110 protein-coding genes, 1 tRNA gene, 3 pseudogenes, 1 riboswitch and 1 other annotated feature are annotated in these 106,061 nt (G+C 49.9%); of the genes and pseudogenes, 15 read left to right on the forward strand and 99 right to left on the reverse strand.

Annotation, left to right across the window (positions count from 1 at the left end):
* Positions 1 to 130: 130 nt before the first annotated feature.
* The 3 genes from JG50_RS0112130 (at position 131) to JG50_RS0112140 (ending at position 1,965) form a co-directional block, all read left to right on the forward strand.
* The gene (locus tag JG50_RS0112130) at positions 131 to 358 is read left to right on the forward strand and encodes a hypothetical protein (RefSeq protein WP_033101390.1); all 228 of its coding nucleotides are present in this window, start codon (positions 131 to 133) and stop codon (positions 356 to 358) included.
* Positions 359 to 386: 28 nt separating this feature from the next.
* On the forward strand, positions 387 to 1,436 hold the full coding sequence (locus JG50_RS0112135; protein WP_033101391.1) for an oxidoreductase: 1,050 nt from the start codon (positions 387 to 389) through the stop codon (positions 1,434 to 1,436).
* Positions 1,437 to 1,626: 190 nt separating this feature from the next.
* Positions 1,627 to 1,965 (forward strand): hypothetical protein, encoded by a 339-nt coding sequence (locus tag JG50_RS0112140; RefSeq protein WP_033101392.1) that lies wholly within the window; start codon positions 1,627 to 1,629, stop codon positions 1,963 to 1,965.
* A gap of 1 nt (position 1,966) precedes the next feature.
* On the opposite strand, the gene ku is transcribed toward JG50_RS0112140, so the two are convergent.
* The 5 genes from ku to panB all read right to left on the reverse strand — a co-directional run bounded on the left by ku (position 1,967) and on the right by panB (position 6,423).
* A complete protein-coding gene (gene ku / locus JG50_RS0112145; protein WP_033101393.1) occupies positions 1,967 to 2,788 on the reverse strand; it encodes a non-homologous end joining protein Ku in 822 nt (273 codons plus the stop codon).
* 11 nt (positions 2,789 to 2,799) lie between these two features.
* Positions 2,800 to 4,176 carry a tetratricopeptide repeat protein gene (locus JG50_RS0112150; RefSeq protein WP_033101394.1) on the reverse strand — a complete coding sequence of 459 codons (1,377 nt, stop codon included), beginning with the start codon at positions 4,174 to 4,176 and terminating at the stop codon, positions 2,800 to 2,802.
* A gap of 135 nt (positions 4,177 to 4,311) precedes the next feature.
* Positions 4,312 to 4,695: an aspartate 1-decarboxylase gene (panD, locus tag JG50_RS0112155; protein ID WP_033101480.1), complete on the reverse strand. Its 384-nt coding sequence runs from the start codon at positions 4,693 to 4,695 to the stop codon at positions 4,312 to 4,314.
* Positions 4,696 to 4,699: 4 nt separating this feature from the next.
* Positions 4,700 to 5,557, reverse strand: a complete 858-nt coding sequence (gene panC / locus JG50_RS0112160; protein ID WP_033101395.1) for a pantoate--beta-alanine ligase — start codon at positions 5,555 to 5,557, stop codon at positions 4,700 to 4,702.
* Positions 5,554 to 6,423: a 3-methyl-2-oxobutanoate hydroxymethyltransferase gene (panB, locus tag JG50_RS0112165; RefSeq protein WP_033101396.1), complete on the reverse strand. Its 870-nt coding sequence runs from the start codon at positions 6,421 to 6,423 to the stop codon at positions 5,554 to 5,556. Before panB ends, panC begins: the two co-directional genes overlap by 4 nt.
* A 487-nt stretch (positions 6,424 to 6,910) precedes the next feature.
* On the opposite strand from panB, the gene JG50_RS0112170 reads away from it, so the two are divergent.
* Positions 6,911 to 8,422 carry a M1 family metallopeptidase gene (locus JG50_RS0112170; protein WP_033101397.1) on the forward strand — a complete coding sequence of 504 codons (1,512 nt, stop codon included), beginning with the start codon at positions 6,911 to 6,913 and terminating at the stop codon, positions 8,420 to 8,422.
* Positions 8,423 to 8,591: 169 nt separating this feature from the next.
* Here JG50_RS0112170 and JG50_RS0112175 read toward each other — a convergent pair whose 3' ends face one another.
* From JG50_RS0112175 to JG50_RS0112240, 13 genes and pseudogenes are all read right to left on the reverse strand, one after another.
* Positions 8,592 to 9,944, reverse strand: a complete 1,353-nt coding sequence (locus tag JG50_RS0112175; protein ID WP_033101398.1) for a 6-phospho-beta-glucosidase — start codon at positions 9,942 to 9,944, stop codon at positions 8,592 to 8,594.
* Positions 9,945 to 9,966: 22 nt separating this feature from the next.
* Complete coding sequence (locus tag JG50_RS0112180; protein ID WP_033101399.1) at positions 9,967 to 10,278, reverse strand: PTS lactose/cellobiose transporter subunit IIA; 312 nt, start codon at positions 10,276 to 10,278, stop codon at positions 9,967 to 9,969.
* 54 nt (positions 10,279 to 10,332) lie between these two features.
* Positions 10,333 to 11,675: pseudogene (gene celB, locus JG50_RS18295) on the reverse strand (PTS cellobiose transporter subunit IIC).
* A 4-nt stretch (positions 11,676 to 11,679) separates the two neighbouring features.
* Entirely contained in the window at positions 11,680 to 11,991 is a 312-nt protein-coding gene (locus JG50_RS0112190) for a PTS sugar transporter subunit IIB (protein ID WP_033101400.1), read from the reverse strand.
* Positions 11,992 to 12,288: 297 nt separating this feature from the next.
* A complete protein-coding gene (locus JG50_RS0112195) occupies positions 12,289 to 14,229 on the reverse strand; it encodes a BglG family transcription antiterminator (protein ID WP_033101481.1) in 1,941 nt (646 codons plus the stop codon).
* A gap of 412 nt (positions 14,230 to 14,641) precedes the next feature.
* On the reverse strand, positions 14,642 to 15,637 hold the full coding sequence (locus JG50_RS0112205) for a biotin--[acetyl-CoA-carboxylase] ligase (protein WP_033101402.1): 996 nt from the start codon (positions 15,635 to 15,637) through the stop codon (positions 14,642 to 14,644).
* Positions 15,615 to 16,844 (reverse strand): CCA tRNA nucleotidyltransferase, encoded by a 1,230-nt coding sequence (locus JG50_RS0112210; RefSeq protein WP_052154280.1) that lies wholly within the window; start codon positions 16,842 to 16,844, stop codon positions 15,615 to 15,617. Before JG50_RS0112210 ends, JG50_RS0112205 begins: the two co-directional genes overlap by 23 nt.
* A 15-nt stretch (positions 16,845 to 16,859) precedes the next feature.
* Complete coding sequence (gene bshA / locus JG50_RS0112215; protein WP_033101403.1) at positions 16,860 to 17,978, reverse strand: N-acetyl-alpha-D-glucosaminyl L-malate synthase BshA; 1,119 nt, start codon at positions 17,976 to 17,978, stop codon at positions 16,860 to 16,862.
* Positions 17,979 to 17,996: 18 nt separating this feature from the next.
* On the reverse strand, positions 17,997 to 18,710 hold the full coding sequence (gene bshB1 / locus JG50_RS0112220) for a bacillithiol biosynthesis deacetylase BshB1 (protein WP_033101404.1): 714 nt from the start codon (positions 18,708 to 18,710) through the stop codon (positions 17,997 to 17,999).
* 20 nt (positions 18,711 to 18,730) lie between these two features.
* Entirely contained in the window at positions 18,731 to 19,138 is a 408-nt protein-coding gene (locus tag JG50_RS0112225) for a methylglyoxal synthase (RefSeq protein WP_033101405.1), read from the reverse strand.
* Positions 19,113 to 20,129, reverse strand: a complete 1,017-nt coding sequence (locus JG50_RS0112230) for a 1-aminocyclopropane-1-carboxylate deaminase/D-cysteine desulfhydrase (RefSeq protein ID WP_052154281.1) — start codon at positions 20,127 to 20,129, stop codon at positions 19,113 to 19,115. The genes JG50_RS0112225 and JG50_RS0112230 overlap by 26 nt, the downstream gene beginning before the upstream one ends.
* A 15-nt stretch (positions 20,130 to 20,144) precedes the next feature.
* Entirely contained in the window at positions 20,145 to 20,942 is a 798-nt protein-coding gene (gene dapB / locus JG50_RS0112235) for a 4-hydroxy-tetrahydrodipicolinate reductase (RefSeq protein ID WP_033101406.1), read from the reverse strand.
* A 25-nt stretch (positions 20,943 to 20,967) separates the two neighbouring features.
* Positions 20,968 to 21,297, reverse strand: coding sequence for a nucleotide pyrophosphohydrolase (locus JG50_RS0112240; protein ID WP_033101407.1), 330 nt, complete (start codon positions 21,295 to 21,297; stop codon positions 20,968 to 20,970).
* Positions 21,298 to 21,450: 153 nt separating this feature from the next.
* On the opposite strand from JG50_RS0112240, the gene JG50_RS0112245 reads away from it, so the two are divergent.
* Positions 21,451 to 22,332, forward strand: a complete 882-nt coding sequence (locus tag JG50_RS0112245; protein ID WP_033101408.1) for a YitT family protein — start codon at positions 21,451 to 21,453, stop codon at positions 22,330 to 22,332.
* Between the two features lie 46 nt (positions 22,333 to 22,378).
* On the opposite strand, the gene JG50_RS0112250 is transcribed toward JG50_RS0112245, so the two are convergent.
* Positions 22,379 to 25,072 (reverse strand): phosphoenolpyruvate synthase, encoded by a 2,694-nt coding sequence (locus JG50_RS0112250; protein WP_033101409.1) that lies wholly within the window; start codon positions 25,070 to 25,072, stop codon positions 22,379 to 22,381.
* 203 nt (positions 25,073 to 25,275) lie between these two features.
* Between JG50_RS0112250 and rpiA the strand changes: the two genes are divergently transcribed.
* Positions 25,276 to 25,968, forward strand: a complete 693-nt coding sequence (rpiA, locus tag JG50_RS0112255; protein WP_033101410.1) for a ribose-5-phosphate isomerase RpiA — start codon at positions 25,276 to 25,278, stop codon at positions 25,966 to 25,968.
* Positions 25,969 to 25,992: 24 nt separating this feature from the next.
* On the opposite strand, the gene JG50_RS0112260 is transcribed toward rpiA, so the two are convergent.
* The 35 genes and pseudogenes from JG50_RS0112260 to JG50_RS20125 form a co-directional block, all read right to left on the reverse strand.
* The gene (locus JG50_RS0112260) at positions 25,993 to 26,787 is read right to left on the reverse strand and encodes a sporulation protein YpjB (protein ID WP_033101411.1); all 795 of its coding nucleotides are present in this window, start codon (positions 26,785 to 26,787) and stop codon (positions 25,993 to 25,995) included.
* Positions 26,788 to 26,877: 90 nt separating this feature from the next.
* Positions 26,878 to 27,519, reverse strand: coding sequence for a DUF1405 domain-containing protein (locus JG50_RS0112265; RefSeq protein ID WP_033101412.1), 642 nt, complete (start codon positions 27,517 to 27,519; stop codon positions 26,878 to 26,880).
* A gap of 91 nt (positions 27,520 to 27,610) precedes the next feature.
* Positions 27,611 to 28,399 (reverse strand): menaquinol-cytochrome c reductase cytochrome b/c subunit, encoded by a 789-nt coding sequence (locus JG50_RS0112270; protein ID WP_033101413.1) that lies wholly within the window; start codon positions 28,397 to 28,399, stop codon positions 27,611 to 27,613.
* Positions 28,400 to 28,424: 25 nt separating this feature from the next.
* A complete protein-coding gene (gene qcrB, locus JG50_RS0112275; RefSeq protein ID WP_033101414.1) occupies positions 28,425 to 29,096 on the reverse strand; it encodes a menaquinol-cytochrome c reductase cytochrome b subunit in 672 nt (223 codons plus the stop codon).
* Between the two features lie 27 nt (positions 29,097 to 29,123).
* Positions 29,124 to 29,621: a ubiquinol-cytochrome c reductase iron-sulfur subunit gene (locus JG50_RS0112280; protein WP_033101415.1), complete on the reverse strand. Its 498-nt coding sequence runs from the start codon at positions 29,619 to 29,621 to the stop codon at positions 29,124 to 29,126.
* Between the two features lie 173 nt (positions 29,622 to 29,794).
* A complete protein-coding gene (locus JG50_RS0112285; protein WP_033101416.1) occupies positions 29,795 to 30,262 on the reverse strand; it encodes a DUF2487 family protein in 468 nt (155 codons plus the stop codon).
* A 70-nt stretch (positions 30,263 to 30,332) separates the two neighbouring features.
* Complete coding sequence (locus JG50_RS0112290; protein WP_033101417.1) at positions 30,333 to 30,878, reverse strand: ReoY family proteolytic degradation factor; 546 nt, start codon at positions 30,876 to 30,878, stop codon at positions 30,333 to 30,335.
* Positions 30,879 to 30,980: 102 nt separating this feature from the next.
* Entirely contained in the window at positions 30,981 to 32,117 is a 1,137-nt protein-coding gene (locus JG50_RS0112295) for a hypothetical protein (protein ID WP_033101418.1), read from the reverse strand.
* Between the two features lie 74 nt (positions 32,118 to 32,191).
* Positions 32,192 to 32,680 (reverse strand): hypothetical protein, encoded by a 489-nt coding sequence (locus JG50_RS0112300; protein WP_033101419.1) that lies wholly within the window; start codon positions 32,678 to 32,680, stop codon positions 32,192 to 32,194.
* Between the two features lie 153 nt (positions 32,681 to 32,833).
* The gene (gene aroA, locus JG50_RS0112305) at positions 32,834 to 34,147 is read right to left on the reverse strand and encodes a 3-phosphoshikimate 1-carboxyvinyltransferase (RefSeq protein ID WP_033101420.1); all 1,314 of its coding nucleotides are present in this window, start codon (positions 34,145 to 34,147) and stop codon (positions 32,834 to 32,836) included.
* Positions 34,144 to 35,271: a prephenate dehydrogenase gene (locus tag JG50_RS0112310; RefSeq protein WP_052154282.1), complete on the reverse strand. Its 1,128-nt coding sequence runs from the start codon at positions 35,269 to 35,271 to the stop codon at positions 34,144 to 34,146. The genes aroA and JG50_RS0112310 overlap by 4 nt, the downstream gene beginning before the upstream one ends.
* Positions 35,264 to 36,369: pseudogene (gene hisC, locus JG50_RS18300) on the reverse strand (histidinol-phosphate transaminase). The gene JG50_RS0112310 and the pseudogene hisC overlap by 8 nt, the downstream one beginning before the upstream one ends.
* A 31-nt stretch (positions 36,370 to 36,400) precedes the next feature.
* Complete coding sequence (gene trpA / locus JG50_RS0112320; protein ID WP_033101421.1) at positions 36,401 to 37,198, reverse strand: tryptophan synthase subunit alpha; 798 nt, start codon at positions 37,196 to 37,198, stop codon at positions 36,401 to 36,403.
* Positions 37,195 to 38,412, reverse strand: coding sequence for a tryptophan synthase subunit beta (gene trpB, locus JG50_RS0112325; RefSeq protein ID WP_052154283.1), 1,218 nt, complete (start codon positions 38,410 to 38,412; stop codon positions 37,195 to 37,197). Before trpB ends, trpA begins: the two co-directional genes overlap by 4 nt.
* Positions 38,399 to 39,052 carry a phosphoribosylanthranilate isomerase gene (locus JG50_RS0112330; RefSeq protein WP_033101422.1) on the reverse strand — a complete coding sequence of 218 codons (654 nt, stop codon included), beginning with the start codon at positions 39,050 to 39,052 and terminating at the stop codon, positions 38,399 to 38,401. Before JG50_RS0112330 ends, trpB begins: the two co-directional genes overlap by 14 nt.
* On the reverse strand, positions 39,045 to 39,830 hold the full coding sequence (trpC, locus tag JG50_RS0112335) for an indole-3-glycerol phosphate synthase TrpC (protein ID WP_033101423.1): 786 nt from the start codon (positions 39,828 to 39,830) through the stop codon (positions 39,045 to 39,047). Before trpC ends, JG50_RS0112330 begins: the two co-directional genes overlap by 8 nt.
* A complete protein-coding gene (gene trpD, locus JG50_RS0112340) occupies positions 39,820 to 40,845 on the reverse strand; it encodes an anthranilate phosphoribosyltransferase (RefSeq protein ID WP_033101424.1) in 1,026 nt (341 codons plus the stop codon). Before trpD ends, trpC begins: the two co-directional genes overlap by 11 nt.
* Entirely contained in the window at positions 40,839 to 42,362 is a 1,524-nt protein-coding gene (gene trpE / locus JG50_RS0112345; protein WP_033101425.1) for an anthranilate synthase component I, read from the reverse strand. Before trpE ends, trpD begins: the two co-directional genes overlap by 7 nt.
* A 313-nt stretch (positions 42,363 to 42,675) precedes the next feature.
* A complete protein-coding gene (aroB, locus tag JG50_RS0112350) occupies positions 42,676 to 43,770 on the reverse strand; it encodes a 3-dehydroquinate synthase (protein ID WP_033101426.1) in 1,095 nt (364 codons plus the stop codon).
* Positions 43,770 to 44,930 (reverse strand): chorismate synthase, encoded by a 1,161-nt coding sequence (gene aroC / locus JG50_RS0112355; protein WP_033101427.1) that lies wholly within the window; start codon positions 44,928 to 44,930, stop codon positions 43,770 to 43,772. The genes aroB and aroC overlap by 1 nt, the downstream gene beginning before the upstream one ends.
* A gap of 152 nt (positions 44,931 to 45,082) precedes the next feature.
* Complete coding sequence (locus JG50_RS0112360) at positions 45,083 to 45,262, reverse strand: hypothetical protein (protein WP_033101486.1); 180 nt, start codon at positions 45,260 to 45,262, stop codon at positions 45,083 to 45,085.
* Between the two features lie 184 nt (positions 45,263 to 45,446).
* Positions 45,447 to 45,890 (reverse strand): nucleoside-diphosphate kinase, encoded by a 444-nt coding sequence (gene ndk, locus JG50_RS0112365; protein WP_033101428.1) that lies wholly within the window; start codon positions 45,888 to 45,890, stop codon positions 45,447 to 45,449.
* A 241-nt stretch (positions 45,891 to 46,131) separates the two neighbouring features.
* Positions 46,132 to 47,103 carry a polyprenyl synthetase family protein gene (locus tag JG50_RS0112370; protein WP_033101429.1) on the reverse strand — a complete coding sequence of 324 codons (972 nt, stop codon included), beginning with the start codon at positions 47,101 to 47,103 and terminating at the stop codon, positions 46,132 to 46,134.
* Between the two features lie 141 nt (positions 47,104 to 47,244).
* Entirely contained in the window at positions 47,245 to 48,111 is an 867-nt protein-coding gene (locus tag JG50_RS0112375) for a UbiA-like polyprenyltransferase (RefSeq protein ID WP_181735419.1), read from the reverse strand.
* A 21-nt stretch (positions 48,112 to 48,132) separates the two neighbouring features.
* Positions 48,133 to 48,858 carry a demethylmenaquinone methyltransferase gene (locus JG50_RS0112380; protein ID WP_033101431.1) on the reverse strand — a complete coding sequence of 242 codons (726 nt, stop codon included), beginning with the start codon at positions 48,856 to 48,858 and terminating at the stop codon, positions 48,133 to 48,135.
* A complete protein-coding gene (locus tag JG50_RS18905) occupies positions 48,855 to 49,610 on the reverse strand; it encodes a heptaprenyl diphosphate synthase component 1 (protein ID WP_052154284.1) in 756 nt (251 codons plus the stop codon). Before JG50_RS18905 ends, JG50_RS0112380 begins: the two co-directional genes overlap by 4 nt.
* Before the next feature lie 91 nt (positions 49,611 to 49,701).
* On the reverse strand, positions 49,702 to 50,190 hold the full coding sequence (locus JG50_RS0112390; protein WP_033101432.1) for a hypothetical protein: 489 nt from the start codon (positions 50,188 to 50,190) through the stop codon (positions 49,702 to 49,704).
* Between the two features lie 83 nt (positions 50,191 to 50,273).
* Positions 50,274 to 50,495: a trp RNA-binding attenuation protein MtrB gene (gene mtrB, locus JG50_RS0112395; RefSeq protein WP_033101433.1), complete on the reverse strand. Its 222-nt coding sequence runs from the start codon at positions 50,493 to 50,495 to the stop codon at positions 50,274 to 50,276.
* A 97-nt stretch (positions 50,496 to 50,592) separates the two neighbouring features.
* Positions 50,593 to 50,669 (reverse strand) — tRNA-Pro (locus tag JG50_RS0112400).
* A gap of 86 nt (positions 50,670 to 50,755) precedes the next feature.
* The gene (folE, locus tag JG50_RS0112405) at positions 50,756 to 51,322 is read right to left on the reverse strand and encodes a GTP cyclohydrolase I FolE (protein WP_033101434.1); all 567 of its coding nucleotides are present in this window, start codon (positions 51,320 to 51,322) and stop codon (positions 50,756 to 50,758) included.
* A gap of 163 nt (positions 51,323 to 51,485) precedes the next feature.
* Complete coding sequence (locus tag JG50_RS0112410; protein WP_033101435.1) at positions 51,486 to 51,761, reverse strand: HU family DNA-binding protein; 276 nt, start codon at positions 51,759 to 51,761, stop codon at positions 51,486 to 51,488.
* A gap of 177 nt (positions 51,762 to 51,938) precedes the next feature.
* The gene (gene spoIVA, locus JG50_RS0112415; protein ID WP_033101436.1) at positions 51,939 to 53,417 is read right to left on the reverse strand and encodes a stage IV sporulation protein A; all 1,479 of its coding nucleotides are present in this window, start codon (positions 53,415 to 53,417) and stop codon (positions 51,939 to 51,941) included.
* Positions 53,418 to 53,568: 151 nt separating this feature from the next.
* On the reverse strand, positions 53,569 to 53,721 hold the full coding sequence (locus JG50_RS20120; protein WP_160173867.1) for a hypothetical protein: 153 nt from the start codon (positions 53,719 to 53,721) through the stop codon (positions 53,569 to 53,571).
* Between the two features lie 116 nt (positions 53,722 to 53,837).
* On the reverse strand, positions 53,838 to 54,560 hold the full coding sequence (locus tag JG50_RS0112420; protein ID WP_033101437.1) for a hypothetical protein: 723 nt from the start codon (positions 54,558 to 54,560) through the stop codon (positions 53,838 to 53,840).
* A 24-nt stretch (positions 54,561 to 54,584) separates the two neighbouring features.
* Positions 54,585 to 54,743: a hypothetical protein gene (locus JG50_RS20125; RefSeq protein ID WP_160173868.1), complete on the reverse strand. Its 159-nt coding sequence runs from the start codon at positions 54,741 to 54,743 to the stop codon at positions 54,585 to 54,587.
* Between the two features lie 115 nt (positions 54,744 to 54,858).
* Here JG50_RS20125 and JG50_RS0112425 point away from each other — a divergent pair, with 115 nt between their 5' ends.
* Complete coding sequence (locus JG50_RS0112425) at positions 54,859 to 55,272, forward strand: hypothetical protein (RefSeq protein WP_033101438.1); 414 nt, start codon at positions 54,859 to 54,861, stop codon at positions 55,270 to 55,272.
* 511 nt (positions 55,273 to 55,783) lie between these two features.
* On the opposite strand, the gene JG50_RS0112435 is transcribed toward JG50_RS0112425, so the two are convergent.
* The 10 genes and pseudogenes from JG50_RS0112435 to JG50_RS20505 form a co-directional block, all read right to left on the reverse strand.
* Positions 55,784 to 56,809: an NAD(P)H-dependent glycerol-3-phosphate dehydrogenase gene (locus tag JG50_RS0112435; protein WP_033101488.1), complete on the reverse strand. Its 1,026-nt coding sequence runs from the start codon at positions 56,807 to 56,809 to the stop codon at positions 55,784 to 55,786.
* A 16-nt stretch (positions 56,810 to 56,825) separates the two neighbouring features.
* A complete protein-coding gene (plsY, locus tag JG50_RS0112440) occupies positions 56,826 to 57,416 on the reverse strand; it encodes a glycerol-3-phosphate 1-O-acyltransferase PlsY (RefSeq protein WP_081943908.1) in 591 nt (196 codons plus the stop codon).
* A 34-nt stretch (positions 57,417 to 57,450) separates the two neighbouring features.
* A complete protein-coding gene (gene der, locus JG50_RS0112445) occupies positions 57,451 to 58,770 on the reverse strand; it encodes a ribosome biogenesis GTPase Der (RefSeq protein ID WP_033101440.1) in 1,320 nt (439 codons plus the stop codon).
* Between the two features lie 87 nt (positions 58,771 to 58,857).
* Entirely contained in the window at positions 58,858 to 59,481 is a 624-nt protein-coding gene (locus JG50_RS0112450) for a hypothetical protein (RefSeq protein WP_033101441.1), read from the reverse strand.
* Between the two features lie 268 nt (positions 59,482 to 59,749).
* The gene (gene rpsA / locus JG50_RS0112455) at positions 59,750 to 60,898 is read right to left on the reverse strand and encodes a 30S ribosomal protein S1 (RefSeq protein ID WP_033101442.1); all 1,149 of its coding nucleotides are present in this window, start codon (positions 60,896 to 60,898) and stop codon (positions 59,750 to 59,752) included.
* Between the two features lie 99 nt (positions 60,899 to 60,997).
* The gene (locus JG50_RS0112460) at positions 60,998 to 61,585 is read right to left on the reverse strand and encodes a lysophospholipid acyltransferase family protein (protein ID WP_052154285.1); all 588 of its coding nucleotides are present in this window, start codon (positions 61,583 to 61,585) and stop codon (positions 60,998 to 61,000) included.
* 4 nt (positions 61,586 to 61,589) lie between these two features.
* Positions 61,590 to 62,258 carry a (d)CMP kinase gene (cmk, locus tag JG50_RS0112465; RefSeq protein WP_033101443.1) on the reverse strand — a complete coding sequence of 223 codons (669 nt, stop codon included), beginning with the start codon at positions 62,256 to 62,258 and terminating at the stop codon, positions 61,590 to 61,592.
* Between the two features lie 303 nt (positions 62,259 to 62,561).
* Positions 62,562 to 63,908, reverse strand: coding sequence for a germination protein YpeB (ypeB, locus tag JG50_RS0112470; RefSeq protein ID WP_033101444.1), 1,347 nt, complete (start codon positions 63,906 to 63,908; stop codon positions 62,562 to 62,564).
* A 14-nt stretch (positions 63,909 to 63,922) separates the two neighbouring features.
* A pseudogene (locus JG50_RS0112475) lies at positions 63,923 to 64,327 on the reverse strand (cell wall hydrolase); the annotation flags it as partial.
* A 181-nt stretch (positions 64,328 to 64,508) separates the two neighbouring features.
* Positions 64,509 to 64,676, reverse strand: a complete 168-nt coding sequence (locus tag JG50_RS20505; protein WP_181735418.1) for a hypothetical protein — start codon at positions 64,674 to 64,676, stop codon at positions 64,509 to 64,511.
* Between the two features lie 76 nt (positions 64,677 to 64,752).
* Here JG50_RS20505 and JG50_RS0112480 point away from each other — a divergent pair, with 76 nt between their 5' ends.
* Positions 64,753 to 65,748, forward strand: coding sequence for an asparaginase (locus tag JG50_RS0112480; protein WP_304650700.1), 996 nt, complete (start codon positions 64,753 to 64,755; stop codon positions 65,746 to 65,748).
* Between the two features lie 156 nt (positions 65,749 to 65,904).
* Here the strand turns inward: JG50_RS0112480 and JG50_RS0112485 are convergent, their stop codons facing one another.
* Both JG50_RS0112485 and JG50_RS0112490 read right to left on the reverse strand, forming a co-directional pair.
* Entirely contained in the window at positions 65,905 to 66,864 is a 960-nt protein-coding gene (locus JG50_RS0112485) for a YpdA family putative bacillithiol disulfide reductase (protein ID WP_309485173.1), read from the reverse strand.
* 86 nt (positions 66,865 to 66,950) lie between these two features.
* The gene (locus tag JG50_RS0112490) at positions 66,951 to 68,234 is read right to left on the reverse strand and encodes a Glu/Leu/Phe/Val family dehydrogenase (RefSeq protein ID WP_033101446.1); all 1,284 of its coding nucleotides are present in this window, start codon (positions 68,232 to 68,234) and stop codon (positions 66,951 to 66,953) included.
* 308 nt (positions 68,235 to 68,542) lie between these two features.
* On the opposite strand from JG50_RS0112490, the gene JG50_RS0112495 reads away from it, so the two are divergent.
* Entirely contained in the window at positions 68,543 to 69,220 is a 678-nt protein-coding gene (locus JG50_RS0112495; protein WP_033101447.1) for a PIG-L deacetylase family protein, read from the forward strand.
* A gap of 71 nt (positions 69,221 to 69,291) precedes the next feature.
* On the opposite strand, the gene JG50_RS0112500 is transcribed toward JG50_RS0112495, so the two are convergent.
* Entirely contained in the window at positions 69,292 to 69,882 is a 591-nt protein-coding gene (locus JG50_RS0112500) for a genetic competence negative regulator (protein WP_033101448.1), read from the reverse strand.
* A gap of 513 nt (positions 69,883 to 70,395) precedes the next feature.
* Between JG50_RS0112500 and JG50_RS0112510 the strand changes: the two genes are divergently transcribed.
* The gene (locus JG50_RS0112510; protein WP_033101450.1) at positions 70,396 to 70,605 is read left to right on the forward strand and encodes a ferredoxin; all 210 of its coding nucleotides are present in this window, start codon (positions 70,396 to 70,398) and stop codon (positions 70,603 to 70,605) included.
* Positions 70,606 to 70,735: 130 nt separating this feature from the next.
* Here the strand turns inward: JG50_RS0112510 and JG50_RS0112515 are convergent, their stop codons facing one another.
* Entirely contained in the window at positions 70,736 to 71,077 is a 342-nt protein-coding gene (locus JG50_RS0112515; protein WP_052154286.1) for a rhodanese-like domain-containing protein, read from the reverse strand.
* A 154-nt stretch (positions 71,078 to 71,231) separates the two neighbouring features.
* On the opposite strand from JG50_RS0112515, the gene JG50_RS0112520 reads away from it, so the two are divergent.
* Positions 71,232 to 71,726 carry an inorganic diphosphatase gene (locus JG50_RS0112520; RefSeq protein WP_033101451.1) on the forward strand — a complete coding sequence of 165 codons (495 nt, stop codon included), beginning with the start codon at positions 71,232 to 71,234 and terminating at the stop codon, positions 71,724 to 71,726.
* Between the two features lie 36 nt (positions 71,727 to 71,762).
* Here JG50_RS0112520 and JG50_RS0112525 read toward each other — a convergent pair whose 3' ends face one another.
* Complete coding sequence (locus JG50_RS0112525) at positions 71,763 to 73,916, reverse strand: ATP-dependent helicase (RefSeq protein WP_152568575.1); 2,154 nt, start codon at positions 73,914 to 73,916, stop codon at positions 71,763 to 71,765.
* A gap of 187 nt (positions 73,917 to 74,103) precedes the next feature.
* Positions 74,104 to 74,331: a binding site (T-box leader), on the forward strand.
* 66 nt (positions 74,332 to 74,397) lie between these two features.
* On the opposite strand from JG50_RS0112525, the gene JG50_RS0112530 reads away from it, so the two are divergent.
* The 3 genes from JG50_RS0112530 to JG50_RS0112540 all read left to right on the forward strand — a co-directional run bounded on the left by JG50_RS0112530 (position 74,398) and on the right by JG50_RS0112540 (position 78,000).
* Positions 74,398 to 75,552 carry a pyridoxal-phosphate-dependent aminotransferase family protein gene (locus JG50_RS0112530; RefSeq protein ID WP_033101453.1) on the forward strand — a complete coding sequence of 385 codons (1,155 nt, stop codon included), beginning with the start codon at positions 74,398 to 74,400 and terminating at the stop codon, positions 75,550 to 75,552.
* Positions 75,545 to 77,125, forward strand: a complete 1,581-nt coding sequence (gene serA, locus JG50_RS0112535; protein ID WP_033101454.1) for a phosphoglycerate dehydrogenase — start codon at positions 75,545 to 75,547, stop codon at positions 77,123 to 77,125. Before JG50_RS0112530 ends, serA begins: the two co-directional genes overlap by 8 nt.
* Positions 77,126 to 77,301: 176 nt before the next feature.
* Positions 77,302 to 78,000: an SDR family oxidoreductase gene (locus tag JG50_RS0112540; protein WP_033101455.1), complete on the forward strand. Its 699-nt coding sequence runs from the start codon at positions 77,302 to 77,304 to the stop codon at positions 77,998 to 78,000.
* Between the two features lie 14 nt (positions 78,001 to 78,014).
* Here JG50_RS0112540 and JG50_RS0112545 read toward each other — a convergent pair whose 3' ends face one another.
* From JG50_RS0112545 to JG50_RS0112685, 29 genes are all read right to left on the reverse strand, one after another.
* Positions 78,015 to 79,820, reverse strand: a complete 1,806-nt coding sequence (locus tag JG50_RS0112545; protein ID WP_033101456.1) for an ATP-binding protein — start codon at positions 79,818 to 79,820, stop codon at positions 78,015 to 78,017.
* Entirely contained in the window at positions 79,817 to 80,533 is a 717-nt protein-coding gene (locus tag JG50_RS0112550; protein ID WP_033101457.1) for a response regulator transcription factor, read from the reverse strand. Before JG50_RS0112550 ends, JG50_RS0112545 begins: the two co-directional genes overlap by 4 nt.
* Before the next feature lie 32 nt (positions 80,534 to 80,565).
* On the reverse strand, positions 80,566 to 81,768 hold the full coding sequence (ccsB, locus tag JG50_RS0112555) for a c-type cytochrome biogenesis protein CcsB (protein ID WP_033101458.1): 1,203 nt from the start codon (positions 81,766 to 81,768) through the stop codon (positions 80,566 to 80,568).
* 13 nt (positions 81,769 to 81,781) lie between these two features.
* Complete coding sequence (locus JG50_RS0112560; protein WP_081943911.1) at positions 81,782 to 83,359, reverse strand: cytochrome c biogenesis protein ResB; 1,578 nt, start codon at positions 83,357 to 83,359, stop codon at positions 81,782 to 81,784.
* Between the two features lie 126 nt (positions 83,360 to 83,485).
* Complete coding sequence (locus tag JG50_RS0112565; protein WP_033101459.1) at positions 83,486 to 84,202, reverse strand: pseudouridine synthase; 717 nt, start codon at positions 84,200 to 84,202, stop codon at positions 83,486 to 83,488.
* A 130-nt stretch (positions 84,203 to 84,332) separates the two neighbouring features.
* Complete coding sequence (locus JG50_RS0112570) at positions 84,333 to 84,872, reverse strand: spore maturation protein (protein ID WP_033101460.1); 540 nt, start codon at positions 84,870 to 84,872, stop codon at positions 84,333 to 84,335.
* Between the two features lie 55 nt (positions 84,873 to 84,927).
* On the reverse strand, positions 84,928 to 85,530 hold the full coding sequence (locus tag JG50_RS0112575) for a nucleoside recognition domain-containing protein (RefSeq protein ID WP_033101461.1): 603 nt from the start codon (positions 85,528 to 85,530) through the stop codon (positions 84,928 to 84,930).
* A gap of 3 nt (positions 85,531 to 85,533) precedes the next feature.
* Positions 85,534 to 86,679: a D-alanyl-D-alanine carboxypeptidase family protein gene (locus tag JG50_RS0112580; protein WP_052154287.1), complete on the reverse strand. Its 1,146-nt coding sequence runs from the start codon at positions 86,677 to 86,679 to the stop codon at positions 85,534 to 85,536.
* 110 nt (positions 86,680 to 86,789) lie between these two features.
* Positions 86,790 to 87,257: a GerW family sporulation protein gene (gene ytfJ / locus JG50_RS0112585; RefSeq protein ID WP_033101462.1), complete on the reverse strand. Its 468-nt coding sequence runs from the start codon at positions 87,255 to 87,257 to the stop codon at positions 86,790 to 86,792.
* Complete coding sequence (locus JG50_RS18910; RefSeq protein ID WP_081943912.1) at positions 87,230 to 87,916, reverse strand: DUF2953 domain-containing protein; 687 nt, start codon at positions 87,914 to 87,916, stop codon at positions 87,230 to 87,232. The genes ytfJ and JG50_RS18910 overlap by 28 nt, the downstream gene beginning before the upstream one ends.
* Before the next feature lie 54 nt (positions 87,917 to 87,970).
* Entirely contained in the window at positions 87,971 to 88,420 is a 450-nt protein-coding gene (locus JG50_RS0112595) for a PTS sugar transporter subunit IIA (RefSeq protein ID WP_033101463.1), read from the reverse strand.
* A gap of 320 nt (positions 88,421 to 88,740) precedes the next feature.
* Positions 88,741 to 89,361: an SMC-Scp complex subunit ScpB gene (scpB, locus tag JG50_RS0112600; RefSeq protein WP_081943917.1), complete on the reverse strand. Its 621-nt coding sequence runs from the start codon at positions 89,359 to 89,361 to the stop codon at positions 88,741 to 88,743.
* 13 nt (positions 89,362 to 89,374) lie between these two features.
* Positions 89,375 to 90,127: a segregation and condensation protein A gene (locus tag JG50_RS0112605; protein ID WP_033101465.1), complete on the reverse strand. Its 753-nt coding sequence runs from the start codon at positions 90,125 to 90,127 to the stop codon at positions 89,375 to 89,377.
* A gap of 18 nt (positions 90,128 to 90,145) precedes the next feature.
* Positions 90,146 to 90,616, reverse strand: a complete 471-nt coding sequence (gene ribH, locus JG50_RS0112610) for a 6,7-dimethyl-8-ribityllumazine synthase (RefSeq protein WP_033101466.1) — start codon at positions 90,614 to 90,616, stop codon at positions 90,146 to 90,148.
* A gap of 17 nt (positions 90,617 to 90,633) precedes the next feature.
* On the reverse strand, positions 90,634 to 91,830 hold the full coding sequence (locus JG50_RS0112615; RefSeq protein ID WP_033101467.1) for a bifunctional 3,4-dihydroxy-2-butanone-4-phosphate synthase/GTP cyclohydrolase II: 1,197 nt from the start codon (positions 91,828 to 91,830) through the stop codon (positions 90,634 to 90,636).
* A gap of 13 nt (positions 91,831 to 91,843) precedes the next feature.
* A complete protein-coding gene (gene ribE / locus JG50_RS0112620; protein ID WP_033101468.1) occupies positions 91,844 to 92,494 on the reverse strand; it encodes a riboflavin synthase in 651 nt (216 codons plus the stop codon).
* 1 nt (position 92,495) lies between these two features.
* Positions 92,496 to 93,608 carry a bifunctional diaminohydroxyphosphoribosylaminopyrimidine deaminase/5-amino-6-(5-phosphoribosylamino)uracil reductase RibD gene (gene ribD / locus JG50_RS0112625; protein ID WP_033101469.1) on the reverse strand — a complete coding sequence of 371 codons (1,113 nt, stop codon included), beginning with the start codon at positions 93,606 to 93,608 and terminating at the stop codon, positions 92,496 to 92,498.
* 164 nt (positions 93,609 to 93,772) lie between these two features.
* Positions 93,773 to 93,913: riboswitch (FMN riboswitch) on the reverse strand.
* Between the two features lie 134 nt (positions 93,914 to 94,047).
* A complete protein-coding gene (locus JG50_RS0112630; protein WP_052154289.1) occupies positions 94,048 to 95,007 on the reverse strand; it encodes a COX15/CtaA family protein in 960 nt (319 codons plus the stop codon).
* 191 nt (positions 95,008 to 95,198) lie between these two features.
* The gene (lysA, locus tag JG50_RS0112635) at positions 95,199 to 96,548 is read right to left on the reverse strand and encodes a diaminopimelate decarboxylase (protein ID WP_033101470.1); all 1,350 of its coding nucleotides are present in this window, start codon (positions 96,546 to 96,548) and stop codon (positions 95,199 to 95,201) included.
* Positions 96,549 to 96,678: 130 nt separating this feature from the next.
* Positions 96,679 to 97,266: a stage V sporulation protein AE gene (locus tag JG50_RS0112640; RefSeq protein WP_081943913.1), complete on the reverse strand. Its 588-nt coding sequence runs from the start codon at positions 97,264 to 97,266 to the stop codon at positions 96,679 to 96,681.
* A gap of 4 nt (positions 97,267 to 97,270) precedes the next feature.
* Positions 97,271 to 97,624 carry a stage V sporulation protein AE gene (gene spoVAE / locus JG50_RS0112645; RefSeq protein WP_033101471.1) on the reverse strand — a complete coding sequence of 118 codons (354 nt, stop codon included), beginning with the start codon at positions 97,622 to 97,624 and terminating at the stop codon, positions 97,271 to 97,273.
* 21 nt (positions 97,625 to 97,645) lie between these two features.
* Positions 97,646 to 98,068 (reverse strand): stage V sporulation protein AB, encoded by a 423-nt coding sequence (locus JG50_RS0112650; RefSeq protein WP_033101472.1) that lies wholly within the window; start codon positions 98,066 to 98,068, stop codon positions 97,646 to 97,648.
* The gene (locus tag JG50_RS0112655; protein WP_033101473.1) at positions 98,052 to 98,675 is read right to left on the reverse strand and encodes a stage V sporulation protein AA; all 624 of its coding nucleotides are present in this window, start codon (positions 98,673 to 98,675) and stop codon (positions 98,052 to 98,054) included. The genes JG50_RS0112650 and JG50_RS0112655 overlap by 17 nt, the downstream gene beginning before the upstream one ends.
* A 143-nt stretch (positions 98,676 to 98,818) precedes the next feature.
* Positions 98,819 to 99,586 carry an RNA polymerase sporulation sigma factor SigF gene (sigF, locus tag JG50_RS0112660; RefSeq protein WP_033101499.1) on the reverse strand — a complete coding sequence of 256 codons (768 nt, stop codon included), beginning with the start codon at positions 99,584 to 99,586 and terminating at the stop codon, positions 98,819 to 98,821.
* A 9-nt stretch (positions 99,587 to 99,595) separates the two neighbouring features.
* Complete coding sequence (spoIIAB, locus tag JG50_RS0112665; RefSeq protein ID WP_033101474.1) at positions 99,596 to 100,048, reverse strand: anti-sigma F factor; 453 nt, start codon at positions 100,046 to 100,048, stop codon at positions 99,596 to 99,598.
* Complete coding sequence (gene spoIIAA / locus JG50_RS0112670) at positions 100,045 to 100,398, reverse strand: anti-sigma F factor antagonist (protein WP_033101475.1); 354 nt, start codon at positions 100,396 to 100,398, stop codon at positions 100,045 to 100,047. The genes spoIIAB and spoIIAA overlap by 4 nt, the downstream gene beginning before the upstream one ends.
* Positions 100,399 to 100,523: 125 nt before the next feature.
* Positions 100,524 to 101,714, reverse strand: coding sequence for a D-alanyl-D-alanine carboxypeptidase family protein (locus JG50_RS0112675; RefSeq protein ID WP_033101476.1), 1,191 nt, complete (start codon positions 101,712 to 101,714; stop codon positions 100,524 to 100,526).
* A 148-nt stretch (positions 101,715 to 101,862) separates the two neighbouring features.
* A complete protein-coding gene (locus JG50_RS0112680; protein ID WP_052154291.1) occupies positions 101,863 to 103,806 on the reverse strand; it encodes an immune inhibitor A domain-containing protein in 1,944 nt (647 codons plus the stop codon).
* 352 nt (positions 103,807 to 104,158) lie between these two features.
* Entirely contained in the window at positions 104,159 to 104,626 is a 468-nt protein-coding gene (locus JG50_RS0112685) for a MarR family winged helix-turn-helix transcriptional regulator (RefSeq protein ID WP_033101477.1), read from the reverse strand.
* 118 nt (positions 104,627 to 104,744) lie between these two features.
* On the opposite strand from JG50_RS0112685, the gene JG50_RS0112690 reads away from it, so the two are divergent.
* A complete protein-coding gene (locus tag JG50_RS0112690) occupies positions 104,745 to 105,296 on the forward strand; it encodes an NADPH-dependent FMN reductase (protein ID WP_033101478.1) in 552 nt (183 codons plus the stop codon).
* 202 nt (positions 105,297 to 105,498) lie between these two features.
* On the opposite strand, the gene JG50_RS0112695 is transcribed toward JG50_RS0112690, so the two are convergent.
* A complete protein-coding gene (locus tag JG50_RS0112695; RefSeq protein ID WP_033101479.1) occupies positions 105,499 to 105,834 on the reverse strand; it encodes a hypothetical protein in 336 nt (111 codons plus the stop codon).
* Between the last annotated feature and the right edge of the window lie 227 nt (positions 105,835 to 106,061).

Here is a 106,061-nt window from a genome sequence, read left to right on the forward strand (position 1 = left end):
TGGGGTTTGTCATCAATCTCAGGCGAACGAGATGTTCGCCTTTTTCTTATGGATTTTCATTTGACTTAAAATAAATCTTAGTCTTAAATTAAAGGGTAATTGTCATTTGTTGCGGAGGAAGGTATCTTTTATGCTTATCAAAATCATGGTTGGCATTGTCTTGGCCTTTCTCATCTGGAAACTGTTAAAAGTAACCTTGAAAACCGCTTTCTGGTTGCTCATACTTGGATTGATCGTACTGGTCCTTTCCCCTGGTCACCTTTTTCTCGTCGAGGGACTTGGCCTGCTGGTCCTCGGTTTTTTGGGTGGCCTTCTCGTGCTGGCCATCATCGGCTTTTTCTTTTTTGAAAACAGTTAACACTTATACAGAAACGGAGGAACATCTGATGCAAATTCGTGTCGGACTGATCGGCTTTGGTTTATCCGGCTCCACCTTTCACGCCCCGTTAATCGGACACGTGGAAAATCTCGAATTGGCAGCCGTCGTTTCTTCCGATCCCGCCAAGGTGCACGCGCGTTATCCCGATGTAAAAGTCGTTCCGGATACAGAAGCACTTTTGAAGATGAAAGAGATTGACATCGTGGTTATCTCCAGCCCCAATCTCACTCACTTTGATTACGCGAAGAAGGCGATTGAAGCGGGCAAACACGTCGTGGTCGAAAAGCCGTTTACCGTCACATCAAGTGAAGCGGACCAACTTATTCAGTTAGCCGAAGAAAAGGGCGTGATCCTGACCGTCTACCATAATCGCCGCTGGGATAACGATTTCCTGACCATCAAAAAAATCCTCGATCAACAATTACTCGGTCGTTTGTCCACTTTTGAATCCCATTACGACCGCTATCGCCCGACCGTCCGCCGTCGCTGGAAAGAGCAAAACCTGCCCGGATCCGGTGTGCTATATGACCTGGGCTCACATCTCATTGACCAGGCCCTTCTCTTGTTTGGAAAACCGCAAACGATTTGGGCCGATTTACGTGCTGAGCGGGAAGGAACGGAGTCTGTCGATTATTTTCATCTGGTGCTGGGATATCCCGAACTGCGCGTCATTTTGCACTCCGGTTCTCTCGTTCGCGAAGCGGGACCCCGGTTTATCCTGCACGGGGACAAAGGAAGTTTCATAAAATACGGGCTCGACCCGCAGGAAGAGCAGCTTAAAGCCGGTTTGCTGCCGGATGAACCCGGTTTTGGTGAAGATGAAGCGAAATCTTACGGGCAGATTCACACAACAATCGGCTCTCTTCAGACAAAAGGACGAATCCAAACCATACCCGGGCGTTATGTTTCCTTTTATGAACAATTGGCCGAAGCCGTCCGCAACGGCACAAAACCGCCCGTGGCGGCAGAGGAAGCACGCGATGTGATTCGCATGATCGAATATGCGATGCAAAGTGCCCAGGAGCAGCGGACCATTACACTGAACGGCCACCGCTGACCATATCCCCCATCCGCAATGAGTACCTCTCACAGCGGGACGTATCAGGGAAATCTCATCGTTTCCCCTCCGATTTCCGGCAAATGCCAAGTTCCCCTCTTCGTCGGGGAGCTTGGCATTTCTCACCTTTTTGGACTAACCTCTTTTTTTCCGCATAAAATGAACCATACCGGATATTGGAGGAATGGAAATGGATAAACGGATTTCTTTCAGGCCAATCATCTTCGGCACGGTTGTGGCAATCAATTTGATGCTGCTTGCTCTTGTCATCGGCAAAAAATCCGTTATCATTCAGGAAGCGGTTCCGTCACTTGCCCCGGCGTCAAAACAGGCGATCACGATCAGTTACGAAATGGAAAAAATCGGGTCGCGCAAAGTTCCCGCTGCCTCAGATACCGGCAAAGGATACTGGATTGTCGAACACTACCGCCAATTTGAATGTCACTATGACAGAAAAAACGGACACTTGCTTTATAAAAGCCCGACGAATAACGACACCTATCTTCGTTACTGGCAACCGGCCAAGTAATTCAGGAGGTCGCCTTCTTTTTCGCCCGGGTTCCCTTTCTCTTTCCTTTTCCTTTCCCCGAAGCGGCAGCCAGACTGGCTTGCAGCGCTTCCATCAAATCGACCACTTTCTCCGGTCTTCCGGCCGGCGCTTCCACTGTATCCTCCTCCCCGATTTTCTTTTCGATCATTTCCTCCAGCGCGGTCCGGTAATCGTCTTTGTATTTTTCGGGATCAAATGGCGTAGACAGTTGCTCGATCAATTGTACAGCCATCTTCAATTCCTTTTCCGGCAGCTCGCTTTCAGCCGGAATGTAAGGGATTTGCTTATAATCACGCACTTCATCCGGATAAAAAATGGTTTCCATCACCAGGCTCTCCCCGTAAACGCGAATGACAGCCATCGATTGTTTCGAGCGAATTGTCACTTTGGCCACCCCGATTTTGCCTGACTCCTTTAAAGCCTGCCTGAGAAGGGCATATGCCCGGTTATTTTCATCCTGCGCTCCGAGATAGTACGATTTGGCAAAATAAATCGGGTCAATCTCTTTTAACTCCACAAAATCGATAATCTCAATGGCCCGGTTGGCATCGGGCGCCAGCGCCTTCAAGTCATCATCTTCCAGGATGACATATTTCCCTTTGGAATACTCCACCCCTTTGACAACTTCATCCCACGAAACTTCCCGCTTGCAGTGCGGACAGGTGCGCACCATCTTGACCGGCGTCTGGCACTCTTTATGCAAATAGCGAAAGCGAATATCCTTGTCCTCCGTCGCCGCATACATCTTCACCGGAATATTCACCAGGCCAAAACTGATCGATCCTTTCCATATCGTGTGCATCGTTTATCACCTCAGCTTTTGGAAATCAGCTGCCCCCAACAAGATCGAGTCAAATCAGGCCTTCCCTCCATCAAGTGGCATACTCCTTCATAAAAGAGGGGATCTTTCCAGTTCGGAGCAAGCTTCTGTGCCGTTTTAAAATGGCTGATCGCTTCGCCGGAATGTCCCATCTCCAGTGTCGCCCGCCCTTTCTGATAATAGCCCATCGCTTGCAGAGCCGTTTGTTCATGCGTAATCAGCTGGTCTGCGATGCTGGCGGCTTGCCGGAAGTCACCGGTATGCGTCGACAGATGGGAACGAACCGCCAACCACTTGGGCTGTTCCGCCACCTTTGCCGGCAAACGGCTCACCGCCGATCTCGCCTGCTTCAACTCTCCCTGGCTGATGGAGATCCATACATAGGCAAAAAGCAGATCCGGATGGTCCGGGAACAAACTCAACCCTTTTTTTAACCATAACAGGGATTCGCTTTCCCGTTTAAGCGTCCACAAATTCCAAGCAATCCCGTAATAGGCTTCCGGTTTTTTCGGGTCGGATGACAATAACCTTTTATACCACTCCATCGCCTGGGCCGGCTGCCCCATCTCCTCATAATCATGGGCGATCGATTCCATGATTCGGGGAAGTTTCGCTTTTTCATAGGAAGCCAGCCGCCAGAAGGAAACACTCCCCCACTCCTGATGGTGGCGGTAACAGCTGGATAAATAATACATCGATTCCCAATCATCCTCATTGAGCGACAGAGCATGATAAAAATAAGGGATCGCTTCATGGTATTCCTCAAGCCGGTAATGACAGGCTCCAAGATTAAACCAGGCATCCGCGTGATCCGGAAGCATGGAAACCACCTTGGAAAATTCGCGAATCGCCTGACGATCATTTCCTTCTTTCACCAAAATGCAGCCCAGCATGTGCCTGGCAAACCCGATAAATGTCTCATGCGCAGCGGTTTTGGCCACCAATTCAAACTGACGGCGCGCTTCATCCAAATTCTCCTCCTGAAAATGGGTAAGCCCCAGATAAAGCCGGCCTAAAAGGAAATCAGGTTCGAGTTCGATCACTTCCTGAAACAACCGCTTGGCTTTCGCGTACATCGTCAGGCCGTAGTAACCCTGCCCCTGGCGAAATTGGCGAACAGCGGATTCATCGAGCCAAATCTCTTCATCAATCTCTGTTTCGTCACTCCCCAGATCAGGGTGGTCATGCAGCAGTTGTCTGATCTCCTCCTCAACAAGCGCCCATGTTTCCAGCAGTTGATCACAAGATTGTTTGATTTGCAAAAACCTCTGCCGCCATTTCGTTTTTTCGGCCAATGAACAGTTTGGATACTTTAACTTGATCTCTTCCAAAGCATTGTGCACTAAATCTTGCCATTGTTGGTGAAACATCGTTCTTCCCTCCAGCCGGATATTCCCTATGTCATAGCGTATCTCTGCGGCACGGTTTCCATGCAAAAAATAAAAAAGCGGCCGATGGTTCCGGTGTCCATCGGTCGCTTCTATTAAACTTCACGGGAATGACTCTCAGAGGATCGCCCCGTGAACTTCTTCGCCAAGCATTTCCACAATCCGGTTTTGCTCATCCAGCAAAGCGATTTTCGGCTTGTGGGTGCGTGCCGTCTGCTCATCCATCATGGCATAGGACATGATGATCACCACATCACCCGGCTGCACCAGCCGCGCGGCCGCCCCGTTCAAACAAATCACTCCGCTGCCGCGCTCCCCGGGAATGACGTATGTTTCCAGCCGTTCACCGTTGTTGTTATTGACGACCTGCACTTTCTCGTTCGGCAAAATATCCACTCGTTCCAAAATCTCCTCATCAATCGTAATGCTTCCGACATAATTGAGATTGGCTTCTGTTACCGTCGCCCGGTGGATTTTTGCCTTCATCAACGTACGCAACATCATCTTAATCCTCCCTGCCACCAATCAACAAGTTATCGATCAATCGCGTCGCCCCAAACTTCACCGCCACGGCCACGATCACGCGTTGCCCTTCCCAGCGGAAAAAAGGTTCCAGATCCGGGTAGGTTAAGGCTTCGACATAATCGATCTCCGCCAGCGGCATGGTGGAAATGCGCCGGCGCACGTATTCCTTAATCTCTTCCGCGTGTTCCAGTTCCCCGTGTTTCAATTTCTCCTCCGCTTCACGCAGGGACCGGCTCAGAATCAGCGCCTGTTCTCTTTCCGTCTCAGACAAATAAACATTGCGCGAACTGAGCGCCAAGCCATCCGCTTCGCGCACAATCGGGCATGGAACGATGGTGACCGGAAAGTGCAAATCTTGCACCATTCGTTCAATCACGGCCACTTGTTGGGCATCTTTTAACCCGAAATAGGCGCGATCCGGCCCGACGATATTGAACAATTTGGCCACGACGGTTGCCACCCCGTCAAAATGGCCCGGTCGGGAAGCACCGCACAGCGGTTCACTCACTTTCCTTACCTGAACGGTAGTCAGGGTTCCCTCCCCATACATTTCATCTACCGAGGGATAAAAGAGAACATCAACCCCCGCCTGGCGGGCCAATGCGGCATCGCGTTCCAGATCGCGCGGATACCGGTCAAAATCTTCACCGGGTCCGAATTGTAAAGGATTGACAAAGATCGACATTACGACCGTTTGGCACTCCTGCTTTGCCCGTCGCACAAGACTGAGATGCCCTTCATGCAAATAGCCCATGGTCGGAACGAAACCGATTTCCCTATTGATTCTGAGCGGCTTCAAGTACTGTCGTAATTCTGCAGCTGTTTCTACGATTTTCATTTGCCATAAACTCCTTTTTGATTGCCATACAATTGTCCAGCCAACTCCGCCCCCAGATGCGTCGCATGCTTCTCTTCGGGGAAACGGCGGGTTTTTACCTCATGAACATAATCGCTGACCCCTTTGAGCATCAATTGCCCGGTTTGCTGATACACTTTTACGAAGGATGGATGCCAATCGCCGGACATAGCAAGGACATCATGCCAGACAAGAACCTGACCGTCGCAGTAGCGGCCGGCTCCAATTCCGATGGTCGGAATGGATAATTGTTCCGTGATGCATTGCCCGAGCTCTTCCGGCACACATTCGAGCACCAGCGCAAATGCCCCCGCCTCTTCCAGCCGCTTGGCTTCCTCGACAAGCTGCCCGGCGGCTTGCAGCGTTTTTCCCTGAATCACATATCCTCCCAACTGGTTGACCGTCTGCGGGGTTAAGCCCAAATGCCCCATCACCGGAATGCCTGCTGCCGTCAACGCCCGCACATTCACCAAAATCTCAGAGCCGCCTTCCATTTTGACACCATAAGCCCCGCCTTCTTGCATTAATTTGGCCGCAGCTTTGATTACCTCATCTTTGGACAGATGGGCCAAGGCAAACGGGAGATCGGCAATCACCATCGTCCGTTTTGTCGCTCGCGTCACGGCTTTTGTATGGTGTAACATATCGGCGAGGGTGACCGGAATGGTCGAATCATATCCCAACACGACCATCCCCAGGGAATCTCCGACCAAAATCACGTCAGCCCCGGCTTGTTCGGCAAGTTTGGCCGAAGGATAATCATAGGCCGTAATCATGGCAATCGGCTCTTTCTCGCGCTTCATCTTCACGAGCGCTCTGGTCGTCACTTTTTTTGGCTTATCGCTCATGCAGGTATCCTCCCTTTTCTCAGGGCCCTTGGGAGAAGAAAAAGAAAACGCCCGTTTTGGCATTCACGGGACCAAAACAGACGTGAGGTTGCTAAATCGGGTTCCCTCTGTCTCCGTCCCAACGGCTCGAAGCAGATCCATACAGATAAAAAAATGTACGCAAGGAGATGAAGTGCAGCTCCTCTCCGGATGCCGCCTCTCCCCACTTATAAATTAACGAAAAACAAGGCAAATTGCAATTTCCTCCGCTAAAGAGCGAGGATTTTTTCTTTGAAAATGCATCGGCAGGTACGGGATTGTGCGTGATAAGTCAACAAGTTATCCGTAAAATTTTTGCATCGGTGGAGTATTTAAACAGCGATTCCTGAAAACTCAGCATTGTTACAGAAATTAATACAGATATATTATAAAATTTATAATTATTTCGAAAGGAAAATTTTATTTTATGTCAAAATAATTAAAGAAAACTTACATCAGGAGGCGGGTTATGAGCTGGAAAAAATCGATTCGCCGATCTGTGCAATGGGCGAGTGTGCTGACGATTTTGCTTGGAACCGCTGTAAGTCCGACTTTTGCCCATGCCGAATCAGTTGTGCCAAACCGGGTGCCGGGAGCTTATCAAACGCCGAATCAGCCGCTGTCGCAATCCCTGCTGCAAGCAAAGGACCCGGCAACCACCAAAAAGCCTGAGAAAAAAGGCGTATTGGGCCCAATTCATCCACGCTACGAGATGAATGTCAATTATGATTCAAAGGCACATCAAATCAACGGAACCATGAAAGTCCAATTTACCAACAATCTCAAACAAGATCTGACCGAGCTGTATTTCAACCTCTGGGGAAATGCCGCAGTTTTTAAAGAAAACGGCGGTGGCATCGATGTTCAAAATGTGAAAGTGAACGGCAAAAAAGCCAGGTACGAGGTAAGAGATACCTCCTTACATCTGCAGGGGTTTTCTTTGAAAGCAAACAAAAAAGCTTCCGTTGAAATGGATTTTACAGTCTCTGTTCCGGAAGGACAGGATCGTTTCGGCTGGTCCGGGACCACCGTCTCCCTTGGCAACTGGTTTCCGATCCTCGTTGTTTATGACGATGAAGGGTGGAATGTCGATCCCTATTTCCCATATGGTGAAAGTTTCTATTCTTTGACCGGTGATTTTGATGTGACTGTAACCACCGACAAGTCACAGGTGATCGCTGCCACAGGGACGGAAAAAGGCCGGCCGAAAATCGTCGGAAACCAGGCTGTCCACCATTATGTGGCCAAAAATGTCCGCGATTTTGCGATGGAAATGGACCCAACCTATCATGTCAAGTCAGGGATGGCCGGAAATACCAAAGTAAACGTGTACTTCACGGACAAACAGGCCAAATTTGCCGATGCGATGTTGGAATCAGGCATTGACAGCCTCAAACTCTACAGCGAAAAATTCGGGAAATACCCGTGGCCGGAACTGGATGTAGTCAGTATGGAAGGCTGGTTCGGAGGGATGGAATATCCACAGCTTGTGATGATTTCCATTACGGACAACAGCACCGTGGACAGGGTGAAATCGGTGGTCGCCCATGAAAACGGCCATCAATGGTTCTACGGGATCATCGGCGACAACGAATATGATGAACCTTGGCTGGACGAGTCGTTTGCCACATTCTCGGCCGCTTTGTACGACGGAACCTTGGACAGCCTGACCGCAGAACCTTTGGAAGATCCTTCCTATCACCTGTCATCCAAAGTTTCCGATTTCACGGCCCGCGGGGATGAAGGAGTGGATGCTTATTATTACATGATTTACTCCTACGGTGCCCGCACGTTAAATGACCTGCGAAAAGAACTGGGCGATGAACAATTCTACCGCTCCATGCAGGCTTATTTCAAAGAGAAAAAGTTCGGGGTGACAACGACTGCGGATTTCATCCGGATCATGGAGCAGACAAGCGGACGTGATCTCTCCGGATTCTTCGCGGATCATCGGGTATATCTATCCGATCAGGAAAATTGACCCGATCGCCGTACAGCAAAATGAGAGAGGGGCACTCATCCCCTCTCTCATTCTTTCTTCCGGCCAATGCGATTCCTCCCCGGAGCTGTGCCGGAAATCTCTCCATGACTGACACATTGCTGACCGTATAACGCCCGGTTTTCTGTCCCCGTCGGTACATTTTGCAAATTCAATTCTGCAATGGAGACGCATCTTTCGACGCATCTTTAAAAAATTGCGGTAAATATTTTTTATGTGCCTCCAGCATCTCATCCAAAATCTGTTTGGCGACAGAATCAGACGGAACCAACGGGTTTATCGTCATCGCCAGCAAGGCCGTTTTGTAATCTCCTGTGACAGCAGCTTCTGCCGCCACCCGTTCAAACGATTTGATTTGTTGGACGAGACCCCTGACAGCGACGGGAAGATCTCCCATCGCAATGGGCACAGGACCTTCTTTGGTGATAACGCAGTTGATTTCCACGGCGGATTCGGCGGGAATACTTGCGATCGCTCCGTTATTCTTCACATTGACGGGCTGGATGTCGCGTTTGTCATTGTAAATCGAATCAATCAAGTTGCAGGCTGCATCACTGTAATAAGCACCTCCGCGCTGTTCCAGCTGAGGCGGTTTAATGTCCAATTCGGGGTCCTGGTACAGCTCAAAAAGTTCGGCTTCGATCTTCTTGACGACTTCCGCCCGGGTTCCCACCGTTCTTGCGGCCTCCAATTCCTGCTCAAGCATTTTGCTCGTTTGATAATAGTAACGGTGATATGGACAGGGAAGGATTCCCAAAGCTTGAATAAATTCTTTCTCCCAGCCCAAATCCTTAATATTTTTCATCGTCATGCCGGACTGCTCTCCGCCGGTCAGCAGATCGATTACCTGTTCGGTCACCTTTTTGCCGTCCATATATACATCCAATCCGAAAACCATATGATTTAAACCTGCAAAATCAATGTGAACACGTTCTCCCTCCACACCGAGCATTTCGGCGACGCTCATTTTCATTCCGACAGGTACGTTGCAAAGACCGACCACTTTTTTAATGTTGCTGTAACGAAGAACAGCCTCCGTCACCATACCGGCCGGATTAGTAAAGTTGATCAGCCAGGCATCGGGACACAACTCTTCCATATCTTTGCAAATGTCCAGGATGACAGGGATGGTTCTCAATCCTTTAAATAAACCACCCGGACCGTTGGTTTCCTGACCGATCACCCCGTATTTCAAGGGAATTCTTTCATCCAAAGCTCTCGCATCCAGCAATCCAACACGGAACTGGGTAGTGACAAAATCGGCATCTTTCATCGCTTCACGCCGATCCAAACTGAGATGAATCTGCATGGGAATCCCGGCTTTATCCACCATACGCTTGGCCAGGCCTCCGACGATATTCAATTTTTCCTTTCCTTCCGGAATATCCACCAACCACAGCTCTTTAACCGGGAGTTTATCATATCTCTTGATAAATCCTTCCACCAGTTCAGGTGTATAGCTTGATCCTCCGCCAATGGTAACGATTTTCAGCCCGTTACTCATGATCGTCTACCTCCATCACCCATCATATTTTCAAATATTCATACAGATCGACCAATTCGGTTGCCAAGTCTTTCACCGTAATGGCATTCATCAAATGATCCTGCGCATGAACCATTAACAACGAAATTTCCCTCTTTACTCCTTTCACCTCCTCTTGAATCAGGGATGTTTGTATGTGATGAGCCTGATTCAGCTCTTCACCGGCCTGTTGCAATTTTTCCCTCGCCTCGGAAAATCTGCCCTGTTTCGCTGCTGCTATGGCTTCCATCGCACAGCTTCTCCCGTTTCCCCCATGAATGATGATCTGAAAGATCACTTTCTCTGCATTTTCCATTCTCCGATTCCCCTTTGAGTTTGAACAAAAAGCACGTCAGACATTGTCCCGGACCTAAACCACCTTTTCCTCCTGAGAGTTGGCCGTTTCATCCCCCTCTTCTTCCAATCGTTTTTGCTTATCCCACATTCTGAAAAATGGGTAATACACACAAAAGGTAATCACGATATTGACCAACTGCATGACGGCACCGGATATTTTTCCACCCGTGGCCAGATATCCGGAAATGATGGGGGCATTGTCCAGGGAACCGCGATCCCGGCAGGTCTGGCCACCAATCCGGTCTTCATTCCAATATATGTGGATATGACGGTAAGAATGGGTGCAACAATAAACGGAATCAACATCGCCGGGTTCAATACAATCGGCATCCCGAAGATGATTGGTTCATTGATGTTAAAGATGGCCGGGCCGATCGCCAAGCGCCCCAACTGTTTCATTTGCTTGCTTCTCGAACGCAGCAGCATGGCCAGTGCCAAGGCAAATGTTGCCCCGCTCCCGCCAACATTGATAAAGTTATCAAAAAATTGCTGGGTAAAAATGTTGGGTAACGCCTCATGATGCTGAAAAGCCACCCGGTTGGCATCCATGGCCCCGTACCAGATCGGAGCCATCACGCCTCCTACGATACTGGCTCCATGCAGCCCGCAAACCCAGAGCAACAGTTTTATCAGTTCGGCAACAAGGCTTCCTCCCAGACTGCCCCCCAAAATCCCGAGAGGCTTTCCTAACAAATCTCCCACGATATTATGCAAACTTTCGAAATGGGTCTGTTCGACGAGCAAGCGGGCCAGCCAGATCACCGTAATCACTGCAAAGCCCGGAATAAGGGCAACAAATGACTTGCTCACAGAAGGCGGGACTCCATCGGGCAGTTTAATGAAAATCTCCTTTTGAATAATCCAACGATAAATTTCGGTGGACAGGATGGCAACCAGCATCGCCACGAACAATCCTTTGCTTCCCAACAGTGATGTCGGAATCCCGCCATCGACGAGAATCGCTTCTTTTGCCCCTTGAGGAGTAAATGGCACTTTAAATGGGGTTGCCAATAAGAAGGCGGCAACGGAAATGACGCCGGCCGATAACGCATCAACCGCATATTTTTCAGCGAGCCGATAGGCGATTCCAAAAGCGGCAATGAGCGCCATAATATCAAAAGTAACCCCGACCGGATAAGACAACTTCTCAGCCCACTGTCCACCGAAGTGTTCAGCCATAAAAGCATCATATCCCGGAATCGGTAGGTTGGATAAAATCAAAAAAACGGAGCCGATAATAATCAAAGGCATGGTTAAGACGATTCCATCCCGCAAAGCCTGCAAGTGGCGTTGAGCAGCGATCCGCCCGGCAAGCGGCATCACGCTGTTTTCCAAAAAATCATTTAATTTTCCCATAAATTCACCTCCTGTTTGCAAGCAACTGTTGTGCGAATTTCAGCACTTCCGAACCATTACATGTGCCATAATGGACGGTGTTGATAACATCAACCGGAATCCCTTTTTCTTCCCCCAATTTTTTCAATTGCTTAAGCAGGTATCGAACTTGAGGCCCCAGGAGCAACACATCTGCCTCATCAATGTGATTGCGTACTGCATCAGCCGGAACAGCCCAAATTTTGCATTCAATCCCTTGTTCCTCTGCGCTTTTGAGCATTTTTGTTACCAACAGACTTGTTGACATCCCCGCTGAACAACATAACAAAATATTCATTCATAACCCCTCCTTATTGATCGGACAGATCAGGACGGTTGGAAACCAAAACGCAAAATCTCCTCTGTTATGCCAAATCCAACCCAGCAAAAGATCAAAAACGATGTTTACAGTTTGATTGTATTTTAAAAATACTTACATTTACACGCATCCTTTTTCCGTTAAGCAACGGAAAATGTTTGTCCAACATTTTAAAAAATGCATTATAGGGAAAATGTTTTTTATTCGACCCAAATAAAAAACCTCCCGCTTGTTCAGCCCTGTAAGGAGCGACAGCAAGAGGTGCCAGGATTTGCGTCAGGATTGCTTGAACAGTACATCAACAAACTCCCGGTAGGTTTTGCATTTAAGTAGCTGTTGAACCATTTGGCCATCGTTTACAACCTTGCCCAGCAGATCATACATTTTTTGTAAATCTTCCCTGCTGTTTTTTTTCACACTTAATAAACAAACAAATTGGACACGCTTATCCCCCCACTCGATCGGCTTTTGCAAGGTACATACCGCCCAAAACGTAGTTTCTGTTTGCGGTACGATGGGATGTGGGATCGCTACGAGATTGCCGAAAGATGTCGGGGATAAGGCTTCCCTCTCGAAAACGGAAGCCAAAAACGTTTCATCGACAAGGCCTGCCTGTTGCAATTGATCCCCCAAAAAATGCAACACTTCTTCTCTTGATTTAAACGTCTGCTGAAGAAATACCAATTCTTCTCTGGCATATTCCAATATTCGCCCCGCATTTTCAAAGATGGCCCGTTCAATTTTTTCCAGATCCATCCCTTCGAGAATCGTATTCACCTCAATTACCGGGATCGGCAAAGGATGAAGGATCGGAACGGTGCTGATGAGAAAATCAAGAGATTGCATAGGGATTTGATCCAGTTTGTAATATTCGGTCGTTCCCAGGATCTCAAGTCTGGAACCAAACCTGGAGCGCAATTTGTAGTATAAGAGCCGGGCACTGCCAACGCCTGAGGCACATACAATCATGCAGCGCTTTTTGCGCTGATCATTCATCCTGCTTCTTTCCATTGCTGCAGCGATATGAAGAGCAAGGTATCCCATTTCATTTTCATCAATTTCGATGCCCATTTTCTCTTTTAGAACCATCCCTGCAAGAATCGCTGCCTCAAAGGCGATCGTATAATTTGATTTAATGGTCTCAAGCATTGGGTTTCGTATGTTCATTCGAAACCGATAGCGGTTTATCGCGGGTTTTAAATGAAGACTGATTCCAACGACAAGTTCCTTATCATGCTGAATTCCCAGCCTGAGTTTATTCTCAATGGTTTCCAGAATCTCCATTGTTAAAGCATAGATGTCCGGATCAATAAACGTCTGGACTTCGGTTTCGCAGAGAGCAGGGTCTACGGTAATTTTGGTTCCCAGTAAATGAATGGCAACATACGCAATCTCCGCAAATGGAAATTTTATTTTCAATCTCTCCCCGATTTTTTTCAATATATTGGTTGCCACCTCAAATTCTTTTTGCTTAATGATGTCCTTTAATTCTTCTTTGTACCAAGATACATAGTTCCCGCTTTGTATCCGCTTACATGCGATCGCAATATGAATGATAAGATTGTTCAAGCCAATGTCCGAAAGGGTAATTTCTTCTTCCTTTATCTGTTCCAGCGTAATGGTTTGAATCACTTTCATCTCTTCTTCAGGGAGAAGCGGAACACCGTCCTGAATCAGACTCCGTTCCGTTTCTTTTCGGTTAAAGAGATATTCGGACATGCAAAAACGCCATTTCATCTCATCCCCTTTTAATTTCAATCCATAATTAGGCCGCTTTTCCAATTCGAGCCCATACGCTTTCAATCGTTTTTTTACGGTACGCAGATCATTTTGGATAGTTGATTTGCTGATGTATAATTCCTCTGCCAAATCTTCGAGTTTGACATACCCTTCAGAGAGAAGAAGCCGTTTGATTAAATAGTCGGCCCTCTCTTCCGGCAGAGTCGGAATCCCTTTGCTTTTCGGCGAATCAGTCTGAAAAATCTCTTTGAGAAGTGTCCGAAAAAGCTCATGATCATGAATGATCAATTCATATCCGGTCCCTCTTACAGCCCGGATCGCAGCACCGTTTTCGGTCAGTAAAGCATCCAATTCCTTCATGTCATTTCGAATGGTCCTGGAGGTAACTTGAATCACATTGGCCAAATATTCGCTGGTTAAAGCTGTCTTGGCCGCCATCAGCTCCCGCAAAATCCCGATCATCCGGGCATTCAGCACCATGAATCCCCCCGTCTGACCCATTTTGAGAAACACACCATTTTTCTGTTAAAGAATCGATGAATTTTTTGATATCCCTCAACAGAGCAAGCAAATCATCTTTCATTTTTTAACCTTGTTGAAGTGAATAATTGGTTGCCCCCCTGTTTCGGACAGTCACAATCTTTATATGCTATAATTATAATAAAAAATCAAATCATTCATAATATTAATCTTTATATTCGTATTTGGAAGTAAAGAAGCGGTACGCCTTATGTCCGGAAAAGATGCAAGCAGAATGAAAAAAAGAGCCCTGGAGATCATCCCTAAGGGCTCTTTTTTCATGTGAACATGCGTTGTTGGCAGGGCGGTGGCGTCCCCTGTCCGCTTGCCGATACTTTCTTTCTGGAGTGGCATCGCTCCCAGCTTCTTTTTACGAACGATTCCCTCCTGCGTCCCATTCGACCTCTGCTGAGTAAACGGGCGTGATTCCCGTAGCGGTGCGGATCAGTAAAGCTCCTTGTTCATTTAACCGCATCGCGACGCCGGTTACGGATCCCTGTGTCGTTCTGGCGGTGATGGTTTGGCTCAGCATTCCGGCTGTTTCTTCCCATTTCTCCCGAATAAAGGAAAATCCTTCGCGCAAATAGCGGTCATAAATTTGCTCCAATTCCTCCAAAATGGCAGCGACCAACGGAGGACGGTGTATTTTTGTTCCCTTTTCTTTCGCCAGGGATGTGGCAACATCCTTAATGTCATCCGGCCACTGATTCACATCAGCGTTCACATTGATGCCGATTCCCAAAATCACATAGTGAACCCTGTCCTGCTCTCCCCTGAGTTCGGTCAAGATCCCGCACACCTTTTTCCCGTCAATCAGCAAATCGTTGGGCCACTTAATGCGGATCGGCAGGCCGGTGACGCGGTACATCCCTTCCCGTACTCCGACGGAAGCGAGCAGGGTGAGATGGGAAGCATCCGTCAAGGGAATGGGCGGGCGCAAAATCAAGCTCATCCAAATTCCTGTCTGCGGGGGGGAGTGCCAGGTCCGTCCCAATCTCCCCCTTCCTTGTTTTTGCTCTTCGGCGATCACGAGCGCTCCTTCCGGCGCCCCTTCGCGCGCCCATTGATGAGCGATGACTTGCGTGGAAGGAGTGGTCGGCTCATAGCGCATTTCCCGGCCGAATCGATCCGTATGCAAATAAGGCAGGATCTCTTCCGGCGCAATCCGATCCGGTCGGTAAATGAGCCGGTAACCGCTGCGCGGGCGGGCTTCAATCTCATACCCTTCATGCCTGAGCTCCTCAATATGCTTCCAGATGGCCGCACGGCTGCAACCCACCCGGCGGCTGATCTCCTCACCCGAGATAAATTGATCGTAATTGTTGATCAACAGTGAAATCAATTCATTGCGAATCGACTTTTCCAATTTTGTACCCTTCCTCCAGCAAAGCATTTTTATCATTTGGCAACAAGCCAAGTGCCACCTGTTCATAAAGATTGTTTAACACCTGTCCGACCCATGGCCCCGCCTTTTTCCCCGAATAACGAATGAGCTCCTCCCCGCCCAAGGCCAACTCCCTTCGCTCCTTCACCGGCATTTCGTTCCACCAGTCCTGAAACCTGGTCTCTGTCAGATCTTTGTCCATGATTTTCCCGACGAGTCTCCTCAATTGGCCGGATCGTCGGACGGAATCCAGCCCATGGCGCAGAAGCTGCCGTTTCCAATAGACCGGATCGGTTGCCGTCCATTCTCCCGCCAACATCAACCTGAAACAAACCGATATCTGTTTCTGATCACGGGTGGGCAACTTCAACGCTTTCAGCCGTCTTCCCAAGCAGGCTTCATCTGTTTGGCACAACCAAAGAAGATAAGCCCAGCGAACGATCCGATCGGATGTGTGGTCAAAAGATGCCGCTTGATCCGGCGGGAAAGATTGCAGATCCCACCGGCAAAACGGGGGCAAAGCGCGAAGCAGGTCAGTCGAAAACAATTCTCTTACCCCGGCGGAAGGAGAGACGGCTTTCCACATCTTCTCCAGTTCCTGCACCACGCGTTCCACTGAGAGATGAAAGCACTCCGACCGTAACGCGATCAGCGCCCGCCGGGTTTCCTCTTCCAACGCAAACCCGAATTGCGCGACAAACCGCACGGCCCGAAGCATGCGCAGCGCATCTTCCCGAAAGCGATCACGCGGATTGCCCACGGTGCGGATCCTTCCGACCAGGAGATCTTCTTTTCCGGAAAAATAATCAATCACCTGTCCCCGACGGTTTTTCGCCATCGCGTTTATGGTAAAATCGCGACGGGCCAAATCTTGTTTCAACGAGGAAACGAAACGCACCTGGCTGGGGCGCCGCCGATCCAGATATGCTTCTTCAATCCGGAACGTGGTGACTTCCAGCGGAATTCCCTGTTCAACCACGGTGACCGTTCCGTGTTTCAAACCGGTGGGAATGGTTCGCGGAAACAGGTTTTGCACCTGATCGGGAACGGCATCGGTCGCAATATCATAATCCTGCGGGGAAATGCCCAGCATTTCATCCCTTACGCATCCGCCCACCAGGTATGCCTGAAATCCGGATTTCTCCAATTGTTCCATCACGCTTAACGCTGCCGCTTTTCTTGTGTCCATCCTCGATCCTCCCGCTTATTTCTCCAGGAGGCGGTAATAAATCTGTTCATATTGCTCAACGATCTTCAAACCGCAAAATTTCTCCCGCACCCGGGCCAGGCCCGCTTCCGAAAACGATTGATACAACCGTTCATCGCGAAGCAGCCTGATGGCAAAACGCGACATGCTGTCGGTGTCCCCCGGATCAGCCAGAAAACCGGTCACTTCATGTTCCACCACTTCGGGAATCCCGCCCGCGTTGGATGCGACCGTCGGGACACCGCAGGCCATCGCTTCCAGTGCAACCAGGCCAAAGCTTTCTTTCTCCGACGGAAGCAACAGCAAATCCGCCAATGAAATCAATGCGGCCACTTCATCCTGTTTCCCCAGAAAGATGACACGATCCGTCAGCCCGAGATCCTCCACTTTTTGAATCACTTTCGGCAATTCAGGTCCTTCTCCGACCAACAGCAGCCGTGCGGGAATCTCTTGCTGCACCTTGTAAAACACCTCTATGACATCGAGAGGGCGCTTAACGGGGCGAAAGTTGGAAATATGGAGCAAGATTTTTTCATGCGGTGCCCCGTACTTTTCGCAAATATGAGCGACATCGCGCGGATAGTAAATCCGGGTATCGACAAAATTGTATATGCAATCGATGGGCCGGTCGGAACAAAACAGCTCATAAGTCTGTTTGACCAAACTTTGCGATACCGCCGTCACCGCATCACTTTTATTGATGCCGAAACAAATCACATCCCTGAGAGAGGGATCTTCTCCCAGGACGGTAATATCCGTACCATGCAATGTCGTCACAACTTTGAGATGCTCTCCCACCATCTGCTTGGCCAATACGGCCGCAATGGCATGGGGAACCGCATAATGGACGTGCAACAAATCAAGCTCGTATGTTTTCGCCACTTGTGCCATCCGGCTGGCAAGTGCCAAATCATACGGAGGATATTTAAACACCGCATAGCGGTTTGCTTCTACGCCGTGATATCGGATATTCTGCATGAACTTTCCCAACCGGAACGGCATGTCATACGTGATAAAGTGGATATCATGCCCCCTTTCGGCCAGCAATTTTCCCAGCTCCGTAGCGACCACTCCGGAACCGCCGTGGGAAGGATAACAAGTAATTCCAATACGCATGGGGCCCCCCCTCCTTCATCATTTTTCCTGAGGAATCAACAATGTTTGTTTGAGCGGGCCGGCACTCACCAATGCTTCCCCATACAATGCGCCGATCTGATGTCCCCACAACTGATCGCGGCCGCGGATCATGGCCAGATAAGTAGGGCTGTTCAGCGGTGTCTTCACCTCACCCTCATTGGGGTCAAACTGGCTTTTATAAGCCAAAAGCGCTTGCTGTTTGCGTTCGTAAACATCGGTTACATCAACAATCAGATCAGCCTTATGTACATTGTTGATAAAATAATAAAAAACCTGGTCAACCCGGTGAGCCGATTCTCCACCCGGTGTCTGTTTCATCCGAATGGCCGCATCAAAAACCGCCTCTTTCACCATCCGGCTGCAAGCGACATGATCGGGATGCCGGTCTTCCCAGTACGGAGCCAGGACCACCCGGGGCTTTAATTGCCGGATCACCTGGGTCATTTTTAAAATCTGCTCCTCACTTCCACGGAGGCCCCGATCGGGAAAACCCAACTGGATCGACCGGGAAATCCCCAGAATCTCCGCTGCAGCTTTCGCTTCTTCCCTCCGTCTTTCCACTGTGCCGTTGGAAGAAAGCTCCGCCTCGGTCAGATGGCAAACTGCCACCGAGAACCCGTTTTCCGCGTGCTTAGCCAGGATTCCGCCAATCCCGATCTCCGCATCATCCGGATGAGCTCCAAATGCCAAGATATCTATGCTCTCGTTCATTTCGACTCCTCTTTTCTTCATCAACTCTGATTCTTTCTCACGTAGTTGCGCCAGTTTAATTCCCCTTGTTCAATCGCCCGAATCATGATTTCCGCCGTCGCCAGATTGGTCGCGACAGGAATGTCATGAACATCGGCCAATCGCAAAAGCGCCAGGATATCCGGTTCATGCGGCTGCGCTGTCAATGGGTCGCGAAAAAAAACAATAAAATCCATCTCATTTTGCGCCACCAACGCCCCGATCTGCTGATCACCGCCCAAGGGACCGGACAAAAAACGATGCACTTTCAGTTCCGTCGCTTCCATAATCTTCGTTCCGGTGGTGCCTGTCGCATACAGCCGGTGCGGCTTCAAAAACGTTTCATAAGCGATGCAAAACCGGATCATATCTTCTTTTTTCTTATCATGGGCAATCAAGGCGATGTTCAACTGATCTTCCCCCCTGCAAAGAAGATGCGTGCGTAAAGAGAGCGGGTGTGCCGCCTGTATGCCAGAACAACAAATTTTTATCCGAGGCGTCTCTGTTTTTTACCTGGTCAATCAATCCTGCCAATGCTTTACCCGTATAGACCGGGTCGAGACACACCCCCTCCGTTTGTGCCAGAAGGCGTATCGCTTCATTTCCCTCCTCTGAAGGGACTCCATATTTTCGTCCGATATAGTCATCCAAAATCCGAACCGACTGAAGGGAAAACTCACCTGCTTCCCCGATTTCCCGCATCAGATTGTCACCCAGGTGCCTGACTTCCTGTTCAGCTTTCTCCTTTGACAGCCAAACGCTGATTCCCACCAGAAGGGTTCCGGCCGGATCACGTTCCTGTCCGCAGGCAAGACCGGCAAGCGTTCCCCCGGTTCCTGCCGGCAAATAGATTTCATCAAACGGCGGCAGGTTTTGTTGCTTGCGTTGACGCTCAAGCTCGTCCCATGCCAAGACGTAGCCGTAATCCCCCACTGCCGTCGATCCGCCGACAGGGATCACATAAGGCTTTCTCCCTTGTTCTCTCGCTTCTTCCGCCTTTTCTTCCATCGCCTGAAGCAGTCCTTCCGAGCCGTACGCCCCGGTTAAAAAGCAGGTGGCTCCGAGCAGATGATCAAGCAGCAAATTCCCTTGAATGCTTCCCCATCGGCTTCCGGCAAAACAAAGCCAGGTGTCCAGCCCTGCCCGATTGGCCGCGGCAATAGTCAGCCGGGCATGGTTGGATTGCAGGCTGCCCCCAGTAATGATCAGATCGCATCCCTGCTCCAACGCTTCGCCAAGCAAAAACTCCAGCTTCCGCAACTTGTTGCCGCCAAAGGCGAAGCCGGTGAGATCATCCCGTTTTATCCAAACGCTTTTCGCCCCGATCGCCCGGGCAAAGCGGGGGAGAGGCATCAGCGGCGTTTCTCCCCACAGAATCGGAAATCGTGGAAAATCAACCACGGCTATTCTCCTTTATCAGTCCAGAATATTTTCCAGTCCATAAACCAGCTTGTCCAGTTCGATCACTTTTTCTATCGCCAGCTTAACCCCCGGCATGAAGGATTCGCGGTTTAATGAATCATGGCGCAGGGTGAGCAATTGCCCGTTTCCTCCGAACAGCACTTCCTGGTGGGCGACCAAGCCGGGCAGGCGGACGCTGTGAATGCGGAATCCCTGATAATATGCACCGCGGGCTCCGTCAAGGATCTCTTTTTCCTCCGGATGTCCCTGCTTCATCTCTTCCCGCGTCTGCACAATCATCTCCGCCGTTTTCACGGCCGTTCCCGACGGGGCATCCAGTTTGCGGTCATGGTGCGATTCGATAATCTCCACATGCGGCATGTATTTGGCCGCCTGCTTGGCGAAAATCATCATCAAAACTGCACCAATCGCAAAGTTGGGAGCAATAATCGCACCGATCCCCTTGTTTTGGCACAGGGACGACAGGCGCTCTATTTCTTTTTCCGGCAGGCCGCTAGTGCCCACGACAGGACGGACACCCGCCTGAATGGCCAGCTCCATATTCTCCGCCACCACATGGGGAGTGGTGAAATCAACGAGCACATCCGCTTTCGTCTGATTCAGCACCTCAGCAACAGAAGAGGTAAACGAAAGGCCATAGCGGCCCAGCCCCAATGTTTCCCCCACATCTTTTCCCGCTTCGGAACGGGATACGGCACCAACCAGTTGCAAATGCTCATGCTGGGACAGCATTTTTACGACTTCCCGGCCCATCCGGCCATTTGCGCCCGCAACGATGACTCGAATTCCCATGATGTCTGAACCTCTCTTCATGCTGTTATTCTTCGATCCGCGTCCACCGATTGGCATCGCGAACCCGATATTTTTCCATCACTTCATTAAAAGCCTGTTCCAGATCAATTCCAAGCGAATTGGCAAAACAGGTCACAATAAAGATGATATCTCCCAATTCATTGGCAATCGTATTTTCCTCTTCCCCCGGTTTTTTTGGCTTTTCCCCGTAAAGGTGGTTTACCTCCCGGGCCAATTCCCCCACTTCTTCGGTCATACGTGCCAACATCGACAGAGGTTTGAAATATCCCTCTTTAAACTGACTGATATATTCATGTACTTCTTGCTGAACTTCTTTCAGCGTTTTACTCTCCATCGGCCATCACCCTCCCGATTCTATCATGTTACCGAAGTCCTCGGATAAACTCAATGCTTTCACCCGGGATCATGCCAAATCGTGCATTGATGAAGCATTTTTGGAAATGTATAATATAGCAGAATCATGATTCCAGTTAAGGGCGGGTCAACCATGAAACACAAGCTGACTTACCATTTCAGAAACGTTTTGCTCATTTTTCTCGGTTCGCTCATCTTTTCATTCGCCATCAATTACTTTACCATTCCCAGCCATTTATCCGAAGGTGGTTTTACGGGAATCGGCCTGCTCACCTATTATTTGTTCCGTTGGTCACCCGGAATCGTCATTTTCGTCCTCAATATTCCCCTCTTGCTCATCGGTTATAAAGTGTTTGGCAAACAGACCTTTATCTATACGATCATCGGCATTGCGGCTGTCTCCTTGATGTTGGAAGTGACGACGGATCTCCCGAAAATCTGGGGTCCCCCGCCGCATGATACACTTCTGTGCGCCCTTTATACCGGAGTTTTGTCGGGAATCGGGCTGGGGCTGATCTTCCGGATTGGCGGTACCACCGGCGGGGCGGATATCATCGCCCGGCTCGGCAACAAGTATCTGGGATGGAGTGTCGGCCGCACCATGTTCCTGTTTGACTTTACCGCCATTTTTATCTCCATCTTCATCATCGGTCGGGAAAAAGCGATGTACACCCTGGTCGCGGTGTTTATCAGCGCCCGTGTGATCGACTTTGTCATCGAAGGCTTGAGCGCCTCAAAAGCGGCCACCATCATCTCCAACAAACCCCAGGAATTGGCCGGGTTTATCACCAAAATAATGAACCGCGGAGTTACGATCCTCGAAGGCCGCGGCGGTTATACCGGCAAAACCCGGGAGGTTTTGTATGTCGTCGTCGCCCCGAATGAACTTCCCAAATTAAAGCAGATTGTCGACAAAATCGATCCGCAAGCCTTTGTGGTTGTCCATGATGCCCGGGATGTTCTGGGGGAAGGATTTACCTTTGGCAACGGCGGCATAAAAAACAACAACGGTTAAGAAAAAACCCGATCCTTCTGTCCAGGAACGGGTTTTTTCAGCTGGATTATATTTTTGCCGGCTGCTCCAATATCTCCACTACCCCCTGTGTACCATCCACACGAACAAACTGGCCGTCTTTCAATCGCTCCGTCGCACGATCAATACCGACAACAGCCGGAATCCCGTACTCCCTGGCCACGACGGAACCATGAGTCATCAATCCCCCGGCCTCCATGATCAGCGCTCTGGCGGAGTGGAACAAAGGGGTCCAGCCCGGATCGGTATAGGGAGCAACGAGAATATCCCCTTTTTCCAGATTCCCTTCTTCCAGGTTACGCACCACCTTGACATAGCCTTCAGCAAGGCCGGGGGATACCGGAATTCCGGACAAAGCGCCGGGAGGAACCTGCACACCGCTTCTCCTGCCGGTGATCACTTCGCCTTCGCTGGTCATCACCCGCGGCGGTGTCATTTTTTCATATCGGGCAAACTCCTGTTTGCGCATGGCGATCAACCGGGCGACATCCTCCAACCGGTTTTCCAGCAGAGCGATGATTTCATCCAAGGTCAGATAAAAAAGATCTTCTTCATGCTCGATTGTTCCCCTTTCACGCAAAAACCGCCCCTCTTCCAGAATCGCTTGCCGGTAATGATCAAAACATCGGATGATCATATACTTGGGAAGTTCACGAAGCCCCATCAGATTGCGATAGACCGCGATCAGGCGGGAAATCCACTTCCGTTTCAAATATCCGCCCCGTTTTTTCCTTAAGCAGGCCAGAATCTCCTGTGCCGCCTCCTCCGCTTCCTTTTTGCCACGGTTGAATTTCTTTCGATGTTCCCCCGGTTCATTGCTGCGCATATGGCTTAAAATAGAGGGAACGAGCATCGTCGGCGATTCGCGCCACCTCTTCCTCGTCAGATCGATTTCCCCCGGACAGCGCATACCGTACCGTTCCATAAACCGGTGCAACTCTTTCTTAAATTCGGAACCTCCCGGAAACAGAACCAGCCCTTCATAAAACGTGCGATCCTCCGCTCTGTCAAGATAAGCGGCCAGCTGGGGATACGGCCGCAGGAGATCAGCCAGATCACCGATCATCAATCCCATTTCGCTCGTCACATTGCCGGGCAGCGATTTGTTCAAAGCGGCGATCTTTTCTGCTTGATCCTCTCCCAGCCACTTTTTGCCGAGATGCAAAAGCATTCTTTGCGCAACGAACGCCGCCAGCAGTCCGGGAGCCAATTCACGTCCATAAAACGATATCCAGTTTGCGATCCTGGCTCGAATCCGCTTGATCCGTTCCGGTCCGTTGACGGAAAAAATCTCGTTTTGGCACCGGGCGACGGCTTTCTCGACTGCTGCTTCCGCCCTCCGTGCCACATCCTGCAGATTTTTGCTGAACATCGTTTTTATCAGCCTCGGATATCCTTTAAGCATGCTGAAATAAAAAATCCCGATCAGGGGAATCATCTTGCATTTGGAAGCACGGTACAATGCGGCCTCCTTTAAAAAATCTTCACGGGCAAGGAAACGGGAGAGCGCATCGCTCATCAATTCATCATTGCTCTTGAGCGACCGGGGCAAACCTTTCCGAAATACTTTCCAGTACATCAGTTCCGTTGGATCAAAATAAAGCCTGCCTCCTGCTTCCACCAACATCCTGCCACGCGAATCCCCGGATCTCCTGCCTAATGGCATCAACGTCCGCCAAACCGAAAGCGCCAGCGGTTTCATCGCGTCCGTCATCATCTGGGTGTGGCCAAACGAGCAAAACACACGCAAGCGCCCGTCAAGATGGGGAGGAAGAGGAAAAAGAGTGGTGATCGGCCGGCTTTGCAGGACAAAAAAGCGGTCACCGGACAATCCCCATTCGATATCCTGGGCTGCCCCGCAGTGACATTCAATCTTTTTGCCCAGCTCGGCCAGTTTCAAAATTTGCTCATCGGAAAGAGCCTGTTTCCTGCCCAGCTCGGGAGAGAGTTCGACGACCTCCATCCCTCCATTTCGCGCGGGAAGAATCACCTTGTTCTTTTCACTGATTTGCTTTTTCACAATTTCTCCGTTTCGGACCTGATAAAGATCGGCTGAGACAATACCGGAGACCAACGCTTCACCGAGTCCAAAACCGGCTTCGATGGAGATCGTCCCACGATGACCGGAAACCGGATCAGCAGTAAATAAAATGCCGGAGACCTCAGACATGACCATCTTTTGCACCATTACAGACAAAAAGACAGTGCGGTGAGCAAAACCGTTCTTAATCCGATAGAGGATGGCCCTGTCTGTAAACAGCGATGCCCAGCACCTTTTTACAGCTTCGAGCAGTCGGGCAGCGCCTTGCACATTTAATATCGTATCCTGTTGTCCGGCAAATGAGGCTGTCGGAAGATCTTCAGCCGTAGCACTGGAGCGAACCGCATAAGCATGCTCCTGTCCCGATTGTTCCCATGCCCCGATGATTTCTGCCTCAAGATCGGCAGGGATGGGAAGCGATTGCAAGTGATCACGAATCTGCCGGCCCATAATCCGCACATCTTCAAGCTGACCGGGCCGAAGTCGATCAAGCGAATCAAAAAACCGCTTCATATCCTCGCTAGTTTCAATAAAGCGGCGGTATGCTTCAGTCGTAATGCAAAATCCCTCAGGCACCGGAAACCCCGCTCTGAGCAACTCACCCAAGTTGGCAGCTTTGCCTCCGACTTCAGGGAGATTTCTACGATCAATCTCATGCAAGTGCATCACAACTCCGGCCATCTTGGATCACTCCTCCTCCATCCAAAGAAAATTAAGACTATTCCATCCGCCCGTCTTTTGTTTTTACCACTGCATCATCACTTCAAATCCGCTCCGACCAAAATCCTGCACCTTGTCTGGCCTGAAACAATACACTAAATAAATCCATCTCCCCCGCCACATAATAAGATCATCATATTTTTCAGGGATTGGAGGGAAGGAGAATGAAGCACAGCAAATCGGAAAAACAGATTGCCGGGGAAAAAGCGACGGATTACATAAAAGACGGAATGGTGGTCGGGCTCGGAACCGGCTCCACTGTGTATTACACCATTAAACGGCTGGGTACCCTGGTGAAGAAAGGACTGAAGATTGAAGCGGTCTCCACTTCTTCCGCCACAACAAAACTGGCCAAATCTCTGGGCATTCCCCTGGTTTCGGCCAATGATGTCTCCCGGATCGATGTCACGATAGACGGAGCCGACGAAATCGATCCCCGTTTTTACGCCATTAAAGGGGGTGGCGGAGCCCTTCTGTATGAAAAAATTGTCGCAACGATCTCCCGGAAAGTAATTTGCGTCGTCGATTCAACCAAGCTGACAAACCAGATCGGCCGCTTTCCCCTCCCGGTGGAAGTAGTACCTTTTGCCTATAAACACGTTCTTAAAAAATTGGCAAAGAATGGACTCGAAGCAACCCTCCGTCTGAACGAAGATAAAAAGCCGTATCTCACGGATGAAAAAAACATGATTCTCGACCTCCGTCTCGGACGGATTGAGTCTCCGACGGAATTGGCGGATTGGCTAAACGGAATCCCCGGGATTGTCGAACACGGACTGTTTATCGATTTAATCAACGAAGTCATGGTGGGAGAAAAAAATCTGTGCAAAATACTCAAACGAAAACAAGACCGTTAAGAGAAGCGCAGTTCCATGCTCTTCTCACGCATACGGAGAAGCCTCCCTGTTTTCCCTGTACTTTCGCCAACTGACAAATCCGAGCACACTGGCGATCAACCCGCTCACCCACAAAATCACTTTGAAAAAATCACCTTCATTCCAGCGATATACGGTCGCCATCACATCCCGTTCCGATCCGAAAAAAAGGGGATTGAGCAAACTCTTAAGCTGTGTCACCCCGATTTTCAGTTTGTCCATTTCCGTTTGATTGCGCAAAAAAGTGACCAATGAATCGACTTTGCTGATCGTAAAAGGGCTTTTGGCCACGATCAACGCCGGCCGGATGATCTGATAATGTTCATAAAACTGGTCGACCCCCTCTTGCACGGCATGACGATCGTTCATCCTGATCGCTTCGTCAATCATATCCAGATCTTTTTTCAATGGCTGATAATATTGCTGCCACATCGGTTGATTGGGATGGGTGAGTGCATCAAAAGCCAGCTGTAGGCGGGCAGCCGCATCCGCGATTTCCTTGCTGTTTGGCTGTACCCGGTTTAACGCCCCCTCCATCTCCATGATCACTTCCGCCAAAGCATGAATTGACTCAATCCGCAAATTCAGTTTGGTAAAATCCGCTTTGGAAAAACGGCCCGACAACTTCAACAGTTGGTCTCTCGCCTTTATGTATTCACCGGCACCGGCCCATTTGGCCACTTGATTAGCAAGGCGCGACCACTCCTCAGTCTCCAAAGAACGCATGCCGGTTGCATGAACGGCAGGGACCATCATTTGAAACAGGCAGGCAAAGATCACTGTCAGCCAAAATGTTCGCAAAGGTCCCACTCCTTTCTGAATCACCGATCACCTTACCTCATCCTATTCAGCTTGTTCATTCCGTTATGCCCGCAAAAATAAAAAAGCCGGTTATTTCCCGGCTGAAGACAAAAGGGATTCGTTTTTACGGCGCCGGCTGCTTTCCAGCATCGACAACGCGGAAAACAGCAATATCGAGGTGAAACTGAGAAGTACGGTAAACAGACCGACCCAGTCATCATATACTTCGAGGGCTGCGGTCAACCACGGATGAAGATCCAAACCATAATCCATCAGGTCGTTGAGCAATGTCCAGGCTGCCACAATTTGAATTTCCCGCCTCCTATAGGTATAAAACGGAACAAACAGCAACCCTTCCATCGCCATTCCGAAGTGGGAGAACATCAACATCCAATGCTGCCAGGACAGCGCCTCTGTAAACGGCAGCGGATCGAGCCATCCTTCCCAGATGATCATCACAACCGCCCAAATTCCGTATTTAAACAACGTAATTGAAGCGAATGCCTCCAGCAGGGGACTTCGCCGCGAACATAAATATCCCAACAGCACCAGGGTAAAAAAACCGCTCGCTGTCGGACTGTCCGGCACAAATATATCCAAAATCCGGGGACTCGTATCCATCAGTTGATTTTTGTACCAATAAAAACCGTAAATCGTCCCCAGAAAGTTGACAATGAATAAACTCCACAACACCCATCTCTGTTCCAAAAGACGTATGATCCAGTTTTTCATCCTGCTGCCACCTTTCTGCTTCCGACCCATGTTGCAAGCTGAGAAGAAAAAACCTGGCCACAGGAAAGGAATAGGCCAGGTTTGCTCTCCACTATTTCTGTTTTTGCTGCAACAGCCAATTGATCAATACTTGTTTTTCTGCCGGAGATCCTTGGAACATCCCAGCAGGCATGGCACCGCGGCCATGATCGATAATGTGGTTAATCTGATCATGGGTAAGCCGATTGCCCACTCCGAGCAAGCTGGGACCGTTTAACCCCTGCAGATGATCCCCGTGACATTTGATACAAGCATTTTTCTGGTAAATCCTGTATCCCTGTTCATTTAAACCTATAACCGTGGTATCATTTGGTTTGCGACCCGGTACGGATTCCGACTGCAGTTCGTGCTGGTATTCGGCCGCCCAGGTAAGAGCACAAATAGCGATCAGGGTGACGATCATGATCCCTGTAGCCATTGGCCGTTTGAGTGGTCGCCGCTCTTTGCTGCGGTCAAGCCACGGTACCAGCATCAATGCCAAAAAAGCAATGCCAGGCAAGAGCACGGTACCGATGACGACAAACGGACCCGATGCCCATTTATACTTGAGCAACTGGTATAAAAACAAGAAGTACCAGTCAGGCACCGGCAAAAAGCTGGTATTGGTGGGATCGGCCAGTTCTCCGAGCGGAGGTTCTTCCGACATGACCAACGTCATAAACCCGACGAGGAAAACAGCCGCCACCATCCACTCTTTCAGAAGGAAGTCAGGAAAGAAGGCTTCCGTTTTACCTGGAAACTCAGCATAATCCTTTGGATACAATTTCTTGCGGTCTGCACGAACGCGCGAGTCTCCCACATAGTGGACTTGTTTATCATTTCCATTGGAATGGTGTGCCAAGTGGATCCCTCCTCACGCGTAGACCTTATAGTGGTCCGGATATGCCCTGACGACGAATCAGGATAAAGTGAACGCCCAACAGTGCGAGCAATGCGGCCGGCAGGAAAAACACGTGCAATGCGAAGAAACGTGCCAGCGTTTGCGCACCAACGATATCGCCCCCTTGCAGAAAAGAAGCGATATAGGGACCAAGCACCGGAACGGATGCGGCGATCTGCACCCCTACCTTGGTCGCAAAATAAGCTTTATTGTCCCAAGGCAGCAGGTAACCGGTGAAACCAAGCCCCAACATCACGCCAAAAATCAACATGCCCACAAGCCAGTTGAATTCGCGGGGATGTTTGTACGATCCGGTAAAAAACACGCGCAGGGTATGTAAGAAAAGCATGACGATCGCCACACTCGCTCCCCAGTGGTGCATTCCCCTTACAATCGCCCCCATCGCCACTTCACTTTGCAAATAAGCGACACTGGCGTGAGCGTTTACAATGTCAGGTACATAGTACATGGCCAAGAACATACCGGAAAGGATCTGGATGACGACGACAAAAAAAGTCAAACCCCCGAAGCAGTAGATAAATGCTGAAAAATGATGGGCAGGGTTGACGTGTTCCGGTACTTCGTGGTCAGCGACATCGCGCCATAGCGGCGTAATATCCAATCGTTCATCCACCCAGTCGTAAATGGCGCGCAGCATTCGCTACACCTCCGTTTCACAGAGCGATTAAGTTTTTTGCAGTGGTCCAATCAACACTCTTCCATTTTCCACTTTTACTTCATAGCGGTCTAACGGCTTTGGCGGAGGAGTACCGGGTACGTTCGTCCCATCCTTGTAGTACCGGCCAAAGTGGCATGGACAGAAAAATTCATTTTTGTACATCGGGTTGCTGTTCCAGTTGACGGTACAGCCCAAATGTTTGCAAATCGGTGACAGGGCGATGATCTCACCCTTGACCCGAACCACCCATGCCGTCAACGTTTCCCCTTTTGGCGGATTATACCAGCCATCTTTCCGATGCTCCGTAAACTTGACTTGTTTGGGTATGTCAGTCACTTCTGACTCTTTCAGGTTCACGTCATGAAAATTGCCTTTTTCCCCTTTTCTAAGAATTGGGTCAATGGCGAAGCGAACCATCGGAAAGAGCATTCCCGAAGCCAGAAACCCGGCTGTCCCACCCAGCGTGTAGGTCAAAAACTGACGGCGGGAAACTTTTTTGCTCACGTGTCCGACCTCCTTCTATACGGCTTTCGAACCGTCCACTCGGACCGGAATCTTATTATGCTAGAACACCTATCTTTTACTAGGACATATACCATGATAGCGAATTAATTCCTTAAAAGTCAAGAAACTGTCATGACTTTAAGCCGACAATATTAATACTTTTTTTTGAAAATTTATGAATGATTTTGCCACATATTTAGTACTTTTTCAAAGAGTTCCCCGTGTTCCGACTCCAATGCCTCTTCAGCGGGCTGTCCTTCGGAACGGTTTACGACATGACAGACGGTGGAAATGAAGCCGCCCGGCGGTTCATCTTCCAGCAAGTCGGTCAAAAAACCCTGATTCGGGCCGGCGATCAGCACCAGATAATAGAATCCTGATTGATTCATCTCTCTTATTATTTCACTGATGTAGGCTTTAAATACATCAGGATTTTGACCAATATATGAAATTGAAGGGAGCAGCAGAATCCGCCCCGTCAAACTTTTTTCCAGCTCTTCCGCCACCGCTTCGACCAGACGGCTGTCCCCCGCTTCGACCGCCTTCTCCCTCAGGGTCAGGGAATGAACCGGGATCAGGAGCGTATCAACAAAAGCTGCAACTTCTTTCCACTCGTTCTCATTCATTCGTTTCCATCTCATATTTTGCCCTCTTTTCCGGAAAAATAAAAATGCCCAGCAACTTCTGCTGAGCATTATATCGAATCTGACATCAGGACTCCAGTATTTTAATCCATTGTTCGCTGAGCTGTAAAAACGCTTGTTCGTCCCGTTCTTCAAGGGCATGATCAATCTTTTTATACAATTCACGCCGCTGGAAATCTTTTACCGCCTGGTCAAGAAGCATCTCCGCGAACAGACTTAGCAAGTGATCTTGCACCAAGTCATGTTTCTCCATGGGATTAACCTCCAATACCGCGGCATATTCGGGTGATTTCGCCCGATCTTTAAAATAGAGGCCGATATATAAATCTTCATGCGGATAGGTCCGAATATCGTAAAAGGCGGTTTCCACATCAGCGCCTACTCGCTTGTTCTTCGTAAACCGAAAAGAAACCATCTTGCTGCACTTGGTCGAAATCATCATCGATTTCGGCAGATGGCGAACATGGTCAACAAAATGAACGCGTTTGAGAAGTTCGTCGCTTGAGGACAGGTAGCTGAGAAGCCATGCTGCTTCTTTTTTTTGCAGTTCGTATTTCTGCAAAAACCAGTGGATGAATTCCTTTTTCTCAGCCACCGAGACCTTGCTCTTCATCCTTCCCAACCCCTTAAGACACAAGCAAAGTTGAAGTTGATTCACTGTATGTTCCCAGAAGGGTGAAGTTTCTGTTTCCGTAATAATTGATTCGACCCATTTTTACTGATTTCCTGCTTCGGAACCCTCTTTTATGAATCCGTCCTCGATCGCCTGTTCGCGAAACGCAACGATTCCCCTCAACCATTTGATTCCCGAAGCAGTCAAGGAAACATAGGAAGTTTCCTCATCCCATCCCAGCGCGAGAACACCGAGATGAACCAGCATCTGCACTATTTTCTGAAACAGGCTCTCTTTCGTCTCGTAGAAATAAGGGGATAACCAAGGCTCCACCGCCTGATAAACCGCTTCAGTGCGAATCCAGCCCGGGTAACCGAGCAGAGTGATCCAGCGGACCACCATGGGCAGATGCGGAATCGGTTTGCGATAGAGCCGAAGCCAAAAACGCAACATTTGTTTTCCTTGGTCTTCTTTGCTTCTTAATTTCCCGGAACCAGCATCTGTTAAACATAAATATCCTTCTTCACTTTCGATAAAATACCCCTGATAAAAGGCATAATCGTACAGAAAGGCGAAGCGATCAGGATAGAGGTGATAACATCTGCCGAAACCGAAGCGGGGGCCTTTATGTTCCAAAGGTTTTTCTTCTATATAAAAAGTTTTGAATAACTGTTTTTGCTGTTGTTTATACATTGAACCACTGGCAGTAACCCGCACGATCTCTTTCGCCAAAAAATCAAGAAAATGATACAGATCTGCAACGATTTGCCCGCTCTCGTCCCGGTAAAAGGAAGGAGGCGTTTTCCGCACATCCCTGCTGTTTCTGTAAGGTTCAGCCAAAATATCCAACACCCGGTCTCTCATGTCGGAAGGCACATGATAGAGATATTGCGTTTGGTGTGAATAACCGGGAAACAACCAACCTCGTTTCAATGCGCTTACGATGAGCTTCCGCGGTTCTCCCTCTTCTCCCCTCAGGGCCGCCCTCCCTTTGGCAAGCAATTCCTCCATTGTAAAACTGGGACTTTGATCCAGAACCACCTGTTCCAAAAAAAGCTTTTCCGCCGTCGTGAGCTTCAAAATCATTTCCTTTATGTAGTTCTTTTTTCCCATCATCTGCAGCAGCGAACAGATTAAATCCCGTTTGGAATGAGACCCACGGCTTTGGCAGCCGTAATAGCGGTTCATTTGTTTCAAATGTTCAATGTCGGTATATGTAAGCCAGTCCGCCATCCGCATAGTCTGATCTTCCCTTCTGTCGCTAGTTATCCTTATTGTGGACGAAACGAAAGGAAGATAGACTCAGGTGGAAGTCAAAAAGTCGATTGATGAAGCCGTTCCTCTTTCATTCCTGCTCTCTCCTCGTCCAAATCGGTAATTTTAATCACGCGGCCAAACAGAAAGAGGAGCAGGTAAACCATAAAAATCTCGAGAGAACTAAAAAAATGCCAAGGAAAAAATAATACGAGCAGGTCTCCGAGCAAATTTTTCCAATCGCGACAAAAGGATTGAACAAGCGGCGCATTTTCCAACAATAAGGGTAAATGGAAGATGACGAATCCCAAAATCGACTGTCGCATCGGCAAATGATGGACGTGTTTTGCGGAAGATCCAAGCCCCAGATAGATAAAAAAAGTAAACGCTCCGACGATCAGAACCGTCCATTCTGTGACCATATCAGCAATAAGGGAATCATGAAACCACAAGGATATCAGAAAAGGAAAAAACCATTGCTTTAAGCTGATCACCACCGCCACAGTCAAAAAAATTTCTGCCCCGATGCGCCGATAGCGCTTCATCATAGACAACCACCACCTCATCACACCATTATGACAAAACGCATAAAAAAAGAACCGCCCCTGATCAAGGGCGGTGTGCACAGGACGTACAATATTGGATAGGAGTGGAGAGAAACCATACTGTATTTCCCATTATACGAAGCAGGTCGGACAAGGTCAATATGTTTTTCCTAATTTTCTGATTTGATTTAATTCCATCTCATGGATTTTATTGACAAATCTGGGAAACGATACATCGATGGCCTCCGTATGCTCGACAATCACTTCCTGTTCTGCCGCCAGCCCGGCAATAGCCATCGCCATGCCAATCCGGTGGTCGCCGTGGCTGTCACATCTTCCCCCGGATAAAACGACCGGCCCTTCAATGATCATTCCGTCTTCTGTCTCCTCGATTTTGGCCCCCAATTTTCGGAGTTCGTTCACCGTCGTCGCAATCCGATTGGTTTCCTTCACTTTCAGTTCTTCAGCGTCCTTAATGACGGTGGTTCCCTTCGCCTGGGTGGCGACCACGGCCAAGATCGGGATTTCATCGATGAGCCGTGGAATCAGTTCGCCACCGATCGTCGCACCTTGTAACTCACCGGCGGTCACCGTCACGCGTCCCACCGGCTCATTGCACCAGCTGCCCGTTTCTTCAATTTGAATTTTAGCCCCCATCATGGCCAGGGCATCTAAAATTCCCGTCCGCGTCGGATTGAGTCCCACATCCTCAATCGTCACCTCCGCCCCGGGAACGACCAGCGCTGCAGCCAGCAGAAAAGCGGCTGAAGAAATATCACCGGGAACTTGTACCCTTGCTGCGGACAAATGCTGTCCGCCGGCGAGGGAGACTTCCCGGTCGCGCACCTCCACCTGGCAACCGAACGCCGGCAACATCCGTTCCGTATGGTCACGCGAACGGCTTGGCTCGATGACGGTTGTCATCCCTTCTGCTTTTAAACCGGCCAGCAACAGACACGATTTCACCTGTGCGCTGGCCACCGGACTTTCATAACGAATCCCCGTCAGTTTGCTTCCCCGGACTGCCAGCGGTGTATAGCTTCCATCTCTCCGTCCGTCAATCACGGCTCCCATCCGGCGCAATGGTTTTACCACTCGTCCCATCGGACGGCGGCCAATTGATTCGTCCCCGACCAGCGTGGCAAAAATCGAACTGCCGGCGAGAATGCCGAGCAGAAGCCGGATCGTGGTTCCTGAATTCCCGACATCCAGCGGCACACGAGGCTCGGCCAGACCTGCAAAACCTTTTCCTTTGACTCGTACGGAAGTGGGAGATGTCCGCTCAATCTCCACCCCCATCTGACGGAAACAGTGAATGGTACTCAAGCAATCCGCACCCGGTAAAAATCCTTCGATTTCCGTGACTCCTTCGGCGATCGAGCCAAACATGACGGAACGGTGGGAAATCGATTTATCGCCGGGAACCTTCGTCGTCAATCGAAACGGCCCAAGACGCGATGTACGAATCATACGCTGACTTCCTCCAATCGTTCTTCCTCTGCAAATACGACATAGTTTGCCTCGCGCAATGCCATGATCGCGTTTTGATAATGTTTTTCCTGTTTAAAGGTCAATTTCAGCACACCGGGGATCTCTTCGCGGTTTTCCATCACTTCCAGGTTGCTGATATTGATCTCTTTTTCACCGAGCAGGGTAGCCACCTTTCCGATGATCCCCGGCCGGTCGGGAACGTCGACATAGAGGGTGTAACGACGTTCCAGTATTCCTTTTTTCCGGTCGGGAAGCTTACTGCGAATGGCCCGGGAACGGGTGAAAAAATGTTCGATGCACTCCGGATCCGTTTCCATGATCGCTGAACGCACCCTTGCCATTCTCTCGATCCAGTCATCCATCAATTTGATCAGTTCTTCACGGTTGGTGAGCAACACATCCCGCCACATGATCGGATGGCTGGCCCCAATCCGGGTCAAATCGCGAAACCCGCCCGCCGCCAGACGATGAAACCATTCGTTATCCTCTTTGTAATCCCCCACCATATTGACCAGCCCGGCGGCGATAATATGAGGCAAATGGCTGATTGCACCGACAATGCGGTCATGGTGCACAGGATCCATAATCACCAGTTCCGCTTTCGTCGCAAGCGCGAGCAAACGGCTCAATTTCTGGACGGCGGCGAGGGATGTGTGTGGTTCCGGAGTCAAGACGTAATAGGCATTTTCAAACAATAAAGATCGGGCGGCCTTGATGCCCGATTGATGTGAACCCGCCATCGGATGGCCGCCGATAAAAGTGATTCCGCGGCCGCTCAGCTTCCGGCCGCTGCGCACTATTTCCGCTTTTGTACTGCCGACATCGGTCACGATGCAGTTTTCTTTCAAAGGCAACAAGTTCAGCTCTTCAATTGTCTGTTTGATTTTCCCGACAGGAAGGGCGATGATGACCACATCCGCATCCCGGACAGCTTCGTCCAACTTCGTGGTGCCTTCATCGATGGCCCCGATGGCTTTGGCAAACTGCAAATCCTGCTCGTTTCTGTCAAAGCCAATCACAGTGACATTTGTTCGCTCTTTCAGTCCCAACGCCAATGAACCGCCAATCAGCCCGATTCCGAGTACGGCTATTTTTTCAGGCATTGCTTGGAATCGTTCCTTTCTTTTTCAGAAATTCGGCCAAGCTGTGCAAAAAGCGTTCGTTCTCTTCCTGTGTTCCGATGCTTACCCGAATGTGTCTCGGGAAGTCAAGCGCTTCTCCCGACCGCACGATCACCCCTTGACGCAGGAGAGCCTCAAACACTTCGCCCGCCGGGAAACCGGTATCGATCAACAGGAAGTTCCCGTGTGCCGGGTAATAGCCCAGCCCCCATTCCTCCAGTTTCTCCGTTATTTTTTTCAGTCCGAGCCTGTTCTGGTTGCGGCAGTAAACGACAAACGACTGATCTTCCAGTGCGGCGATCGCTGCAGTTTGTGCCAGACGGCTGACATTAAACGGCTCGCGAACGCGGTTGAGCTCGGTAATCACATCGGGATGGCCCACACCGTAGCCGATGCGAAATGCCGCCAACCCATAAATTTTGGAGAACGTGCGCAAGACCACGATCTGCGGATTGTAATCAAGCAAGGATAAGGAATCAGGATAGGACGGATCAGTCACGTACTCATAATAAGCTTCATCAATGACAACCAGCACGTGCTCCGGGACCCGGTCTAGAAAATCGCTCAGATCATCACCGGAGACAATGGTCCCCGTCGGATTGTTGGGATTGCAAATCCAGACGACCCGCGTTTTCTCAGTGATCGCCTCCAACATTCCCTCCAGGTCATGCACCCCGTTTTTAAGCGGCACTTTCACCGGAGTCGCCCCTTCGATCCGCACCACCGTCTCATAGCGCGGGAATGTGCGGTCGGCCATCACCGACTCCGTTCCCGGTTCCAGATAAGCGCGGGCAATCATTTGCACTACTTCATCCGAACCATTCCCGAAGATAATCCTGCGGGGGTCCGTTTCCAGATGCTCGGCCAGCTTCTCCCGCAGTTCCGGAGCCAGGCCCTCGGGATAAAGGTGAAAGCGTCCTTGCTCCCCAGCGCAGGCCAAACTTTTGGTGAACAACCAAACGGGTTTTCATTGGAGGCCAGTTTGATCACTTCCTCCAATCCCAATTCTCTCTTTACTTCTTCCAGGGGCTTACCCGGTTGGTAAACAGGCAATCCCCGGACGGTCGCCTTCGGTTGCATCTCATGATCCCTCTCTTTTTTTCCCTCTATCTTACTCCGTTTTCAGCTGTCTGACAAATGCTTTCACTTCGCTTAGTGCCCGCTTTCGGCTGTTCTCGGAAACAAGTGACGATTGAAGCTCTCCAATCCGTTTAACCAAAGCGCTTCCCACGACAACGCCATCGGTCCGTTTCCGGAAATGAGCCACGTGCTTCGATTCCGAAATCCCAAACCCAATCGCGATCGGAACCGGGCTCAATGAGCGCACCGTCTGCAAAAATTCATCGACTTCCCCGGAAAATCCGTGTCGCATCCCGGTTGTGCCGAGCGACGACACACAATAAACAAACCCTTGTGCCGAAGCGACAATATCGGCAATCCGCTGTCTGGAAGTCGGAGCGACCAACGGGATGACAGCCAGTCCCGCTTTTTGCCCGTACTGCCTTAATTCCTCACTTTCCTCAAACGGAAGATCAGGTACGATGATCCCGTCAAATCCGGCAGCGACCGCATCGCGAACCAACGCTGCCAGCCCGTATTGAAAAACGGGATTTGCATAAGTAAAGAGAATAAGCGGAACTTCCACTCCGTCTTCTCTTACTTTTTTGCCCATTTCCAGGGCATCGACCAGCGTTACCCCATTTTCGAGCGCCCGTTCGGAAGCCGCTTGAATCACCGGGCCATCCGCTATCGGATCTGAGAAAGGAACCCCCAGTTCAATCGCCAGCACGCCTTCTTCAGCCAGGCAGTGAATCAGTTCACGGGTAACGTCCAAACTCGGATCCCCGCAAGAGATAAATGGAATGAGGACTTCTTCTTTGCGCTGAAATGCTTCTGTCAGGCGATTCATTCTCCGCTCCTCCTTCCTGCGCTGCTGATGGTTTCCACATCTTTATCGCCGCGGCCGGATAAACAGATGACCACTATTTCATTTTTGCTCCGCTTACGGGCGATTTTGACCGCTTCCGCCACGGCATGCGCCGATTCGAGCGCAGGCAGGATTCCTTCCGTCCGGCAGAGAAGCCCCACGGCATCAAGCGCCTCTTCATCGGTGGCATAGGTATAGCGAACGCGGCCCGTTTCCTTCAAAAAAGCATGTTCAGGACCCACACCGGGATAATCGAGACCGGCGGATATCGAGTGGGCCGGTGTCACTTGTCCGTGCTGATCCTGGAGGAAATAGCTGTACATCCCGTGCAAAACTCCGGGGCGGCCTTTACTTAAAGAAGCAGCATGGAAGGAAGTATCAACACCTTTTCCCGCCGCTTCGACTCCGTGCAGGCGAACCGTCTCGTCCTCCACAAATGCGGTAAACATCCCAATCGCATTGCTTCCACCCCCGACACAAGCGACTACATCATCGGGCAGCCTTCCTTCGGCAGCCAAAAGTTGCGCCCGCGTCTCATCCCCGATCACCCGCTGAAACGTTTTGACCAGCAACGGATAAGGATGGGGTCCAACGGAAGAACCGATCAGATAGTAGGCGCGATCCACCTGGGCAACCCATTGCCTTAGCGCCTCATTGGTCGCATCCTTTAATGTCCGGGTACCGGAAGTTACCGGAACCACCCTGGCCCCCAGCAATTCCATGCGAAACACGTTTAACTGCTGCCTTTTCACATCTTCTTCGCCCATATAGATTTCGCAATCAAGTCCGAGCAGGGCAGCGACGGTCGCTGTAGCCACCCCGTGCTGCCCGGCACCGGTTTCCGCAATCAGTTTCTTTTTGCCCATCCGTTTGGCCAATAACGCCTGGCCCAGTGCGTTATTAATCTTATGGGCGCCCGTATGGTTCAGGTCTTCGCGTTTCAAGTAGATGCGGGCTCCTCCGGCATAATCGGTCAGCCGCTCTGTAAATGTGAGCGGGGTGGGGCGGCCGGAATATTCCTCAAGCCTCTCTCTCCAATTGTTCATAAACTCGCGATCTGCCAAGGCTTCGCGAAATCCCTGCTCCAATTCGATCAGCGCATTCATCGTCGTTTCCGGCACAAAACGGCCGCCGAAAGGGCCAAATCTCCACGTCGTCGCCTTCCCCTGACCGCCCAGTTTTTCATCTGTCTTCATTCCGCTTCACCCTTTCCGCAAACTTTGCCATCAATTCGGCCTTTTTTCCTCCATCTGCTTCGATCCCGCTGGAAACATCAACGCCATCCAACGGATAACGCGTGATGAGCGACCTGACATTCCGAACATTCAAACCGCCTGCCACCCACAGCGGGACTCCCGCCCTCCGGCACTCCTCATAAAAAGGCGGAATCTGATTCCAGTCAAAAGCCTGACCGCTTCCTCCCGACGTTCCGGTATCAAGGAGCGCCGCATCGATCCACGGCGCATATTGGGCAATTCGCTCTTCGCCGGCAATGCGGCCGGTAACATGAAACGTTTTAATCACCCGCACGCCAAATGCTTTTTTCACCGTGCGGCAAAACTCCGGCGTTTCTTCACCGTGCAGTTGAATGGCGCTTAAGGGGGCCACGGAAAGCCATTCTTCCATCTCCCTGAGAGACGGGTTTTGCAGCACACCAACCGTCCAGATTCCGGCCGGAACCTTGCGCACCAGTTTCGGCAGCATTTCCCGTTCAACCGAACGCTTTCGGCCGCGGACAAGGATGAATCCGATCGCATCAATGTCAAATTGAACGGCCTTTTCCACATCCGGTTCAGCAAAAAAACCGCAAAATTTAAGAGAAATGTTTTTATTCATACCGTGTACCCTCGATCAATTCCTTAACTGCTGCCCCCGGATCAGTTTGCCGCATCAAATATTCACCGATGAGCAATCCGTCCACGCCGGCGGCCAGCATGCGCTTCGCGTCTCCGATGGAGAAAACGCCGCTTTCCCCGATCACCGGAACCGAAGCGGATATCAGCGGCCGCAAACGTTCAGTGGTGGCAAGGTCAGTGACAAACGTATGCAAATTGCGGTTATTAATGCCGATCACATCCGCCCCGCACCGGGTCGCAGCCGGGATCTCCTTTTCTGCGTGCACCTCGACCAGCACTTCCATCTCCAGACGGTGAGCAATCGAGCTTAATTCCTGCAACCGGTCTTCCTCCAGCAGAGCCACGATCAATAAAATCGCATCGGCTCCCAGCAATTTACTCTCCAGCACCTGAAGCGGATCGAGAATAAAATCTTTGCGAAGCACCGGAATTTGCACTGCTTCTTTTACCGCTCGGAGTGATTCCGGATTTCCGTAAAAAAAGGAAACGTCCGTCAACACGGAAACAGCGGCCGCTCCTCCATTTTCATACCCTTTGGCCACCTGAACCGGATTCACCTCCGACCGGATCACTCCTTTTGAAGGAGAAGCCGGTTTCACCTCGGCAATCAGGGAAATTCCGGTTTGCTTGCTCAGGGCCGCCTGCAAAGAACGACCTGGCGGCATCCGCCGCGCACGATCCCAATCCTCTTTGCCGAATCGTTCCCGCAGTTTGGCGATTTCCGCCCTTTTACACTCTTCGATTTTTTCAAGAAACATAGCGTACCTCCCGTGACATCCGAATCACTTGTTGCAGTTTTTTTGCCGCCATACCTGAATCGATGGTTTCCCGGGCCATCTGAACCCCTTCTGTCAAAGTGGACACCTTGCCGCCCACGACCAGGGCCGCACCCGCATTCAAGAGGACGATATCGCGCGGAGCTCCCCGTCTCCCGCTGAAAATATCCGCAATCAGCGCCGCGTTCTGCTGTGCCGTCCCCCCCTTGACTGCGGTGATCGGCGACCTGGATATCCCGAAGTCTTCCGGAATTACTTCAAAAGTCACCACCTTGTCTCCGTCAAGAGCGCTGATTCGGGTGGGAGCCGAAACAGAAATTTCATCCAATCTGTCCAGTCCGGCCACGACAAGCGCCTTTTTCGTCCCCAGTTCCTGCAGGACACAGGCCACTTTCTCCGTTAATTCCGGATCGTACACACCGAGCAGCTGATATTGCACACCAGCCGGATTGGCAAGGGGACCGAGCAGATTAAAAATCGTGCGAAATCCCAGTTCCGTACGAGTGGGCATCACATTTTTCATCGCCTGATGGTACAGCGGGGCAAACAGGAAGCAAACTCCCGTTTCCTGCAACATCAACTCCGCTTCTTTAGCACTGTGATGAATCTCGATCCCCAGCGCTTCCAATACATCGGCACTTCCGCTCTTGCTGGAAACAGCGCGATTTCCGTGTTTCACGATCGGAACGCCGGCCGCAGCGGCAACAAAAGCGACTGCGGTGGAGATATTAAATGTCTGTCCTCCGTCCCCGCCGGTTCCGCACGTATCGACCGCATGGGAAATTTCCCCTTCAAATCCGGTCATCCGGGCCCTCAGTCCCTGGGCAAACCCGATGATTTCTTCTGCCGTTTCCCCTTTCATGCGCAGGGAGGTTAAAAAGCTGCCCATCTGAGCGGGAGTGGCCTCTCCGTTCATCATTTCCTCCATCGCCTGACGGGCTTCTTGTCTGCTTAAATGCTTTCCTTCCACCATCTTTCTGAGCAAATCCCTCAACACGACAGCCCCACCGTCCTTTTTGCGGCAAGTTCCAGTGCTTTGAGCATCCCCATCGCTTTATTTACCGATTCCTGCAATTCCAGCTCCGGATCGGAATCCGCCACGATGCCGCCTCCGGATTGCACCGTCGCCTGTCCCTTGTGAAAATAAATCGTACGAATGGCGATGCATGTGTCCAAATTTCCGGTGAAACTGAGATAACCGATGGCTCCGCCGTAAACCCCCCGCAAATCGGGTTCCAACTCGCTGATTATCTCCATAGCCCGGATCTTGGGAGCCCCGGATAAGGTTCCGGCCGGAAAGCAGGCGCGAAACGCGTCGGCAGGGACTTTCCCTTCCTTCAGCTTTGCCTCCACATGGGAGACCAAGTGCATAATGTGAGAATACTTTTCGATTGTCATAAAATCCGTTACCGTCACACTGCCGATGTCAGCAACCCGGCCCAAATCATTCCGTCCCAGGTCGACCAGCATCACGTGTTCCGCCCGTTCCTTCTCATCGGCCAGCAAATTTTCCAACAATCGATTCTCTTCCTCCGCCGTTTTGCCCCGGGGCCTTGAGCCGGCGATCGGTCGGGTCTCTGCGCGCCCGCCGGTTACCCGCACCAGCAATTCCGGAGAGGTCCCGACAATCGTTTCCTCGCCAAGCCGCAAATAATACATGTACGGAGAAGGATTGAGCACCCGCAATACACGGTATACTTCAAACGGGTCGGGAGCCGGCGCCCACGTCAGTTTCCGCGATAAAACCACTTGAAACAAATCCCCGGCGCGAATATATTCCTTCGCTTTTTCCACCATCTTCACATACGCTTCTTTACTGAGATTGGCCGTGACGCTGCTTAAATCCACCGGTTCACGGTCGATGGTGACACCGCTGAAGGTGGTGGAAACGGGCTTACTGAGAAGCTCGTTTGCCCAGCGTTCCAAGTCTTTGACCGTCTCTTCGTATCGCTCCCTTAATTCGGCCTGCGAGCCGTTCTTTGGCACCTGCAAGTGCTGGATAAAAATCACTTCTTGTTTGAGATGATCAAACACCAGCAAGCGATCCATCACCATAAAATGAAGATCATAAGCGGAATTCTCCAGACCGGCCTGCTTTGCCACTGGACGGGCCGGTTCAAAAAAGCGGACGATTTCATAGCCGAAATATCCGACCGCCCCTCCCAAAAACGGCGGATACCCGTCATATACCGGGGAACGATACGCGGCCAGTTGTTCGTTCAAGTCGGAAAGCGGATCGGAAGTGACCGCTGTTCGTTCCCCTCTCTGGTCGCGAATCGCCATTCGCCCTTCCCGGCTCTTAATCACCCGGCACGGGGATGAGCCGACAAACGAATAGCGCGACCATCTTTCTCCACCTTCAACACTTTCAAGCAAAAAAGAGTACGGCTGATCTTTTACACGATCATATAATCGAATCGGGGTTTCCGTATCGGCAAGAACCGTTTTGCAAACAGGGATGACCGAAAAATCTCTGGCAAGTTTCACGGCCTCCAGCAAATCGGGGTAAATCAATGAACTCCCTCCTCTTCTGTCGGCAAGAAGAGAGAAAGGATATAGGGGAAGAATGGAGGAAAAATAAAAACCAAAGCAGAGCTGCTTTGGTTCTGGCGAAAATATATGTGAACAGCCTCCACTCAGCTCAAACTACGCTATATCCATTCTCTGCTCAGCTAAACTAAACCCTCTGAAATGTACAAAACAAGGTAAAATAAAAACACTCTCTCACAAACTGAATGATTTTCTTTTTCTCGTCTCATCTAAAACTGTATCGAACTTGTGTTTTTCTGTCAATAACCCAATTTCACTGCCGTCCGGATAATCATCCTTATGCCCGGCGAAGCTCCTTCAACACCTCGCGAATCGGTTCTTCGGCGACTCCGCGCACCAATTCGACACGTCCGATCTGCGGGGAAAGCACAAATGTATATTCTCCGCTCTGCACTTTTTTATCGCGTTTCATCGCTTCAAGCAAATCTTCTGCCGGCCAGGTGGTTTCCATGCGCACCGGCAGGGAAAATGCCTGGAGCAGCGCTTCCGTGCGTTCCACCAGCGCGGGAGAGGCTCCGACGACCTTTACACTCAGGCGCGCCGCACCGGCTATTCCGATGGCGACCGCTTCTCCGTGCGTGAAGGTGCGATAACCGGATACCGCTTCGAGTGCATGGCCGATTGTATGCCCGTAATTTAAAATCGCCCGGATTCCTGCCTCCCGCTCATCCTGGGACACAACCGCCGTTTTCACCTGACAGCCGCGGTAAATCGCTTCGATCAACGGTTCGGTTTCCAAGCCAAGCAGTTCCCCGGCACGATCTTCCAGCCAGGAAACAAAAGATTCATCCCAGATCAGGCCGTGTTTTAGCACCTCCGCGAAGCCGGAAACGACCTCTTTTTGGGGCAGGGTTTTTAATGTATCCACATCAAAGACGACCATGAGCGGCTGATGAAAAGCACCGATATAATTTTTTCCCAATGGATGGTTTACCGCCACTTTTCCTCCGACACTGCTGTCATGAGCCAACAGCGAAGTGGGGAGCTGAACGAAGGGAATCCCGCGCATATAGCTGGCCGCGACGAATCCCGCCAAATCGCCGACCACACCGCCGCCCAAAGCTAAGATCACGCTTCGCCGGGTCAACCCGAATCGAAGGCAATCTCCAATCACCCGTTCAAATTCTTTCAGGTTTTTGTTCTCTTCTCCCGCGGGAATCAGACTGAGACCGACCCGGTAACCAGCCTGCTGCAATATTTCCTGGATTTTCCCGGCATAAAGCGGACCAACATGGGTGTCGCTGACCAGCATGATGGTGCGATCCCGGCTCACGCCATGTTTCTTGAGCAAAGCAGGCAATTGCTGGTACGTGCCCGAGCCAATGTAGATGGGATAAGATGTCCGTTCCAAGGAAACCGTCAACGTTTTCATCAGAATTGGGCCGTCCTTTCCCGATAGCGCTTCACCTGTTCTGTCAATTCCATCATCGTGTCAGCCGGGAACTTTTCCAAAAGTGCATTGGCGATTTCCCATGCGACCACATTTTCCATCACGACACAGGCTGCGGGAACGGCGCAGCTGTCAGAGCGCTCAATGCTGGCCTCAAATGGTTCTTTGGAATCGATATCCACACTTTTCAGCGGTTTGTACAGGGTGGGAATCGGCTTCATCACCCCGCGCACGATAATCGGTTCGCCGGTCGTCATCCCGCCTTCAAATCCGCCGAGGCGATTCGTTGCGCGGTAAAAACCTTTCCCCTCCTCCCACATAATTTCGTCATGAACTTCTGATCCCGGAAGGGAAGCCATGGAGAATCCGAGCCCAAATTCGACGCCTTTAAACGCATTAATGCTGACAACCGCCTGAGCGATGCGGGCATCGAGCTTGCGATCCCAGTGGACATGACTGCCCAAACCGACCGGAGCCCCCTCGACCACCACTTCAACGATCCCTCCCAGGGAATCTCCTTCTTTTTTGGCACGGTCAATCGCTTCCATCATCGCCTGCTCCCCTTTTTTATCAAGGCAACGCACCGGCGAATCCTCAGCCACCCGTCTCATTTCCTCCAGCGGCAGATCGACCGGTTCCGCCGCAACATCCCCGATCCGCAGAACATGACCGGCAAGTTTGATGCCGCATTCCTCCAAAATCAGGCGGGCAACCGCACCGACAGCCACACGCGCCGCCGTTTCCCTCGCGCTGGAACGCTCCAGAACATCCCGCAGATCGCGGTGGCCGTATTTGATCGCGCCATTGAGATCGGCATGCCCGGGACGAGGCCGCGAAATCCGCCTTTTTTCCGCTTCTTCCGGAATCGGATCAACCCCCATCACTTTTTGCCAATGCGTAAAATCGCGATTCTCAATCACCAGGGTAACCGGAGCGCCTGTCGTTTGCTGAAAACGCACGCCCGACATGATTTTCACCTGGTCTTTTTCAATCTGCATCCGCCGTCCCCGGCCATACCCCTTTTGTCTTCTGGCCAGTTCAAAATCGATTTTTTCCTTGGCAAAAGGCAAATGGCTCGGCAATCCCTCAATGATCACGGTCAGCTGTGGCCCGTGTGATTCTCCAGCGGTCAAATATCTCATCTCAAATCTTCCTCTCTGTCTCAACTCTTTTGACCTGAAATTTGATAGTTATCATAACACAGAAAAAAAGGGGATGGAAGATGAAATTGAAAAAAGTTCGCGGTCAATAATAAAAAACCGGCAAAAAAGCCGGCTGAAGGAGATTACAGGTCTTACTGTTTGATATTTAAACTGCTGGTGACGGCGTGGTCCCAGCTGGGATAATAATACAGGGCGCTTTGCATCAATTCCGGGTCCATTTGTTTTACTTTTTTCTTGCTGAGGGAAACTCCCTGCTGTTTTAAATGTTTGATTCGCTTGGTCACTTCGTCGGGGCTCATCGGAATATCCATATTGCCTTCCGACTGCTTGAACCGAAAAATCACTCGCACACTTGCAGGCTGACAGCAGGCAGAGGATGTCCACCTCCTTCTTAAGCAACGATCCTTTTTTCTGTTACCAATATGGTCAAAGAAATCAAAAAATAATCCTGCCAATCAAAAAAAGCACGATTCGTGTGAACCGTGCTTTTTATTTTCAAATCCAGCGGTTAATCGTTTTTTCGTAGGACAGGAGTTCTGCTTCGTCAAACCAAAGGGCGATTTCCCTTTCTGCACTCGCCTGGGAATCCGACCCATGGATAATATTCATGCCCACATTGACCCCGAAGTCGCCGCGAATCGTCCCAGGCAGTGCCTCAGACGGATTGGTTTTGCCCATCATTTGACGGGCGGTGGCGATCACATTCGGTCCTTGCCACACCATGGCAAAGACAGGACCCAGGGTAATAAAATCAACCAATTCTCCAAAAAACGGCTTTTCTTTGTGTTCAGCATAATGCTGTTCCGCCAATTCGCTTGATACGGACATCAACTTTGCTGCCACCAGCTGGAATCCTTTTTTTTCAAAACGGGCAACCACTTCCCCGATCAGCCCGCGTTGAACTCCATCCGGTTTAACCATGATAAACGTTTTTTCCATAAATGAATCCCCCATACTGCTATGTATCGATGCATGCACCTGAATCCAGGTAACCACACCAAATTGTAACAGAGATCGAAATGAAAACGCAACCAATTCCCTTATTTTTGTGAAAATATGTTGCAGGTGGTGTCTGATGCCCCTAAACCTCCCTGCTATTTCAAACGGATGGTCAGTGGGGCATCACCCCTCCCGGTTCTGCCAAAACTTTCACCCTCGGGCAGCACCCGAATATCACTTTTCAGTATGAGCGGCTGACGATAAATTCCCCGATCAGTCGCAATGATTCACGCTCATGCGATTCGGGCAAAAGCGACAGACATTGCATCGCTTTCTTCATATACCGCCGGGACAAATCCAGCGTATACTCAATTCCGCCCAGCCGTTTGATCAGATCCAAAATCGCGGGCAAGTTGCCTTCTCCCCCGCCGGAACGGAGATAATCCGTGATTTTTTGCTTATCTGAAGTTCCTGCTTTGGCCAGCGCATAAATAACCGGGAGGGTCACATTGCCCTGGCGCAAATCGCTTCCGGCCGGTTTGCCCAGGACTTTTTCGTTTCCGACAAAATCGAGCACATCGTCGGTTAACTGAAACGCCATCCCCACGTAATAGCCATACGCCTGAAGGGAACGAATATAGCGCGGCTCCGCTCCGCTCACATACGCGCCCAAGTAACAGCTGGCGGCCATCAGGAGCGCCGTTTTTCTTTTGATCCGGCGCAGGTAACGCCTGAAAGAGAGCGACTCGCTGAACAAATCGGCCATTTGGTCAATCTCCCCCAGGCACATGCGGTTGATCGCCGTCGCCAAAATTGCCTGCACTTCATGCGGCCTGCACTCCGTAATTTTCTGCAAAGCGCGGGCGAAGATATAATCACCGGTATACATGGCGACGCGATTATCCCATTCCGCTTTGACCGTTCGTCTCCCCCTGCGGGTATCGGCATCATCGATCACATCATCATGTACCAGTGTGGCCATATGAATCAGTTCCAAGGCCACGGCCACTTTTGTCAATCTCTCAATGTCATATCGCCCGAAATGACCGGCCAGCAGAACAAAAACAGGGCGCATCCTCTTTCCGCCCGCTGTAAGCAAATGGCTTGACGAATCATATAACATTTGCTCGCTGGTCTGAATGGCCTCAGTCAGCGTTTTTTCGATCAGCTCTAAGTCATTCTTCAGATTGAGATAAATTTCTTGCAAGTTCATCCGTTTCACCCTGTTAACGCATGCTAAAGGACAATCACCATTCAAAAACTGACAAGACCAACCCCTGCATCCCTTAACATTACGGTAATCGCAATTGCTCAGCAACGTTCTTGAAATAACCGGCTCCAAACACCAGATGCCTTATCTGATTAACACATCGAGCATGGTAAAGACGAAAACAATCACGCTGAGAACCCCGTTCATCGTGAAAAAGGCAGTATTCAATCGGGACAAATCATCAGCGGAAACAATGGAATGCTCATAAAAGAGGATAATCAGGGCAATCACCACACCGATGCCATACCACAAGCCCAAATCACCCAGCAGCAAAAGGGCAATCAGTCCGGCAGCGGTACCGACATGCATCAATGCGGAAATAAAAAGCGACCGCTTGATTCCAAACCGGGCAGGAAGCGAGTAAAGCCGCTCCTGTCTGTCAAACTCCAAATCCTGGCAGGCATAGATCACATCAAAGCCACCGATCCATAATGCCACGGAGGCAAACAGAATAAGTGAGAGCATATCGATTTCTCCCGTGGTCGCCACCCATCCGCCGAGCGACCCCAACGCCGACGAAATTCCGCAGAAAAAATGGCATGTCCAGGTAAAACGCTTGGTGTAGGAGTAAAAAACCAGGAAAAAGACAGCAACCGGCAACAATTCCACCGCAAGCATATTCAACTGGAATGCAGCCAGAAACAAGAGTGCAAACGAAACGATGACAAACCCCCACACAAACGGAACCGAAACCAGTCCGGCCGGAATGGCCCGGTTTGCGGTGCGCGGATTTTTGGCATCAATATGGCTGTCGATCAAGCGGTTCAAAGCCATCGCCGCACTTCTTGCTCCTGCCATCGCCAATGTAACCCAGCCGATCTCCGCCCAGGTCGGAAGATGACCGCGCACTTCGAGACTGCCCAGAACCGCCCCCATGTAGGCAAACGGCAGTGCAAAAATGGTGTGTTCAAACTTAATCATTTCAAGTACGATCCTAATTTTTTTCAGCACCTTAACCACCTTGCTTTCCTTCTATTCCACCTCTGGTTTGCGCCCGATGTGAAGCGCCGCAATTCCGCCGGAGAGGGGATAGACCTGAACATCCTGCAATCCTACATCCTCAGCCATGATCCTGGCCAGCTCATGATATCCGGGAAATTGCATCAGCGATTCCGGCAGCCAGCGATACTGTTCATAGCTGCCCGCAAACCATTTTCCGAGCAGCGGCAAAATCCGCTCAAAATACAGGTAATATACGGCGCGAAAAGGAGGCCAGGACGGTTTGGAAAGCTCCAGGGAAACCACTTGCCCTCCCGGTTTTACCACCCGTTTCATCTCGTTCAATACCTGGACGATGTCGGGAACATTGCGAAGGGCAAACCCGATCGTGGCATGATCAAAGGTATGATCGGGAAAAGGAAGTTGCATCGCATCGCCCTGAATCAGTTCCACCTGTCCGTCCAATCCGGCCTTTTCCACTTTCCCTTTCCCGACCTTCAGCATGTTTGCGCTGAAGTCAAGGCCGACGATTCGTCCGGTTCCGGATGACTTCGCCAGGGAGATGGTCCAGTCGCAGGTGCCGCAACAAACATCCAATGCGGTATCCCCTGGCTTCACCGCCATTTTTTTCATCGCAAATCTTCGCCAAAGCTTATGCATGCGGAAGCTTAGCAATGTATTCATCCAGTCATAATTTTTGGCGATGCTTTCGAAAACCTCATGAACAAATTTCGTCTTTTCTTCCCCGCGAACATTCATGCTTGACCACTCTCTTTCAGACAGGCTCCCCTGTCGACGCTATCGTACACCTCTTTGGCCAGTTCTTCCAATTGGCCTTTGCTTTCCGAATCCGGCCAGCCGTTCAACAGGTTGGTCAAGGACGAACGGCTCTGTTCCAAGTAAAAAAGTTTTTCCGTTGAGCTGAGTCCGGGAAAGCGCAGGAGTTCTTCATACAGGAGCAGTTCTTCTGCAACCGGCCGCCATGAAAAGGCAAACCCTTTCCGAACATGAAAAAAATCGGCCAATGCCGCAATCAGTTCACTCGAAATCGATTTGATCCGCTTGACCATTTCCGCGGTAAGGGGAGCCCCTGCTTTTCGCATCTGATGCAATGACATTTTCCACTCATTGATGCGACAGATGGCCCCGGCCAAACAATGGATCACATCCGTTTCCTTCTCTTTGGCCAGCAAATAGTAAAACAAGCTGCTGTAATAATCCCCCGCCAATACCGTCACCTGCTGTTTTCGCTGTCCGGGCAGCGCTTCGGGAGCACTGGTCTCCACCGTTTCGTGCAAGTCGATTCCCATTTTTAGCAAAGTCGTCGCAATCGTGTACAGGGCAATTTTCTCTTTTTCCAGCTGGTACGCATGCAACATCAAATACAAAACGCGCACAAAAAAAACAGGGATATCTGGCCTCCCGATTTGTTGCCGAACATATGAATTTTCTGCATGTTTTTCAATTTGCTCTAATATTTCTCTCAGCTCTTTTTTATGTACGCATGCCATAAAAACGTTCCCCCATGAGGACTTAAGATCAAACACTGCGATTAGTATATCATACTTTTGGGGGAGATAGGCATTCTTCCGCTGTTTTCCATCACTCAGGGGATGTGATCACGTGAAACATCGATTTGAGATATTTCTCCGGCGGCTGTTTTTCAGCTCTTTTCTGTCCCGGATCTCTGTTAAATTCTTCCCTGGTGGCGGTTAGCAAAAAGTCCGCCCCGTCATTCCGATGCACGAACAAGCGGACTTGATCAATATTTTCTGTTTCTGTAAACGCCGCCTTCAGCAACGCCAAAATCTCCTGGTACATCAATGGTTCTTTCACTCTTTCCTGAGAAAGCTCCAAAAAGAGGAAATTCCTTTGCAAATCAACTTTCTTCACTGTTAATTGAAAATGCCTGTCCCTAATAAAATCAACCAGATTCTCGGCTCGCAGCTGCTTACTTGAGGATTTGAAAACAGGAATTTCCCTCTTTTTATTCTCTTTCTTCTGGTAGAAGAGCGGGAAAACGGACACGCTGGCGGCCAGAAAAGCGGCGGCAAAGACAGCCATCATCATCCGGATTGCGAACGTTTTCACGCATATCTCCCCTTACACCGATCTCTTGTCACCATTGTATCGGTGCGAGCCGGAAAACATGCACGACCGGCGGGGACATTTTTTCAATTGTCTGTTTCCACTTGGCCAAAAGGAGTGATAATCACCGCTTTGCCCCGAATCTTGATGGCTGAGGTGTGCTCTGTAAACTGCGCGACCATGACCTCACCCTTGTCCAGTTTTTCGGAATGGTGGAAGCGCGTATCCTTCCCCCTGGTCAATCCGATTACATTGACGCCATTTTCCTTGGCTTTAATCACAATATAATCAGCATGAGATCCTTGCAAAGAAATCCCTCCCAAATTCAATTCAGACATAGTTTAACATAGAATAAATACACAGATGCATAGAAAAAGACCCTTCCATGAGGAAGAGTCTTTCCTTTGGTCGGGCTAGCCAGATTTGAACTGACGACCTCTTGCGCCCCATGCAAGCGCGCTACCAAGCTGCGCCATAGCCCGTCAAGTATCAACTTTTTGCCATCGCCTGATGACAATTATGAGTATATAACGGGTAAGGGAAAGTGTCAAGAGGTTTATTAAAAATTTTATTTTAATCCGATAAGGCTAAGCGCTTCCGCCCGAGCAGCCGCGTCTTCGGCAAATACACCTCTGACAGCGGAGGTGATTGTTTTGGAGCCCGGTTTTTTCACCCCGCGCATCGTCATGCACATATGTTCAGCTTCCACCACGACAATTACACCATGCGGATCCAACTTCTCCACGATGCAGTCAGCCACAGTCGAGGTGATGCGTTCTTGAAGTTGCGGACGCCTGGTGACGGTTTCAACGGCACGGGCCAGTTTGCTCAATCCGGTTACACGGCCTCCACGGGGAATGTATCCAACATGCGCCTTGCCAAAGAAAGGAACCAAATGGTGTTCGCAGGTGGAGAAGAACGGGATATCCTTCACCAGGACAAGCTCTTCATGATCTTCACTGAAAATGACAGAAAAATGTTTCTTCGGGTCCTCTTTCAGTCCGGAAAAAATTTCTTCATACATACGGGCTACACGTGCCGGTGTATCGATTAGACCTTCGCGGTTCGGATCTTCGCCAATCGCTTCCAAAATCATGCGCACTGCTTCTTCAATTTTTCGATGATCAACCATCATTGTTCCTCCATCCTCATCTGCAGTAAAGCAAGAAATCAATTTTTATCTCGAATCATTATACCACAAATAATCACGGCTCAATCGCAAAAACGAAAAAGACCCCTTCGTAAAGAGGCCTTTTTCTGCAGGTATTTATGTAGTCCCGAGATCCATTCAATCCTGCTTACTTGTTTACTTCTTCTTTAAGTTGTTTACCGGCTTTGAAAGAAGGTACTTTGGATGCAGGAATCGTGATTTCTTCACCCGTTTGCGGATTGCGGCCTTTACGCTCGGCACGCTCTTTCACTTCAAAATTGCCAAAGCCGATGAGTTGGACTTTGTCACCCTCACGAAGAGCTGCGGTAATCGCATCTAAAACTGCTTCAACGGATTTTGCAGCGTCTTTTTTGGTCATTTGAGTAGCTTCCGCTACTTTATTGATCAGTTCCGTTTTGTTCATCATCACACCTCCGTAAACAAATCCACGGCTCTTTCCCTATTATAAAAGGGGAGAAAGCAGGTTTCAATGCGTGGGACACTCCTATACTAATATAGACTTATGGGAAGTTCAAGTGAATCTTTGCGATTTTCCGCATTTCAAATAAAAAAAGCGCCGGGGACGCGCTTTTGCAAATCTTTACAATATAATCGCGATTAATCCTCCAGACCCCTCATTGATGATTCTCTCCAATGTTTCTTGCAGCTTATATCGCGCATTTTCCGGCATCATCGACAATTTGGCCTGAATTCCCTCACGCACGATTTGATTCAACGAACGGCCAAAAATATCGGATTCCCAAATTTTCAGCGGATTCACTTCAAAGTCACGCATCAGATAATTAACGAGTTCTTCGCTCTGTTTTTCAGAACCGATGATCGGTGCAAATTCGGAGGTCACATTTACTTTGATCATGTGAATGGAAGGGGCCGTCGCCTTCAAACGCACACCAAACCGGCTTCCCTGTTTGATCAATTCCGGTTCGTCCAACGACATTTCCTCCAATGCCGGAGCAGCAACACCGTAGCCGGTCGTACGCACCATTTTCAGCGCTTCGGACACTTTGTCATATTCCCGCTTCGCAATGCTGAACTCCTGCATCAACTCGAGCAAGTGATCTTTTCCCCGAATTTCGACCCCGACGACTTCTGTCAGCACCTGATCATACAGTTCATCCGGCGCATACAGGTCGATCTCCGCAATTCCCTGCCCCATATCCATCCCGGCCAAAGCTGCTTTTTCAATAAAATCATATTGATAAAATTGCCCGACAACCCGGTCAACATCGCGCAATCGCTTGATGTCTTTCACCGTTTCCCGGACGGAATTTTCAAATTCCTGACGCAGCCAGTGATCTTCGTTCAGCACCATTACCCAGCTCGGCAGATTCACATTCACCTCGTGAACCGGGAATTCATACAGGACTTCTTTCATAATGCCCAGGATTTCTTCTTCGGTCATGCTGGCGACGCTGACCGGAAGAACCGGGATATCGTATTTCTCGATCAGCTCACTTTGCAATTCCCGTACGGAATCACTGTAGGGCTGGGTAGTATTGAGCAGCAGAATAAACGGTTTTCCCACTTCTTTCAGCTCATTGACAACCCGCTCTTCAATCTCCTCATAAGATGCCCGCGGGATGTCGGTAATGCTTCCATCAGTGGTGATCACAATTCCGACGGTGGAATGCTCCTGAATCACTTTTCTCGTTCCCACTTCAGCCGCTTCCTGAAACGGGATCGGCTCTTCAAACCAGGGTGTGGTGATCATGCGCGGGCCGTTTTCATCTTCATATCCCTTTGCCCCCTCAATCGCGTAACCGACACAATCAACGAGGCGGATATTTACCTCCAGCCCTTCGTCCACATGGATTTTCACTGCCTGGTTGGGGACGAATTTCGGTTCGATGGTGGTAATCGTCTTCCCAGCACCACTGTGCGGAAGTTCATCGACAGCCCGGGTCCGATCCGCTTCATTTTCGATATTGGGTATCACAACCTGTTCCATGAAGCGCTTGATAAATGTTGATTTACCGGTGCGCACCGCACCGACCACACCCAGATAGATGTCTCCTCCTGTTCGCTCTGCAATATCTCGCAAGATATCTACTTTCTCCACGAAATTCCCTCCTTCAAGATCTCCCTCAGCTGGATCTGTCGCCGGTGCGAAGGCTACCCCTCCCTCCCGGACCTTACCTTGGACACTACTAATATATGAATGCACCTTCCCAATATGAGTCTTTATGAAAAAAAACAGGGTGAAAACCACCCTACACAGTCTCTTTTTCGTTAGTTGTCACGTTTTTCATGCGGGAGGGCACCTTTTTCGCACGAAACCCGGCGATTTTCACAGTGGCAGACAATCTGCCCAGCAAAAAAATCCCGGGGATTACCACGAGATGAAACCAAATACTTTGCAGCATCGATTTCACCCCTTTTCCAGTTCGGGAGAGAGCAAACCGGGCTTCTTCTCCACGTGACCTGGATCATGAAGCCCGTTCCCGTCTCTTCATTTTATGTAAGTACTTTTCCTTGTATGCTAGGAGGATTGCCGAACAAATACCGGTTCATTATTTCTCATCTTCATCACTGGTGAAAAAGCAGGAACATAGAATGAATCCTCCGCGATCCACAGGCGCAGATCCTGGTTTGCATCCGGTTTATTTTTCGACATTTGCCATTTTTGCATCACATCTGTCCGGTAATCGACATAAACTTTGCCCTGATCATCCATGATGAGCGGCAGTGTCGTGCTGGAATAGGGACTGGGAACCATCACCGGGCTGATGCCCAACTTTTCATAATCAATCGTAAAAAAGTGAGGAGAAATCTTTTGTCCCAGCGGCCACTTTTTGTACTTGGAATGATAGCCGGTCACATAGGGCTGAACTTTTTCCACTTCATCATTGACGCGCAGATCAAACAGCCGAACCGTCGGTTTCTTTTCCACATCGATCAGTACATAGATAAAAGGTCCTCCCTCTTCAAATGCCGACGGGGGGATCGCCGCCAAATACCCGCCCTGCAACTCCTGAAAATTCACTTTATATTTTGTTGTCAGTTTGTATTCATCCTCTGTATAACGATAAGGCAACCAGCGATGCTCCCGTTGATACGCCAATACTGCCGACTGGACAGTGGCAATCTGCTCCCCCAGTTTATCGAGCTGCTGTTGGCGCTCTTGCGGATACATACACCCGGAAAGCAAAAAAGTCATCATCAGCAGACTGATCCATTTTAGCCTGCGCAACAAAACGTCCACATCCATCTCCTCCTGCTTCTTGGATCACAAAAACATGCGAAGAACAAACAAGAGAGATACAAACAGCAATACAAAGGACACGGAATTCAAACTGACCCTGAGCCATTTTTTTGACGATGTCCTGGCGATGGCAATCAACAGATTGATCAGGACGAGCAGAAACAAAATGATCATCAGATCCAACGGGCATCCCTCCTTCTCATCTCCATCAGTATAGCAAATCCACAATCGCCTACCCAAGAGCCGGGACACCTGACTCAGTTCGGGGGCGTTATTCATGCATAGGATAAATGGACTAATGCCTGAATGGAGGAAGCCAAGTGAGCACGAAAATACCAAAAACCGCTTCCCGGAAAAAACCGAGCAGCATAAAGAAAGGAACCGGCTCAAAATTACCGGCGAAATCCCCGGGCACTCCGGGCAAAACAAAATCCTCTGCCACAACATCACCCTCTCTTTTATCCCAGCTTTCGTCCATCAACATCGCCAAAATATTGAACGGGTTTATGACCTTTCGCTCCACCATCAAGGAGTTGAATACATCGTTACAAAAGATGGAGAATATGATGGATTCAGCTTATCAGATCTTAGCGATGACTTCCCGGATGATGGCCCCCGGAAGAAGGGGAGGAGGCCGCTTCCCCCTGTTGCCGCCCTTCGGCAGGAATCCGGGCGCACCGACCGGCCGGCGGGGAATGTTACCACCGTTTAGAAGAAATCCCGATCCCCCTCCTGGGTGGCAGACAAATCAAAGCAGTCCTTTCCCGGCCGACCCTGATGAAAACATTCCCGTCATCCAGCCGCCATTTGATGAGAACCGGCGGTCACAGGAAGCGCCGGGAATCCCGTTTGCCCCTTTATTGCAAAACATGAGTATCGGGCAGATCATGAATATCATTCGTTCGCCCCTTTTCCAAAAAATGATGTCCAACTTGTTTCGGTCAAAAAAATAAAGGTAATGCCTCGTTTTGGGCATTACCTTTATTTTTGGCAAATGGGAACCGCCGGAACGTTTGCTCAGGGACGTCCTGGCTGCTCCCGAAAATCCGTTAAGAAACCCCCGCCCTTTCAGGCGGAGGAAAGGCTGGGTCATTATCCTTTACTTAAGCCACAACTGATTCCCCTGTCCTTGTTTTCAGTGCTCAAGTTTATGGATAATGATTGAAGCTATTATAGAGTATGAAGCTGACAAACGGCTTGCAACAGGCAAAAAAGCCCAAACGCTACCAACCTTGCACGATCTCTTCCAACTCTTTTGTCCGTCCCCGCCCCATCAGCTCTTTCACCGCCAATGCCGGTTCCTTTCCGGCAAACAGAACCTCATATAACTGTGCCGCGATCGGCATCTCCACATCATAGCGCCGGGCCAGAGCATGAGCAGCCTTGGTGGTTTTGATGCCCTCAACGACCATCCCCATCTCGGCCAAAACTTCCGGCAATTTTTTTCCCTGGCTGATTTTATGGCCGGCCCGCCAGTTACGGCTGTGCCTGCTTGTACAAGTCACAACCAAATCGCCGACGCCTGCCAATCCGACAAACGTGATCGGCTTCGCTCCCATCGCGGACCCCAGGCGGGCGATTTCCGCCAATCCCCGGGTCATCAGCGCTGCTTTGGCATTATCCCCAAAACCCAAACCATCCACCAGACCCGAAGCCAGAGCAATAATATTTTTGAGCGCCCCGCCAACCTCAACCCCGATCACATCGGGATTGGTGTAGACGCGAAAATACCGGTTCATAAACATCATCTGCACTTGCTCCGCCGTTTCTTGGCCGGGAGAGGCGACCACAACGGTCGTCGGGCACTTTTTGATCACTTCCTCCGCATGACTGGGCCCGGACAAAACCGTGATCCGCTCCGCAAATGATTCCCCCAGCTCTTCCAGCAAAACCTCCGACATCCGTTTCCAAGTATCGATCTCAAATCCTTTGACGGCATGAACAACCAAGGCGCCGGGAGCGATCAATCCGCCAACCTCGCGGGCAATCTCCCTCATGGAATGGGAAGGAACAACAAAAACGACCACTTCTTTGCCGGAAAGCGCTTCTGCGAGCGAAGAAGTAGCCGTAAGCTCAGCAGGCAGCTTGATTCCGGGCAGATATTTTTCATTGGTATGCTTCAGGGTGATCTCCGCCGCCAGCTCTTCCCGCCGGGCCCACAGCTCCACCTGATGGCCGTTATCCGCCAACACTTTTGCCAAAACGGTTCCCCAACTGCCAGCTCCAAGTACCGCGATTTTCCGTTTCATTTGTTTCTCCCTCATTTTAAATCTTCCGTTCCTGCCCTTTGATCAAGTTGACAATATTTTGCCGGTGCCGCCAGACGGCCATGGCGGTAATCAGCAACGTGAGCAGCGTCAATGAATAAGGAAAGTGAAGCACAAGCATCACAAGCGGGATCATCACGGTAAAAATGAGCGATCCCAAAGATACATAACGGGTAATGACAATGAACAAAATGGCGAGAACACCTGCGATCAAAGCAGCATAGAAAACGAGCAATACGGTGACCCCCACCGTAGTGGCAATCCCTTTCCCGCCGCGAAACCGCAAGAACACGGGCCAGTTGTGTCCGATAATCGCGGCGATCCCGCATACCATCATCAAGATCTGATTCTGGTGGTCAGCCAAATAGCCCGTCCCAACCGCAGCCATTCCTTTTAAGGCATCGAGCAGAAACACCGCTGCTGCGGGCCCTTTCCCCAAAACCCTGAGCGTGTTGGTCGCCCCGGCGTTTCCGCTGCCGTACTCGCGAATATCGACTCCCTTCAACAATTTCGTCAGAATAAAGCTAAAGCTGATTGAACCGAGTAAGTAAGAGATAAGAACGGGAATCAACCATGACAATGAAAACACGAAAAACCTCTCCCCATTTCATTTTGCTTTCTGCTTACGATTTGTTTTTCTTTCTCATGATGATTCGAAGCGGTGTTCCCTGAAACGGAAATGCCTGGCGCAATTGGTTTTCCAAAAAACGCAAATAACTGAAATGCGACAGCTCCGGATCATTGACGAACAACACAAACGCCGGGGGTTTTACCGCCACTTGCGTCACATATTGCACACGAAAACGGCGCCCTTTTTCCGAAGGGGGCGGCGTGGTGACCATCGCATCCTGAATAACCTGATTCAAAACCGATGTCGGCACACGCATCGCATGCTGTTCCGCCACTTCGGAAACCATCGGCAAAATCTGATGTACCCGTTTTTTGGTCTTGGCGGAAACAAAGAGAATCGGGGCATAGTGCATAAACTGAAATTCATCGCGAATCTTGCGCTTAAAGCGATCCATTGTTTTTTCGTCCTTTTCCACCGCGTCCCATTTGTTTATCACAAAAACCGACGCTTTTCCCGCTTCATGCGCATAGCCGGCGATCCGTTTATCCTGTTCGGCAATCCCCCGCTCCCCGTCGATGACAATCAGGCAAACATCTGAGCGCTCAATCGCTTTCATCGCTCTTAAGACACTGTATTTTTCGACCGATTCATACACCTTTCCGCGTTTGCGGATGCCCGCCGTGTCAATCAAAACATAGGATTGGCCCTCAAATTCAAACGGTGTGTCCACCGCATCGCGCGTGGTGCCGGCAACCGGGCTGACGATCACCCGTTCTTCCCCGAGCAGGGCGTTGACCAAAGAAGATTTCCCGGCATTGGGCCGCCCGATCAGACAGACACGGATGGTATCCTCATCATACTCTTCTTCACTTGGTTCCGGAAAATGCCGGACGACTTCATCCAACAGATCCCCGGTCCCCGTCCCGTGAATGGACGATACGGCAATCACATGCTCAAAGCCCAATTGGTAAAATTCATATACATTGTCGGCGTATTTGATGTCATCGATCTTGTTGGCCATCACGATTACCGGTTTGTTGGTGCGATGCAACATGCGGGCGACTTCTTCATCCGTCCCTGTAATCCCCTGCCGGCCGTCGACGACAAACACAATCACATCGGCTTCTTCAATTGCCAATTCCGCCTGGTTGCGAATGTGATCCATCATTTCATCCTGTTCGCCGAATTCCAATCCACCGGTATCAATCAGGTGAAACTCCCGGCCGTTCCATTCGCTCCGCGAATAAATGCGATCTCTGGTGATCCCCGGCTGATCCTCTACAATCGCGATCCGTTCACCTGCCAATCGATTGAAGATGGTTGATTTCCCCACATTGGGTCTTCCGACAATCGCTACAACTGGTAGACTCATACATAATCCTCGCTTTTTAACCAATATTTCAAGTAATAGAGTAAAGTCATACCTAATCTTATCCATAAATGTTCGCTGAGGCAACCGTCAACGCTTTCTGATCCCCGGAAAACCTCCTTCCCTGATCCACCGCACAAGGGAAGGAATTGGCTCGAGCAGCAGAACAAAGATCGTCAAAGCCAACCAAAACGCGTCCAAAAAAGCCTCTTCCCCGATGACAACGGGACTTAACGCTTCCCTGTGAAAATAGAGCACAATCAAATGCAAGGAAAGGAAGGTGAACGCCAGATAAAACATTTTCTCTCCCAGAACATTGGAAACGGCTAAGGCCCCCAATGGAATCACCGTTGATGTGACAGTGCGAAAGAGAGAATCAGACCAATCCCCGCTCATTCTGAACATTTCATGCCAAATAAACAGAATCGAGCTCGTGCAGATGGAGAAACTGACCAAGCTCAGCAGACGATTCGGGGAAATTTGTTTTAACAATATAAAAAAGAGAAGAAATAAAGAAAAGATTCCCGGATGAATAAAAAGGGCCGGATCCATGCTCAGGGGAAGTCGGATGGCAAACCAGAAAGAAAGCGCCAAAAAAATGAAAAGATCGCGCTTGCCGAGGGATAATTCCTGTTCCAAACCCGGCAACCAACCTGTACAAACGAGAATCGACAAGACGGCCAGGCATAAAAGTGCCAATATCCCGGCTTCCACTTTCTTCCCCCTTTCTGTCCGAATGATTTTTTATAGTTTCCCCTTGCCTTCAGCCGTTTTTGCAAATGGTGGAGGAGTAAAATATTGGGACAGAAACTTTCATGTTCCGTTCTCCCGATCTGGAGCGATGGATGTGAAGTCGTGCAGTCTACTGAAAATTGCGAAAGTCCTGGCGCCACACCCGAACAGCAACCAACTTCACTGCAAAAAAGGACAGAGAAAAGGCTCTTCTCCGCCTTATCCTCTGTCCGTTGCAAAGAATTTCCGATTATTTCAATTTGCGAAGCTCGGGATAAACATCGCCCAAGGTTACATTGAGACCGGAGGATTGAAGATTCTCGAATTGCTCAGCCTCTTCGCGTAACTCTTCCGGTTCAACTTCCTTCATGCTCAGGCTGATCCGTTTTTGTTCGGGCTGCATGTCGAGCACTTTCACTTGCACTTCTTGACCTTCTTCCAGCACTTCAGCCGGAGTGGCCACATGGCGCCGGGAGATTTGCGATACGTGAACCAGACCTTCCACACCCGGATATACCTCAACAAATGCGCCGAAAGATGCGAGGCGTTTCACTTTCCCGGTTACGACATCGCCGATTTGAATATGTTTTTGCACCTGCTCCCACGGACCTTCCTGCGTTTCTTTGATGCTCAGGCTGATCCGTTCCTGCTCGCGGTTTACTTTCAGTACTTTCACTTTTACCCGGTCGCCTTCTTTGAGCACATCCGCCGGATGTTCCACTCGATGCCAAGCCAGTTCGGAAACGTGAACCAGTCCGTCAACGCCGCCAATATCCACAAATGCACCAAAATCGGTCAAGCGCTGAACCGTTCCCTCCAGCACTTGCCCTTCTTCCAGCGAGGCAAGCGTTTCCTCTTTTTTACGGTTCAACTCATCTTCCAAAACCGCTTTGTGGGAGAGGATCAGCTTATTTTTCTCCGGATCGATTTCAATCACTTTCAGAGTGAGTTCCCTGCCTTTGTAATCCGTAAAATCTTCGACGAAATGGCGTTCAACATGGGAAGCCGGGATAAATCCGCGCACACCCACATCGACGACCAGACCGCCTTTGACGATGTCCGCCACGGTTGCTGTCAGTGTTTCGCCTGTTTCATATTTGCGTTGCAGTTCGCTCCAGGCAGCCTCAGCGTCGACCGCTTTTTTGGAGACGATCAGTTTGTCTTCGTCTTCGCGGATGCGCAGCACTTTCACTTCCACTTCGTCACCGACGCTTAAAACGTCAGACACCTGATCAACATGCAAGCTGGACAGTTCGGAAATGGGCAATACAGCTTCAAACTTGTATCCCACATCAACCAGAGCCTGATTGTTTTCCACTTGGACGACTTTCCCTTTCAATACATCGCCCACTTGCAAAGTGGTAACTTCCGTTAATTCAGATTTCATTTCTTCGGTCATAAACGAGCCCCTCCTCAATCTCCAAACAATCTAAAATCCTTTATGATATAAGATCAGAGTGAAAAAGGTTCATGATTGTTCCTTTTTCTGATGATCTAATTACCGATGTTGATCAATCATTTGTTTAATCTCATTCATGATGCGATCAGTAAGTGCAGCAGCTTCTTTCATCCCGATTTTCTCCCGGGCCGGGGAAGTCACTTCAATTGGCTGTCCAAATATGATCCTCACGGGTCGAAATAAGCGATAAGGCCCGATAATCGCTGCCGGAACGACAGGTGCTCCTGCTCTGAGGGCAATCAGGGCCGCACCGGTATGCGCTCTACCAAGCTTTCCGTCCCTTGATCTGGTTCCTTCAGGAAAAATCCCCAGCACCTTCTCTTCCTGCAAGAGACGAAGCGCCTGTTTAAGAGCTTGCAGGTCCCCGCTGCCCCGCTTGACCGGAAATGCGCCCAGCACTCGGATCAACATAGAGAAGAGGGGAATGCGAAACAATTCCTGTTTGGCCATGAAATGGATTCTCCGATCCATGGCAGCTCCCAACAGCGGTGGATCAAGATTGCTTATGTGGTTGGCACAAATAACCACAGGCCCTTCTTTGGGAATATGATGAACTCCTTCCACTTTCCAACGATAGAAAAAGGAAAAGAAGCTGCGAACCGCTATACGCAATGAAGCATATAACATTATCTTACTCCCTGTTGCTCAATTTGTTACGACAAAGTTGCAGAATGTTTTCAACAATTTCCGCAATACTGCGATGGGTCGTATCGAGGAGCAGCGCATCATCCGCCTGTTTCAAGGGGGCATGCTCCCGTGTACGGTCTTGGTCATCGCGCTCGCGTATCTCTTTTTTCAACTGCTCAAGATCTGCAGGCAATCCTTTGGCTTTCATCTCGTTATAGCGTCTCTTTGCCCGCTCTTCGATGGAAGCCGTAAGGAAAATTTTCAAGTCGGCGTGCGGCAACACGTTTGTGCCGATGTCACGTCCGTCCATCACTACATTTTGTTTTTCGGCAATCTCCCTCTGTTTATTCACCAGCACCCTTCGTACCCCTAACATGCGGGCAATGGTGGAGGCCGCAGCCGAAATTTCCGGTGTCCGGATTTCATGGGAAAGATACTGCCCATTTATGGAAATTCCTTTTGGATGAAGGGTAAACGTGAGCGATTCCGCCAACCGGGTGACGGATTCTTCATCCTGCAACGGGATATTATCCCGAAGCGCTTTCCATGCCAGTGCCCGGTACATCGCTCCAGTATCGATGTAGACGAGCCCCAAACGTTTGGCTACCTGACGAGCCACTGTGCTTTTTCCGGCGCCAGCCGGTCCGTCGATTGCTACCAAAAAACGTTTCATAAAGCCCGTAAGTCCTTCCTAAAACGGGATAAAAAATGGCGAGAGCAGGCCGTGCCTGCTCGATTGGGTTTACTTTATTCGATTCCATCGATCTCAAGTACAATCCCTATCGAAAAACTCGACCCTGTTTTTCAGCCAATCTCGCGCTATGTATTCCTTTTTTACACGGAGATATAGGAAATTAGAACTAGCCCTGTATCTCAAGAGCAAGGAAAACCTGTTTAAAGAATAACATAATTTTGTCACAGTTGCAATGAAAACAATTAAATGAGCCGATTTTATTATATCGGCCCACTTAAAAGTTTAAATTTGATCCGCGTCGGCCTTTTCAATGCGATCGACCATCTCTTCGCTTCCGTCCAACGCATTGATGAAGATGCGGTATTGAATTTGATCAATTTGCCCCAAAAATTCGTAGCACAAAACCTCTTGTCCCTTGTCATTGTAAATAAGAGCGAGATTGCTTTTTCTCACTTTCAAATGGGAGTTTAATTTTTTCTTCGCCTCCGCTTTGGTCAGTTTCGGCTTTATTTCAGGACGTTTGATCTTGTTGAAAACATATTGTTCAGCTTGCAATCCCATGATTTCCCCATTGTCCAACGCCACTTTTACCACCAGGGTTTCCGGATAAATGTAAACCCCGTTTTCCCGGTGAACAAAATTGAAGGACACAATATTCCCCGTTTCATCATGAGAAATCGGAACCATATGAACATAACCGATGCGGTTCAGGAAGTTTTGGGCATGGCGAAGTGCCTGCTCCATGCTTAGATTCTGCCGTTTTACCGGGCGGTCGTAGATCATCCAGACCATGTGGCCGCCTTTGGCTGTCAGTTCGGTATGAACATCTGTATTTTTTGCACCTCTGTAGAAAACGCTGTAACTCTCATAATCCCCGTTCTTGTTCAGGGTAACGGAAATCCCTTTGGTTGAGTGTTTTCCAAAGGCTCTGGCCACGATCTGTTTCGCCTGTTGCGGGGTAATTTTGGCACCGGAAATATTTTTGGCCCGTTGCCGCTCATGCGCCTCCATGTTGCTGACGCTCGGTCCCCAGTCGACCTCCGGAAATTCTTTCACTTTCTGGTTTACTAATTTAAAACCGTCGATAATGGTGTTATCCATTTTTTTGTCTTCTGTGGCAACCGCCAATTCGACATCCATCCAGCGCAGGTTTTTGTCAAGAACCTTTTCTTGAACCGTTGCCAAATCGTCCCGCACCTGTTTGGACTGATTATACAAGGTATGCAATGTTTTCCACTCTTTGTCGTTTAAGGGGTGTTTGTTCAGATCACGAATCCCGACACTGTACGCAAACCGGCCGACGCGGGACAAGAACTTTTCCGCCTGATCAAACGGCATCAGAGTAAGCGGCAATTGACCGATATCGCTCTGTGCGTCATATGCCAGACGCCAGACGTTGGTCATCGAATTGGAAACCTGTTTTTGGGTGTTGAGCGCCAATGATTTGCCCAACTCCCCCTGCAACTTGTCCATATGGTTGTTCAGGTCATGAAACGCTCTTTGATACGTATTTTCCGCTTTGATGAGGATGGAGTTTTTATCCTGATGTTCCTGATACCCCCATGCCGCTACGGCTACAAAGGCAATTAATGTAATAGGGAAAAGAATGGCCGCCACCCTGCGGTACATGGCAACACGCCTCCTTATTCACAAAAAATGTGTTTTCCAATCTTCAGTTTCTGCGGCCTGGACCAAATCCATTTCGATGTGGCCGTGGCCGGATTAAAATAGTAAATGCAACCACCGGTCGGATCCCATCCATTGATCGCGTCCATCACCGCTTTTCGTGCTGTTTCATTCGGCTCCAGCCAAACTTGCCCGTCGCTTACAGCGGTAAATGCCCCCGGTTGGTATACAACCCCCGCTACCGTATGGGGAAATTTTTCACTTTCCATCCGATTTAAAATAACAGCTGCGATTGCGACTTGACCGATATAAGGCTCTCCGCGCGCCTCACCGTAAACCGCGCGCGACAGCAAGTCAATTTCATTTTTGGAAAAGCCGCCGCTGCTATTTCCCGCATTTGCCGCTTTCACAAAATCGCCCCCGCTTCCGCTGACGAAAACAACCACCAGGAAAAGGGCCGTCATAACTCCTCTCTTTATCCAATTTCTCACTGTCATTTCCTCCGTCTTTCGTATTCTTTTGCTAGTTTGAGCGGGGAAAACACAGATTATGCAAAAAGAAAAGCCCGGGTCGGTTGACCCCGGCAGCCGAGACTGACTTTCCTCAAGGGAGATAAGGTTCTTTATGGATTTCAAAATCCCCGGTATTGTCGCACAGGCAACGCTTAAATCCCGTCTCAAGTTTTCCTTTGCGCATCCGTCCTTTTAAGATAAAATGCTCTCCACACTGGTTACAATGAATATTGACAACGTATTTTTCATTGTCATTCATCCGCTTTTCCCCCTTTCCCTCTTTTCGTATTATTGACAGCGAATGCCCTGTCCCATACGATAGAGGCGGGTTTACTATGAAGCAAGAAAGGTTGGCGCAACAGATGAAGAAAATCATCGTTCTCACAACGGGAGGAACGATTGCAATGTCGCAAAGTGACGAATCCGAAGGTGTCAAACCGCAGGATCCGAAAGCGCTGCAAAAAACGCTTCCCTTCCTTAACCAATTTGCCGATGTGGAAATGGAACACCTGTTCAACCTGCCCAGTCCGCATATCACCCCGCACGAAATGTATGTCCTCGCCAAACGGGTTCAATCGCTGCTCCAACACGATGCTGACGGGGTGGTCGTCACTCACGGCACCGATACCCTTGAAGAGACGGCATACTTTTTGAACCTGGTCATCTCAAACGATAAGCCTGTCGTCATTACGGGAGCCATGCGCAGCCAAAATGAACTGGGGGCCGACGGTCCCTATAACCTGGTAAATTCAGTCCGCGTCGCCGCAGAGGAAGAGGCGAAAGGCTTTGGCACCCTTGTCGTCTTCAATGATGAGATCCATTCGGCCAAGACGGTGACCAAAACTCATACTAGCAATGTCGCCACATTTCAATCTCCCGGGCTGGGGCCGGCAGGATTGATTACAAAAAGGAACATCCTCTTTCATCGCGAACTGACGCGCGAAAAAATCTTGCCCCTCTGCTCCCCAAAAGCGAAAGTGGCATTGATCAAGGCCGCAGCCGGAATGGATGACACCATGATCCGTTGGGCCGTGGACAGCGGCTATCAGGGGATCGTCATTGAAGCGCTTGGCCAAGGAAACCTGCCGCCCGCCATGCTTCCGGGAATAGAGCAGGCCTTGGAGAAACAGATTCCGATCGTCCTCGTCTCCCGCTGCTATCATGGCTATGTACAGGATACGTATGATTACATTGGCGGCGGCCGGCAATTAAAGCAGATGGGCCTGATCTTCGCCAACGGGCTGAACGGCCCGAAAGCCCGCATAAAACTGATGCTGGCACTTGAAGTAACCAATGATCGCACCGAATTGGAAACTTACTTCAAAATATGATTTATCCCTACAAAAAGAGAAACTGCACCTACCCGCGGCAGATGCAGTTTCTCCCGAGCCTTGATTCCGTGAAAATATGTTGGTGGTCGGTCATCAGCGTTTTCCGGCTTTTCTTGCAAGGTGCTTAAAGACACATCCCCGGATTGTCCCGGCCATTCAGGAACGCTTTCTGCGCAAGTCCCTAGCAATCATTCGCCCATGGTGGCGGCCGTTTTCGATAAAGATTTTGGTCGAGTCATGGCCGGTTGCCACCACGCCAGCCAGATACAGACCGGGAATCGTGGTCTCCATCGCTTCCGTTAAATAAGGAACACCGGTATCCTCATCAATTTTTCCGCCCAGGCGCCGAACCGGTTCAAGGTTGGGGCGATAACCGGTCATGGCAAACACGGTATCCGCGGGGATCTCAATTTGCTTTTCGTTCTGCTCGATGACCACGCTGTTCGGTTTGATCTCTTTCACTTCAGAACCCCAGTACATCTTGACCCTTCCTTTTTCAATCGCTGCTTCAATCACGGGTTTTACCCATGCTTTGACACTTGGGCTGAATTGTTCTCTTCGGTAAACCATGGTCACGTTTGCCCCGACATGATGAAGATCAAGCGCCACATCGATGGCCGAGTTGCGCCCGCCGATGACGACAACGTTCTGATCGGCATAGGGATGGGCATCATGGAAATAATGATGGACATGGTCTGATTCTTCCCCGGGTATATTCATAAGATGGGGATTGTCATAATATCCTGTTGCCAACACAACCGCCGGCACTTCATAAACCCGCTTTTCATCCCTTTTTGCCGTAACCACCCGGAAACCGGAATCCGTCCGGTCCATTTGCACCACTTTTTCATAAGTATGGACGTTCAGCTCATGCACCCGGCAAACGGTGCGAAAATAGGCGAGCGCTTCCTGCCGGGTCGGTTTTTCATTGATCGTAATAAAAGGAATGCCACCGATCTCCAATTTATCAGCCGAACTGAAAAAAGTCATGGATAAAGGATAATGATAAATGGAATTCACCAAACAACCTTTTTCAATAATCAGTGGCTCGAAACCCTCTTTTTTTAGCTCAATCGCAGCAGAAATGCCACAAGGCCCTGCTCCTACAATAATCACATCTGTCAATCCAGCCACCTCCTGCGATACAAAAGAAGAACACCCGGAAAAAACAGGGTGTCCTTCTCACACTGCTTCTTATTATACTATACCCAGCCACGAAAGCGAGATGCTTCTGCCATTTTTCGCACGCCGACCATATACGCGGCCAGACGCATATCCACTTTCCGGTTGTTGGCTGTATTGTAGACGTTTTCGAAAGCCCTTACCATAATGTCTTCCAATTTTTGTTCAACTTCTTCTTCAGACCAATAATAACCCTGGTTGTTTTGTACCCACTCAAAGTAAGATACAGTCACACCGCCGGCACTTGCCAATACATCCGGAACAAGCAAAATGCCCCGTTCGTGCAAAATTTTGGTGGCTTCGAGAGTCGTCGGACCGTTGGCGGCTTCCACGACAATGTCCGCTTTGATACGATGGGCGTTTTTGGCTGTAATCTGGTTTTCCACAGCAGCAGGCACCAGAATATCACAGTCAAGTTCCAACAGCTCTTGGTTTGAAATCGTATCCTTAAACAATTTGGTTACCGTACCGAATGAATCGCGACGATCCAATAAATAATCGATATCAAGTCCGTCGGGATCGTGAAGGGCACCGTATGCATCGGAAATGCCGATCACCCTCGCCCCCGCATCATGCATAAATTTGGCCAGGAAACTTCCGGCATTGCCAAAACCCTGAATCACGACGCGGGCTCCTTTGATGTTTAAACCACGTTTTTTCGCAGCTTCGCGGATCATGAGCGTCACGCCCTTGGCAGTCGCCGTTTCACGCCCGCGGGATCCGCCCAGCACAAGCGGTTTGCCCGTAATAAACCCCGGAGAATCAAACTCGCGGATACGGCTGTATTCGTCCATCATCCACGCCATGATTTGCGAATTGGTAAAGACATCGGGTGCCGGGATATCTTTGGTCGGCCCTACGAGCTGGCTGATTGCACGGACATACCCGCGTGAAAGGCGCTCCAGTTCGCGAAAGGACATTTTGCGCGGGTCACAGATAATGCCTCCTTTTCCGCCGCCATAAGGCAGATCGACAATCCCCGCTTTTAAACTCATCCAGATTGATAACGCTTTCACTTCGGATTCTGTTACATCCGGGTGGAAACGCACTCCTCCCTTGGTCGGGCCAACAGCGTCATTGTGTTGAGCGCGATAACCTGTAAATACGGTAACCGTTCCATCATCCATCCGGACGGGAATTCGTACCGTTAACACACGCAATGGCTCTTTCAAAAGTTCGTAAACCGATTCAGGATATCCTAATTTTTCCAACGCCTCTTTAATCACCGTTTGAGTTGAAACAAGGACATCCAGATTTTCCTGTTCATCCGGTTGATGACCTGTTGCAACTGACTGTTGTTCCATCCTGACCACCTCAGAAAAATTACTACTAAGCCTGTTAAACATTTATCAGTATACAATAATCCTCAAAATATCTAAACTCTTTTCTGTAAAAGTTTGCTGGTCGGATCGTGTATTCCACTTCCCTTCCCACGTTCCCCGTGGTCGGTCAGACGGACACCACTCCCCTCCCGATTTTGCTTAAGTCCACACCGAAATTTCGCCGGACTAGTCACGAATGATACCTGCTACTTTCTCCACAGCGAGAAATATGAGAAAATAAGTCCGGGTTCCCAAACCGCTCGATCGTTTCCCAAGGAGGAAGTATGGAAATGTCAGAAAAAAACATTCTTTATTGTTTTGCTCACCCCGATGATGAAACCTTTACCTGCGGAGGAACGATTGCTCGTTTCCACTCCCTGGGGGCAAAGCAAACACTGTACTGCGCAACCCACGGCGACGCCGGAAAAACGGGAAATCCTCCTGTTTGCAGCAAAGAAGAACTGGGTCACGTGCGAACTCAGGAACTGCAAGAAGCGGCGCAAATCTTAGGAATCGACAACCTGATCCTGCGTGATTTCGGAGACGGTCGGCTGAAAGATCAGCCCTTTTCACGGTTGGTTGAGGATATACGATCGGTACTCGAACAGATTCGACCGGAACTCGTGATTACCTTTCCACCGTCCGGCATCTCCGGCCATCAAGATCACAAAGTGATTCAAAAAGCCACACTCGCCGCTGTTGAGCAAATATCATTCCCTACCAAAATTTACTATATTGTCATTCCGGAATCAATTGCTAAGTTGCATGCAAGAGCGGTTCATACAGTTCCGGATGCATATGTATCCAGGAAAATTGACGTTACTGCTTATCGCGACAAAATCGCCCAGGCGCTCAAAGCCCATAAAACACAACATCTTTCCGTCGAGCGCGCCTTTCCCGGCGTCCTGGAAGGTGACTGGACCCGGTTGCGCTCCGAAGAATATTATCAATTAGTTATACAAAAATAAATTTTTTTATTCACCTGCAAGCATGATGAATGAATAGGAAAACGCACCCTGTTTTGGGTGCGTTTTTTATCTCATCCAAAATATCGAATGATTTGGTTAATCGCATCTTGATCGCACACGGTTTTACCATACTCGATCAGCAGGGGTTCTGTTACGGTAGAAGACTCGCCAAATTCGGAAAGGATCGCCACCAGGGTTTGGAGATCATCGATTTCCAAATCACGGCCAAACACCAAATAGTATCTGTTCTGATATGCGTACAGACATCCGCCCTGCTTCACGAGAGAACTCATGCGCATCGCAGCCTGAATGACGTCTTCGAAGTCGGCAAAACGGAAGATGATATCTTCTGTCTCTTCCATGGTTACTTCGAGTTCATACAGTTCTTCATCATGTTCAAAATCATCCTCCGCTTTCGATGTACGCCCACGGGTGACTACCACTACCATTCCCTGTGCGGGTAAGGCAAATACTTCCACCGCGACCGGACCGGCCACTTCAAAGCCCAATTCCTGATAGGCATGTTCCATCATGTCATTGAACAACTCGTGAACTTTGGGGATATCACGCCACATATCTTCCCTCTCAATCCCACGGTCAGCGAGATCATCCAAGGTCAAGAAGAAGCGAATTTTATCTCCCCCAAGACGCTCGACACGCATGGCCTACCCTCCCTCGCTGGAGACCTCCCAATACTAAGATATGTGAAAAATAAACGCTCTGTTACGAGGTCAAGTCTCCTATTTTTCTTTATGAATATCATACACAAAGAAGCGGGTACTTGCATAGTCCAAGCATGGCAAACAGCATATCATGATGCCGGGGCCACGCACAAGATCCGTTTTCATTCAATTCATTTGCTTGAATGAAAATCTCCCCGCATTCCATGTCAATATTTTACTGATGCTTGGCCACTCCCGCAAGAGGCATCAACTTTCCGGGAAAGTCAAGCAGCACTCTGCTCCCGTGATCGCCGCATTGATCCTGATTTGCCTGGAAGAAAACGAAGGAAAAAATGATCATGCGTTCATGTCCTCAGGGTATGCATCCATTCTCTTGACTTTCGGTTCTGTGGATGGTTTGCTCCTTGCAATTCTAACCAAATCATTCTAAAATGGGGATGTTGGAAGTGGACTTAGCTCATTCGGAATATTCATGGGAGGAGAATTATTCTTATGCGCACTTGGGTAGACAAAGATACTTGCATTGCATGTGGAGCTTGCGGTGCAACTGCTCCGGATGTCTATGATTATGATGAAGATGGAATCGCATATGTAATTCTTGATGATAACACAGGAACGGCCGATGTCCCTGAAGACCTGTGGGACGATGTCCGCGATGCGCAAGAAGGTTGCCCGACTGACTCCATTAAAGTTGAAGAGTAAAAAGCACGGAAGAGTAACCATGGCCTAAAAGCTGCTCAGTTCCCTGAGTGGCTTTTTCGCTTTTGTCGCAAAAGAAAGCGAGCTTCCTCCCTCCCCGAGCCCGCCCTCCTTTGTCACAAAAGAAACCGCACTATCCTTGACGCAGATCCCCTTCTTCCAAATACAAACTCACTTCCGCCAATCCGCCATCCACATTGACGACATCGGCAAAGCCATGATCTGACAAAAAACGGACGACATGCAGGCTGCGAATCCCATGTGCGCACATCACGTATATTTTTTGCTCCGGATCCAGTTCATGAATGCGCTCGGAAATGGATCCCATTGGGATAAACTTGCAGTTCTCCAACCGGGCCATCCTCCATTCTTCCGGCTCGCGGACATCAATCACTTCATTGGGATGAAGGGCTCCGCTTTTGTACTTTCGGGCAAATTCTTCCGCAGAAATATGGGATGGATTTTGGTTAGCCATTGCTCATTCTCACCTTTTTTTCCTTCATTTTAACACAATCCGTCCCCCCGGCACTTTCCGGAGTCATTTTATTTGCGTCTTCGCCTAAAACCGACTACAATGGGGGTTAGGTAATTTTTATCCCTTAAAGGATACATAGTTAGGAGGATGTGGAATGGCAAACAACCTCGTAGTTGATGCATTCATCGAAATTCCCACAGGAAGCCAAAACAAATATGAATTTGACAAGGAAAAAGGGGTATTCCGCCTCGATCGCGTTCTTTATTCCCCGATGCATTATCCGACCGAATACGGTTATCTGGAAAACACCCTTGCCGAAGACGGAGATCCGTTGGACATTCTGGTACTCACCACGTTCCCCACTTTCCCGGGCTGCGTGATCTCCAGCCGTGTCATCGGGGTATTGCTCATGTCCGATGACAAAGGTCCGGACGAGAAATTGCTGGCCGTTCCGGAGGATGATCCACGCTTTAACGGAGTGAACAGCCTCGATGACGTGCCGCCCCACATTCTGAGCGAAATCGAGCATTTCTTTAAAGTGTACAAAGACCTGGAAAAAAAAGAAACCAACATCGTTGGTTGGAGAGATGCCGATTTTGCGGCCAAACTGTATGCCGAGTGCCAAAACCGCTATCAGCAAAACAAATAAAAAAACAAGAAAACCCTGGCTTCGCCTCCACGGAAGTCAGGGTTTTTTTGCATGCAGTTCAATGAGTCCCAGCTGTCTTGACAATTCATAATGAAGACTCTGCAATCCATCCGCAAACCGGACCATGATTTTTCGTCCGGGAGCAACTCCTTCCAATCTCGCCACCTCGGTGACGACTCCTTCACCGAATTTGATATGATTCACCCTCATTCCCTGTGCGACCTCTTCATGGCTGAAGCGAAGTTGCGGCTGCTCCCTGCTCCTTTGCCGCCATGCCGCCGCTTCCGGCAGCCGTTTGGGTTGCAGCACCGGATCGCGATCTGATTCCTCCCCGCCGGCAAAGCCCATTTCCTTTAGAAAAGGGGAGATTCCACTCCGTTTTCCCTGCCTCGTCTTGCTGGCGGACAGATACAATTCTTTCCGGGCCCTGGTGATGCCGACGTAAAAAAGGCGGCGTTCCTCCTCCCAGGCTGCGTTTTTCCGCTGTTCCGGAACCTGGAGACTCCGGTAATGAGGAAGAACCATGGCGTGCAAACCGATCAGAAAGACCCGGTCAAATTCCAACCCCTTGGAACGGTGAAACGTCATCAGCTTCACTTTGGCCTGCTCATCCGGTATTTTCAGGCGGGCTTCCACTTTTTTTGCATGCTCCATCAATGCTTGTCCGTCGGAAAACGGCTCGGCGGCGAGCAAGAGCTCATCTGCCGGCTCCATCAAACTGGTGAGATCCGAACCGGTCTCCTGCGCAAAAGCTTTTAAGTATCGATCATACCCGATCGTTTCACGGATGGCGCGAATCGCTGCCGCAGCGGACATGTTTTTCAGCGAAAACACATGTTCACGCATCTCCTTGAAATAACGGATCTGGTACGGCTCCAAACCCGGCAGATGCGGCAACGCCTCCAGCAACGACAAATTCCGCTTGCGCGCCAAATTCCACAGAGCATCCAGCCATTCTTCGCCGAACAGGTATCGCTTCGGTTTGTTGATGATTCGCGCCAATGCATCGAGATCATTCGGGTCGGAAGCCAATTTCAAATAGGCAAACATATCCTGCACCTGAAAGCGGCGGTAAAAAGAGTATGAACCATCATTCACAAAAAAAGGGATATTCCGGCGAACCAACTCATCGATAATCGCTCTTGCCTGTGTCAGGGTGCGGAACAGGATGGCCGATTCCTTTCCATCGCGCAAACAGAGAAGAATGCGCCGGGCTTCATCGTTTTCATCCTCCGGCTCCCACCAGTTGATGCGGGTTCCCGTTTTTCCCGTCCCGATTCGCGTTTTGGGTTGCCGCAAACGGTTTTTCCTGATCAGTCGCTCGCTGAGCCCAATAATCTCCTCTGTTGAACGATAATTGACCGTAAGGATAATTCGCCTCGCTTCCGGAAAATCCTCACTGATCTTCAACATAAACCGGGGATCGCTTCCCCGAAATCCGTAAATGGCCTGGTCATCATCCCCGACGGCAAAAAGGCAGCGGTGCCCGGCAGCCAGCTGGATGAGAACGTCGTATTGCACACGATTGATGTCTTGAAATTCATCCACCAGAAGATGGCGAAAGCGATTTTGCCAGTAGTCCCTGAAACCGGGGCGCTTCAACCGGCTGTAAACGGCGAGCAGAATATCGTCGTAATCCCATACCCCCTCTGCTTGCTTCCTCTCTTCATAAGCGGAAAAAACATCGCGAAATAAAACATTTTTCTGCTTTTGCACCTTTAATTGCCCCGGCAATATCGCGTTCCCTTTGCAAAGGCCGATCTGATTGAGATATGTACCAATGGTCTCTTCATCCGCAGGCTGCTCCTTCTGCCCCAAAATCTCCCGAATCCATCCCGCTTGTTCCTTCGCGCCAAGCAATGGCGGCGGAAACTCCCCGCTCTCCCGCAACATACGGAAAAAAAGCGAGTGAAAAGTCCCGATGTACATCTCTTTACTCTGTCCGGGCGCAATCTGCTCCAATCTCGCTTTCATCTCCCGCGTGGCTGCACGGGTAAATGTGACCACCATCAATTGGTTTGCTGAATTCCCCTGTTCCAGCAAATACAAAATCCTGCGCGTCAATACCGTGGTTTTTCCGCTCCCGGGCCCGGCAAAAACGGCAACCGGCCCTTCCGGCGCCGTAACCGCCCGGCATTGCTCTTCGTTAAGCCCGCTTAAAATCATCTCTTTCACTGTCGCATTCATCATTGCAACAAATCCCTCCTTTCCCTCAGGTGTTCCGTTCCGTTTTTTCAATTGAAGGCAACCTATATCTTAACACAAAATTTTCAACCGGTGGCCCCTCTGCAAGGAAGCGAATCTTGCCCTTCTTTTTCAAAATTTCAGGTTGACACAAATACATTACCGTGCTAAATTAATTATCAAATTTCAGAGTAGAAAAACGATGATGGAGCCAAACATCACGGAAAACTTCCCAGAGAGCCGATGGTTGCTGCGAATCGGCAAGTTTTCGGATGTGGAGCACTCCGGAGCGGCTGGTTGAATTTGAAGTAGGCTGGCACGGCAGACCCGTTATCCATGAGTCCTGATCCTGGACTTGCCAAGGTTGTCGGTGTGAACCGGCAACAAATGAGGGTGGCACCACGAACCTCTCGTCCCTCCGATCCATTGGGATTGGTATGGGCGTGAGGTTCTTTTTATTTTGATCTCATTGAAGGGGGTAAGAATCATGTCCTTTTCCGACAAATTCCATTTGCGCATTCCCGGCCCGACACCGGTTCCGGCGCGTGTGATGCAGGCGATGCAAAAACCGATGATCGGTCATCGAAGCGGTGAAGCTTCTTCACTCTATTTGGAATGCTCTGCCAAATTAAAACTGGTTTTCGGCACCAAGACTGATCCTCTTCTCCTCAGCAGCAGCGGAACCGGCGCTTTGGAAGCCGCCGTCGTGAATACCGTCTCACCGGGAGAAGAAGCGGTTGTCGTGGTGACCGGCGCTTTCGGAGACCGGTTTGCCAAAATCGTGCAAAAGTATGGAATTACCTTGCACCGCTTGGATCTGCCTTGGGGGAAAGCCTGCGATCCGGATCTGTTGGCCTCGTTCCTCCGGCAACATCCTGCGGCCAAAGCTGTCTTTTTCACCTATTGCGAAACATCTACCGGCGTCTTAAATCCGGTCCGGGAGTTGGCCCAATCCGTTCGTGAACACTCTGATGCGCTGGTGATTGCCGACGGTGTCAGCTGCCTCGGCGCCGTTCCCTGCAAGATGGACGAATGGGGCATCGATATCATGGTCACCGGTTCGCAAAAAGCACTGATGCTCCCGCCCGGCCTCGCCTTTGCGGCAGTCAGCCAACGCGCATGGAAACAGATTGAACAAAATCCGACCCCGCGCTTTTATTTGGATCTGCTCGCCTACCGTAAGAATTTGGAAAAAGAAACTACTCCCTATACGCCGGCGCTTTCCCTTCTCTACGGTTTGGCAGAGGCTCTTGCCATGCTGGAAGAAGAGGGATTGCCCCGGGTCTTTGCCCGCCACGAGCGATTGAAAACCATGACCCGGGCGGGAATCAAAGCCCTCGGTCTTGAACTGATGACCTCCGATGCCGACGCTTCTCCCACCGTCACATCCGTTTACGGCGGCCGTGAGAAGTGGGAAGCAGAAACGCTCCGAAAAGAATTGCGGGCACTCGGGGTCGGCGTCGCCGGCGGACAACAGCATCTTAAGGGAAAAATCTTTCGCATCGGCCACATGGGATATTGTGATGAACTGGATATCTTGACCGTGCTGTCAGCTCTGGAGATCGCCCTCATCAAAACAGGCGTCCCGGTTGAGCTCGGCAGCGGTGTAAAAGCGGCACAAGAGGTGATGCTTCATGTATAAAGTTTTGATAACGGATCCGCTCAGCGAACAGGGAATTTATCAACTGCTGGAAGCAGAAGATGTGGAAGTGAAAAGAAAACCGGGTCTGACCGGTGAAGAACTGTTTTCTGCCATCGAAACCGCTGATGCCTTATTGGTGCGAAGCCAAACCAAAGTGACGGCAGAGCTGATCGAAAAAGCAAGCAGGTTGAAAGTGATCGCCCGTGCAGGGGTCGGTGTCGATAATATCGACGTTCCGGCTGCCACCAAAAAGGGGATTATCGTCGTCAATGCCCCCGACGGCAACACCATCTCCACAGCCGAACACACCTTTGCCATGCTGATTGCCTTGGCGCGCAATATCCCGCAGGCTTATCGCTCTGTGATCAGCGGAGAATGGAACCGGAAAAATTTTGTCGGCGTGGAACTGAACCAAAAAACGTTAAGCATCATCGGACTGGGCCGGATCGGCACAGAACTGGCCAAACGGGCCAAAGCGTTCCGCATGAATGTCGTCGCCTTCGATCCTTATCTGTCAGACGAGCGCGCCGCCAAAATCGGGGTAAAAAAAGCTACATTTGAAGAAGCGATTGCAGCGGGGGATTTCATTACGGTGCACACCCCTCTGACCAAGGAAACCCGGCATTTGATCAATAAAGAAACCTTCTCTCTGATGAAGGACGGCGTTCGCATCCTTAACTGTGCACGCGGAGGAATCATCGACGAAGAAGCGCTTTACGACGCCATTCAATCGGGGAAAGTGGCCGGAGCGGCGCTGGATGTATTTGAAAACGAACCACCGGGTGAGCACCCTCTCTTTTCCCTTCCGCAAGTGATTGCGACTCCCCACCTGGGAGCATCCACTCTGGAAGCACAAGAAAACGTGGCGGTAGACGTGTGCGAGGAAGTTTTGCATATCCTGCGCGGCGAACCGTTTAAAAATGCGGTGAATCTTCCTTCCATCCCGGCCGAACTGCAACAAAAGCTGGCGCCGTACCAGGAATTGGCCGAAAAACTCGGCAAATTTATTTCCCAAGTGGCCAGCGGGGCATTGACGAAAATTACGGTTACATATTCCGGAGAAGTGGCCGAATTGGAAGTGGCCCCCCTTACCCGTACCATTTTAAAAGGGGTTCTGTCACACCACTTAACCGATGTAAACTACGTCAATGCACCTCACCTGGCCAAACAGCGCGGCATTCAAGTCGTCGAGCAAAAAACGGCAAACACCCACGGCTTTACCCAATTGATCAAAGTGGAAGTAGTGACGGCAACGGATATTCGCAGCGTTGCGGGTACCCTGCTGAACGGCTTCGGGTCGCGAATCACCAAGATCGACGACTATCCGGTTGATGTGACACCGCAGGGTCACCTGGTCTTTGTCCAGCATCGTGATCAGCCCGGGGCAATCGGCCGTGTCGGCACACTCCTCGGCAGCCATGATATCAACATTGCCACCATGCAGGTGGGACGTCAGGCGATCGGCGGCCAGGCAATCATGGTCTTGCGAATTGATAAACCACTGCCCCAATCGCTGATTGCATCTCTTCAGGAATTAAAAGAAATTCAGTCTCTGATCGAAATTGATCTATAATATAAGTGTAAAAGCAGGGGAACCCCGTTCCTCTGCTTCTTCCTGTGCGGAAAGCTTCCGTCTTTCCCGCACAACCTGTATGAAAAATCGAAAGCGCACCAGCAGGAACGCGAGAAAACAGGGGGCATCACGCTCAACCTGCAAAGCACTTTCACAGATAAAAGGAGGGTATCCATTTGAGCAGTTTAAGTGGAAAAGTCGCAATTGTAACCGGAGCGAGCAAAGGGTTGGGCAGGGCGATTGCCACACGTCTGGCCCGAGGCGGAGCTCTGGTTGTCGCCGCTGCGCGCAGCAAGGAAAAACTGGAGCAACTTCAACAAGAAGAGTCGCAGAAAATCGTCTCCTTTCCATGTGACGTGACCCGGGCGACAGAGGTCAAAGCATTGATCGATTTTACCCGAGAACGCTTTGGACGCCTGGACATTTTGGTCAACAACGCCGGCATCGGCCGCTTCGGCAAAGTGGAAGATCTATCGGAAGACGATTGGGATCAAATGATGGCCGTCAATCTGAAGGGAGCCTTTCTGGCTTGTAAATATGCCATCCCCCATTTAAAGGAAACTGAAGGCCATATCGTTAATATTTCCAGTATTGCCGGAACGGAGAGCTTTGCGGGCGGGGCTGGATATTGCGCTTCCAAATTCGGGTTGATGGCCCTGTCCGATGCACTCACCTTGGAACTAAAGCCGCACCAGGTAAAGGTATCCACAGTATGTCCCGGATCCATCAAAACGGAGTTCGGCCGCCACAAAGATTATGCGCTTGAAGCCGAACAAGTGGCTGAAACGGTTTGGACGATCGTTTCCGCTCCAAAAGGGGTGATCATCAATCAGGTGAGAATGAGACCCCTTGTTCCACGCGAATACCAGAAATAAAAAAATGCCTGGCGCTATGCCAGGCTTACTTCTTCCTCCACCTTCACCCGCACCGGCAATTCCACCATGAAGACCGTTCCTACGCCCAATTGGCTTTTAACGGAAACATTCCCTCCATGAGCATTGACCAAATGCTTGACAATCGACAAGCCCAATCCAGTGCCGCCCGATTGTCCGCGGGTGCGTGCTTTATCCGCTTTGTAAAAACGTTCAAAGACAAACGGCAAATCTTCCTCGGGAATTCCGGAACCCGTATCCTCCACATCCAAATGGATCATCCCGTCCTGCTCATAGACATGGACACAGACAGATCCTTCCGGCGGGGTATGGCGGATCGCATTGTCAATCAGGTTCGTCAACACCTGTTCAATTTTATCCCCATCCCAATAGATGCAAGGCAAATTCTCTTCAATCTTCGCGGAGAGATGAACCTGTTTCTCCCTGGCAAGTGCCTGGAATTTGCGAATGATCCGCTGCACAAAATCATACAGGGAACGTTCGGTTGGCACGATTTGAATATGGCCGGCCTCCATGCGCGCCAAATCAAGCAATTCCCGCACCAGCCGTCCCATCCGCTGGGACTCCTCGTTAATCACCTGAGCGATCTCGCGGCGCTCTTCCGGTGTTTCCGCGATGTCATCCATCAGTGCTTCGCTGTAGCCCTGCAACATCGCCAGCGGTGTGCGGAGTTCGTGCGACACATTTGCAACAAAATCCTTGCGCATTTTCTCCAGCCGGCGCTCTTCCGTCACATCGCGCAGCACTGCGACCACTCCGCGCACCTGATCCCGGTAATAGAGAGGGGACATGACCACGACCCATGTTCTCCCCTGCTCGGTTATATCCCCTGTATGCTCTTTGTTGTCTTCGATCACCTTGTCAAAAAACACTTGCATGGGAGGAGGAAGTGTGTTCTCTTTAATCTGTCCCTTCCACGTGGACAGAAAACGTCCGGCAACCGGGTTGCTCAAAATAATTTTTCCATAACGGTTAATGGTCAAGACACCGTCCGTCATGCTGCGGAGAATACTGAACAATTGCTCTTTTTCCTGGGACAGCTGATGAATCGAATCTTCCAGTTGCGATGCCATGCAATTAAATGTCAAGGCCAGTTCCGCCACTTCATCCCGTTCGTGATACCGCACCGGCACCCTGATGAAGAATTCCCCGCGAGCCATTTTTTCCGCCGCTTTTTTAATCTGGATCAGCGGCTGGGAAATGCGCGTGGACAAGAAGAATGCAAAAACAGTGGTCAGGGCGATGCCGATCAGAGCCGAGTAAAAAATCCAGCGTTTGATATCCGTTTCGCTCAATTGCTCCTGCGTTTGATACAGGACAATCGCACCCGTCGTTTTGCCATCCTTGATATAGGGAACAGCGACCAGCAGGATATCATTTTTAAACAGACTGAAGTCCGTCGGATCTTTCTCTAGCGTGATTTTTCCCCTTTTGAAAACACGCTCGCCGTGAAGCACTTTTTGAATGTCCTCTTTTTTCAAAACCTCTTGCCATGGAACATCCGGCACCTTTGGCGAAACGCCAACCGGACTCACCGCTCCGCTCGGGTCCAGCAATACGATATATGTATGGAACAGTTCGGACACTTTTAAAACGTTATTCAAATACTGGGTATGGTCAGGAACCGTTTTTGTCAGATTGGACTGAATTTCCGTCGCCAGGTTTTCCAGGCTCTTTAACTGATCCTTCCCATACGTATTTTCCACCTGCTCGCTCAAAAACAAACTGAGAAGCACCAATACCATGGATACCAACACGATGATGGTCAGCCAAAGCTTTCCCACAACACTTCGTAAAATCACTCTTTTGGCACCTCTAACTTATACCCGACTCCCCAGACTGTTGTGATCATTTTCGCAGCCTTGGCGGAAGCCCGGTTGAGTTTTTCGCGCAGACGTTTCACATGGGTATCAACTGTGCGCAAATCGCCGAAAAACTCATAATGCCACACATCACGAAGAAGTTGTTCCCTGGTGAATACTTTATCCGGCGATTTGGCCAGATAGTACAGCAGCTCATATTCTTTGGGCGTCAATTGGATTTTCCGGCCGCCTGCTTTTACTTCATGGGCATCGTGGTCAATCGTGAGTTCAGGGAAAACAATCACATTATGGGTTTCCGTATCCGTCGTCAAAAACGCCGTAGCCGACGTCCGGCGCAACACCGCCTTGACCCGGTGCACCAATTCGCGCGGGCTGAACGGTTTCACCACATAATCATCGGTCCCTGCCTCAAACCCCTCGACCCGGTTGGTCTCCTCCCCTCTCGCCGTCAACATGATGATCGGGGTGGCTTTCTTCTTCCGAATTTCCGCACAAACCTCCAATCCATCCATCCCCGGAAGCATCAAATCGAGCAGAATGAGATCATAGTTGTTCTCAAAAGCCAGTTCCAGCGCCTTTTCCCCATTTTCCGCCTCTTCGATGTGGTATCCTTCCCTCTCCAGATACATTCTTAGCAGGCGGCGGATGCGATCTTCATCATCCACCACCAGAATGTGATATTGCTTTTCCATATTCCTTGTTCACCTCTGCTGTCACCAAAAATTTACGCATAAGAATGTAATCCCGAGATGACCAAATTAATTGCGATCAGGTTGATCATGATAATCACAAAACCGCCTACTGCAAGCCAGGCGGATTTCAGCCCGTGCCATCCTCTGGAGAGCCGCAAGTGCAGGTAGGCGCTGTAGAACAGCCATGTAATCAGAGCCCATACTTCTTTCGGATCCCAACTCCAAAAATGGCCCCAGGCCTCCTGTGCCCAGATCATGGCGAAAATGAGCGCTCCCAATGTAAAGATGGGAAACCCGATCGCAATTGAACGATAACTGATTTCGTCGACCAAATCGAGATTCAGGTTTTTTACAAGCGGATGCAGGATTTCCCGCAAGCTTTTACGCGCAAACAGGCGAATGAGCGCGTACAAAATCAAACCGCTGAGCACAGACCAAATCACGGAATTAAACTTACTCGCTGCCTTGTTTCCTTTCATCCAGACCGGCGCTTCAAACAAAGGTTTTTTCAGGCCCAGGAAAGAATCCATGTTCATCACTTTCCCGTCGTGCGGACCGACCAAAGGCGGTAACGTATATTCTTCCACCGTCGGCTGTCCGTCGACAATGTGACTCAGTTTGGCATCATAATGAACAGCAGCGAAAGCAAAGCTGGTCACACTAAACGAGACAAACATGAGCACAACGGTTAATGTGATTTCGAGCCAAAGCGCATTGGCCCCTTTTCTATTAAAACCTACTTTATTAATCAAGTAAATCAGTCCGGCCACAAAACCGACACCAAATGCCCCTTGCCCCAAGGCAGCTGTAGTAACGTGGATATAGAGCCAATAACTTTGGAGCGCGGGAATGAGAGGCTGTACATCGCGCGGATAAACGGAAGCATATGCGAGCAAAATCACCGCCAGCGGCATGACAAATGCTCCCAGCACTGCAGAGCGGTAGATAAAATACAAAATGACAAAGGCGATAACTATGGTGTAACATAAAAAGGCCGTAAATTCAAACATGTTGCTGGTGGGAAAATGCCCGCCGATAATGATACGGGTAATGATGAACAGCGTTTGAAAAATCACGCCGACGATCGCCATTCCGACGGCCAGATTGCTAAAGCGGCGCAACTTTTTTTCATTTTGTTGATCTTTATCCTTAGCTATTCCCATGACAAACGTAACAGATGAAAGAAGATAAAGAAAAAATGTGCAAAGCAGGAGATATTCCATCAGCTTTTCCATGTGCCGCTTCCCCCTATTTCTTCACAGGCTGCAAGCTAAACTCCGAAAGTGACTCGATTTGCTTCAGTTCCCGAAACAGGCTGTACCAGTTTTTGTTGGTATGGGCGCCAACATACAGGATTCCGTCCTTCCAGCGAATCCAGACGCGGCGGTGTTGCCAGTAAAATCCCATCACCAACCCGATCATGGTAAAAAATCCGCCAACAAACAGGAATGGAAGGCACTTGTCCACACGGACCAACAGGCCGCTTTGGTTAACCATATTAAGTCCTGCCAGGTCTATCGCATATTTGTTTTGTTTGGTAAGGCTGTCCAGATTTTCCCCGGCGATCACCCATGATTTCTCTCCCTCTTGTTGCCCTTTCTCCTTCACTTCAAAAATAAAGGCAGGGCGGTTTGGATCCTGGGATTTCGTGATCGGCCGGTTATCCTTCATGGCGAAGTCAGGATAATATTCCAGCGCCCTTACATCCAGATTGCCGACATGGTAGACATGGTTGGGATCGAGATTGTATAAATCGACCGTAAACGTGCCCATCTGTTTCCCTGTTTTTTTCTCCGTCACCTTCAGCTTGATCGAGTCGAGAAGCCCCATCTGGAAATCAGCCTGATACAGCATCAGATCGTCGTACTTCAACGGATGGTTTACCAGAATCGGCGATTTTTTAACGGGAATCAATTTCCCGTTTTTTTCATTCTTCTTATAAAGGACGGCATCCGTTTCATATTTTTTTACAATCGGCCCCTCATTCTCTGACTGGGTACCATTGTAAAACTGAATGGAAAAACGCTCATTCTTTACATAGTAGGGAGTTTCGGGGACTCGTTTAATCTCGCCCTCACGCACCCACATGGTTTCATCGAGGTACCATCCCGGTATGTATCTCAGCAAAATCCCCAATAAAAAAAGGATTAACCCAATATGATTGATGTAGGGACCCCAACGGCTGATTCTGCCTTTTTCCGCCAGCAGGGAATCGCCATCCCGATGGACGCGATAAAATTTTTTCTCCAGAGCAGCACTGATTTGTTGCAATTTCTCCTCTTTTTCTTCAGCCGGAACGTTTTTTTGGTCCCTGATGCGCTGTTTGGAAATAAATTCGGTACTTTTTACCGTTTGTTGGTTGTTAAGCGCTTTAAAAAGAGGAACAACCCGGTCCAGGCTGCAGACGACAAGGGATATTCCGATCATTGCCACAAGAAGGAAAAACCACCATGTTTCATACACATGGGAAAAACCCGTTACATAAAACAGCTTGCCGGTAAATCCGTAATGCTGTTCATAATATCCCAACCTGTCTGTCTCCGGAATCAGATTTTCCTGCGGATAGATGGAACCGATTCCTGCCGTCACCAACGTGATCAAAATAAGAATCACCGCTACTTTTACGGAGGAGAAAAAATTCCAGACCATATCGAAAGGCGAAGCAGGGAGCGTCTGAGAACGGCGCGCTTTGCCTTCATAGCGCATCTCTTTGGCAATGGTCTGTTTCTCTTTTAACTCCTCATCCAGCGGTTTCCCGCAGTACTCACAGAGAATGGTACCAACGGGGTTATTGTGTCCACATTCACATTTGCTGTTCTCGATCATCTTTTATTTCTCCTCCCGGAACCCGTGAGCGCAATAACGGTTGTGGTTCTATCCCCCCATTCTTCATTATAACGCTGCCTCTTATTCTCTCAGGCCGTCAATTTGAAGATTGTTTGAAATATCGTCTCATATTTGTAACATTTTCTTCAAACGCTGAATCTCTGACGGCTTTAATTCCCGGTATTCTCCCCTTTTAAGGCCGTTGATCCCCAAAAATCCAATGCGCGTGCGAATCAGTTTTTCCACCGGGTGTCCGATGGCCGCGCACATCCGGCGCACCTGGCGATTTCGGCCTTCATGGATCACCAGCTCCAGCCTGGAACTTTTCTCATCCGATTCCAGCAAACGAACCTTGGCAGGTGCCGTCAACCCATCTTCCAATTCCACCCCATGGCGCAAAAACTCGAGTTTGGAGTGACTCGGCTTCCCCTGAACGGTGGCAATATACACCTTTTCCACTTCATACCGGGGATGAAGCAAGTGATTGGCGAGAGTTCCGTCATTTGTGACCAAAAGCAATCCTTCTGTATCGTAGTCCAATCGGCCCACGGGATAAACCCGCTCCTTGATGTCCCGGAAAAAATCGGCAATCGTTTTCCTGCCCTGCGGATCATACATACTTGTAATCACCCGCAGCGGTTTGTAAAAAAGAAATGTCCTTTTTTGTTCCCTTCTGAGCGGCCGGCCGTCCACTTCGATTTGATCAGTTTCCGGGTCGACTTTCATCCCGAGTTCTTTCACAATCCGGCCGTTCACTTTCACCCGCCCCGCTGTGATCAGTTCTTCACAGCGACGCCTTGATGCCACGCCGGCATGGGCCATCACTTTTTGCAATCGTTCCATGCATCCAGTCACCTCTATGACATCTTAACCGTTTACCCATGTTTTCACAAGTTTTTCACATCATTCTCTGTTGCAAAGGCAAAAAAAAACGGCGGCATGGCCACCGAAGAAAAGCGGGAAAACGAATCGGTCAATGGGCGAAAACGATGGTGCAGATGATCCAGGAAGCCAAGAACCCGGCCAGGTCAGCCCACAGTCCCACTTTTAACGCATACAGCGTACGCTTAATGCCAACCGCTCCAAAATACACTGTCAGCACATAGAGGGTGGTATCCGTACTGCCCTGAATCGTCGAAGCCAGTTTTCCGAGAAAGGAATCAGGCCCGTAGATTCGCAAAATACTTTCGACAAAGGCAAGCGAACCGGTTCCGGAAATGGGGCGCAAAATGCCAATCGGCACCACTTCATGCGGAATGTGAAAGAAATCCAATAGAGGAGTGAGGAATTGCAAATAAAATTGCAACGCCCCCGTATCGCGAAAAACAGCCACAGCCACCATCATCCCCACCAGATGCGGGATAATGGAAATGGCTGTTGGAAATCCTTCCTTCGCCCCCTCGATGAAACTTTCATAAATGGGAACTTTGCGAAAAATGGCATACAGGGGGACAAAGACCAGAATTGCCGGCAACATCATTTTGGAAATAAAATTGATAAGATCCAGAAGCATGTTTGTCCCCCCCTCAAACCCTCATTGGTTGAATGTGCCGAAAAAATATGAACGTTTATTTCTTTAAATTTCCGTATTGATCAAAAGTGCGGCTACGATAATATCGATCCAGCAGAATGGCAATGGTGGTGGCAATGATGGTGGCCAATAACGTGGGCCCGATGATCTCTGTCGGATTAGCCGACCCGTATTTAAGCCGGATGCCGATCACCGTAGTCGGAATTAAGGTAAGTCCCGATGTATTCAGAGCGAGCAGCGTGCACATGGCCGGCGTTGCAGTCTTGGAATCAGGGTTCAACTTTTGCAGCTCCTCCATCGCTTTCAATCCCATCGGCGTCGCCGCGTTCCCAAGGCCGAACAAATTGGCGCTCATGTTGGACAAGATGTACCCCATTGCCGGATGGTTATGAGGAACGCCGGGAAACAAAAACGATGCCACCGGCTTTAACAGCTTGGCCAACTTCTCCAGCAGCCCGGCATCCTGGGCGATTCGCATCATGCCCATCCAGAAGACAAGGATACTGATCAAACCGATACAAACGGCCACCGCTTCTTCCGCCCCCTTTAATGCGGCAGTCGTAACCAGATTGAGTTTTCCTTGAACCGCAGCCGCAACCGCCCCGCTCAAAATCATGAAAAACCAGATATAATTGATCATCGGTCAAATCCACCTCTGAAAAAACACATATCCCATCATTTCCTTCCAGCGATTCCAGACTGACGGCTCGTTCGTATACTGAACAACTAACGGAGCCGAACCAATCAGCTGATCATCGAGGAATATACGGGCAGTTCCCACCTGCATCCGATTTTGCTCCACCAGATGGAGCGGATACGTGATCACAGGTTCCACGGTAATCTTTTTCCGTTCATCCACGGTAAGCGGATATCGGTATGTAATTTCCGAGACGACGCGAAATTTCTGATCATCTTCTGTCATATATTCCTTCCGGAGCAAATCCTGTCCCTTGACAAGCACAGGCAGCAAATCGTAATGGTTAAAGCCGTATTCCAGCATGTTCATTGAATCTTTCCAATCATCCCCGTCATTCAGGGTGACGGTGATCAACTGATGTCCGTCCTTCGTTGCCGATGAAACGAGTGTCCTGCGCGCTTTCTTGGTATAACCGGTTTTCACTCCATCAGCCCATTTGTAAAAGCGGAGCATTTTGTTTTTGTTATAAAACTTGCGATGCCATTTTTCACCCGGCCAGGGAACCGTTTTGACCTCTGTCTTCACAATCTCCTGAAAAATGGGGTTTTTCAAAGCATAAGCGGTTAAAATTGCCAAGTCCCAGGCGGATGAGTAATGTCCCGGCATATCCAAACCGTGCGGATTGACGAAATGAGTGTGTACCATCCCCAAATAAGCAGCTTTCTCATTCATCATATAAACAAACCCTTCAAGAGAACCGCCAATATGTTCGGCGATTGCTACAGCGGCATCATTGCCCGATCGCAGCATGAGACCGTAAAGCAGGGTGCTTAATGGGATTTTTTCCCCCTGTTTCAGATAGATGGATGAGCCTTCCACTCCCGCCGCATTGGGGCCGACGGTCACGAGTTCATTCATTTTCCCGTTCTCGATGGCAATAATCGCTGTCATGATTTTGGTCAGACTGGCGATCAGCATCTCTTTATCCGCATTTTTTTGATAAAGAATCCTCCCTGAAGTGGCATCGTACAATATCGCTGCCTGGGCACCGGGGGCTAAATCCTGTTCAGCCCATGCTTGCTTGATCCCGGGTGATCCGTTTAAAAGCAACATAAAGAGGAGTATTCCGCATCCGACCCGTTTCAGCAACATGACTCACCCCGCTTTCAGTCTGGGTTTGTACCCATATATATGAAAAGGGGGACAAGAATATACAAATAAAAAACGACACTGCCTGAAAAGACTGTGTCGTTCTTCCAATCCTATTGCATCGGGGAATACCCGTTTTCTTGCCCCTGGTTCTTCTTGCGCCCGAGATTTTTAATCTGTTCAAACACGGATGGAGCCAAATCGATAATCCGGTCATATAAATGGGTGGTACCGTCCATGTTGAGCAGGCGGACTCCTTTTTCACCAACGACGATAAAAGCGACCGGAGTAATGGAAACGCCTCCACCGCTGCCGCCTCCAAAGGGGAATTTGACGCCGGCGTCATCCTCATTTTGGCCTTTTCCCTGTCCGCCTCCGTGCCCCCGGCCATCCCGGTCTTCTTCGACTCCTTTAAACTCGCTGCCTCCGGCGGCAAAACCAAAGCCCACTTTTGAAACGGGAATGATCACATGGCCGTCCTGCGTCTCCACCGGATCGCCGATAATCGTATTCACATCAACCATTTCCCGGATGTTTTCCATCGCTGTCTGCATTAAGCTTTGAATTGGATGTTCTGCCATGTTGTCCGTTCCCTCCCTGTCCGCATATGGAGTAATAAACGTTTGGCACCAAGGATAGCATGCCCAACCCGGAATCGGATTATACTGTGAAAATAGGTTTCCAAGACCTCACGATTAAATTCGGGGTGAATCGTTAACTGCGGGGCTTCCCTCCAACGGGTATACTGGCTGAAAAAACCGATCAACGTGGTTTTGATTCCCCATGCGACCCCCGTTAAAATGCCCGATTCCGCTGCATCACCCGTGCCGATTTTCGTCACCCATGTCAGCTTTTCAAAGGTGACTTTGCTTAAAAACCAGCGGATCGTTTTATGAAACTGGTCAAAACGCTCGACAAATTCGTGATAGTAAAAACGAAACTGTTGAAACGTCCGCCTGTTCAGCTTCACTTTTCCTTTTTCCTTCGCCATTTTGGCCGCGGTCGTCTGCCCTTTGACCGTTCCTTCCACCTGCATCCCTTCATCCATGCCTGTCCATTTCACTTCCGGAAGATTCACGCGGAAACGCACCAATCCCCCCAAGGCAGAAATCTTTATTTCACCTCTGTCATTTTTGTTTTCGCGCTTATATAAAATTTCGATTCGTACGCTGGTAAACCAGATAAGAACAACAAGAAGAACCAGAATTCCTGCCATGATGAGAAACAGAACCAACCCCATCACCTACCATATTCCGTATTTTTGGCAAGATGACCGGGATCTATACAAGAAATTTTAATCTTCTGCGGAATAGCGGCGAATGATCGTCAAAATCTCATCCGGATTCTCCGCATGAATGATTTTATCCACGTTTTCCTCTTCACGGAGCAGGCTGGCAAGCTCCGCCAAAGCTTTGAGATGGAGTTGGTTATCTTCAGCAGCCAGCACGATAACCAGATGAACCTCTTTCCCCATGCCAAAGAAAACGCTCTCTTTCAGACGCAACAAACTCATCGACAGTCGGTTCACACCCGCTTCCGGTCTCGCATGGGCAATTGCCACATGAGGAGTAAGTACAACATAAGGCCCCAGTTTTTCTATGATTTCAATCATCGCCGACACATATTCTTCGCGGATCAAACCTAGCTTCAGAAGCGGTTCCGCTGCCGATTTTATGGCTTCCTTCCAATTGCTCACAAAATCTTTCAATACAATCGTCTCTCGGGTGATCAAATGATGTAACAAGCGACGTTCTCCTCCTTAAAAAAGAACCCCCGGAAAACCCGGATGAACAAAAATTTCATATCTGCGCCCATCGTTTGCACCAAAAAACGGGCAACAACCAAAGGCTCTGTTTGACCTGATTCTCTTTTTTTGCCTTCAATCCTTCCCCATTTTCAATTAAAAAAGAAAACGGTTGCACGAAACCGAAAACCGAGCAAACCCCGGAAAGGAAGCGGGGTTCCCTGACTGGTTATCAGGAACTCAAAGAGGAAGAAGATGCCCTGCCAGCTATGCATTTTACAGAAAAAAGGGGCCGATGATGGCCCGCTAAAACAACTTTTTTAAATTTCGACCGAAGTCGGCTCTTCATCCCATTCATCCGGCCCGGCGGTCTCTTGGTCGACTTCCATTCCCAGACGCGCAAACAAATCGCGGCGGTCTTGTTCCCATTCCTGCCAATCGAAAATGGAATCGGCCGGCGGCAATTCATCGAGGCGATTAAGCCCGAAGTATTCCAGGAATTCTTTTGTAGTGCCATACAGGATGGGACGTCCCGCCCCTTCCGCCCTGCCGACATCTTTGATCAGCCCTTTGCGCTGCAACACCTGGATGACACGTTCGCTCTTGACGCCGCGAATTTCCTCAATCTCCATTCTCGTCAGCGGCTGACGGTAGGCCACAATCGCCAATGTTTCCAGAGCAGCCCGGGATAAACCGCTGCGGCTGGGCGCTTGAGCCAATTTCTCAAAGTACGGAGCGTGTTCGGGAAGCGTAGTCATCTGGTAGACTTGAGCCACTTTGACAATCTGGATGCCCCGTCCCGCTTCTTTCAGGTCAACACGCAGTTCATGAATCAGAAGTTCCGCCTCATGTTTAGACAATCCCGTTGCTTCGGACAGTTCTTTCAGGCTCAGTCCCTCGTCTCCTGCCGCAAAGAGCAAGCCTTCGATCACTGGTTTCATTTCCGGCTTCATCCTAGCTCACCCCGATCTCCAGTGGTTCTATCAATATTTCACCGAACAAGGTTTGTTGCCTGCAAACGATTTTCTTCAATTTCATCAGCTCAAGCAAAGCCAGAAACGTCGTTATCACCCGTTCTTTGCTGACCGTTCCCCAATGCAGAAGGTGGGTGAAAAACAGTTGCCCTTTTTGCAGCAATTCCTGATGAATCTCCTCCATTCGCTCGCTGACGGAAATCTCCTCCCGCGCGACTTTGGCCATCGGCTCCTGTGGCTGCCTGTTTTTCAGCGCCTCGACAAACGCTTGCAACAGATCATCGGGAGTCAGTCCTTCGACCGGGTTCACTTCAGGCGTATAGGGGGTGAGATCGAGCGGAGGTCGTGAAAATACTTTGCTCCGCTCCGCTTCCTTCTGCCTGAGCACTTCCCCCAAACGCTTGTAGCGCTTATATTCCAGCAGTCTTTCCACAAGCTCTGTCCGGGGATCGTCAAACCAATCCTCTTCTTCCGTCATCGAAAAATCTTCTTCGATCAGCTCCTGTTTGGGTAAAAGCATTTTGCTCTTGATGGCCAAAAGTGTGGCGGCCATCACCAAAAATTCGCTCGCTACTTCCAGCTCCCGCTCCTGGGCAGCCGTAATCACCTGCACATACTGATCCGTGATTCGTGCGATCGGAATCTGATAAATATCGACTTCCGCTTTTTCAATCAAGTGCAGCAGAAGGTCAAGCGGCCCTTCAAACATATCGAGTTTGATTTTTACATCCACCGCTCAATCCCGTCTTTCTTATCGGTTTAACTGATGCAGCAAATTTGCCATTTCGATTGCGCTTACTGCCGCTTCCCAGCCTTTGTTGCCCGCTTTTGTTCCTGCGCGCTCAATTGCCTGTTCGATGTTTTCCGTGGTTACAACCCCAAAAATGACAGGCAAATGGTGACGCAGGCTTGCCGCTGCCACCCCTTTGGAAACTTCGTTGCAAACATAATCGTAATGGCTGGTCGCCCCGCGAATGACGCAGCCCAAAGTGATGACGGCGTCATATTTCTTCGATGCGGCCATTCGATCGGCTGCCAACGGAATTTCAAAAGCCCCTGGAACCCAGGCGACATCGATGTTCCGCTCTTCTGCTCCATGGCGTTTTAAGGCATCCAATGCGCCTTCCAGCAGTTTCCCGGTAATAAATTCGTTGAATCGGCTCACCACAATCGCAAATCGTTTTCCTTCTGCAACCAGATTTCCTTCAAAAATGTTTGCCATAACAGTATCCTCCCACTTTACAGGTGCAACAGATGCCCCAGCTTTGTTTTTTTGGTTTCCATATATTTGCGGTTCACTTTGTTTGGCGGCAGTTCAATCGGGACAACCTCTACCACTTCGAGTCCATACCCTTTAAGTCCTGTAATCTTGCGCGGATTATTGGTCATCAGTCGTATTTTGCGAACCCCAAGATCACGCAGGATTTGAGCCCCGATTCCATATTCCCTGAGGTCATCGCGAAATCCGAGGCGCAAATTGGCTTCAACAGTATCCAGACCTTCTTCCTGCAATTTATACGCTCGCAGTTTGTTTAACAGGCCGATGCCGCGCCCTTCCTGCCGCATATATAAAAGAATGCCCGATCCCTCTTCTTCGATCTTCTGCAGAGCCGCGTGCAACTGGGGACCGCAGTCGCAGCGCATTGATCCGAAGACATCGCCCGTCAGACACTCCGAGTGAACGCGGACCAAAACCGGCCGGTCCGGATCGATCTCGCCTTTGACCAGGGCGACGTGCTCTTTGTAATCCACATCATTGGAATAGCCCACCATCGTGAATTCGCCGAATTCCGTCGGCATGCGAACCGACACTTCGCGATGGATCAATGTTTCTTTCTGACGTCTGTACTGAATCAGATCCTGAATCGTGATCAACTTCAGGTCAAACGTGCGCGCCAGCTCGATTAAATCGGGGACGCGGGCCATCGTGCCGTCCTCCTTGATCACTTCACAGATGACTCCGGCCGGATAAGCTCCGCAAAGCCGGGCCAAATCGACAGCGGCTTCCGTATGCCCCGCTCTTCTCAGCACGCCGCCTTCTCTGGCAATCAACGGAAAGATATGACCAGGACGGCGGAAATCATTCGGCCCTTTTTTCTCATCGATGAGTTGTCCAATGGTATCGGCCCGTTCAAATGCGGAAATACCCGTAGAGGTATTCATGGCGTCCACCGAAACCGTAAAGGCCGTACCGTGCCGGTCGGTATTGTGGCTTACCATCATCGGCAAGTCCAGTTCTTTCGCTCTTTTCTCTTCAAGTGGAACACAAACCAGTCCCCGCCCATGAGTGATCATGAAGTTAATCACTTCGGGCGTTGCTTTTTCCGCGAGTGCCACCAGGTCCCCTTCATTTTCCCGGTCCTCGTCATCGACAACAATAATGATTTTTCCTTGTTTCAAATCCGCAAGCGCTTCTTCAATCGTATGAAATGACATGTACTCTCCCCCCTTAACCGATAAACCCTGTCTCTTGTAATTTCTCCACACTCAAAGAAGTTGACGGGGAACCGGATCGTTTGTTCAGATGGTTAACAATGTACTTGCCGATCATATCCACTTCCACATTCACCTTGGTTCCAGGGTGGGCCTCACTCAGCATCGTCTCCTGAATCGTGTGGGGAATCACGGAAACGGTAAAGAAATCATCTCCCGTTTCAACGATGGTCAAACTGATGCCGTTCATGGCAACCGATCCCTTTTCAACCATATATTCCGTCAGATGCGGATCGACTTGAATGCGAAACAGAACCGCATTTTCATACGGTGTCCGGGCGACAATCGTCCCGACTCCGTCGACATGCCCCTGCACAAAATGGCCTCCCATGCGCTGTCCGGCGGCAACCGCCCGCTCCAGATTAACGGGAGATGAAAGGGTTAATTCATGCAGATTGGTCCGTTTCACGGTCTCCGGCATCACATCGGCGGTAAAATAATCCGCCCCCAACTCCGTAACCGTCAGACAAACGCCGTTTACGGCAATACTGTCTCCCAGTTTCGTCCCTTCCAACACTTTTTGACAAGTGATGGCGATCGTCATCGTGAGGGGCGTTTTCTTTATGTTTCGCACCCGGCCCACTTCTTCAACGATTCCAGTAAACATGTCACCCATCCTTTCCTGTCTCTTGGTCTACATATCCCATGATGAGAAAATCCTCGCCGATCCGTTCAATATCGAGGTCGCGCAACCGGACGGCATCGGCCATCCGCTGCGGATTGGATCCGGCGATGGCGGAACGGCTGTCTTTTCCCCCGAGCAACTTGGGAGCCAGAAAAGTAATCACTTTCTGCACATGTCCCCCGGAAAGAAAGGAGGCATTGATTTCACCCCCGCCCTCCACAAGCAAGGACAAGATTCCCTGTTCACCGAGAAAGGCCAGCATGGCATCCAAATCCACACGCGGACCGCGACCTGCCGTGATCACACGCACCCCCTTCTCGCTCAGACGCTTTTCAGCCTTGGGATCTTTGCGCTCGGTGGTAAAAATCCAGGTCGGTGCCTCGGCCACATCCGTCACCAGCGCATCGGGCGGAGTGCGAAGCGTGCTGTCCACAATGACACGCAAAGGATGATTGGCCGCTTCGCCACCCAGCCTTACAGTCAACCGGGGATTATCCGCCAGCACGGTTCCGCTCCCGACAAGAATGGCATCATACCTGCGGCGCAAATCGTGAACACGGGCTCGTGCTTTTTCTCCCGTGACCCATCGGCTGTCCCCGTTTTCGGTGGCAATCTTTCCATCCAGGGTGGTTGCCATTTTCAAGGCAACAAAAGGTTTGCCCGTGCGCCGATGGTGAAAATAAGCTTCATTCATGCGCAGGCACTCCTGTTCGAGAACGCCTGAAACCACCTCGATCCCGGCTTCGCGCAACCGGGCGATTCCTTGGCCTGAAACCCTGGGATCAGGATCAAGCGATCCGATCACAACCTTGCTGATCCCGTACTCAATTATTTTTTCCGTACATGGCGGGGTTCTCCCGAAATGGTTGCAGGGCTCCAGCGTAACATACAAAGTAGCCCCTTTCGCTTCCTCCCCTGCCATGTTCAGGGCGTGCACCTCGGCATGTGGCGTCCCGGCCCGCAAATGGGTCCCGACACCAACCATCCGGCCATTTTTTACCGCCACAGCTCCCACCATTGGATTTGGAGAGGTCTGCCCTTCCGCCGATCTTGCCAGATTGACGGCCAACTTCATCCAATGCTCATGTGTTTCCATGGGTCTCTCCTTACCTTGAGAAAATAAAAAACCTCGAATTCGCTTGAAATTCGAGGCAGAAATCGGAAGAAGCAGGCGGTGTACCGTTCAATATCAAGGCATGCAGAAATAAACCTTTAACCTCCGCTTTTAAAAAACAGCGATCAAAGGGTACACCAGTCCCATTCATCCTTCTCCCATCCAGACTATACTGTCGGCTTCGGAGTTTCACCGAATCCACCGCAAAAGCGGGTCACGGGCTGAGATCGCAACGAATCGCCATCATCACCGCCGGTCGGGAATTTCACCCTGCCCCGAAGGATGCAAGATACAATCATTCAATTGTTCACCTTCTATGAATGAGTATAGCCCAACAAGAAAAAAATGTCGAGCGCGTGTTCATGTTGCCATTAAAAAACGGGAAGGAATCATCCTTCCCGTCTATTATTCCATTCCATCTTTAATGGGTGATCCCCTCTTCAGGAATCAATACCGGCCGCTTTTTTCCCCAAGGGGTGCCAACTTGCATGCAGAGATAGGAGAGAACGCAGAAAAAGACCGAAATAATCGTGCTGTGAACCATTTCCGGCACCAGCTTCCCTCCTGTCAAAATGATGATGACACCACTCACCGCCTGCAAGGTAATCAAAATCAGCGCCATGATGCTTGCACGAACCAGGTCTGTTCGCGCCCGATAACTCCGCAGGACCAAGATCATGAACAGGAGAACGAGAATCCAGAGGGAAAACGCCCCAAATCGGTGCAACATCTGAATCCCCGCAAGTGAACTGAGATTGGGAAGATAAAGGCCACCGCAAAACGGGAATGAATACCCACAAGCCATGGTCGCATCGGTATGCCGAACCAATGCCCCGGTATAAACAATGACATACGTATAAGCGGAAAGTGCCCAAACGGCCGTTTTCATCCGCTGTGAAACCGGGAAGACTTTCTTCCCGACTGTTCCCTGCCTGTTCTGGAAGAAGTGGACGGTCAACAGAACCACACTGGCAAAAGTAATGAGAGAAAAACCGAAATGGAGCGCCAGCGCGAAGTTTTTGGAAAAGGTTTCCTCAAACACAACTGTCAACGCTCCCAAGGCACCTTGCAAAACGACAAAAAACAGGCTCATCCCGCTTAAGATTTTCGCCCGCTGATCCTTTTTAAACCGGAACCAGATCCACACCGTCAGCAGCAGGATAAAAAACCCATCAATTCCCGAAATAATCCGGTGACTATATTCAATCACAGTATCGACCGGCATCGACTGCGGGATGAGTTGTCCATGGCAAAAAGGCCAGGAACCGCCGCACCCCCGGCCCGATTCAGTCGCGCTCACGATCGCTCCCATCAATACCATCAAATATGCGCCCATTGACGTGAAAACCGCCAAAATGCGCAGCAAACGTTGTTCGTTCAAGATAACTCCCCCCTAATCAAGAGGCGATTCGCCTCTACCATCTTACCACAGTCTGAACCTGGTCGTTTAATTTTCAGGAAACAGGCACAAACTTCTCACAAATGGGGAGGATGATGCCTCAATGCCCTGGGAGGGATACCACGGAAAAAGCTGCTTCGCGTTCCATTGCCGCAGCATCATCGAACTTCCCTTCAACTCCTGATCATTTCAAGCTCCGCTGCCGGAGCGTTTTTTAAAAGACGCTTCGGAATCACATCATGGGAGATCAGATCTTCATACGTTTCCCTCTTCACAACCAATTCCGCCTGCCCGTTTTGCACAAACACGACAGCCGGCCGTGGGAAACGGTTATAGTTGCTCGACATGGAGTAGTTATAGGCACCCGTACAGGGAACCGCCAGCAAATCGCCTTGTCTCACCGCAGGAAGAGGCAGATCCCAAATCAACATATCTCCGCTTTCACAGCATTTTCCGGCAATCGAGACCACTTCTTCCGCCTCTTCTAGCGCCCGGTTGGCCAAAAACGCCTCATACTTCGCCTGATATAAAGCCGGACGAGGGTTGTCCGTCATCCCCCCGTCGACAGCCACGTATTTGCGCACCCCGGGAACTTCTTTCACCGTGCCCAGCGTATACAGCGTCGTTCCCGCCGTTCCTACAATCGCCCTGCCCGGTTCAATCCAGATCTCCGGCAGGAAGGGGAGACCGGCAAATTGCTTTTTCATCGCGTCCGCAATTATGTTTACATACCGTTCGACCGGTTGGGGATGGTCATTCTCATCATAGCGGATGCCAAACCCGCCGCCCATATTGAGCACTTTCGTTTCAAAGCCAAACTGTCCGTAGCTGTCCTTGCACAACCCGGCCATCTTTTCGGCTGCCAGTTCAAATGCTTCCGTCTCAAAGATTTGTGAACCGATATGGCAATGAAACCCTTCCAGACAGAGATGTCCAGCCTCTTCCGCCATCCGAACACCTTGGAGGGCCTGGCCGCTTTCCAGATCGAATCCGAACTTGGAATCGGCCTGACCCGTTTGGATATACGCATGTGTATGCGCCTCCACTCCCGGGCTCACCCGGAGAATGACGCGGGCCACTTTGCCCTTGTGCGCGGCAATGGCCTCCAGCATCTCCAATTCAGTGAAATTGTCTGCCACAAAGAGTCGAATCCCGGCGTCCAGCGCCAGTTCGATCTCTGCCGGGGATTTATTGTTTCCATGGAAATAGATTCTCTCTGCCGGCATTCCGGCCCGCAGTGCGGTAAACAATTCTCCTCCCGAGACGACGTCGAGCAGCAATCCCTCTTCATCGACCAGCCGGCACATGGCAAGTGTGTTGAAAGCTTTGCTCGCATATGCGACCCGAAAGGGAATCATCGTCTCTTTTGCCGCTTTGACGAAATTACGCATCCGGCTGCGAATCCAGGCCTCGTCCATCACGTAAAGCGGCGTGCCAAACCGTTTGGCCAGTTCCACCGCATCGCAGCCGCCGATTTCCAAATGCCCAGCTTCATTGATTCTGCTTGTTCCGTGCAGGTACATGCTACCGACTCCTTAATTTATGTTTATCCACTACTATACGACAAATTGAAGCAGAAATAAACAGAAACTTTTTTCCGCTTTAATTAATTAAAGAGCCGGTAAGAATGCCGATACAGACCGGTTCCTTCGCTTATGGACGGGACGGGGTCTTCGGAGCGCGCCGATAGTGATCCAGAATCAGTTGCACCGCCTTGGTGGTAACCGGAGCCCCCAGTTCCACGCCGTCCTTGCGTCCCATCTTCCCTATATCCCCGATTCCCACAACAAAGGGAACGGCAACTTCATTCAACACTTCAACCGTATCGCCGAAAATCCTGAGAGGGTGGCGGTATTGGGGCCGGCCGAATTTATCCACGCTGTTCGCTGTGAGTTGTCCCCAGCGGTTCACCGTGACATGGACAGGGGTTCCTTTGCTGTTTTTGCAGTTTGAAGCTACGGCGATCGCCCCCAGCACTTCAATGTCCGGATGTGTCGCCACATATTTCAGCGCCTGTTCGCCCACCCCTTCTCTTGCCAAACCGCAATCATCAAACATGACCAATACAGGATCATTCGCAGCCTGTTTAATCAATTCCACCAGTTCCGGGCCGCTCAAATGGCTCGGATTTCCCGCCGACAATGAAATGCAGCGGCCTCCGACCCGCCGTGCCGCCACCTCCAGGCTTGTCTTGGCTGCCTGATCTCCGTCCGTCACCAGGATTACTTGCCTTCTTTCCATAATATCAACCTTTGGGTTTAAAGATCACAGCCGTTAAAAAACCAAAGATAATCGCTGCGGAGATCCCGGCGCTGGTGATCTCAAAAATGCCTGACAATACCCCGATAAGTCCGTGCTTTTTTGCTTCCATCAATGCCCCGTGCACCAGCGCGTTGCCAAAACTTGTGATCGGGACAGTGGCCCCGGCCCCGGCAAATTGAATCAAAGGCTCATATAAACCCAAGCCATCCAATACCGCTCCTGCCACCACAAGCAAACTCAGAGCATGAGCCGGCGTCATATTTGTTCCGTCAATCAACAGCTGCCCGACGACACAGATCAATCCGCCGACGAGAAAAGCCGCCCAAAATGAACCCATTAGCAATTCACATCCTTTCATTTAAAACTCAAAAAACAGCCATTCAAACAAAGAACCAGCCACTTTCCCCATCGTCATGGCCATAATCAGGTAAACGAGGTGCACCTGCATCTTCAGCCGTTTGGCCATAATGGGAATCACATTGACCACCTCGGTCAAGGCGGCAGCCAGCATACCGATGAAGATCCCCATAAACACCCCCACCACACCTGCAATTACGCGTGGCAAGGAAAAAGAATAGTCGCGAAAATCCACCCAGGTAAAAAAAACGACGCCGAACACAATCGCATACTCGTACAGCATAATCGTACGGAACGTCCGCGTCATTTGAACGAGCCGCGGAACAATATCCAACACGGTGATAAAGGCGACGAAACCTCCGCCGACGGCAATTCCGCCGGACAGGCCAATCACCATCAGAATCAAATCAATCAGGATTTGCATGGGTCGTTCGCCCCATTTTTTGTTTTTCATCATGGATAATGTATTGTTCCATTGCTTCCTGATACAAAAACACTTCCAGTTCCATCGGACTGGGTTCTTCATTGAAACGGCGTTTGAACAAGCGGTTAAAAAACAGAATCATGCCTGCCCCGATGCCGATCGAATAGGGAATTTGCAAAAGCAACGGATGTTTGTCATGAATTCCTGTCAACATATAATAGATCCGGGCGTGCACCTCTTTCATGCTCACATCGGCATGGAAGTTCATGATCGCCAGTCCGGAACCGATAAACAGAATGAGCATCACAATTGCCACCGGCAACCGTTTCGGCATCGGATCCGGGGTTTTGATCTCGATCAGGGTTTGTGTCGGCCCTATGTGCCACACATCCAGCTCCGGTTGCCTCTCTTTGATCAAACGCATGATGTGAACAGCATCAACCAAAGCGTAATTTCCATTCTTCAATGAAGCCGTATGAACAGGCAGGTTTCCCAGATACCGGTATGGTTCATCCGCCACCAATTGACAGATATCCTTTAACCGGATGACTTGCTCCGGATCAACTTCGATCTTTTTCCTCAATCTCACATATACAGTCGGCTTCACGGGAAACCTCCTTTCCACCAAGGATGATCCTTTAATAGTATGCTTCTTTTTGACAAGAATATAAAAAACCGTTCTCGGCGCTTTCATTGACTTCTGTGAAAATATGCGTTTCCCTGACCTTCCCGTGCATTTTCCACACGTTCTCATGTTTCTCTGCTCAGATCAAGTTCTTCCCGCATCCGGGCGATGATCTTCTTCTCCAGACGGGAAACCTGAACCTGGGAGATTCCAAGCCTCTCGGCCACCTCCGATTGGGTTTGGTCCTTGAAAAAGCGCAGGTAGACAATGAGCTGTTCCCTTTCGGACAAACGGTGAATGGCCTCTTTAATGGCCAGCTTGTCAAACCATGACGTAACCGGTTCATCGGCAATCTGATCCATCAGCGTAATCGGGTCGCCGTCATTTTCATAAACCGTTTCATGAATAGAGGCTGGAGCGCGATTCGCTTCCTGCGCGAAGACGATCTCTTCCGGCTCCACCCCGATTTCCGCGGCAATTTCCTGGATGGTCGGAAGCCGGTTCAGCTTCTTGGAAAGCTCATCTTTCGCCTTGCGCACTTTATTGGCCATCTCCTTGAGCGAACGGCTCACTTTCACCATCCCGTCATCGCGTAAAAAACGCTGAATCTCACCGATAATCATCGGGACGGCATACGTGGAAAATTTCACATCATAGCTCAGGTCAAATTTATCGACGGCTTTCAGCAAACCGATACAGCCGATTTGGAAGAGATCCTCGGCCTCGTAGCCGCGATTCAGAAAACGCTGGACAACGGACCACACCAGACGGATGTTGTGGCTGATCAGACGGTTTCTCGACTCCATGTCCCCTTTTTGACTGTCGAGGATCAGTTGTTTCACTTCATCGTCAGAGAGATGGCTCAACTTATGGTTGCGAATGTCTGCTTCCATGGACATCCCTCAATTCGCCAACGACTTTTGCCGGCTTTTCAGATATTTAACCATATGAACCGTCGTGCCGTGTCCCGGCTTGGAATGGATGATCACTTCATCCATAAAATTTTCCATGATGGTGAAACCCATCCCTGACCGCTCCAGCTCAGGCTTGGAAGTATAAAGGGGCTGCCTGGCCAAATTGACATCGGAAATCCCCACACCTTGATCGGAAATGGTAATGCTGACGCGCTCCCCATCGATTTCCGTGCGGATGCAGATGATTCCATCCCGCTCTTCATACCCGTGAATCACGGCATTTGTGACCGCTTCGGATACCACCGTCTTGATATCGGTCAATTCCTCCACCGTCGGGTCCAATTGCGAAACAAAGGATGCCACGGCCACGCGGGCAAATGCTTCATTTTCCGATCGACTGGAAAACTTGAGCTCCATCACGTTTTTTCCCGACTCTTTCATGACGCCACCCCACAAGCGAGAATCGCGCTATGTTCATCTTCGTATGTAGGTACAATCTTGAATAATCCCGACATTTCCATCAGGCGGTGCACGGACGGTTGAATCGAGCAGAGCAACATTTTCCCTCCCAGTTGCGATACTTTTTTATAACGGCCGAGAATCACCCCGAGACCGGAGCTGTCCATAAAATCGAGATCGGCCAAATTGAGCACCAGATGGGAAATCGACTCCTGTGCCAATTCGCGCTCGATGGTATTTCGCACTTTTTCCGCCGAATGATGGTCCAATTCTCCCTGAAGCCGGACAATCAACACACTTTTAAAATGCTTTACTTGAATATTCAGGCTCATAACCGTACTCCTCTCTCTGTTTTAATCCCCTATTTCTACACCCTTCTTTGCTCTTCCTCCCCGGCAGAAAATAACAAAAAAATCGAGGATCTCCGACATCAAACGGAACTCCCCGATCCGCGTTGTTAATCTTGTTCCCTGATATTGCCCGGCAGATAGAATACGTCTTTCAATACTTGTTTCAGCGAGGACCAAAGATTCGCCTTTTGTACATCGACCGCACTGACCAGTTCCAATTCCGCCTCTACCTTCCCGTCCTTGAGAAATTGGACTTTTCCCAGAACGTCTCCTTTGGAAATGGGAGCCTTTAATTTTCTCCATTCCCATTTTTGCTGATAGTCGCTGATCTTTTCTCCCTTTTCCATCAACAGGCTGAACGGCTGGTTGGCGCGGATGCGAACCACTCCCGGGTCTCCTTTTTCGATCGCTTTTTCGGCAATGACAGCTCCTTTTTTATACAACAAGTGACTTGTATAGCGGTTGAAAGCATAGTCCAGCATATCCGAGACTTCCTTGTTGCGCGTTTTTGCATCCGGTTCGCCCATCACTACGGCGATGACGCGAAGATGTTTCCGCTGGGCGGTTGCCGACAGGCAAAATCTCGCCTCGGAGGTAAATCCTGTTTTCAGCCCGTCGAGTCCGGGATAAAAACGAACCAATTTATTGGTGTTTACCAGCCAGAACGGTTTTTTGCTGTTTTGTCTGAGGTAATCCTGATAAACCCCGGTATACTGGGTAATGCGCGGATGTTTCAACAATTCGCGCGAGATGATCGCGATGTCATAAGCGGAGGAATAATGATTGTCTGCCGGCAGGCCGTTCGAGTTTTGAAAATGGGTATTTTTCAACCCCAATTCACTCGCTCTTTTATTCATCATCGCGACAAAATTTTCTTCCGTCCCGCCGATATATTCAGCCAAAGCGACTGAAGCATCATTTGCCGAAGCGATCGCCACTCCTTTTAACAGATCATGCACACTCATCTGTTCGCCCGGTTCCAGGAAGATTTGCGTTCCGCCCATGGAGGCGGCGTATTCGCTCACCCGAACCTGGTCCTTCAGGGATATCTTTCCTTCATCCACCGCTTCCATCACCAACAACATCGTCATCAATTTCGTGATGCTGGCAGGGGGCAACGGTTTGTGGCTATTCTTCTCAAACAGCACCTTACCCGTGGATGCATCGATCAACACCGCAGATAAGCTGTTTGGCGCCAGATCCGTTTCCGCCCCTTCAGCAAAGGCGGTCGTATGCGCAAACATCAATGGCAATGTTACACTGATGGACAAGATGAACCTGCTGAACTTTTTCAGCATTCCACATTCCCTCCTATGCAGCAGTGTTCTTAGTGTGAGCAGGCGTTTGGAAAATTATTCCCAAAAAATATCCCAAGTCTTTTTGGATAACCCGGGGACGGAAAAAAGCCTTCCCCACTCGGCAGGGAAGGCCTTTTTCTGATTGAGATTATTTGACTTTCGACAGTTCGACCCATGCTTCTGAGTCATTTCGGTTTGCCTTTTTCACAACAAGTTTTACTCCGTTGTAAGGCAAAATTTTTCCTCCGTCGGGGTTGTACGGGCTGCTGTAATCATTCCCGTCAAAAAATACGGGCACACCCGGCAGGGAATCGTATTTCATGTATGAATCCGGATACGTAATATCAATTGGCACCGTCGGCTTCCAGCCAAATGCGGCATCCGCCAGCTGGTAGCGAGTCGAGCCGACCGTTCCGTCGTTCCAATAAAATCCGAACTGATGGGCGTCGACAAGTCCGAGGAAGCCTTCGCCCGGATGGAGTCCGGTCATGTTGTCATCTCCCCAACGCCCGTCGTAATACCAGACGAGCATTCCGGGATTATAAACCAGGAAGCTGTTGTTGCGGCGGATATGGGCCAATCCCTGATCCACACCGTTGTGGTTCCGCCATTCCACAAGATAATAGTTCGGGAATGGGATTTTGGAACCGTCAAACACTTTAAACCCGTCCAAGGTAAATTGCGGCGTGCCTTCGGCATCATCGTGGAACAGCGTTTGGCCGTTGTCCGACACGTCGATATTATCCACATAGAATCCTTCTTTGGCCAGACCGATGTCCGTCACATACTCAAACGTCAATTGAATCTTTTTGCCGGCAAAAGGGGTCAGATCAATTTGGTCATTCACCCATTTTCCATCGGTTGAATCGGTGTATTCCTTGACTGTGACTGGCTGGTCCGCACCATCTGCTTTCACCTTCAGATACAGGTAATCATAATTTGCCTCAATATCTCTCCAGGAATCAAAGGAAAGTTTGGGTGATTTGGCATTGGTCAGGTCAATCACCGGAGAAGTCATACTGGTATCAAGCGAATTTCCTTTGGTGGAGAAATACGATTTTTTGCCCAGCGGCTGGGTTGGCGGATCGACCAGACGATCAGGCAGGTCGATTTTCAGCATTTTTCCGCGCTTGGTATTCGCCACGGCTTCTTTCAGGGGGAATGTCCGGTGACCGTAGAAATTCTTAAAGTCAATCACGGTTGGAACCGGCCAGTTGCCACCGTAGGTTTCATGGAAGAACAGTTTGTCGTAAGGGCTGAACCCCGTCGGCTCCGTTCCGGGAACCTTGCCCGCCCAACTGCCGTAAGACATGATGGACCAGGCTTCCACAGGAGAGCCCGAACCGGTGTAACCCGTGTCGTATTCATCGGGCAAACCCAGGTTATGGCCGTATTCGTGGGCAAAAACACCTGCTGCCCCGTCTTCGGGTTGAATGATGTAATCATACGCTTTTAGTTTTGTTCCGGGGATTGGTACAGGTGCCTGTCCGATCACCGAACGGTGGGACCAGATCGCATCGGGGCCCAACTGACCGCCGCCCGCTTCTTCACCCATGCCGGAGTGGACGATCATGAGGTTGTCCAGCAAACCATCTGGTTCCATTACATTTCCGTCACCGTCGAGGTCGTAGGGATCACGTTGATCGTACTCTGACTCATGGCCGGCAATCAGCTTGCCCACTTCCGTCAGTGTTTCCTTGACCAGATCCCGAGGACGGGCGTCGTTATCTTCGTAATCCCCGACTTTTATGTGTTCCCCGTAGTATGCGGCATTGTGCTGCGCTTCAATCCACGGGGTGATCTTCCCGGAAATCGACCAGTAGCCTGCCGACTGTTGCTGGTAATACTGGGTGAAAGAAATCAGTTTCTTGCCATCGTCCGTGGTATAGCCGTCTTTGCTGAAGAGCAGTTTTTGATAATGCTCAGGGCTGAAATCCTTGGTCCAGAGGGATGTGCCGTCATCGTTCGGCGGAATCTGATTATGTTTGAGATCCGGAAACTCGATCAGAGCGACCACGGCATTATCGGAAAAATGATTCTTACCTGTCTTTTTCGTCGACTCCTCTTTGAATCCGGCAACTTTCTTGTCCATTTTCTTCTGGAAAGCTCTTCTGTTTTTGAACGCCCGCTTACCAAAAGAAGATGACGTATCGATTCCGTCTGTTTTGCTGAACGGGGTCTTTCCACGAGAAACATAGTTTTGAACCGCTTTTTCAATTTCCTCCGGCGAAGCGTCTTTGCTTAATTCTTATTGAACTTCATACCGCTCCCCCTTCTCTAAACAAATAGAAAAGACAATACAATTATAAATGAATTTAGTATTTTTTCAATATATATTTTTTAGACCTGTTAATAAGCCCCATACTGTATGTATTCATGGAAGGATTTTGGGAAGCCGGCAGGGACTCAATCCCCGACAGGCTCCTGTAAACAAACTGATCCGTTTATATCCTGCTGCTTTTCTCCTTCCATTTCCGCTCTGCCTCTTTTCCCATCTTTTTCAACAGGTCAATCAGCTTTTCCTTTTCTGCCGGAGTAAGTCCGCTGACGGCTTCGTGCAGATTTTCCGCATGCTTTGGGGCGATTTCCTCTATGGTCCTTCTCCCTTTCTCCGTCAGTTTTGCATAGATGACGCGGCGGTCGGTCTGGCAAGGTTCCCGAATCACCAATCCAGCTGCCACCATTTTATCAACGACATAGGTGACTCCCCCGCTGACCAGAAGCAGGCGGCTCCCGATTTCATTCAGCTTCTGCGGCCCTTTATGGTATAAAAGTTCCAATACGGCGAATTCCGTCGGGTTAAAGCCAAACTTTTTGCAAGAACCGAAGGAATGGGTGGAAACACTTGAATAGGAACGCGCCAAAACACGCAATAAATGCATAGATTGTTCAATTTCTCCGTTCTTGATCAAGACCACATCCTTTAAAACGAGTTGTTGTAATTTGACAAAACATAGCCGCAAATTATATAATTATCACAAAATTTATTATATCAAATTTGAAATAATAGTCAATGAAGGAGCGAATCGCATGAAAATATTAATATTCAGCGGCAGTCCCCGCAAAAACTCCAATTCGCAGAAAGTGGCCGAGACCGCCTTCCATTTTTTTAAATCCAGAGGCATCGATGTGCTGTTGTATGATTTGAGCGCTCACGTATTGCCCATATTCAACGGAGAAGAAGAGACCTTTGCCCATCCGGAAGTAAAGCATCTGCAAAAAATCGCGGAGCAGGCGGACGGCTTTTTCTTTTGCACACCCGAATATCACAACGGGATCAGCGGCGCCTTAAAAAACGCGCTTGATTTTTTGAACCGAAGCCATTTTGATCAAAAGCCGGTCTCGCTCACGGCGATCAGCGGCGGGGGCAAAGGGGGGATTAACGCCCTCAATAATCTGCGCCTGGTGATTCGCGGCGTCGGGGGACTGGTGCTGCCAGGCCAATGCGTCGTGGATAAAACCGATCTTGACGACACGGGTGCTGTTCATGAAGCCGTCAAGGAACGCTTGGCATCAGTCACAGAAGAATTGATCCACTATACTGCCTTGTTGCAAAAAAAGCAATCGACTGCAACTGATTGAAAAGGCTTACATCATATACTGAAACCTCTTTTCGTCCAAATTCGGGGATGAAAAGAATCGGATGAGGATCAAGGTCCCTCTTCTTCCTTCGTTTCCAATGACCTGGCCTGGTGCCCTGCTTCCGGCAAACGTTAAGAAAAAGCCACAAGGAGCGATCCCCCCCCTTGTGGCCGAAACCATTAAAATTAAAGCGCTTTCATTTTTATGGGAGATAAAATTTTTCAGTCATATTCGCAGTAAAAGCCGACCCGTCCGGCGCCGTATATACCTTCATGCTTTTGTTCACTTTTCGCATCAGGAGCGGCAGTTGATGATGCAGAATGCGAGTGGATAATTGCTTGGCAAGATAAAGGCCGAATGATTCCGTCGATGATCCGCGCAAACGCAGGGAGGTTCCCTGAAGCAGGGATGGTTCCCTTTTCAACAGTTCAATCGCCAGTTCATGGCCGTCCAGCGCAGCTTCTCCCCCCGATTGTCTTGCTGCCTCCAGGATCTTCAATACTTTTTCCTCCAGACCCAACTCTACCCAGTAATCCATGGAGATCCCTCCTTTGCCTCTGCTGCACGGGCTGAATTTTCAAAAAACGACTTCGAGTCAGGCAGGCAAATTTGTTCCCTTTATGTATATTTCGGCAAATCTTCCTTCTTCCCTCTTTTGCCTTTTTTAAAGGGAAAAAAGCATAGTGATTGCTAAAAATAATTGCATTTTTTCTCATAAAAAAATCCAGCCCTCTTCAGAGGGCCGAGATTGATGACAAACCCCAC

The organism is Thermoactinomyces daqus (genome assembly GCF_000763315.1).
GTDB classification, from domain to species: Bacteria; Bacillota; Bacilli; order Thermoactinomycetales; family Thermoactinomycetaceae; genus Thermoactinomyces_A; species Thermoactinomyces_A daqus.

What these genes read in the sequence shown, in the direction of transcription:
- JG50_RS0112265 (WP_033101412.1), bottom strand. Translation starts at nt 27,519, where the DNA reads ATGAAAAACTGGATCATACGTCTTTTGGAACAGAGATGGGTGTTGTGG.
- JG50_RS0112150 (WP_033101394.1), bottom strand. Translation starts at nt 4,176, where the DNA reads ATGTTTCACCAACAATGGCAAGATTTAGTGCACAATGCTTTGGAAGAG.
- panB (WP_033101396.1), bottom strand. Translation starts at nt 6,423, where the DNA reads ATGAGCGATAAGCCAAAAAAAGTGACGACCAGAGCGCTCGTGAAGATG.
- JG50_RS0112490 (WP_033101446.1), bottom strand. Translation starts at nt 68,234, where the DNA reads ATGGAACAACAGTCAGTTGCAACAGGTCATCAACCGGATGAACAGGAA.
- JG50_RS0112180 (WP_033101399.1), bottom strand. Translation starts at nt 10,278, where the DNA reads ATGGAAAATGCAGAGAAAGTGATCTTTCAGATCATCATTCATGGGGGA.
- JG50_RS0112575 (WP_033101461.1), bottom strand. Translation starts at nt 85,530, where the DNA reads ATGATCAATTATATCTGGTTTTTCATGATTTTGAGCGGGGCGGTTGCG.
- ribH (WP_033101466.1), bottom strand. Translation starts at nt 90,616, where the DNA reads ATGGCAAACATTTTTGAAGGAAATCTGGTTGCAGAAGGAAAACGATTT.
- der (WP_033101440.1), bottom strand. Translation starts at nt 58,770, where the DNA reads ATGAGTCTACCAGTTGTAGCGATTGTCGGAAGACCCAATGTGGGGAAA.
- JG50_RS0112210 (WP_052154280.1), bottom strand. Translation starts at nt 16,844, where the DNA reads ATGGACACAAGAAAAGCGGCAGCGTTAAGCGTGATGGAACAATTGGAG.
- JG50_RS0112175 (WP_033101398.1), bottom strand. Translation starts at nt 9,944, where the DNA reads ATGAGTAACGGGCTGAAAATCGTTACCATTGGCGGAGGATCAAGCTAT.
- JG50_RS20505 (WP_181735418.1), bottom strand. Translation starts at nt 64,676, where the DNA reads ATGAATGACAATGAAAAATACGTTGTCAATATTCATTGTAACCAGTGT.
- trpA (WP_033101421.1), bottom strand. Translation starts at nt 37,198, where the DNA reads ATGAATCGCCTGACAGAAGCATTTCAGCGCAAAGAAGAAGTCCTCATT.
- JG50_RS0112515 (WP_052154286.1), bottom strand. Translation starts at nt 71,077, where the DNA reads ATGGCTAACCAAAATCCATCCCATATTTCTGCGGAAGAATTTGCCCGA.
- JG50_RS0112190 (WP_033101400.1), bottom strand. Translation starts at nt 11,991, where the DNA reads ATGAATATTTTGTTATGTTGTTCAGCGGGGATGTCAACAAGTCTGTTG.
- JG50_RS0112435 (WP_033101488.1), bottom strand. Translation starts at nt 56,809, where the DNA reads ATGAAACGGAAAATCGCGGTACTTGGAGCTGGCAGTTGGGGAACCGTT.
- JG50_RS0112300 (WP_033101419.1), bottom strand. Translation starts at nt 32,680, where the DNA reads ATGATGAAGCGCTATCGGCGCATCGGGGCAGAAATTTTTTTGACTGTG.
- trpB (WP_052154283.1), bottom strand. Translation starts at nt 38,412, where the DNA reads ATGAAGACAGATGAAAAACTGGGCGGTCAGGGGAAGGCGACGACGTGG.
- JG50_RS0112360 (WP_033101486.1), bottom strand. Translation starts at nt 45,262, where the DNA reads ATGGATATTCCGATGAGCCCCGACGAAGTGACCAAGCGAATCAAACAT.
- JG50_RS0112310 (WP_052154282.1), bottom strand. Translation starts at nt 35,271, where the DNA reads ATGCCTGAAAAAATAGCCGTACTCGGAATCGGGCTGATTGGCGGTTCA.
- JG50_RS0112295 (WP_033101418.1), bottom strand. Translation starts at nt 32,117, where the DNA reads ATGCGGATGGCGGACTGGCTTACATATACCGACATTGAACATTTGAAA.
- spoIIAB (WP_033101474.1), bottom strand. Translation starts at nt 100,048, where the DNA reads ATGAAAGAGTCGGGAAAAAACGTGATGGAGCTCAAGTTTTCCAGTCGA.
- JG50_RS0112570 (WP_033101460.1), bottom strand. Translation starts at nt 84,872, where the DNA reads ATGCTTCTGGATCTTATCAATTTTATTTCCAAAATGATGTTGCCGGCA.
- JG50_RS0112330 (WP_033101422.1), bottom strand. Translation starts at nt 39,052, where the DNA reads ATGAATAAAAACATTTCTCTTAAATTTTGCGGTTTTTTTGCTGAACCG.
- ribE (WP_033101468.1), bottom strand. Translation starts at nt 92,494, where the DNA reads ATGTTTACTGGAATCGTTGAAGAAGTGGGCCGGGTGCGAAACATAAAG.
- JG50_RS18910 (WP_081943912.1), bottom strand. Translation starts at nt 87,916, where the DNA reads ATGGGGTTGGTTCTGTTTCTCATCATGGCAGGAATTCTGGTTCTTCTT.
- JG50_RS0112580 (WP_052154287.1), bottom strand. Translation starts at nt 86,679, where the DNA reads ATGTTGCTGAAACGGGTCGGATGCGGAATACTCCTCTTTATGTTGCTT.
- aroC (WP_033101427.1), bottom strand. Translation starts at nt 44,930, where the DNA reads ATGAGATATTTGACCGCTGGAGAATCACACGGGCCACAGCTGACCGTG.
- aroB (WP_033101426.1), bottom strand. Translation starts at nt 43,770, where the DNA reads ATGAAAACGTTGACGGTTTCCTTGGAACGGACATCTTATCCCATCTAC.
- JG50_RS0112640 (WP_081943913.1), bottom strand. Translation starts at nt 97,266, where the DNA reads ATGGAAAGAAGGCAAGTAATCCTGGTGACGGACGGAGATCAGGCAGCC.
- JG50_RS0112690 (WP_033101478.1), top strand. Translation starts at nt 104,745, where the DNA reads ATGAAAATATTAATATTCAGCGGCAGTCCCCGCAAAAACTCCAATTCG.
- JG50_RS18905 (WP_052154284.1), bottom strand. Translation starts at nt 49,610, where the DNA reads ATGGCATGCGTACATAAAAAAGAGCTGAGAGAAATATTAGAGCAAATT.
- JG50_RS0112500 (WP_033101448.1), bottom strand. Translation starts at nt 69,882, where the DNA reads ATGCGTGTCGAGCGTCTTGGGGGAGATAAAATTCGCTTCTTCTTGACC.
- JG50_RS0112520 (WP_033101451.1), top strand. Translation starts at nt 71,232, where the DNA reads ATGGCAAACAACCTCGTAGTTGATGCATTCATCGAAATTCCCACAGGA.
- JG50_RS0112680 (WP_052154291.1), bottom strand. Translation starts at nt 103,806, where the DNA reads ATGGACAAGAAAGTTGCCGGATTCAAAGAGGAGTCGACGAAAAAGACA.
- JG50_RS0112565 (WP_033101459.1), bottom strand. Translation starts at nt 84,202, where the DNA reads ATGGAACGATTGCAAAAAGTGATGGCCCATGCCGGCGTGGCATCAAGG.
- bshA (WP_033101403.1), bottom strand. Translation starts at nt 17,978, where the DNA reads ATGCGTATTGGAATTACTTGTTATCCTTCCCACGGCGGTTCCGGAGTG.
- JG50_RS0112480 (WP_304650700.1), top strand. Translation starts at nt 64,753, where the DNA reads ATGAAGCAAGAAAGGTTGGCGCAACAGATGAAGAAAATCATCGTTCTC.
- ku (WP_033101393.1), bottom strand. Translation starts at nt 2,788, where the DNA reads ATGCACACGATATGGAAAGGATCGATCAGTTTTGGCCTGGTGAATATT.
- qcrB (WP_033101414.1), bottom strand. Translation starts at nt 29,096, where the DNA reads ATGCTGCGCGCCATTTACGACTGGGTGGATGAACGATTGGATATTACG.
- JG50_RS0112495 (WP_033101447.1), top strand. Translation starts at nt 68,543, where the DNA reads ATGTCAGAAAAAAACATTCTTTATTGTTTTGCTCACCCCGATGATGAA.
- JG50_RS0112560 (WP_081943911.1), bottom strand. Translation starts at nt 83,359, where the DNA reads ATGATCGAGAACAGCAAATGTGAATGTGGACACAATAACCCCGTTGGT.
- JG50_RS0112140 (WP_033101392.1), top strand. Translation starts at nt 1,627, where the DNA reads ATGGATAAACGGATTTCTTTCAGGCCAATCATCTTCGGCACGGTTGTG.
- ccsB (WP_033101458.1), bottom strand. Translation starts at nt 81,768, where the DNA reads ATGGAAAAGCTGATGGAATATCTCCTGCTTTGCACATTTTTTCTTTAT.
- trpC (WP_033101423.1), bottom strand. Translation starts at nt 39,830, where the DNA reads ATGTTTCTTGAAAAAATCGAAGAGTGTAAAAGGGCGGAAATCGCCAAA.
- JG50_RS0112525 (WP_152568575.1), bottom strand. Translation starts at nt 73,916, where the DNA reads ATGATGAATGCGACAGTGAAAGAGATGATTTTAAGCGGGCTTAACGAA.
- lysA (WP_033101470.1), bottom strand. Translation starts at nt 96,548, where the DNA reads ATGTACCTGCACGGAACAAGCAGAATCAATGAAGCTGGGCATTTGGAA.
- JG50_RS0112285 (WP_033101416.1), bottom strand. Translation starts at nt 30,262, where the DNA reads ATGAGATGGAAACGAATGAATGAGAACGAGTGGAAAGAAGTTGCAGCT.
- folE (WP_033101434.1), bottom strand. Translation starts at nt 51,322, where the DNA reads ATGATGGTTGATCATCGAAAAATTGAAGAAGCAGTGCGCATGATTTTG.
- cmk (WP_033101443.1), bottom strand. Translation starts at nt 62,258, where the DNA reads ATGAAACGTTTTTTGGTAGCAATCGACGGACCGGCTGGCGCCGGAAAA.
- JG50_RS0112130 (WP_033101390.1), top strand. Translation starts at nt 131, where the DNA reads ATGCTTATCAAAATCATGGTTGGCATTGTCTTGGCCTTTCTCATCTGG.
- serA (WP_033101454.1), top strand. Translation starts at nt 75,545, where the DNA reads ATGTATAAAGTTTTGATAACGGATCCGCTCAGCGAACAGGGAATTTAT.
- JG50_RS0112370 (WP_033101429.1), bottom strand. Translation starts at nt 47,103, where the DNA reads ATGAACTTGCAAGAAATTTATCTCAATCTGAAGAATGACTTAGAGCTG.
- sigF (WP_033101499.1), bottom strand. Translation starts at nt 99,586, where the DNA reads ATGGAAGCAGACATTCGCAACCATAAGTTGAGCCATCTCTCTGACGAT.
- JG50_RS0112650 (WP_033101472.1), bottom strand. Translation starts at nt 98,068, where the DNA reads ATGCAAATCCTGATTGATTTGATTCTGATGGTGATTGGCCTGTCCGGC.
- ndk (WP_033101428.1), bottom strand. Translation starts at nt 45,890, where the DNA reads ATGGAAAAAACGTTTATCATGGTTAAACCGGATGGAGTTCAACGCGGG.
- JG50_RS0112425 (WP_033101438.1), top strand. Translation starts at nt 54,859, where the DNA reads ATGCCTGAATGGAGGAAGCCAAGTGAGCACGAAAATACCAAAAACCGC.
- JG50_RS0112240 (WP_033101407.1), bottom strand. Translation starts at nt 21,297, where the DNA reads ATGGAGAGTAAAACGCTGAAAGAAGTTCAGCAAGAAGTACATGAATAT.
- scpB (WP_081943917.1), bottom strand. Translation starts at nt 89,361, where the DNA reads ATGAAACCAGTGATCGAAGGCTTGCTCTTTGCGGCAGGAGACGAGGGA.
- dapB (WP_033101406.1), bottom strand. Translation starts at nt 20,942, where the DNA reads ATGGGAATTCGAGTCATCGTTGCGGGCGCAAATGGCCGGATGGGCCGG.
- panC (WP_033101395.1), bottom strand. Translation starts at nt 5,557, where the DNA reads ATGAAAATCGTAGAAACAGCTGCAGAATTACGACAGTACTTGAAGCCG.
- ytfJ (WP_033101462.1), bottom strand. Translation starts at nt 87,257, where the DNA reads ATGGCAGAACATCCAATTCAAAGCTTAATGCAGACAGCGATGGAAAAC.
- JG50_RS20120 (WP_160173867.1), bottom strand. Translation starts at nt 53,721, where the DNA reads ATGCTGCAAAGTATTTGGTTTCATCTCGTGGTAATCCCCGGGATTTTT.
- JG50_RS0112510 (WP_033101450.1), top strand. Translation starts at nt 70,396, where the DNA reads ATGCGCACTTGGGTAGACAAAGATACTTGCATTGCATGTGGAGCTTGC.
- bshB1 (WP_033101404.1), bottom strand. Translation starts at nt 18,710, where the DNA reads ATGAACGAGAGCATAGATATCTTGGCATTTGGAGCTCATCCGGATGAT.
- ypeB (WP_033101444.1), bottom strand. Translation starts at nt 63,908, where the DNA reads ATGTACCGCAGGGTGGCGGCCATTCTTTTCCCTATTACATTAATTGCC.
- JG50_RS0112695 (WP_033101479.1), bottom strand. Translation starts at nt 105,834, where the DNA reads ATGGATTACTGGGTAGAGTTGGGTCTGGAGGAAAAAGTATTGAAGATC.
- JG50_RS0112615 (WP_033101467.1), bottom strand. Translation starts at nt 91,830, where the DNA reads ATGTCATTTCATACGATTGAAGAAGCGCTTGCGGATTTGAAACAAGGA.
- ribD (WP_033101469.1), bottom strand. Translation starts at nt 93,608, where the DNA reads ATGGAAACACATGAGCATTGGATGAAGTTGGCCGTCAATCTGGCAAGA.
- JG50_RS0112550 (WP_033101457.1), bottom strand. Translation starts at nt 80,533, where the DNA reads ATGGAAAAGCAATATCACATTCTGGTGGTGGATGATGAAGATCGCATC.
- JG50_RS0112380 (WP_033101431.1), bottom strand. Translation starts at nt 48,858, where the DNA reads ATGAATGTTCGCGGGGAAGAAAAGACGAAATTTGTTCATGAGGTTTTC.
- aroA (WP_033101420.1), bottom strand. Translation starts at nt 34,147, where the DNA reads ATGATTCGTACATCGCGTCTTGGGCCGTTTCGATTGACGACGAAGGTT.
- JG50_RS0112675 (WP_033101476.1), bottom strand. Translation starts at nt 101,714, where the DNA reads ATGCTGAAAAAGTTCAGCAGGTTCATCTTGTCCATCAGTGTAACATTG.
- JG50_RS0112135 (WP_033101391.1), top strand. Translation starts at nt 387, where the DNA reads ATGCAAATTCGTGTCGGACTGATCGGCTTTGGTTTATCCGGCTCCACC.
- JG50_RS0112290 (WP_033101417.1), bottom strand. Translation starts at nt 30,878, where the DNA reads ATGAAGAGCAAGGTCTCGGTGGCTGAGAAAAAGGAATTCATCCACTGG.
- JG50_RS0112245 (WP_033101408.1), top strand. Translation starts at nt 21,451, where the DNA reads ATGAAACACAAGCTGACTTACCATTTCAGAAACGTTTTGCTCATTTTT.
- panD (WP_033101480.1), bottom strand. Translation starts at nt 4,695, where the DNA reads ATGTTGCGTACGTTGATGAAGGCAAAAATCCACCGGGCGACGGTAACA.
- JG50_RS0112250 (WP_033101409.1), bottom strand. Translation starts at nt 25,072, where the DNA reads ATGGCCGGAGTTGTGATGCACTTGCATGAGATTGATCGTAGAAATCTC.
- JG50_RS0112170 (WP_033101397.1), top strand. Translation starts at nt 6,911, where the DNA reads ATGAGCTGGAAAAAATCGATTCGCCGATCTGTGCAATGGGCGAGTGTG.
- JG50_RS0112410 (WP_033101435.1), bottom strand. Translation starts at nt 51,761, where the DNA reads ATGAACAAAACGGAACTGATCAATAAAGTAGCGGAAGCTACTCAAATG.
- JG50_RS0112460 (WP_052154285.1), bottom strand. Translation starts at nt 61,585, where the DNA reads ATGTTATATGCTTCATTGCGTATAGCGGTTCGCAGCTTCTTTTCCTTT.
- JG50_RS0112530 (WP_033101453.1), top strand. Translation starts at nt 74,398, where the DNA reads ATGTCCTTTTCCGACAAATTCCATTTGCGCATTCCCGGCCCGACACCG.
- spoVAE (WP_033101471.1), bottom strand. Translation starts at nt 97,624, where the DNA reads ATGGGTTCATTTTGGGCGGCTTTTCTCGTCGGCGGATTGATCTGTGTC.
- rpiA (WP_033101410.1), top strand. Translation starts at nt 25,276, where the DNA reads ATGAAGCACAGCAAATCGGAAAAACAGATTGCCGGGGAAAAAGCGACG.
- spoIIAA (WP_033101475.1), bottom strand. Translation starts at nt 100,398, where the DNA reads ATGAGCCTGAATATTCAAGTAAAGCATTTTAAAAGTGTGTTGATTGTC.
- rpsA (WP_033101442.1), bottom strand. Translation starts at nt 60,898, where the DNA reads ATGACCGAAGAAATGAAATCTGAATTAACGGAAGTTACCACTTTGCAA.